The organism is Mesorhizobium sp. M1078 (genome assembly GCF_040318615.1).
In the GTDB taxonomy this organism is placed as follows: domain Bacteria; phylum Pseudomonadota; class Alphaproteobacteria; order Rhizobiales; family Rhizobiaceae; genus Mesorhizobium.
The window spans coordinates 1-89,076 of the sequence record NZ_JAMYMP010000021.1; the positions used below are offsets into that span (position 1 = coordinate 1).

91 protein-coding genes and 2 pseudogenes are annotated in these 89,076 nt (G+C 61.1%); 37 read left to right on the forward strand and 56 right to left on the reverse strand.

The annotated features are described in order from the left end of the window. Together NKH38_RS23125 and NKH38_RS23130 are read right to left on the reverse strand one after the other, a co-directional pair. On the reverse strand, positions 1-565 hold a 565-nt coding region (locus tag NKH38_RS23125; protein ID WP_352904509.1), incomplete at its 3' end, for an IS256 family transposase. 1,120 nt (positions 566-1,685) lie between these two features. After that, entirely contained in the window at positions 1,686-2,426 is a 741-nt protein-coding gene (locus NKH38_RS23130; protein WP_023673881.1) for an SDR family NAD(P)-dependent oxidoreductase, read from the reverse strand. Between the two features lie 359 nt (positions 2,427-2,785). On the opposite strand from NKH38_RS23130, the gene NKH38_RS23135 reads away from it, so the two are divergent. After that, the gene (locus tag NKH38_RS23135) at positions 2,786-2,998 is read left to right on the forward strand and encodes a hypothetical protein (RefSeq protein WP_023695016.1); all 213 of its coding nucleotides are present in this window, start codon (positions 2,786-2,788) and stop codon (positions 2,996-2,998) included. An 89-nt stretch (positions 2,999-3,087) separates the two neighbouring features. On the opposite strand, the gene NKH38_RS23140 is transcribed toward NKH38_RS23135, so the two are convergent. Continuing rightward, the gene (locus NKH38_RS23140) at positions 3,088-3,327 is read right to left on the reverse strand and encodes a hypothetical protein (protein WP_023673879.1); all 240 of its coding nucleotides are present in this window, start codon (positions 3,325-3,327) and stop codon (positions 3,088-3,090) included. A 219-nt stretch (positions 3,328-3,546) separates the two neighbouring features. Here NKH38_RS23140 and NKH38_RS23145 point away from each other — a divergent pair, with 219 nt between their 5' ends. Then, a complete protein-coding gene (locus NKH38_RS23145; protein WP_352765466.1) occupies positions 3,547-4,518 on the forward strand; it encodes a hypothetical protein in 972 nt (323 codons plus the stop codon). 176 nt (positions 4,519-4,694) lie between these two features. On the opposite strand, the gene NKH38_RS23150 is transcribed toward NKH38_RS23145, so the two are convergent. From NKH38_RS23150 to NKH38_RS23160, 3 genes and pseudogenes are all read right to left on the reverse strand, one after another. Next, positions 4,695-5,000, reverse strand: a complete 306-nt coding sequence (locus NKH38_RS23150; protein ID WP_352765468.1) for a hypothetical protein — start codon at positions 4,998-5,000, stop codon at positions 4,695-4,697. Next, a complete protein-coding gene (locus NKH38_RS23155) occupies positions 4,997-5,155 on the reverse strand; it encodes a hypothetical protein (protein WP_155929886.1) in 159 nt (52 codons plus the stop codon). Before NKH38_RS23155 ends, NKH38_RS23150 begins: the two co-directional genes overlap by 4 nt. 275 nt (positions 5,156-5,430) lie before the next feature. Next, positions 5,431-6,295, reverse strand: a pseudogene (locus NKH38_RS23160) (ATP-dependent DNA ligase). A gap of 126 nt (positions 6,296-6,421) precedes the next feature. On the opposite strand from NKH38_RS23160, the gene NKH38_RS23165 reads away from it, so the two are divergent. From NKH38_RS23165 to NKH38_RS23200, 8 genes are all read left to right on the forward strand, one after another. Next, positions 6,422-6,607 carry a DUF3606 domain-containing protein gene (locus NKH38_RS23165; protein ID WP_023815822.1) on the forward strand — a complete coding sequence of 62 codons (186 nt, stop codon included), beginning with the start codon at positions 6,422-6,424 and terminating at the stop codon, positions 6,605-6,607. Between the two features lie 193 nt (positions 6,608-6,800). Further along, complete coding sequence (locus NKH38_RS23170; RefSeq protein WP_023699326.1) at positions 6,801-6,995, forward strand: hypothetical protein; 195 nt, start codon at positions 6,801-6,803, stop codon at positions 6,993-6,995. 37 nt (positions 6,996-7,032) lie between these two features. Beyond that, positions 7,033-7,260 (forward strand): KTSC domain-containing protein, encoded by a 228-nt coding sequence (locus tag NKH38_RS23175; protein ID WP_023673160.1) that lies wholly within the window; start codon positions 7,033-7,035, stop codon positions 7,258-7,260. 483 nt (positions 7,261-7,743) lie between these two features. Next, positions 7,744-8,256, forward strand: coding sequence for a DUF4142 domain-containing protein (locus NKH38_RS23180; protein WP_352765471.1), 513 nt, complete (start codon positions 7,744-7,746; stop codon positions 8,254-8,256). A gap of 196 nt (positions 8,257-8,452) precedes the next feature. Then, the gene (locus NKH38_RS23185) at positions 8,453-8,809 is read left to right on the forward strand and encodes a hypothetical protein (RefSeq protein ID WP_352765473.1); all 357 of its coding nucleotides are present in this window, start codon (positions 8,453-8,455) and stop codon (positions 8,807-8,809) included. 87 nt (positions 8,810-8,896) lie between these two features. Then, a complete protein-coding gene (locus NKH38_RS23190) occupies positions 8,897-9,289 on the forward strand; it encodes a hypothetical protein (RefSeq protein WP_023673163.1) in 393 nt (130 codons plus the stop codon). Between the two features lie 202 nt (positions 9,290-9,491). After that, positions 9,492-9,698, forward strand: a complete 207-nt coding sequence (locus NKH38_RS23195; protein ID WP_352765475.1) for a hypothetical protein — start codon at positions 9,492-9,494, stop codon at positions 9,696-9,698. Positions 9,699-10,016: 318 nt separating this feature from the next. Further along, positions 10,017-10,190 carry a DUF3606 domain-containing protein gene (locus NKH38_RS23200; protein WP_023700486.1) on the forward strand — a complete coding sequence of 58 codons (174 nt, stop codon included), beginning with the start codon at positions 10,017-10,019 and terminating at the stop codon, positions 10,188-10,190. A 253-nt stretch (positions 10,191-10,443) separates the two neighbouring features. Here the strand turns inward: NKH38_RS23200 and NKH38_RS23205 are convergent, their stop codons facing one another. From NKH38_RS23205 to NKH38_RS23270, 14 genes and pseudogenes are all read right to left on the reverse strand, one after another. Beyond that, on the reverse strand, positions 10,444-10,611 hold the full coding sequence (locus NKH38_RS23205; protein WP_155927361.1) for a hypothetical protein: 168 nt from the start codon (positions 10,609-10,611) through the stop codon (positions 10,444-10,446). Between the two features lie 571 nt (positions 10,612-11,182). Next, a pseudogene (locus NKH38_RS23210) lies at positions 11,183-11,475 on the reverse strand (Rieske 2Fe-2S domain-containing protein). A 27-nt stretch (positions 11,476-11,502) separates the two neighbouring features. Beyond that, positions 11,503-12,597 carry a fatty acid desaturase family protein gene (locus NKH38_RS23215; RefSeq protein ID WP_023685252.1) on the reverse strand — a complete coding sequence of 365 codons (1,095 nt, stop codon included), beginning with the start codon at positions 12,595-12,597 and terminating at the stop codon, positions 11,503-11,505. A 118-nt stretch (positions 12,598-12,715) separates the two neighbouring features. Further along, entirely contained in the window at positions 12,716-13,891 is a 1,176-nt protein-coding gene (locus tag NKH38_RS23220) for an aldose 1-epimerase family protein (protein ID WP_023673170.1), read from the reverse strand. Further along, entirely contained in the window at positions 13,885-14,682 is a 798-nt protein-coding gene (locus NKH38_RS23225) for an ATP-binding cassette domain-containing protein (RefSeq protein ID WP_023689425.1), read from the reverse strand. The genes NKH38_RS23220 and NKH38_RS23225 overlap by 7 nt, the downstream gene beginning before the upstream one ends. Further along, entirely contained in the window at positions 14,679-15,683 is a 1,005-nt protein-coding gene (locus NKH38_RS23230) for an ABC transporter permease (protein WP_050586906.1), read from the reverse strand. The genes NKH38_RS23225 and NKH38_RS23230 overlap by 4 nt, the downstream gene beginning before the upstream one ends. Before the next feature lie 61 nt (positions 15,684-15,744). Then, positions 15,745-16,686, reverse strand: coding sequence for a sugar ABC transporter substrate-binding protein (locus NKH38_RS23235; RefSeq protein ID WP_023673173.1), 942 nt, complete (start codon positions 16,684-16,686; stop codon positions 15,745-15,747). 55 nt (positions 16,687-16,741) lie between these two features. Next, on the reverse strand, positions 16,742-17,656 hold the full coding sequence (locus NKH38_RS23240; RefSeq protein ID WP_352765478.1) for a sugar phosphate isomerase/epimerase family protein: 915 nt from the start codon (positions 17,654-17,656) through the stop codon (positions 16,742-16,744). Positions 17,657-17,682: 26 nt separating this feature from the next. Then, positions 17,683-18,780: a Gfo/Idh/MocA family protein gene (locus tag NKH38_RS23245; RefSeq protein WP_352904510.1), complete on the reverse strand. Its 1,098-nt coding sequence runs from the start codon at positions 18,778-18,780 to the stop codon at positions 17,683-17,685. A gap of 35 nt (positions 18,781-18,815) precedes the next feature. Then, complete coding sequence (locus tag NKH38_RS23250; protein ID WP_352671926.1) at positions 18,816-19,877, reverse strand: ABC transporter ATP-binding protein; 1,062 nt, start codon at positions 19,875-19,877, stop codon at positions 18,816-18,818. A gap of 1 nt (position 19,878) precedes the next feature. After that, positions 19,879-20,970 (reverse strand): ABC transporter ATP-binding protein, encoded by a 1,092-nt coding sequence (locus tag NKH38_RS23255; protein ID WP_352762291.1) that lies wholly within the window; start codon positions 20,968-20,970, stop codon positions 19,879-19,881. Beyond that, positions 20,967-21,923: a carbohydrate ABC transporter permease gene (locus NKH38_RS23260; protein ID WP_023700493.1), complete on the reverse strand. Its 957-nt coding sequence runs from the start codon at positions 21,921-21,923 to the stop codon at positions 20,967-20,969. The genes NKH38_RS23255 and NKH38_RS23260 overlap by 4 nt, the downstream gene beginning before the upstream one ends. Continuing rightward, entirely contained in the window at positions 21,920-22,780 is an 861-nt protein-coding gene (locus tag NKH38_RS23265; protein ID WP_023700494.1) for a carbohydrate ABC transporter permease, read from the reverse strand. The genes NKH38_RS23260 and NKH38_RS23265 overlap by 4 nt, the downstream gene beginning before the upstream one ends. Positions 22,781-22,861: 81 nt before the next feature. Next, positions 22,862-24,475 (reverse strand): extracellular solute-binding protein, encoded by a 1,614-nt coding sequence (locus tag NKH38_RS23270; RefSeq protein ID WP_023700495.1) that lies wholly within the window; start codon positions 24,473-24,475, stop codon positions 22,862-22,864. A 355-nt stretch (positions 24,476-24,830) separates the two neighbouring features. On the opposite strand from NKH38_RS23270, the gene NKH38_RS23275 reads away from it, so the two are divergent. From NKH38_RS23275 to NKH38_RS23285, 3 genes are all read left to right on the forward strand, one after another. Continuing rightward, on the forward strand, positions 24,831-25,859 hold the full coding sequence (locus tag NKH38_RS23275) for a LacI family DNA-binding transcriptional regulator (protein ID WP_023669472.1): 1,029 nt from the start codon (positions 24,831-24,833) through the stop codon (positions 25,857-25,859). A 416-nt stretch (positions 25,860-26,275) separates the two neighbouring features. After that, positions 26,276-27,166 (forward strand): adenylate/guanylate cyclase domain-containing protein, encoded by an 891-nt coding sequence (locus NKH38_RS23280; RefSeq protein ID WP_023669471.1) that lies wholly within the window; start codon positions 26,276-26,278, stop codon positions 27,164-27,166. 1,031 nt (positions 27,167-28,197) lie between these two features. Then, positions 28,198-28,458, forward strand: coding sequence for a hypothetical protein (locus tag NKH38_RS23285; RefSeq protein WP_245260004.1), 261 nt, complete (start codon positions 28,198-28,200; stop codon positions 28,456-28,458). 276 nt (positions 28,459-28,734) lie between these two features. Here NKH38_RS23285 and NKH38_RS23290 read toward each other — a convergent pair whose 3' ends face one another. Continuing rightward, a complete protein-coding gene (locus NKH38_RS23290; RefSeq protein ID WP_352762287.1) occupies positions 28,735-29,706 on the reverse strand; it encodes a DMT family transporter in 972 nt (323 codons plus the stop codon). Here NKH38_RS23290 and NKH38_RS23295 point away from each other — a divergent pair. The 5 genes from NKH38_RS23295 to NKH38_RS23315 all read left to right on the forward strand — a co-directional run bounded on the left by NKH38_RS23295 (position 29,693) and on the right by NKH38_RS23315 (position 34,333). Then, positions 29,693-30,457 (forward strand): CGNR zinc finger domain-containing protein, encoded by a 765-nt coding sequence (locus NKH38_RS23295; protein ID WP_155929636.1) that lies wholly within the window; start codon positions 29,693-29,695, stop codon positions 30,455-30,457. The two genes, NKH38_RS23290 and NKH38_RS23295, sit on opposite strands and share 14 nt — an antisense overlap. Before the next feature lie 273 nt (positions 30,458-30,730). Then, complete coding sequence (locus NKH38_RS23300; RefSeq protein WP_023669466.1) at positions 30,731-30,934, forward strand: CsbD family protein; 204 nt, start codon at positions 30,731-30,733, stop codon at positions 30,932-30,934. A 174-nt stretch (positions 30,935-31,108) separates the two neighbouring features. Next, complete coding sequence (locus NKH38_RS23305; protein WP_352671936.1) at positions 31,109-32,596, forward strand: ATPase domain-containing protein; 1,488 nt, start codon at positions 31,109-31,111, stop codon at positions 32,594-32,596. Continuing rightward, positions 32,596-33,633 carry a sensor histidine kinase gene (locus NKH38_RS23310; RefSeq protein ID WP_031199112.1) on the forward strand — a complete coding sequence of 346 codons (1,038 nt, stop codon included), beginning with the start codon at positions 32,596-32,598 and terminating at the stop codon, positions 33,631-33,633. The genes NKH38_RS23305 and NKH38_RS23310 overlap by 1 nt, the downstream gene beginning before the upstream one ends. Positions 33,634-34,210: 577 nt before the next feature. Further along, a complete protein-coding gene (locus NKH38_RS23315) occupies positions 34,211-34,333 on the forward strand; it encodes a DUF3606 domain-containing protein (protein WP_348529184.1) in 123 nt (40 codons plus the stop codon). Positions 34,334-34,414: 81 nt separating this feature from the next. Here NKH38_RS23315 and ligD read toward each other — a convergent pair whose 3' ends face one another. The 13 genes from ligD to nanR form a co-directional block, all read right to left on the reverse strand. After that, positions 34,415-36,184 carry a DNA ligase D gene (ligD, locus tag NKH38_RS23320; RefSeq protein WP_352762283.1) on the reverse strand — a complete coding sequence of 590 codons (1,770 nt, stop codon included), beginning with the start codon at positions 36,182-36,184 and terminating at the stop codon, positions 34,415-34,417. Positions 36,185-36,280: 96 nt separating this feature from the next. Continuing rightward, on the reverse strand, positions 36,281-36,640 hold the full coding sequence (locus NKH38_RS23325; protein WP_023669460.1) for a DUF4112 domain-containing protein: 360 nt from the start codon (positions 36,638-36,640) through the stop codon (positions 36,281-36,283). 55 nt (positions 36,641-36,695) lie between these two features. Then, on the reverse strand, positions 36,696-37,190 hold the full coding sequence (locus tag NKH38_RS23330; RefSeq protein WP_352762281.1) for a YidB family protein: 495 nt from the start codon (positions 37,188-37,190) through the stop codon (positions 36,696-36,698). A 36-nt stretch (positions 37,191-37,226) separates the two neighbouring features. Continuing rightward, positions 37,227-37,610, reverse strand: a complete 384-nt coding sequence (locus NKH38_RS23335) for a DUF6894 family protein (protein ID WP_352762279.1) — start codon at positions 37,608-37,610, stop codon at positions 37,227-37,229. 13 nt (positions 37,611-37,623) lie between these two features. Further along, entirely contained in the window at positions 37,624-39,603 is a 1,980-nt protein-coding gene (locus tag NKH38_RS23340) for a D-apionate lactonase family protein (protein ID WP_352762277.1), read from the reverse strand. Beyond that, positions 39,600-40,694 (reverse strand): ABC transporter ATP-binding protein, encoded by a 1,095-nt coding sequence (locus NKH38_RS23345; protein ID WP_023669457.1) that lies wholly within the window; start codon positions 40,692-40,694, stop codon positions 39,600-39,602. The genes NKH38_RS23340 and NKH38_RS23345 overlap by 4 nt, the downstream gene beginning before the upstream one ends. A 12-nt stretch (positions 40,695-40,706) precedes the next feature. Continuing rightward, entirely contained in the window at positions 40,707-41,555 is an 849-nt protein-coding gene (locus NKH38_RS23350; RefSeq protein WP_023827582.1) for a carbohydrate ABC transporter permease, read from the reverse strand. Beyond that, positions 41,555-42,496 carry a carbohydrate ABC transporter permease gene (locus NKH38_RS23355; protein ID WP_023700503.1) on the reverse strand — a complete coding sequence of 314 codons (942 nt, stop codon included), beginning with the start codon at positions 42,494-42,496 and terminating at the stop codon, positions 41,555-41,557. The genes NKH38_RS23350 and NKH38_RS23355 overlap by 1 nt, the downstream gene beginning before the upstream one ends. An 84-nt stretch (positions 42,497-42,580) precedes the next feature. Further along, positions 42,581-44,236 (reverse strand): extracellular solute-binding protein, encoded by a 1,656-nt coding sequence (locus tag NKH38_RS23360; RefSeq protein WP_023689443.1) that lies wholly within the window; start codon positions 44,234-44,236, stop codon positions 42,581-42,583. Between the two features lie 120 nt (positions 44,237-44,356). After that, positions 44,357-45,409, reverse strand: coding sequence for an NAD(P)-dependent oxidoreductase (locus NKH38_RS23365; protein ID WP_023689444.1), 1,053 nt, complete (start codon positions 45,407-45,409; stop codon positions 44,357-44,359). 14 nt (positions 45,410-45,423) lie between these two features. Continuing rightward, positions 45,424-46,200 carry an HpcH/HpaI aldolase family protein gene (locus NKH38_RS23370; RefSeq protein ID WP_023726880.1) on the reverse strand — a complete coding sequence of 259 codons (777 nt, stop codon included), beginning with the start codon at positions 46,198-46,200 and terminating at the stop codon, positions 45,424-45,426. Between the two features lie 47 nt (positions 46,201-46,247). After that, positions 46,248-46,553, reverse strand: a complete 306-nt coding sequence (locus NKH38_RS23375) for a putative quinol monooxygenase (protein WP_023669450.1) — start codon at positions 46,551-46,553, stop codon at positions 46,248-46,250. Continuing rightward, positions 46,553-47,260, reverse strand: a complete 708-nt coding sequence (gene nanR, locus NKH38_RS23380; protein ID WP_023682279.1) for a transcriptional regulator NanR — start codon at positions 47,258-47,260, stop codon at positions 46,553-46,555. The genes NKH38_RS23375 and nanR overlap by 1 nt, the downstream gene beginning before the upstream one ends. 1,110 nt (positions 47,261-48,370) lie before the next feature. Between nanR and NKH38_RS23385 the strand changes: the two genes are divergently transcribed. From NKH38_RS23385 to NKH38_RS23415, 7 genes are read left to right on the forward strand one after another with little or no spacing between them, the layout of a single operon-like run. Next, on the forward strand, positions 48,371-50,008 hold the full coding sequence (locus NKH38_RS23385; protein WP_023700504.1) for a methyl-accepting chemotaxis protein: 1,638 nt from the start codon (positions 48,371-48,373) through the stop codon (positions 50,006-50,008). 23 nt (positions 50,009-50,031) lie between these two features. After that, a complete protein-coding gene (locus NKH38_RS23390) occupies positions 50,032-50,499 on the forward strand; it encodes a chemotaxis protein CheW (RefSeq protein ID WP_023700505.1) in 468 nt (155 codons plus the stop codon). Further along, positions 50,496-51,737 carry a CheR family methyltransferase gene (locus NKH38_RS23395; RefSeq protein WP_352762272.1) on the forward strand — a complete coding sequence of 414 codons (1,242 nt, stop codon included), beginning with the start codon at positions 50,496-50,498 and terminating at the stop codon, positions 51,735-51,737. The genes NKH38_RS23390 and NKH38_RS23395 overlap by 4 nt, the downstream gene beginning before the upstream one ends. Then, positions 51,737-52,441, forward strand: coding sequence for a chemotaxis protein CheW (locus tag NKH38_RS23400; protein ID WP_352762271.1), 705 nt, complete (start codon positions 51,737-51,739; stop codon positions 52,439-52,441). The genes NKH38_RS23395 and NKH38_RS23400 overlap by 1 nt, the downstream gene beginning before the upstream one ends. Next, the gene (locus NKH38_RS23405; RefSeq protein WP_352762270.1) at positions 52,438-54,711 is read left to right on the forward strand and encodes a hybrid sensor histidine kinase/response regulator; all 2,274 of its coding nucleotides are present in this window, start codon (positions 52,438-52,440) and stop codon (positions 54,709-54,711) included. The genes NKH38_RS23400 and NKH38_RS23405 overlap by 4 nt, the downstream gene beginning before the upstream one ends. A 22-nt stretch (positions 54,712-54,733) precedes the next feature. Then, complete coding sequence (locus NKH38_RS23410; protein ID WP_023752935.1) at positions 54,734-55,771, forward strand: chemotaxis response regulator protein-glutamate methylesterase; 1,038 nt, start codon at positions 54,734-54,736, stop codon at positions 55,769-55,771. A gap of 47 nt (positions 55,772-55,818) precedes the next feature. Further along, positions 55,819-56,772: a response regulator gene (locus tag NKH38_RS23415; RefSeq protein ID WP_023669440.1), complete on the forward strand. Its 954-nt coding sequence runs from the start codon at positions 55,819-55,821 to the stop codon at positions 56,770-56,772. A 13-nt stretch (positions 56,773-56,785) separates the two neighbouring features. Here NKH38_RS23415 and NKH38_RS23420 read toward each other — a convergent pair whose 3' ends face one another. The 5 genes from NKH38_RS23420 to NKH38_RS23440 form a co-directional block, all read right to left on the reverse strand. Further along, complete coding sequence (locus NKH38_RS23420; protein ID WP_023689452.1) at positions 56,786-57,475, reverse strand: RraA family protein; 690 nt, start codon at positions 57,473-57,475, stop codon at positions 56,786-56,788. Next, positions 57,468-58,640, reverse strand: coding sequence for an alpha-hydroxy acid oxidase (locus NKH38_RS23425; RefSeq protein ID WP_352762265.1), 1,173 nt, complete (start codon positions 58,638-58,640; stop codon positions 57,468-57,470). The genes NKH38_RS23420 and NKH38_RS23425 overlap by 8 nt, the downstream gene beginning before the upstream one ends. A gap of 68 nt (positions 58,641-58,708) precedes the next feature. Then, positions 58,709-59,614 (reverse strand): SMP-30/gluconolactonase/LRE family protein, encoded by a 906-nt coding sequence (locus NKH38_RS23430; protein WP_352762264.1) that lies wholly within the window; start codon positions 59,612-59,614, stop codon positions 58,709-58,711. Between the two features lie 645 nt (positions 59,615-60,259). Next, a complete protein-coding gene (locus NKH38_RS23435) occupies positions 60,260-60,664 on the reverse strand; it encodes an MAPEG family protein (RefSeq protein ID WP_023682292.1) in 405 nt (134 codons plus the stop codon). Between the two features lie 195 nt (positions 60,665-60,859). Next, positions 60,860-61,792 (reverse strand): LysR family transcriptional regulator, encoded by a 933-nt coding sequence (locus tag NKH38_RS23440; protein WP_352762263.1) that lies wholly within the window; start codon positions 61,790-61,792, stop codon positions 60,860-60,862. A gap of 92 nt (positions 61,793-61,884) precedes the next feature. Here NKH38_RS23440 and NKH38_RS23445 point away from each other — a divergent pair, with 92 nt between their 5' ends. Continuing rightward, complete coding sequence (locus tag NKH38_RS23445; protein WP_352762261.1) at positions 61,885-62,898, forward strand: NADP-dependent oxidoreductase; 1,014 nt, start codon at positions 61,885-61,887, stop codon at positions 62,896-62,898. Between the two features lie 61 nt (positions 62,899-62,959). Here NKH38_RS23445 and NKH38_RS23450 read toward each other — a convergent pair whose 3' ends face one another. From NKH38_RS23450 to NKH38_RS23470, 5 genes are all read right to left on the reverse strand, one after another. Continuing rightward, the gene (locus NKH38_RS23450; RefSeq protein ID WP_352762260.1) at positions 62,960-63,595 is read right to left on the reverse strand and encodes an SGNH/GDSL hydrolase family protein; all 636 of its coding nucleotides are present in this window, start codon (positions 63,593-63,595) and stop codon (positions 62,960-62,962) included. Between the two features lie 162 nt (positions 63,596-63,757). Then, on the reverse strand, positions 63,758-64,528 hold the full coding sequence (locus tag NKH38_RS23455; RefSeq protein ID WP_352762258.1) for an alpha/beta hydrolase: 771 nt from the start codon (positions 64,526-64,528) through the stop codon (positions 63,758-63,760). A gap of 272 nt (positions 64,529-64,800) precedes the next feature. Further along, positions 64,801-65,730, reverse strand: a complete 930-nt coding sequence (gene rbsK, locus NKH38_RS23460; RefSeq protein ID WP_352762257.1) for a ribokinase — start codon at positions 65,728-65,730, stop codon at positions 64,801-64,803. Between the two features lie 4 nt (positions 65,731-65,734). Then, positions 65,735-66,187: an RbsD/FucU family protein gene (locus NKH38_RS23465; protein ID WP_023669431.1), complete on the reverse strand. Its 453-nt coding sequence runs from the start codon at positions 66,185-66,187 to the stop codon at positions 65,735-65,737. A 42-nt stretch (positions 66,188-66,229) separates the two neighbouring features. After that, positions 66,230-67,285: an ABC transporter ATP-binding protein gene (locus tag NKH38_RS23470; protein WP_023689461.1), complete on the reverse strand. Its 1,056-nt coding sequence runs from the start codon at positions 67,283-67,285 to the stop codon at positions 66,230-66,232. Between the two features lie 273 nt (positions 67,286-67,558). On the opposite strand from NKH38_RS23470, the gene NKH38_RS23475 reads away from it, so the two are divergent. From NKH38_RS23475 to NKH38_RS23485, 3 genes are all read left to right on the forward strand, one after another. Next, the gene (locus NKH38_RS23475; RefSeq protein ID WP_023705031.1) at positions 67,559-69,223 is read left to right on the forward strand and encodes an ABC transporter substrate-binding protein; all 1,665 of its coding nucleotides are present in this window, start codon (positions 67,559-67,561) and stop codon (positions 69,221-69,223) included. 98 nt (positions 69,224-69,321) lie between these two features. Then, positions 69,322-70,437, forward strand: a complete 1,116-nt coding sequence (locus NKH38_RS23480) for a carbohydrate ABC transporter permease (RefSeq protein WP_023711518.1) — start codon at positions 69,322-69,324, stop codon at positions 70,435-70,437. A gap of 9 nt (positions 70,438-70,446) precedes the next feature. Then, a complete protein-coding gene (locus NKH38_RS23485) occupies positions 70,447-71,364 on the forward strand; it encodes a carbohydrate ABC transporter permease (RefSeq protein ID WP_023669427.1) in 918 nt (305 codons plus the stop codon). 234 nt (positions 71,365-71,598) lie between these two features. Here the strand turns inward: NKH38_RS23485 and NKH38_RS23490 are convergent, their stop codons facing one another. Continuing rightward, positions 71,599-72,342 (reverse strand): creatininase family protein, encoded by a 744-nt coding sequence (locus NKH38_RS23490; RefSeq protein ID WP_023730887.1) that lies wholly within the window; start codon positions 72,340-72,342, stop codon positions 71,599-71,601. A 3-nt stretch (positions 72,343-72,345) separates the two neighbouring features. Then, on the reverse strand, positions 72,346-72,912 hold the full coding sequence (locus NKH38_RS23495) for an SIS domain-containing protein (RefSeq protein ID WP_023682302.1): 567 nt from the start codon (positions 72,910-72,912) through the stop codon (positions 72,346-72,348). Between the two features lie 184 nt (positions 72,913-73,096). Here NKH38_RS23495 and NKH38_RS23500 point away from each other — a divergent pair, with 184 nt between their 5' ends. After that, positions 73,097-74,119, forward strand: coding sequence for an aldo/keto reductase (locus NKH38_RS23500; protein WP_023682303.1), 1,023 nt, complete (start codon positions 73,097-73,099; stop codon positions 74,117-74,119). 89 nt (positions 74,120-74,208) lie between these two features. Here the strand turns inward: NKH38_RS23500 and NKH38_RS23505 are convergent, their stop codons facing one another. The 4 genes from NKH38_RS23505 to clpP form a co-directional block, all read right to left on the reverse strand. Continuing rightward, positions 74,209-74,481 (reverse strand): HU family DNA-binding protein, encoded by a 273-nt coding sequence (locus NKH38_RS23505; RefSeq protein WP_023669423.1) that lies wholly within the window; start codon positions 74,479-74,481, stop codon positions 74,209-74,211. 196 nt (positions 74,482-74,677) lie between these two features. Then, a complete protein-coding gene (lon, locus tag NKH38_RS23510; RefSeq protein ID WP_023682304.1) occupies positions 74,678-77,089 on the reverse strand; it encodes an endopeptidase La in 2,412 nt (803 codons plus the stop codon). Between the two features lie 273 nt (positions 77,090-77,362). Beyond that, positions 77,363-78,637, reverse strand: coding sequence for an ATP-dependent Clp protease ATP-binding subunit ClpX (clpX, locus tag NKH38_RS23515; RefSeq protein WP_023682305.1), 1,275 nt, complete (start codon positions 78,635-78,637; stop codon positions 77,363-77,365). A 295-nt stretch (positions 78,638-78,932) separates the two neighbouring features. Further along, positions 78,933-79,562 (reverse strand): ATP-dependent Clp endopeptidase proteolytic subunit ClpP, encoded by a 630-nt coding sequence (gene clpP, locus NKH38_RS23520; RefSeq protein ID WP_023682306.1) that lies wholly within the window; start codon positions 79,560-79,562, stop codon positions 78,933-78,935. A 309-nt stretch (positions 79,563-79,871) separates the two neighbouring features. On the opposite strand from clpP, the gene NKH38_RS23525 reads away from it, so the two are divergent. The 4 genes from NKH38_RS23525 to NKH38_RS23540 all read left to right on the forward strand — a co-directional run bounded on the left by NKH38_RS23525 (position 79,872) and on the right by NKH38_RS23540 (position 82,550). Beyond that, positions 79,872-80,462, forward strand: a complete 591-nt coding sequence (locus NKH38_RS23525) for a hypothetical protein (RefSeq protein ID WP_023831022.1) — start codon at positions 79,872-79,874, stop codon at positions 80,460-80,462. A gap of 107 nt (positions 80,463-80,569) precedes the next feature. After that, positions 80,570-81,817, forward strand: coding sequence for a cytochrome P450 (locus NKH38_RS23530; protein WP_352762256.1), 1,248 nt, complete (start codon positions 80,570-80,572; stop codon positions 81,815-81,817). Between the two features lie 30 nt (positions 81,818-81,847). Further along, positions 81,848-82,138 (forward strand): transporter substrate-binding domain-containing protein, encoded by a 291-nt coding sequence (locus NKH38_RS23535; protein WP_280791137.1) that lies wholly within the window; start codon positions 81,848-81,850, stop codon positions 82,136-82,138. After that, a complete protein-coding gene (locus tag NKH38_RS23540) occupies positions 82,023-82,550 on the forward strand; it encodes a type 2 periplasmic-binding domain-containing protein (RefSeq protein WP_280790547.1) in 528 nt (175 codons plus the stop codon). Before NKH38_RS23535 ends, NKH38_RS23540 begins: the two co-directional genes overlap by 116 nt. A 20-nt stretch (positions 82,551-82,570) precedes the next feature. Here the strand turns inward: NKH38_RS23540 and NKH38_RS23545 are convergent, their stop codons facing one another. The 6 genes from NKH38_RS23545 to NKH38_RS23570 form a co-directional block, all read right to left on the reverse strand. Next, complete coding sequence (locus tag NKH38_RS23545) at positions 82,571-82,903, reverse strand: cupin domain-containing protein (RefSeq protein ID WP_373420123.1); 333 nt, start codon at positions 82,901-82,903, stop codon at positions 82,571-82,573. A 228-nt stretch (positions 82,904-83,131) separates the two neighbouring features. Next, positions 83,132-84,412 (reverse strand): O-acetylhomoserine aminocarboxypropyltransferase, encoded by a 1,281-nt coding sequence (locus tag NKH38_RS23550; RefSeq protein ID WP_023693295.1) that lies wholly within the window; start codon positions 84,410-84,412, stop codon positions 83,132-83,134. Between the two features lie 167 nt (positions 84,413-84,579). Further along, a complete protein-coding gene (locus tag NKH38_RS23555; RefSeq protein WP_023669414.1) occupies positions 84,580-85,101 on the reverse strand; it encodes a CoA-binding protein in 522 nt (173 codons plus the stop codon). Then, a complete protein-coding gene (locus tag NKH38_RS23560) occupies positions 85,098-85,874 on the reverse strand; it encodes an AAA family ATPase (protein ID WP_023693294.1) in 777 nt (258 codons plus the stop codon). The genes NKH38_RS23555 and NKH38_RS23560 overlap by 4 nt, the downstream gene beginning before the upstream one ends. An 8-nt stretch (positions 85,875-85,882) precedes the next feature. Further along, positions 85,883-86,305, reverse strand: a complete 423-nt coding sequence (locus NKH38_RS23565; RefSeq protein WP_023689472.1) for a VOC family protein — start codon at positions 86,303-86,305, stop codon at positions 85,883-85,885. 11 nt (positions 86,306-86,316) lie between these two features. After that, the gene (locus NKH38_RS23570) at positions 86,317-87,138 is read right to left on the reverse strand and encodes an enoyl-CoA hydratase (protein ID WP_023689473.1); all 822 of its coding nucleotides are present in this window, start codon (positions 87,136-87,138) and stop codon (positions 86,317-86,319) included. A gap of 146 nt (positions 87,139-87,284) precedes the next feature. On the opposite strand from NKH38_RS23570, the gene NKH38_RS23575 reads away from it, so the two are divergent. The 3 genes from NKH38_RS23575 (at position 87,285) to rpsI (ending at position 88,914) form a co-directional block, all read left to right on the forward strand. Next, the gene (locus tag NKH38_RS23575) at positions 87,285-87,749 is read left to right on the forward strand and encodes a PaaI family thioesterase (protein WP_023693292.1); all 465 of its coding nucleotides are present in this window, start codon (positions 87,285-87,287) and stop codon (positions 87,747-87,749) included. Between the two features lie 216 nt (positions 87,750-87,965). Further along, positions 87,966-88,430, forward strand: a complete 465-nt coding sequence (gene rplM / locus NKH38_RS23580; RefSeq protein WP_023669409.1) for a 50S ribosomal protein L13 — start codon at positions 87,966-87,968, stop codon at positions 88,428-88,430. Between the two features lies 1 nt (position 88,431). After that, the gene (rpsI, locus tag NKH38_RS23585; protein ID WP_023669408.1) at positions 88,432-88,914 is read left to right on the forward strand and encodes a 30S ribosomal protein S9; all 483 of its coding nucleotides are present in this window, start codon (positions 88,432-88,434) and stop codon (positions 88,912-88,914) included. Positions 88,915-89,076 lie beyond the last annotated feature (162 nt).

Genomic DNA, 89,076 nt, shown 5'->3' on the forward strand with positions numbered 1-89,076 from the left:
CCCAGTCGATACCGACCGCGATCAGCACCGCCTGGCTCATGACAACACCGGCTTCACGCACCTTCTCGTAGCGCGCATCGAGGATGAGGTAAGGAAACGGCTCCTGAGGTCGTTCGGCAAACGCCTTCAGGCTCTCGTCCAAGCGCTTGTTGATGGCCGAGATCGACGAAGCCGAGAACGCATGACCGCACAGCTCTTCCGTGATCGCCTTGACCTTGCGGGTCGACACGCCCTGGACATACATCTCCGCAAGCGTTGCAACCAAGGCCCGCTCCGAACGCTGGTAGCGCTCGAACAGCTCCGTGGAGAAGTGACCCGCCCGGTCCTGTGGAACCCGCAGCTCAAGCTTGCCCACCCGGGTGACCAGGGTGCGGCCGTAGTAACCCGAGCGATACCCAAGGCGCTCAGGCGTGCGTTCGCCCTTCGAAGCACCCAGCGCCTCCTCCATCTCGGCCTCGAGAACCTCCTGCATTACCGCACGGATCACTTCGTGCAGCCCCTCCGGGTTCGAAAGCAGAATGTCTTTGACGGCAGCGCTGGTCGATTTACCTTCTGTCTTGGTCATGGTGGCGTTCCTTCCAGGGAATCGGTGACGTTGAACATCACCAGCCTGCCATGACCGCCCTCTCTCAGCGAATTGCAGAACTCTCAGCACACTACCTTCCCTACTCGCAATGCGACGCGCGCTTCACGCCCTGCCTGTGATCGGTATGACTGAGATGGGGCCGCAAGCGGACCGTCAGCTTCGCGGTGAAAATCCTCAGAAAGCGGCCAGCATGTAGTCGTCGCACGGCTGAAAGAGAGGCGTGACGGGCGAGGAATAGGTCTGGTTTCACCTGATCACCTACGCAGGCAGTTCGACGATCATTGAGCGGCGAGAACGCGGCCCGAGGCAGGAGCTTTGAGCGTCCGATTTTTCACGATCGACCTTCAGGCTCGTCGAGCGCATCGTCTCGACGTTACTGCCGAAACCGAGCCTCCATGCCGGCGCCCTGGGGAGGCAAGACAGCCAGCAACTGGACGGCTCGGGGATTTAGCACCGTTCACCCAGAGCTTTTTGTCGAGATGCAGGCGTATCCGCTGGCCTTCTGCGAAGGACAGCGCAAACGATTCAGGCCGAATGAGCGTGTAATTTCCTGGTCGGTCTCTATGATGCGGACGACCCTACCCATTCGCCACTGGCTCCGACTACTTCCACGCAAGGCGTGGCCCTGCGAATTGGCACCACCTTGCCCATCACATCCTCCCTACGAAACGCAATGGGAAGTCGATTTAAGACCGTCGTAGTCGGGAGTTCAATAACTAATGCTTGCTCGGAATCGGACGAGCCATCCTGGATGGGCAGTACGAAGGCTGGTTGAATGGCTAACTTGTCATGCCACCTCGGTCAGGCGAACCTTCGGGGGACCTCCCGTGATATAGACTATGCTTCAGGTTGTTGGCATTCAGGATGGCTGCCAGCTCTTCAGCATACTCCATGTCGGGAAGGTCGACAGAAGGGTGGCCCACTATAATAGCCGGCTGCCCGGTGAACACGTCGAACACCGTCCACGTCCCATCCGGTTCCCGCCTTACCTCGTACCGCAGAGTTGCCATGAGGGGATCACATAGGTCGCCGTTTAGGGGTGGGAGTATTTGGTCCACGGTGACGCCGGGCCACCTGAAAGCACCGAGACAGTCGGCGCTTAGTAACGCGCCCGCCCACCCGACATGTCGAATACCGCGCCGGTATTGAAGTTGCTGGCGTCCGAGCACAGCCAGGCCACCATGTGGGCAACTTCTTCGACCCGGCCGAGCCGGTTCATTGGACTATCGGCGATCATTGTCTCGACAGCTGCGACCCCGAGGTTTCGGATCATGTCAGTATCGATTGGCCCAGGAGCGACGCAGTTCACGCGTATGTTTGTATTGGCAACCTCACGCCCAAGCGCCTTTGTGAAGACTACGATACCTGCGCTGGAGGCTGAATAGGCGGCAAGGTTGGCAAGTCCTTCCTTGCCCGCCAAAGAGCCCATATTGACAATGCGGCCAACACCCCATTTTCGCATGTGGGGCAAAACCAACTGCGTCACTTGCATCGTGCCGATCAGATTGGTTTCGATGATGCTTCGCCAGTCTGCAGGTTCGTGTTGGTCAAACGGGTGAAGGGTTCCTAGATAACCGGCGTTGTTAACCAGAACGTCTATACGCAGGCCACGATCGACGATCATGTTGATCGCATGGGTTACCTGATCGCGGCTGGTAATATCGACCTTCGTAGACACCACACCCTTCAGTTCGATCTGATCTCGATCCCACACGTGCACTGAAGCACCCGACGCTACAAGGCGCTCTACGATTGCCTTGCCGATACTCTTTGCTCCGCCGGTTACGACGGCTGTCTTGCCAATGAGGTCATATGATACCGGCACAAAGCCCCCATTCATGTGTGTTCACACGGGATAAGTTTAGCAGGATCGCATATTTTCGCCAGCGGCCAGATGGTCTGGGGGGCGCCGGAGCCAGCTATGACCTGATCGGTAGCGAGCTCCAGATCGTACACAGCTTCGCCTTGCGGCGCCGCCTGGCGCTTTTCGTCACCTTTTCCTGTTCAGATGCCTCTTGGCAGGTCAAGGGGGCTAGACGATGTTGTTCTTTGTCCCGCTCTCCTGCGGCGACACGCCATTGCCCAGTTTGAAAGAACCAAAGAGACAATCAGGACAGGCCGGCGATATTTCGATGAAGGGCTTTCGCCATTAGTTAGCGCAGGCTAATATGCGTTCTTCGCGGTCAGAGAGCCGCCTGCATGTTGGGCAGAGATGCTTTAGCACCTGATACAATCGTGCCAGCCGCGATGCCTATCCCAATTTGCCTTGGCGTCTTCCCCGACGGGCTCTGGCTAGAAGCATTCCAAACCGATCAGGATATCCGTGCCTATTGGAGAGGCTATGCCCTTGCGGGCACGGTGTGCGCCGTTTTGCTGATCATCGAGCTTGTGACAATTCACCTGCTGCTCTGACGTAGCAGCGCTGTCTTGATGGCGCTATCGCTGTAGCGGTCGGACCGCTCTAGTGCGCCTTCTCCGCCTCCATCGTTGAGCAGTCAATTTCAGCTCGAGCGGGCTGGACGAGGGGAGCGCGGGCGCATGACCGTGGTGCCTACATTCGTCGTGACCACGCAGCCCACCTTATATCGGCCGACCACCACGCTTCCGCTTGCATAAGCCTCGGCGCGAATTCGATCTTGCAGCATTTCGGGACCGAGTTCTGAAGCTGCGATAACGCCCATCTGCTCCATGACCGGAGCCATGGTCGCTGCGAGATTGGAGATCAGATCAATGCCGCTCATACTGTCTGATCCACCTCCGGCGAGAGCACTTACCGCCTGGCCCCGGCCGGCGTTTCGTTCGATTGGAAGCACCGGCGCAATGTCGCCGCGGACTAGCGTCCGTCATCTGCCCTGCCGTATGCATTCGGGGTAATGCCACCAACTGCGGTCCATGGTATGGTCCCGAGCGCACGCAGTGGCGCCTGATAAACAATCAGGAGTGAACGGGAGTGGCGGCCATTGAGGCGCTATAAGAAGTTTATTTTGCATTGCGGAATTCACAAGACTGGAAGCTCTTATCTTCAGGCGAGCCTGGCCTCCAATCGGGATCTGTTGGCGGGGAACTCGATCCATTACCCCGACCCCCACGACCCGGCCAATGAAGCGTTCGGGCCGCAGCACAGCATAGCCGCAATCGGTTACGACGACAGCAAATCGTTTGAGCAGAACGTTGGCGCGTTCTTCGCACTCGATTCCGATTGCGAGACGTTGCTGATGTCAGGCGAGGAATTTTCGCGAGCCAGCACTCATCCATCTATTTTTCAGGGTCTGTTGGATATTGGCGCCGAGGTGAAGGTGGTGTTCTATTTGCGGCGCTTCGATCACTTGCTTGAGAGCGTGTATGCGCAATGCGTCAAAGACTACCTGACGGGCCCCATCGAAGTCGCGGAATATCAACTTGATTTCTACGAAATCCTGCGACCGTTTGTTGAGGCGCTCGGACCTGATCGTGTTGTCGTTCGACCATACAACCCTAAATTTTGGCCCGGCGAATCGATCGGTCAGGATTTCTTCTCTGCAATTGGCTTGCCTCACCTCTGGGGCGCCATGAGGAAGCCGGCCGGCCGGATCAACGAAAGTCTGTCACGGCCGGAAACATACATGATTTCAGTTACTGAAGGCATCGCTGAAAAGCAGCGCTTGATGGACCACTTCCGAGCCCGGCCTTTCCCGGAATGCGACAGGGCCAAGTTCTTCCGGTCACCCGATTTTCGCTTTGACTTCAACCTGAGATACATCGGCTTGAACTCTGGCGTCGCCGCCCTCAATGGCGGGGTGGACATCACCGAGTTTCTCGATCTGGCCAACGTCGATGATGATCCACATTGGCAAGCGTTCGACCCGAACGACCCTCAGATAGTCGACTATCTTGAAACCTTCAGGGCCAAGCATTCGGACTTAGACGGTGGGGATGATTGGGAAGTGCAGTGAAGATGGCATCGAGGGGATGCGCTTTTAGGGCGCGGATAATCGGGCGGAAACACTTACCCAACCGTAGGGTAAGGGCCGCTAGCTAAAAGCCCGCCAACCTTTTTCGGTGGGCGGGCCTCTACTGTCGGAACTGGAGAGTGTCATGTCGACAGCTCCGGCACTTGCGAACGGTTTGGTTAGTGGCGCCAGATCAGCAGGCAGAGCTGGCGCAGGTCACGATCATAAACGCCCCGGCTCTCGATCACGTCGATGCAGCGCTTCTTGAACCGAGTGATTTGGGCGCTCGACATAGCGTCGACAATGCGAGGCAGATCCGTATTGGTCGGATGGTCGGGGGACTCGGTTCCGACAGTGGCACCGCTCGTGCCAGTGGGGGCAGTGGTTCCGTCGTCGCCAACTGCGGCGTTCGCCGGCATGCAAAGATTTGCGAGAACGGCTCCAATCGCCATGCTTCCCACCAGGATCTCAAAAATCTTTGTCATAATTCGCATCCAGGATGGCCCCTTTTCCAAACCAAGGCCGGCGGGATTTTGCTCGCAACCAGCGGGACGGTGACAGTCGTTGAGTGATTGATTGGGTATTGATCGAAAAACGGGAACGCGATCAGATAGGCGTAGTCGGCGGTAAGATGTGCCATGCGGAAACCTCCGCTGGCGGCATCAATTATCATCCACGACATCCTCCAATATCCGGGTGAAGGTGCTGAAAGACATAGCTCATTAGAAAGCACGGATAGATGAATGAATGTCTAAAAACTCCTTTCCTATTCTTTGCAATGACAGTGTTAGGCGTCCTTAGCCGTGTTAACCGTTGATCAGCGTGAGGCGAGTTCCTGCGGTATCGCGTTCAGCTCGGCCTTTGCGGCGTTGGGATGCGCGCCTCTCGCAAAAGCGATGGCCAGTTGTGGAGCTGCTATTTGTTCTCCTCGCGGAAGTCCTGCAGCGATGCATGCCGCAGGTCATCCTCGCCACGCAAGTGCTTCACGCGGCCGATCAGCCCGGCTTGACCCATTGCGTCGCAGGCCGCTTCATGACGCCCTTGGGCGCCGTGCCTGGGTGCTCCTGGACGCGTTTCCATAGCCTCTCGCGCATTTCCCGGTTCAAGGTGACGAATGCGCTGCCGACATAGCGCCCGGTGCCGCGCTCAGCCATCAGAGCGAAAGCCGGCTTGCCCGCTTCACGCTCGACGCCGAGCAGATCGAACTCGTCAATCGCATAGCACTTGGCCTTCAGCCAGTTGGTCGACGGACCGCTTCGGTATTTGCTGTCCTTCCGCTTCGACACCATGCCTCAAGTCCGGCCTTGTCGAGCAAGTGAAAGATGGCCTTGGCTTCCCCCGGCAAGGGCTCGCTGAACTGAATACGCCCGCCGGGCTCGATCATGCCGGCCAGGATCTCGCGCCGCTCCTCTAGCGCCATATCGCGCAGATCGTGGCCGTTAAGATGAAGCAGATCAAAGGCAACAAAATACAAGTCGTGCTGCCGGCGGGTAATGGCTTTGCGCAGCGCTGCGAAGTCCGAAAGGCCCTTGTCGTTCAGAACGACTATCTCGCCGTCGACAATGGCGCTTTCGGCACCAAGGCGCTTGGCCTCTCTCACCAGGTCGCGATATTTCGCCGTCCAGTCGTGGCCGTTGCGCGTATAAATGCGTGTGCCGTCTTCATCGATGATCATCTGCGATCGGTAGCCGTCGAACTTGACCTCGTGGGTCCAGCCTTCACCCTCGGGAGGGTTCTCCACAAGGGTCGGCATCAACGGCTCGATGAACTTCAAACGCATGCACTGATCCGCCCTCCGGCGATTCAATAAGATTAAGCTAAAATAGTTCCGAAACTGGAAATCAGCCTCTTGGGTGCAACAAACTCGTCAACTCGGCGTTGCGGGATGAGCGAAGGAGGAATCGATATGGCCGACGACAAGAGCAAGCGGGACTTCCGCGATCGGGACCGGGTCTCGGCCGATGAGGATTATGAAGTCGAGTATTTCGCAACAAAGACCGGCATCACACCCCAGCAGGTGAAAGAGCTGATCGCGAAGCACGGCAACCAACGCGAAACGCTGGAGCGAGAAGCGAAGGCTCTGCGGAAATAATGACCAGGCTATCGGATCTCGGCAGACCAATAATTGGGCACCGACATGAAGGCCCGCCCGCGAGCGAGCTCGATCATTTCATGCCTTGCCCTGTTTGCGGCCAACAGATCGACATGCGCGATTTTCGCCAGGTCGCTTATCATTCCGATCCGGATCACGATCAGCCTATCGAACTAGACGCCTAGGAACAAAAGTGCCGAAATACCACGTTGAGGAAATGGACGGCGATACCGTGACGGCTACCCACATCGTCAACGCGACAACGCCGATCAGGGCGGCGCGGGAAGCGACAGAGCGCGACATCACTCTGCGCACCACCGAGCCCATCTGGATCAGGGTTGCCGACGAAAAGCGCGGCCACATATTCGAATACAGTTTCAGCCTGTAGCTGGCGATCCAACCCGGCTGAGTTTGGATGGCATACCATGCCGTCGACTTCGATACGCAAGTTCGACTATGACCCGAACACCAGGGTTCTCTCGGTTTGGTTTGTAGCGAGCGGGAAGCATTACGAGTTTTTGGACGTACCTGCTGAGGCCGTTGCCGCGTTCAAAGCTGCCTTTGCCAAGGGCGTCTATTTTAACAGCCACATCCGCAATCGTTATGCATTCCGGCTCGCGGCAGGGAGGGCAGCAGCCGCGTCGGGCGATTGACAGAATTTCAGATTCGAGGCGGCCCGCGCCATCGCAGGGGAGCAACTGTGCGAATTGACCAGGTTCCGAGGGCAAACGAAAACGCCCGCCGGCCGGGCCAGCGGGCGCGTATTATATTAAGCTAGGTGCTGGGCCTATTTGCCCATCATCATCGCAGCTTTGCAGAAGTTCTCATGGGCCTGTCGGACAGGTCTGCCACGACGGCGTGACCCACGGCGACGGGTCGGCAAACAGCGCACTCCTGCGCATCCACTGGGCTTACGAAGTCGGTCGGCTGCTCTGCGATCATAGTGCCCTTATCGGAGAACCGCGCTGAGCTCCGCGCAGTCACCGGTCCTGCAATACGGCCGGATCTATGATCAAAGCGCTGAGCAGGAGCCATTCGGGGTCTACGCCTGCCGCCCGGTATTTATTGTCACAAAAAGGGGAACAACGGCAGCTCGGCCGTGTTGGGCCAGTTAAGCAATATTGCAGGAGCACAACATGCATTTCGTCAAAGTGCTTTTGGCTGCGATCGCCATCGGTCTCATCAGCCCGGGGGCAATGGCTCAGACCGCGACGACGTCCCCGCAGGAATTTGTCAAAGCAGCTGCGAGTTCAGACATGTTCGAGATCCAGTGGAGTGAGTTGGCGCTGCGGAAATCGAAGAAATCACGAGTGAAGGAATTCGCTCGCATGATGATCAAGGACCACACGAATTCTTCCAAGCGGCTCATTGCGGCGGCAAAGAAGGACGACGTCGCAGTGGCACCGGAGATGACAAGCAAGCATGCTGCCCAATTGGAAGCATTGAGCAACGACAGCAGCGGGGCGTTCGATAACGCCTACATCGACGCCCAGGTTGCAGCGCACCAGGAAGCCCTGACGCTGATGACCTCCTATGCGGAAAACGGTCAGGCAAAACATCTGGCGGCCCATGCGAAAAAGACCGCGCCGGTCATCCGGCAGCATTTCAAACATGCCCAGCAACTGAGCAAGAGCGGTTCTCAGGGCTGAGTGGATCTGGCCACGACGTTGGTTCTTCGCGGCGCTGTGGAGTCTGTGCCAACCCTCTGGCACTGCCTCCGCCCCCAGGGACGCTGCAACCTTCAAGCGGTCGTCGATGCAGGAACTCTAAAGGGTGCGTCGCTCAGGTAGTCCGGCGTGCAAGCACCAGCGTCGTCGAATTTGCCAAACGAACAGGAGACCTGACATGCCAAAGCAAAACGAGACCTCGCATTCGAGACGAAGTGACTTCGCCAATGATGAACCCATTCGCCCGGAGGATGCCGCCGTGTTGGACAGCCCCGTGGGCCACGAAGACAGGCACGGCGCGGAGCCAGGTTTCGTGGGAGCCGACGATGTCGACCAGCCGATCGGCGCAAGGCCCCGCAGCGAAATTACCGGTCGTCATGATGAAGGGGCAGGCGCCAATGAGACGATCGACGGCTTAAGCGAAACCGAGGAACTGACCCGCAGCTACGCCGAGGACATACCAACCGGTGACAATGATGAGGAGGAGGAAGACATCCCTGTCTTCGAAAGAGGCCGAAGCAACACCGAACTCTGAGCGCGCCAGGTTGAACCCCGCACGGTGAGGAACATGACAATGAGCACATTCGGACTTCGGGTTGCGTCTTTGGGGCTCCGGGCTTTTTTGGGACTGGCGGCCTCGCTGACTTTGGGCGTTGAGGCATCTGCGCAGACAAGTCAGCCCGCGCAGCAATCCGGCGACTCGTCGCAAACAGCCAAGCAGGGTCGACTGCCGGCGCAAGGATCGTCGCCGACCGCCAAGGATGATGTCGGCGTTGACGTCTCGCTCGGCCGGCCGGAGGTGAAGCAACAGGTTGCAAGACATCTGGGAGTGGCTGAGACCGAGTTGCCACTGGCGGTGCACGTGCCGATCGCGCTCGCTTCGCAAGTCTGCGGGCAAGAGGTATTTACCGCCCGCGCCAATGTAAACCGAAGCTGCACCGCGACGAAATTCATTCCGGAAATCGCCGAGGCGGCACGCAACCATCCACAAACCTCCGCGGTACCGGAGCAGTAGCACCGAAATGTCCGAACCCGGCGCGACGGTCGTGCCATGCTTACCCGAGGGTAGCGCTCCAACCCGGGGTAAATCAGCCAGCCCCACCGCCGTCTGTTTTTGGCGGCGTGCATGATGGCGTTCGCCGCCATCTCTTAACCAATGTGAATGCTGTTGCTCCGCAGCCACGCTACGAGATCCTGTCCGAAGCGGAGGCAGGCAGATGCCACTGGAATCCCTGATCGATCAATATGTGAGCAGCCGCAAGCGGCGGGGTCTTTTGTCGATACGGCATGCTCTCGAGGCGTTTAAAGAGGCCGTTCCGGCGCTGTCGATCGGCGAAAGCCATCTTGTCAATATGATCGCCGAGCGAGCGCTCGCCTTTGGCCTCGCCATCCACTTCGATCATTCCGGCGAGAATGCCGGGTAAGACATCCACGAGAGCGTCTGCTGATGCTACAGGACGAGGAACTCGGTGTTCGCGTAGCTTCATTGCCTGGTGGGCGGATCTTTCCGAGGCTGCTCCCATCCGTGTTCTGGGCGGGTGGTTAAAGTCGCCGAAGCGATGCCACGGCGTGCACCGAGCCCACCCCGGCGTTGGACAAGCTCCCCCAGCTTTCGCCAGTTGGAGCTTTCGTCTACTCGCAGCAGCCCTAGCGAGGCTCGATCAGCCTCCGCGTTGGGCGGTCTCGGGTTTTGCTCCAGCGGGCGGTTCGGGCCGGCGAATTGAGGTTGAAAGGAGAAGATGATGACGGACAACAAAACCGAGCGTGATTTTCGCGACAGGAACCGGGTCTCGTCCAACGAACGCAACGAACTCTTCCATTTTGCCCAGCAGAACGGCATCACGCCTGAGCAGGTGATGGAGCTCATCAAAGCCGCCGGGAATGACCGCGCCTCGTTGCGGCTGCGAAGGAATTGAAATCAGTTTCCCGGGGCGGCTCGCTTACGGCATGAAGCCTCGCTGCCGAGGAGAACCTTGAGCCGTGGTGAGAATTTGAGTGTAGCATCATCCTGACGCACACGCGGAGCAGGTCGAGCGTGAAAGTGAAAATTGTACCCCTGCCCAACATGCGGCAAGCGCTGGAGGTTCGAGGCTGCGCAGATCGGCTATGGTCACCCCGAACCATAATCCACTCCAACCCGAGTCCTGGACGCACGGCGTGGCACCGAGCCTACTTCCTGCCGTCGTTCAATAATAATCCCGCGCCGCAGTCAGCCAGCGAGATCACCGTCGTCTGCCGGACGCGTGTCGGCTTCCAAACTGACAACGCACAGCCTTTGTAGCGACGCTTTCCAGCCACGATCACCTGCGCAGCTTTGCCGCGCTCGCTGCGCACCAATAAATTCCATCTCCTTCCCTCACACTGATCTTGTTCAGGCGGTCGTTTTGCCGCTGCGGTAGGCGCTGTCCTTCCGCTTCGATCGCGGTAGCGCCCAGTATCAACGCTGCCAGATCAAACCGCACAATCAGCACCTCAAAGCTGATCAGCAGAAGCAGCAGTGAATCAGGACCTCGTCGATCAGGGTCAAAGGGCCAAGCACATATGTCTGGGCACGGTGACCGTGGCATAGCCGGCGCTGCAATGACGGCGTCGGTGCCCGTCTTGTGGAGCCGGAAAGCCCAACTTAGAAAACAGTCGGCGGTGCCGATCTCGAAGAAATTCTAGCCCGGCACGGTGAACAGGCTGGGGGCCGCATCGCGATCTAGGGTTCAGCACAACTCCGGCGGCATCGAGACGATCGACCTCAGCCCGGTCGGCGGCCCTCGGCCACGTCCATGACCAGCACGCGCAGCATGGTCAGCTGGCGCTTACCTCCATGGCGCGCCCGTCGGCGACGGTCTGTCTCTTTCGGCTCAGGAAAACGTCACTCTGAGTTTGCTAAACGCGGTGCTGGAGCGGTTACCACGCGTCAGATCTGGATCATCACCTTGCCGGCCTCGATTCTCATCGGATAGATCGCGAGCTTGACGCAGACCGGCGCGCCCTTGACCTGGCCGGTCGCAGAGCGGCCAATGTGCTTCAAGGCATTCGAAGACGTCGTCGATCACCAGCCCTTCGGCTAGATGCGCCTTCTCATGGGTCCAATATCCGTCGGTGGCGAAGAGCTCGTCATCGGGCGAGCGGCAAACCGCGAGGATCGAAGCAGATGACATCCTCTTCCTCGATGTCATCGACCGCGCACGCTTCAATCCAGTCGGCCATCTCCGGCTCCCGCACCATCCGCTATGGCTATTCAGCCGCCGCCGACATATCCACCTGGTGAAATTCGCCGCGATAGGGTCTGGCTGTCGGCGGCAATTCGCGCTTGAGATAAAAATCCTCGTACCGCAGCTGCTTCAGCAGCACCGGCCAGACCTCGCGATAGGCATGCCACATCGACGGGTTCGCTACCGGCAGGTCGTGCTTGATCAGCTCGTGCAGCCTCGGCAGCGCATGATAGGGCACCATCGGGAACATGTGGTGTTCGACGTGATAATTCATGTTCCAGTAGATGAAGCGGCTGACCGGGTTCATGTAGACGGTGCGGGTGTTCAGCCGATGGTCGACCACGTTGTCGGCCAGGCCGATATGCTGCAGCAACCCTGTCAGCACCATGTGCCAGCTGCCATAGAGGCGCGGCAGGCCGATCAGCACCAGCGGCAGCAGCGACCACGTGAACAACGCCAGCCCGACTGTCGCCGCATAGATGGCGACATGCCAGCGCGCAGCGATCACCGCCTTGTGCTGCTCCATCTCGGGGATATAGCTCTTCTCTTCATCGGACAGCTTGCCGAACGCCTGGCGCACCAGCGCCGGCAGCGAATAGCGGAAATCGAGAATACCGGTGAAGGCGAGCGCCGCCCGCAGCAGATCTGGGGGGCGCATGACGGCGATTTCGGCATCGCGGCCGACGATGATGGTATCGGTGTGATGGCGGGCATGGCTCCAGCGCCATTGCACGGGGTTGCGCATCAGCATGAAGCTTGAGATCTGGTAGACGACATCGTTCATCCAGCGCGTCCGGAACGCGGTACCGTGGCCGCATTCGTGCCAGCGCGAGTCGCTGGACGAGCCGTAAAGCACGCCATAGACGAACAGGAACGGCACCACCCACCACGTGGCCCAGAACCATACGATGCCGGCGGCCGACACCAGGATCGCGGCGACCCAGATGATCGTGTCGCGGATCGCCGGCCCGTCGGAGCGTTGCATCAACTCCTTGATCGCCTTGCGCGGGACATCGGTGTGATACCATTCGGCCGAAGCCAATCCGGTCTCAATGGCGCGCTTGGTGCTTTCACCGACCAGGCTGTAGTCGCGCTTCCTGCTTGCCGTCATCGTCATCTCCGCTTTCCCGCCTGCGCTCCGCAAGGGCCGCCTGGGGCCGGCCGGGCCGCGCCTGCTTCCGTATTCCGGCGCACTTCCCGCCCGCCGCGGCAACCGATCGTGCGTTTCAAGCCGGTCACGCCTGCAGTCTCGCAAAAGCGCCCGACGGCGCAGGGTAATCCTGTTGCGGCTGCCGGGCGATCGACCCTATCCTCGCTTCCGCTTGGGCGATCTGGCCGGCACCGTCGAGCACCCGGAACACGGCGTCATAGGAGCGGCTTTCGCCATGGTCCAGCCAGATCATCTCGCCCCGTTCGCGCGCGGCGAGATTGCCCAGAACATGATGCGTCGAAGGTTCGATTCCCAACGCATATAGGCCGGCCTGGAAGTTCTGCCACTGATAGGTGCAGGGCAGCTGATCCTTGCGGGTAACGACCTCGAAGCCGAGGCCCAGGTGGTCATTGACGACGGCCACCGGCACCTCGCCCGCCGCATCGGAGCCAAGCTCGTGCTCCCAGACCTGCTCGCTGAACCCCAGCTGCGGCGCCGGCACGGTTCGGTAGCCGACTTTCTGCGCCTCGTAGCGTTCGCCGGCGTGCGCCGCCCAGACGACATCCCGGATCGGCGCCAGGTAGCGCGAACCCTCGTCGAGCAAGGGATGGCTGACATTGACGTGATAGAAATACATATGCGGCGTGCGGCTGAAACCGTGATTGACGACGCGGTCCGACAGGCGGATCTCGCTGCCGCCGACATCGGCCTCGATGCGGCGCAGCAAATGGAGATCCTCGCCGAACACGGTTGCCTGCTGGACGATGCCTTCCGCCCACAGCACGCAGCGGTCGCCGTCCCAGGCCTCGCCGTAGCCGGTCAGCCGCGCCGGCACGGTGCCGATGCGGCCATGCAGCGAGTGCAATACCCGCTTGCGCCCGGGATAATTGTAGCTTTCGGCCGGCACGTCTTGCCGGCCCAGTATATGATCGAGGCCGCAGGTGACGAGCAGCCCCGAGAACGACCGGCCAAAGGCGAAACCGTCCTCCCCTTCATGCTCGTGCAGTCCGGGGTGGCGAAAGCCGCTCGGCGAATGCCAGCCGATCGCCTGGCCCCGGAAGTCGCAATCGGCGATATCAAGCGCCCGGTCGACCAGCGCCGTGAAGCGCAGGCCGGAGCCGGTGCGGAACTCGAGCATCCGGATGCCGCGCTCCACGCCGTCGCCGAGCGTCATAAGCCGCACACCGGCAAACTGCGACAGCATGCCGGACCGCTCGGCCACCTGCCTTCGCGACAGCGTCTTGCCGTAAAGCTCTACCATGCGACGTCCTTCACTTTGCCCGCCTCCTTGAGCAAGGCCGACATGTCGGCGCCGGTGATGATGCTTTCCACCGTCAACAGGTCGGTGTCGGCGACCGTCTGTTCCGCGACGATTTCGCCGCGGCGCATGACGATGATGCGGTCGGCGACCTGGAACACGTGGTGGATGTTGTGGGTGATGAGCAGCACCGAGTGGCCGGCGTCGCGCACCTCCTTGACGAAGCGCAGCACGCCGTGGGTTTCCTCGACGCCAAGATTGTTGGTCGGCTCGTCGAGTATGATCACCTTGGCGGCGAACTGCATGGCGCGCGAGATCGCGATCGATTGCCGCTCACCGCCCGAGAGCGTGCTCACCAGTGCATCGGCATCGAGCTTTTTCGAAATGCCGACCCGCTTCAGCAGCGCCGAGGCGGCGTTGCGAAGCTTGGCGAGATCGAGCGGCGCGAACACGCCGAGCCAGCCGAAATTGACCGGCTCCCGGCCCAGGAAAAGATTGCGCGCGATGCTGAGATCCGGCGCGAGCGATGTGTCCTGATGGATGGTCTCGATGCCGAGGTCCATCGCGTCGCGCGTCGAGCGGATCGATGCCTTCTCGCCGCGCACGAAGATGTCGCCGTGGTCGGCCGGGAAGACGCCGGAGATCGCTTTGATCAGCGTCGACTTGCCGGCGCCATTGTCGCCGAGCAGGGCAACCACCTCGCCTTCGTTGAGGGTGAACGAGGCGTTCTTCAGCGCACGCACGTTGCCGAAGGACTTTTGCAGGTCTTGCAGACGCAGCACTTCCATCGTCAGCTCCTTGCGGCGTTCTTCTGCAGCAAAGCGTGCAGGATGAGCATGGCGAGGATGATGACGCCGACGAAGATGTTGTATGCCAAGCCCGGCACGCCGATCAGCACGATGCCGTTGCGGATGGCGCGCAGCATCAGCGCGCCGACGATGGTGCCGAGGATGGTGCCGCGCCCGCCGGTGAGCGCCGTGCCGCCGACCACCACCATGGCGATCACTTCGAGTTCGTAGCCGGTGCCGGCCACCGGCGAGGCGGCCGAGATCCGGAACGCGCTGATCATGCCGGCCAGCCCGGCCACCACCGAGGTCAGGATGAACAGCCAGATCTTGACCGCGTCGGCCGGCACGCCGCGCGCCACCGCTGCGTTGCGGTTGCTGCCGATGGCGCTGATCCAGTTGCCGAGCTTGGCGTAGCGCAGGATGTAAATCGCCAGCAGCGACAGGCCGATGAACCACCAGAGCGAGGTGTAGAACCGGAACGAGCCTACATTGAAGCTGCCGGCAAGCAGCGTGACGAAGAAGCCGGGCTGGTCCCACGACTTCAGGGGGAATCCCTGCGTGATGTAGAGCGCCGCGCCGCGCACGACGAGCAGCATCGACAGCGTGACCAGGAACGAGGAAATGCCGATCTTGGTGACGATCAGCCCGTTGATGGCGCCGATCGCGATGCACAGCACAAGCCCGGCCAGGAGGGCGACGCCGATGTCGATACCGCCATTCTGCACCAGCAGCATCACCACGACGGGCGCAAGGCCGAACACGGCGCCGACCGACAGATCGAACTCGCCCGCCGTCAGCAGCAGCGTCATGCCGAGAGCGATGATGCCGAGCTCGGGCAGGAACGCCATCATGTTGGATATGTTGAGCGGCGACAGGAAGTTGCCGTCGGCGATGGCGAACACCACGAGCAGCACGATGAGGATGATGAGCGAGGAGAATTGCGGCGAACGCAGCAGCGCAGACCTGCCCTTCGCTCGCTGCGTGTCGTCGTCTGCTGTGATTGCCATATCTGTCAGGACCATGCGTTTCGTCCGGCGCCCGCCATTTCGGGGCGGGCGCCGATTGTCGTCACTTGTTGTAGAGTTTCAGGATCGGCTCGACGCTCGAGGCGTCGTAGAGGCTGAATGTGTGAATGTCGTAGCCGACCGGCTCGCCAGAGGCCGCAAGCCCGAGCAGCGCCACCGGCATGAAGCCCTGCGCCGACGGGTACTGCCAGGCCGCAGCATTGACGAAGCCGGACTTGACCGCCTCGGCCGTCTCCTTTGAGTTGCCCCAGCCGACGACCGGGACCTTGCCGGCCGACACACCGGCCCCGTCGAAGACGCGTTTGATGCTTGCTGCCACGGAATCGCCCAGTGCAATGATTGCCGGCGGATTGTTGGCGACCATGTAGTCGGTCATCTTGGCGATGATGCCGGCCGGGTCGGTGCCGCAATCGACCACGTCGTACTTGATGCCGAGCGGATCGAAGACGCTGGCGATGCCCTCGGTCTCGAGCTGCTGGTAGCTGGCGCCCGGCACTTCGACCGGCAGGAACACCTTGTCGCCCTGCTTCACCATCTTGTGGTCGACGAGATACTTGGCCCAGATGACGCCCGCTTCCCTGAGGTCGGCCCCGACATAGGCCTGCCGCCCGGTCGCCGGATCATCGGTGTTGAAGAACACGATCGGTATGCCGGCGGCCTTGGCGGCCTTCACCTCCTCCGTCCACAGGCCGGGCTGAGCCGAGGTGGTAGCGATGCCGTCCGGCTTGGCGGCGAGCGCCGAGTTGAAAGCCTCCTTCTGCGCCGCCATGTCGCCGCCGCTGAACGAGATCTTGCAGGTCACCTTGAGCTGGTCGCAGGCCTTGGTCGCGCCGGCATTCCAGTCGATCCAGAACGCGTCCGAAGGGCCACCATGCGACAGCAGATAGAAGGTCTTCTGGCCGTCCTGCGCGAATGCCGGCAGGCTCAAGGAGACCCCGGCTACCAGCGTTGCCGCGGCAGCCACTTTCAATGCGAATTTCAACATTCATTCCTCCCTTGGTTGGAGTTGCGCCGCCATGCGCCGGCGGCGCAACCGGCGCTCACAGCCCGTTGGCGCGGAACTTCCCGTCGAGGAATTTTTTCGCGCGCGGCACGTCGTCTTCCGAGAGATGCTCGATGATGACCGGGATGTTTGGGTGCTTTTCCGCCAGCCGCTGGAGATAGAGATCGTAATTCAGCGAGCCCAGCCCGGGCGCCGGCAGCTCGATCTCGCCGACGCCGCGGAACGTGTGGCTCTCCATCGCATCCTCGTCGCCGATGTCGGCATGCTTTTCCGACTTGTCGCTGCCCGAACGCTTGACGTCCTTGGCATGCGCGATCTTGATCTTGTCGGTCAGCGTATCGAACACCTGGTTCAGGATCTGGTCCATCCGGTCGATGTTGTGGGTTTCGAAATAGTTGGTCGGATCCATCAGCAGGCCGAGGCCCGGATGGTCGACCTGGGCGAACATCTTCACCGTCTCCTCGACCGAACCGACGACATTGTTGACATAGGTTTCGAGCAGGAACACCGCCCCATGGTCGTAAGCCGTCTGGGCAAGCTCGGCGATCACCTTGCGGCATTCCTCGAATCCTTCCTCGGTCTTGTTCTTGGGGTGATGCACCCAGTCGGATTCGGTGTTGTAGGTGCCGGTCTCCGAGATCACGTAGGGCGAGCCGAAGGCGCGCGCATTGCGGATGATTTCCTTGAGATAGCCGACGCGCTTGTCGCGCTCGACTTTATCGGGGTGGATAATGTTGGTGTAGCCCGACACGCAGCAGATCGGCAGGTTGTTGTCGCGGAAGACGTCGCGCACCTGCTTGGCCTTTTCCTCAGTGATCTGCCCGGCCGACAGATCGACATCCCTAAAATGCAGGTCGAGCTGCACCGTGTTGAAACCGAGCCCGCGGATCTTCTTCGCCGTCTCTTCGAGCCCGTACGGGAAATAGCCGGTGAAAATACCTGCCTGCATCATGATGTGAATTCCTCCCTGTAAGCGATTCAGTTGGCTGATTTTATCGAGATTTCGGAAAGTTTGACGGTGCGGCCCTCGTCGATCGAGCGATAGCCGGCTTCGACCAGCGCCATCGTCTTGACGTTGTCGGCCACCGATAATGCCGGCGGCGCGCCTGTCTTCACCGCATGCTGCAATTGCTCCATCACGCCGATGAAGGCATGCGGGAACCACATCGTGTCCCAGCTCGGGCTGACCCATTCGCCGCCGGTCGTCTTGGTCGACGCATAGGTCAGCGTCGAGGCCACGCCTTTCGGCCAGCCGATCGTGCCTTTGGCGACACCCTTGGTGCCGTCGACGCGCCAGTTGATGTGCTGGTCGTCCAGATAGCCCTCCTGGCGCGGTCCGGACCAGACATCCTCCAGCGACACGGCGAGCACGCCGGAGGGAAAGCGCAGCGTCGAGACGGTGATGCCGTCTGAATGGTCGAATGTCGTGCGCGGATCCTTGCGCGTCAGCGTGGTGATTTCCGAGGGATCGCCGAACAGGAAGCGCAGCACGTCTAGATGATGCACGCTCATATTGGCGAGCGTCAGCCGGTCGTAGTCCTGAAGGAAAGTCTGCCAGTGCGGGATCGCATGCATGTCGATCTGCGCAAAGACGATGTCGCCCAGCGCGCCGCTGTCGATGATCTGCTTCAGGACGCGCATCGACTGGTCGTAGCGCATGTTCTGGTTGACCGAGAGGATCTTGCCTGACTTGGCTGCCTCGTCGCGCAGCTTCACGGCTTCATCGACCGACAGCGCCAGTGGCTTCTGCGCCAGGATCGCCTTGATGTGAGGCTGCTTCAGCGCATGGCGGATCAGCGCCGGCTGCTGGTCGGGCGGAAAGGCAAGGTCGACGATCTCGACCTCGGAATCCTCGATCAGCTGTTCCGGCGTGTCGTGCACGGTCGGGATGTCCCAACGCTTGGCGACCTTCTGCGCATTGGAACGGGTCCGTGAGGCGATCGCCATCACGTTGAACCCCGCTTCGCGATAGGCTGCCAGATGGCACTCGGCCATGATCATGCCGGCGCCGATGCAGCCGATACGGTATTCTTTCGTGCGGACCTTCACGTCCGGCTCGAAGCCTTCGCTCGCCATGTCTTCCTCCCGCAATTCTGTTTTCGCAGCCGCGATCATCTCGCCAACGCGCCTCCGTCCTGCCCGAAATAATGCACCCGGGCCGGCTCGCAGGATATCGCTACCACCGCATCCGGCCTGATGTCGGGCTGGCCGCGCAGCAGCGCCTTCAGCCGCGCCTCTCCGGCGGCGAGCGTTACCACCGTGTAGCCGCCAAGGGGCTCGACCTCGAATACGCGCGCCGGGCGGCCAGCGCCCCCTTCGACCCAGGGCCCGACCTTGATGTCCTCCGGCCTGAGCCCGATTTCGATCGCGTCGGCCGGAGCAGCGCGATCGTCGATGCTGACCGTGCCTTCGGCGGCCTCGAGGCCATCTTCGCCGCGAACGGATTTGAGGATGTTCATCATCGGCGAACCAAGCAGTCGCGCCACATAGGTGTTCGCCGGGCGGTCGTAGATCTCGGACGGGGCGCCGATCTGTCGGATCCTGCCATTCTCCAGAATCGCGATGCGGTCGGCGATCGACATCGCCTCTTCCTGGTCATGGGTGACGTAGATCAGCGTCTTGCCGAGTTCGCGCTGGATGCGCTTGAGCTCGACGCGCGTTTCCTCGCGCAGCCGCGCATCGAGCGCAGAGATCGGGTCGTCCATCAGATAGGCGTTCGGGTCGCGCACCAGGGCGCGGGCTATCGCCACGCGTTGCCGCTCGCCACCGGAAAGCTGCGCCGGCGGCTTGTGCAGAATATGGCCGATGTGGAGCTTGGCGGCCACATCGGCGACACGCGTTTCGATCTGGGCCTCGGCGACCTTGCGCTCGACCAGCGGGAAACGCACATTTTCGCGCGCGCTCATATGCGGGAACAGCGCCAGGTTCTGGAACACCATGGCGACATTGCGCTCGGCCGGCGAGACGGTGTTGACCGGTTTGCCGCCGATCAGGATCTCTCCGGCGTCAGGCGTCTCCAGCCCGAGAACCAGGCGCAGGATTGTCGATTTGCCCGCCAGCGGCGGCCCGAACAAGCAGAAGAATTCGTTGTCATTGACGGTGAACGAGGCGTCGTCGACGGCGAGCGTCGTGCCGTAACGCTTGCTGACATTGCGAAAGACGATATCGGCCATGTCAACCTGCCTTCATCGCAATGCCGCTGCGGGCATCGAAGACACGCACGGACGATGCCACGGGGGCGACGACGGCAAGCTCGCCGATCGACAGTCCGACAGCATTGTCGAACACCGCCTTCACGGCGGTCTCGCCATCGCCGAGATGGGCGATGGTCCTCGCGCCGATCCGCTCGACGAAGCTCACCGGCATGGCGAGGCCCTGCCCGCTCTGCACCAGCGACACCTGTTCGGGCCGGAAGCCGTAAAGCACCTCAGAGCGCGATCCGCGCAAGGTGGCGGCCAGCGCATCCGGCAGCGTCGGCGTGACCCCCAGTGGCCCGAGATCGACCACTAGGCCCCGGTCGCTCTCCGCCGGCCTTCCCTTCAGCAGGTTCATGCCCGGAGCGCCGATGAAGCGGGCGACGAAGACATTGGCTGGATTGTTGTAGACTTCCAGGGGCGTTCCCACCTGCTGCAGCACGCCGTGATCCATGACGGCAATGCGGTCGGCCATGGTCATGGCCTCGAGCTGGTCATGGGTGACGTAGACCATCGTCTGCCTGAACTGGCGCTGCAGCTGCTTGAGCTCGGTCCGCATTACCGCCCGGAAGGCGGCGTCTACATTGGACAGCGGCTCGTCGAGCAGGAAGATCGCCGGCTCCATGATCGCCGAGCGTCCGATTGCCACCCGCTGCAGGATGTTGACCGAGAGCCGGTCGGCCTTGCGGTCGAGCAGCGGCGTCAACTGCAGCAGCTCGGCGACGGCGCCGACGCGGCGGTCGATCTCGGCTGTCGCCGCACCGCGCATCCGCGGCCCGTAGGCAAGGTTCTGGCGCACCGTCATGTGGGTGAAGATGGCGTAGTTCTGGAAAACGAAGCCGACGCCGCGGCGGCCCATGGGCACGCCGGCCATGTCGCGCTCGCCAAACAGGATCTTGCCGCTGGTCGGCTCTTCCATGCCGGCGATCATGTTCATCGTCGTCGACTTGCCGCAGCCCGAAGGCCCGAGCAGCGCCATGAACTCGCCATCGGCGATGTCGAGGTCCATGGTCTTCAGCGCCGTGAACTCGCCAAAGGTCTTGACCAGGTTGCGCAGCTGGATCGCGCTCATGCCGGCACCAGCCTTGCGCGCGCCATGCGCTTCATGGCGAATACGGCAACGATCGAAAGCACGACCAGGATGGCCAGCGCGATCGCCGCCACATAGCCCCAGATCAGGTCCTGCGTCGTGACCTTGTAGATGTAGACGGAGATCGTCTCCGTGGCGACGCCGGGGCCGCCGCCGGTCATGATGTAGAGCGTGTCGAAGATCTTGAAGTTCTCGATGACGCGGATCGCCAGCGCGATGATGACGATCGTCTTCATCTTCGGCAGCACGATGGTGACGAAGCGCTGCCACGGGTTGGCGCCGAGCAGGGTCGCCGCCTTGATCTGGTCCTGCGGCACGCCGACCAGGCCGGCAAGCAGGATCAGGAACATCAGCGGCGTCCACTGCCAGATATCGGCGATGATCACCGCGATCAGCGCCAGTGTGGGGTCAGACAGCCAGGCGATGGTGACGCGGGAACCGCTGAGTGCCGACAGGATGTCGTTCAGCGGCCCGCCCGACTGGAACAGCATGAAGAACATGTAGCCGGCCACCGCCGGAACCACCATCATCGGCATCAGCAGGATCGAATAGAAGACCCGCTTGCCCGGAAAATCGTCCGCGAACAGCGTCGCCAATGCCAGGCCAAGCAGGAATTCGACGGGCACGCACACGACCATGACGATGGCCGTGCGCCTCAGCGCGCTCCAGAAGCGCGCATCGGCGGCAAGGTCGGTGTAGTTGGCGAAGCTGTTCCACATCTCCCATGCGTTCCACCAGCCGAGGCCGGAGAGCGGCGACCAGTCGGTGACGCTGATGTAGAGCTGCATCAGCAGCGGGAAGACGGAGATGAAGAGCACCAAAACCTGGGCCGGCAGCGTCAGCCGGAATCCCAGCCGCGCTCCCTCGTCCCGCAGCGCGGGCTTGCCAAGCGCGGCCTTTGCGTCCTTTGAGACAGTCACGGTCACCGCGCTCATTGCTTGAGCGCGCCGAACGTCAGTCCGCGCACCAGATGGCGCTGGATGGCGATGCCCATGATGACCGGCGGCACCGCGGCGATAAGACCGAGCGCGGCCTTGGCGCCATAGAGCTGCCCGGTCATCGAGGAGGACAGCGAGGCCATGTAGACCGGGATCGTCACCCATTCACGCGTCGTCAGCAGCAGCGCGATCAGATAGTCCGACCAGTTGAGGATGAAGACGAAGAGGGCGGCGCTGGCCAGCGGTGCGCGCATCATCGGCAGCGTGATGCGCGTGAAGACGCGCAGCCGCGAACAACCTTCGACAAGCGCCGCTTCCTCGATCTCGCGCGGCATGTCGTCGAAGAAGGTCTTCATGAGCCAGAAAGCGAACGGCAGGGTGACGATGCCGTAGATCAGGGCCAGGCCAAACCAGCTGTCGGTGAAGTTCAGGAAGGCCCACATGATCATGACCGGGATCATCACCGCCATTGGCGGAAACAGCCTGAGCTGGATCAGCGCCAGCGGCAGGTTCTGGCCGGAGCCGAAACGCGACAGCCCGTAGGCCGCAGCCGTGCCCGCCGACATTGCGATCGCCGTGCCGAACACCGAAGACAGCAGCGACGACAGGATCGGCTTCAGCGCGGTGCGGTCGAGCGCCACGATCAGATTGTTGTTGGACTCGCCGAAGACGAACTGGAAATTGCCGAGCGTCGGGTTCTTCGGCCACCATGTCAGGTCGGCGCCGGTCGCCGACCATTCGGCGATCGGCTTGAAGGCCATCGACACCATCCACAGGATCGGTACCAGCGTCACCGCCATCGCCGCGAAGATCGCGGCGTAGCGGAATATCTCGAAGGGGACGGAACGGTTCATCTGGCTGCTTTGCTGGTGGCGTTGACTGCGGCGGGGAGGAACAGATGCTCCTCCCCTCCAGCGCTGATCCAGGGAGACGGATCAGCTGATCGGGTCGAGAACCGTCGGCCAGGCCTCCTTGTTCGTCCTGATGGCTTCGAGCAATTTGTCCTCGCCGATGCGGCGGGCGATCTTCTTCCACTCCGCTTCCGTGTCGGCCATCGCCTGTTCCGCTGTCTTGGCCTTGGTCAGCGACGCCATTAGATTTTCGTCCAATGCGTTGTGGAAGGCGGTGGCGCCGGGATAGTTGATCGTCGGCACCGTGCGGGCGACGGTCTCGCGCACCACGTCGATGTGGTAGGCGTGGTAGGTCTGGCGCACCAGCGGATCGGAGAAATCCGAGAGCCGGAACGGATCGAGATAGCCGCCCGGATTGGCGCTCATCCAGGCATAGATGCGGGCGGAGCCCAGCCACTGCAGCAAAAGGTAGGCGACCTCCTGGTTTTTCGACTGCGACGAGACCATGCCGGTCAGCGAGAACCACAGCACGGAACGGCTGATCAGCTTGCCGTCGACTTCGCGGCCGGGCGGCAGCATCGAGCCGATCTTGCCGGTGACGGCAGAATCCTTGTTGCCGGCATTGTCGAGGAATTTCGGCAGGTTCGAGAAGGCGCAGGTCATCGCCGCGCCGCCCTTGGCGAAATTTCCATACTGCTCCGGCCAGCCCCAGGAGATCGCGTCCGGCGAGTGATGAACCAGCGAGCCGACATATTCGTTGGTGGCGGCAATGCCGTGCTCGGAATTGATCAGCGGCTTGCCGTCGTCGCCGAACAGGAACTGGTTGGGCGATGCCATCGAGACATAGCGCTGATACCAGTTGGTGTAGCCCCAGCCCTGGTTGCGCAGGTCGGTGGAGCCGAACAGGCCCTTGTCGGGCCGCTGGAAGAAGCCCGCGATGTCACTGTGCTGCTTCCAGGTCTTCGGCGGCGCCAGATCGTAGCCGAATTTGTCCTTGAACGCCTTCTGCTCGGCAGCGTCGCCGAACAGGTCGGTGCGGTAGACCCAGGTCTGGAAGTCGCCGTCCAGCGACACGCCATAGTTGGACCCGCGATATTTGTTGAGCAGCGACACGCCCTTGGCGCCGTCGACATAGCCGGTCTTGGGATCGTCCCATTCGGGCTTGTACTGGGCGACGAAGTCGTCGAGCTTGGCGATGCCGCCGGTCTCGGCAAGGTCGCCGAGGCGGTTCCATTCCGTCGAGTAGATGTCATAGGCCCCACCCTTGGTGGAGATGTCCTGCATCGTCTTGGTGAATTCCTGGCCGTTCGGCAGGCCGACGATCTCGATCTGGATGCCGGTTTCCTTTTCCCACAGCTCCTTGATCGACGGCGCACCCGCAGGGAAAGGCTGTGTGAGTTGGCCAATCGAGCCATCCGACAGGCCAAGCACGATCTTGGCCGGTGCCTTGCCAGCTCCCTTCAAGGCCTTGGCCGCCTCAACGGCACGGGCTTCCGGCGTGTCGGCGCCATATTGATAGCGCTCGGCGCCCTCGAAACCGGTGGGACCGCCTACCATGCCTGGCGCCAGCGCGTCGGCCGCAACGGCACGGCCGGGACGGATGAATTGCGGTGCGATACCGGCCGCAGCCACGAACGCCGCCGCCTTCCCTCCGGACGCCAACAAGCCGCGTCGCGATATGCGGATCAAATCAGACATTGGAATTCCTCCCTCAGGGCCGATGTTTCCTCCACGAGCCCGTTGAGGGATATTGACGGCAGCACCGGAAGGCTGTCAACATCATAAATACTCAAAATACATCGTAACACCGCAACCGCGGAGAAAATACGTCATGCAAAGGTCGACACACGGGCTCAATGCCTCGATTTGATGGGAAATCTGCCTTTCTGGCACGCGACTATCACGCCGGGCGACGCGATTTAGCCCAACCTCCTTGCGCATCGGCTAAGGCTCGATACATCATTTCCCATCAGAATCGCTGATGGCTGGCAGCTGTGGCCGTCGGACGGGCTAGCGGCATTGTGCGATCTGATGCATTGAGGAGATGAAGACGGTGCGTTCCACCTTGACTGACATAGCCCGGGAAGCCGGCGTTTCCGCCGCCACCGTCGACCGCGTGCTGAACAACAGGCCCGGTGTGCGGGCGCGCACGCGTGAGATCGTGCTCGAAATGGCGCAGCGCCTCGGCTACATCGCGGAAGGCCCGAACGGAGCGCCGCCCAGGCCCTCACCTGGAGAGGTCATCCGTCTCGACTTCGCCCTGCCGGCCGGCACCAATTCCTTCATCAAGATGCTGCATCGACACATCGAGGCGCAGGCCCTAGCGCGCCCCGATCTTGACGTCCACATCGCCACCATAGAGGGCTTCAACCCCGACCGGCTCGCCCGCCTGCTGCAAGAATTGCGTGGACAGACACAAGGCGTCGGCGTGATCGCGCTCGATCATCCAACGGTGCGCGAGGCGATCCGCTCGCTGTCAGCCAATGACGTCAAGGTGGTGACCATCGCCTCCGACATCCTGCATGTTCCGAGAGTGGCCTATATCGGCATCGACAACCGCGCCGCGGGGCGGCTGGCCGGCTATCTGCTCAACCGCTTCATGGGATCCGAACGCCCAAGCAAGGTGGCGCTGTTCGCCGGTTCGCTGTCCTACCGCGGCCATGAGGAACGCGAGATGGGATTCCGGCACATCTTGACCGAGGAGTCGCCCAACCTCAAGATCGTCGAGATGCGCGAAATGCTGGATGACCGAGAGAAGGCTTATTCGGAAGCATCAGCGCTTCTGGACCGGCACCCCGATCTTGCCGCGATCTACAATGTCGGCGCCGGCAACACCGGCATCGCTCGGGCGCTCAAGGAGCGTGGACGCGCCAAAGACATTCTCTTTCTCGGCCACGAGGTGACAGACGGCACCAAGGAACTTTTGTTGGATGGGACGCTCGATGCGGTCATAGATCAAAATCCGCGCGTCGAGGCGCGGGAAGCGCTCAACATTTTAAGCCACTCTGTCAGGCACCTGAACTATGAACCGCATCAACCACGACTTCAGGTGATCTTCAAAGAGAATATACCTGAAATCTGATCAATGGATCCGTGATCGTATCGCAAAGCACAGCGTTGGCGTCGCCACCGGTCCCAAATACGAACGAGAGCCCGAATGATCTCGTCAAAGCCGCCGATCTGGCACTATTCCGTGCGAAGTCGGAGGGCCGAGATCGGGTCGTGGTTGATGGTGCATGAGAAGGCCGTCGCCCGTTGCAACTCGGTCAGCCTTTCCGAACCTAAAAAGACCAAGTCCACTCATAGCACCGAAGTCGCGAACGATTGGGGCGAAGAGGGTTCTGGATGTCGGCACGAAGCCGACGAATGGCATACGCCCGTCCGTCCGCGACGATCACCTGAGGCATCGCCCCGGCCCCAGGCGCACGAGCAGATATGTCGCAGGCAACCTCGTGTGTTATACACGCACGCTGACTTTTTGGGTCGGACACGAGATCGATGGACCAGGAAACGCTTCTTGCCGCAGTCCTCTTAGCTGATGTCGTGGGCAGCACGCCACTCTATGAGCGGATCGGAGACGATGCCGCTCTACAGCAGGTCTCGGATTGCCTGGACACGATGCGCGAGATCGTCGCCAAACACGGTGGTGATTTCATTTACTCGAAGGGCGATGACATACTCAGCCTCTTCGAGAGCCCGGAAATGGCGCTGACGGCCGTCTGCCAAATCAGCCACCAACTGACTAAAGGTCCGTTAAGCGCCCGTATCGGATTGCATTTCGGGGCGGTCATTCGCGCGCGGGGCGCGATATTCGGTGACGTTGTCAATGTCACCGCAAGGTTGTCCACCACGGCGAACCCCGGAGAGGTGCTGATCAGCCAGAGCTTCTGCGAAGCCCTTTCCCCGAGAAGCCGCAAGGGCCTGCGGCTCCTCGACAAAATGGCCTTGAAGGGGAAGCAAGAGTTCTTCGATGTCTATACCCTGTGGAGCGACGATGGGGGCCCCGGTACGCAGATCACCAGCCATGGCGCCACTACAGATAGACGCTCGGTCCTGCCGCGGCAGATTCATCTGGTCATCCGCTACAGAGATCAGCTGCGATCCTGTCGAAACGGCGAATCCGTGACAGTCGGCAGATCGGCGGAATGCGATATCATCGTCGAGCGGCCCTGGGTATCGAGGCGCCACGCCGCCTTCACCATATTGAATGGCAGAGCTCGGCTTCTCGAACGAAGCTCTTCGGGCACATTTGTGTCCATGGGACTGGGCCATGAAGTATTCGTACGCCGTGAAGATATTATCCTCTTCGGCTGCGGCGTCATCTCGCCTGGAGTGAAGTCGGCACTCGACGAAGCCCAGCTTCTTCACTACGAAATTGTCTCGGATTGACCCGGCCCGGCTACTAGCTCGACCGGTTTCGAGGTGGTTCGCTGCGCCCTCAATGTCGCGCCGTACTCTTTGACAGCCATTGGAATCGACCGTTCACAAATGTGCCAAGGCCAATCCAGGAACGTCTGCTCTCGAAGTTGGACTGCGAAGAGCTGACCTCCGTTTCCCTCGCTGAGTTCGACGGAGCCGCGGGCCGGTGCATCTCCCTCGCAGCATGCGGAGTTCTATCTGCTCCTAAGCCACATTCGGCAGGTGGATGGCTTCGGCAGCAAGCTGGCCCGCTCGATCGATGACGCGCTAGGTCTTGCCGCGAAAAGGCCGGTGCGTGGGAATTGTGCTGGACTGTCGGCCAGACAATGAGCTGGCGACGGGAGCGGCCGGCTGAAGCGGGATGCCCGGACCAATTCCCTGCCCTGTGTCGCCTTGATATCCCCAGGTGCTGAAGGTCAGCACCGGCTGTTGCAGCCCGGGGTCGACGAACGCTTCATCAGACCATTTGCGCCGCAATAGCTCCTCGAACACCTGCGAAGGCTCGCGATTGGGCTACCGTCACGAAAATTGGCCCAGAAGCGCAGACCACTGACATATCGCGGCGTCGAGATGGAGCTCGATACCACCGTCTTTGCAGCACCGGGGAAAATTCCTCTTGGGCCGATCGAGTTCAAGTTGGTGCGCCACATGCTCGACAATCCTGAAAGGTGATCAGCCGTGATGAATTCATCGCAGCTGGCTGGTCGCAGAAAGCCAGTGTGAGCGCCCAGGTGGTCGACGTTCACATGAGCCAGTCGCGAAAGTTGTTGAAGCAGTCGTCGCAGAGTTGCCATTCGCACCCTGCGGCTTGCCGGCTATTCTCTCGAAGACACTGCGGGCTGACGATCTCGGCGATTGGGTTCAGAAAGGTCGCTGCGTGAGGCCGCAAGGGGACCGACCCAATGGGAAAGGTCTTGGCAGCTAGGGGACTTAACGCCACCGACATTGCAGCCGGGCGCTGCTCTAATCGAGAGAAAGTCTGGGCGTATAGAACAAGCGACATGAGCGTGTCGGATTGTTTGCATTCAAACGACCTTTGCGACGTTATCCGTGCCTTCGCCTTGCTGGTGCCGGAGGAAATCATGACGTCGCCCGACAATTCGGTCGAACTCGTTCGCGACAAGAAGTGGACGGTCCGCATCACCGCCTACGGCAGCACCCTGACGTTTCCGTTCGAAGCAGAAAGCTATGCACGTTCTTATGCCGATGGTCAGGCATTCCGTCTCGGCGTTCAGGTGGCGGAACTGAAGCGATGCGGCTGACACTTTGTCGACGCGTTGGCGGATAGCCTGCATCGCGATCGGAACGAATAGGTCGCTGATTGCAGCCTCGCGATTTTTCCATCAAATCCCGCCTGCAATCTTGACAGCAACTCGGCAAAATCCCTCGCCGACTAGTGTTGTCATATGAGCTGGAGCTTTCCTCGCCGCCGGTGGAAGGCGGGATACGCTGCCGGGACAGCCCTCTTTTCGCATAGACGCGAACCTTGTGCTTTTCCGTCTCAAGGCTGATTGGCGGCTGGATGCGCGCGCCGTCTTTCATATTCTGCCATCAGCCCGCGCGGAGCGTGGAATCAACGGCGGGGAAGCGGATGATGTTTCCTGTTTGCGCTCGCGTAGCGCAATAAACGCTGCGAAGAGCATGATAGCCATGCCGATGATGTCGATCAGGCTAACCTCCTCGCCGTAGGTGATGATGCCAAGCACGACGGCAATGACGGGTGAGACGAAGGCAAATGCTCCGGCGCGCGAGGCGCCGATTTCGTGCAGGAGCCGGATAAATAGAGTGTAGCCTATGAACGAACCAAACAGCACGAGGAACAGCCACCCGACCCAGGCCGGCCAGCCCCAATTGCCTTTTAGAGCCGCGGTCGCGCCTGGCTCCACAACGAGTGAGATGAGAATTAGGAATGCGCCCCCGAAAAGGGTGGTGAAGCCGGCGATGAAGTCCGATGAATATACCTCAAGAAGCGGCCGCGCGAGCACCGAACCCCATGCATAGATTAAAGCTGCCGACGCCACCGCTGTCATCGCCAGCAGCCGGAGCCCCCTGCCCTGCTGGTCTGCGTGTGTCCAACTAGCATAGGCTTCGGGCCCGAACAGGACGCACAGACCGGCCGCACCGAGCAAAATCGCAAAGAGCCTGCGGCCGTCATAGCGTTCGTCCCCCAGAAGCAACGCAAACCCAAGCAGCGTGACGGGGGTCAGCGAAAGCTCAAGAACAGCCGCGGTGCCCGTATCGACGTAGAGCATGCCCCAAAAGAGTGGGCCATAGCAAAGCGGAATCATGAACAACGTAACAACGAAAAGACGCGGCCAACTCCTTTTCGCCACCCGTGGTAGAGCAGCGCCCCTTAGGCGCGTCGCGCTGAGGATCAGCAAGCCGGCTACTGTAAAACGCGTGCCTGCGAACATCATAGGCGGCACGGTGGCGATCCCTGCCTTGATACCGATCCACGTGGTGCCCCAGATCACACATAAAACCAGAAATGTCGCTGTGTTGCGGTTCATCGGAAGCAGCCTTCGCTGGGCGTTGTTGGTTCGTCGTAACGGCCAAAAGACGTTTATTTCGTTACAACGGCCTCTTGCCAATACGGTTCCGCCAACCGATGTTTCCGGGATGGATGGTGCGAAGACTATCGTCGACATGCGCATGGTTGGCGGTCACCCCTGCTTGGACTTCGTCAACACGGTCGACGCGCGACGCGATGTGTGGGGGCCAGACCTCTTGCAGACCTATGCCGACCTGGTCGTCTGGGCTGGACGTGCCGATTTGATCGACGTCGATGAGGCGCGAGCACTGCTCGCGGAGGCTCCCGCCCGCCCGCTCCTTGCGGAGGCGGCATTGGAAAAGGCCAAGATTTTGCGCGAGGCCGTTTACGCGGCTCTCCAGGCCGAGGCGGCAGGCGCCCGGGTGCCGGACGATGCCTTGCAAATCGTGCGCGATGCAGTCGCCCTAGCCCTGCCGAAGCGCTCGCTTTTCCCGTCCGGCGACCGCCTCGCTTGGCAGTGGACCGACGCAGCCAGTCTGAACACGATCGGCCACCGCGTGGCCTTTGAGACAGCCGAGTTTTTGGTGTCCAGGAATGACCGCCGCCGCGTGCGCGAGTGCACCGGGCCGAACTGCGGTTGGCTTTTCATCGACACCTCGCGTGGCGGGCGCAGACGGTGGTGCTCGGATGAGAGCTGCGGCACACGCAGCCGGGTAAGGCGCTTCAGGGCAAAAGCCGCAGGGAACATGGCTCCCGACAGCAAGAATTAGTATCTGACGCCAGGCTTGGATGACCAACGCAGCATAGTTGGCTTCACGCTATCCCTGTCGCTGTTTGTCCAACGAAGCTGGTCTCGCGAGCGACTGTGGCCAAGAGTGTGGAGAACACAGCCGGCGCGGCAAGCCATCATCGCGTTCCAGAGCGGGTTGCTTCGGGGCCGCCTACCTCGCCACGCTTCGATCGGTCGATCTGCTCAAACTTGACGGGAACTCCGGTAGCGTTACGGCGTTTTTCTCAGTCCGAAACAAACAAGGATAGGTGCCATGGACTGGAACCGTGTCGAAGGCAATTGGAAGCAGGTAAAGGGCAAGGTCAAGGAACAGTGGGGCAAACTCACAGACGATGATCTGGACCGTATTGCCGGTAACCGCGATCAGTTGGAAGGCAAGATTCAGGAGCGCTACGGCATTGAGAAGGACCGCGCTCGGCGCGACATCGATGACTGGTATGGCCGGCAAGGCTGGTAGGTCGCCGGTTCCAAACTGAACTTGAAAAAGGGCTCCGAGAGGTACGGCGCCCTTTTTTGCCGCGTCTCTTGTCGCCTTTTCGTGAGTCTCACGACAAGGGCGCTCACCGAGAGACGTGGAACCGCGAAAGGTGCCCGTCGTTATCTGGTTCTCGAAATTACATTGGGGGATTAGTTGGACAGAGACGACGCCTCGGCGATCACAACTGGAGTTAGCGGCCTCGACTACATTCTTCGTGGCGGCTACGCCAGGAACCGCTCCCATCTCATCGAAGGGAAACCAGGTTCTGGAAAAACCACTCTTGGCCTCCAGTTTTTGATCGAGGGCGCCAAGAATGGCGAGACATGCCTTTACATCACTTTGTCAGAAAGCCAGCGCGAACTGCTCTCGGTTGCTGGCCGTCACGGCTGGGATCTGAAGGGGGTGCAAATTCTTGAACTTGTGCCGCCGGAGCTCAGTTTCGATCCTGCGCAGCTACAGACATTGATCCATTCCTCGGAATTGGAACTCGGCGAAACCGTGCAGTCTGCCATGGCCGAGATCGGACGCGTCAGACCCGATCGCGTGGTGTTCGATTCGCTCTCTGAAATTCGACTTTTATCGCAAGGGTCACTGCGGTATCGGCGCCAGGTGTTGGCATTGAAGAGCTTCTTCATGCTCAACAATGTGACGGTGCTTATGCTCGACGACCTGACCGCTGAGCAGGATGACCTCAATTTGCATTCGATCAGTCACGGCGTCATTCGGATGGAGCAGCTGTCGCCCGTCTATGGTGGAGAGCGTCGGCGGCTACGCGTGATCAAAATGCGCGGCGTGCAGATCCGGGGCGGCTTTCACGATTTCGTCATTCGCCCAGGCGGCGTTATCGCCTATCCGCGGCTCGTTGCAGCCGAGCATGAGGTGGCCGAGCATGATACGCCGGCCATGAGCAACAACCGGATCGACACCCTGCTTGGCGGCGGGCTGGCCCGTGGTACCAGCACGATGCTGATGGGGCCGTCTGGCGTTGGCAAGTCTACCATTGCCTGCACCTATTGCTATGCCGCACTCGAGCGTGGCGAGCGTGTGCTGGTGCTGTTGTTTGACGAGACAAAGCGCATCTTCTTGGCGCGCGCCGCCGGGCTCGGCATGGACCTGGAGCCGTTTGCCGAGGACGGCACGCTGATGCTTGAATCTGTCAATCCGGCTGAGCTTTCACCAGGCGAATTGTCTTCGCGCATCCAAGCGGCCGTCGAAGAATCCAATGTGCGGATCGTCGTGATCGACAGCCTAACTGGCTATCTCAATGCCATGTCCGAAGAACAACATCTGGTGCTTCAGATGCACGAGATCCTCACCTATCTCAATCAGAAGGCAGTGGCGACGATCCTGCTGTTGGCCAATCACGGGCTGTTTGGGCAAACGGCAGCGCCGGTCGACATGACCTATCTCTGCGATTCCATCATGCTTCTGCGCTTCTTCGAGAACGCAGGTCAGTTGAGACGCGCGATTTCCGTTGTCAAGAAACGTGTCGGCCCCCACGAAGAGACGATTCGTGAGTTTAAAATCGGCGGTAACGGCGTGGCCGTAGGTGAGCCACTGGAACAATTCCGCGGCATCCTGATGGGATCTCCGGAATTTGAAGGCAAGCCGACAGACCTTCTGAGGGATAAGGCGCTGTGATGTCGTCCAGCCCCGCCGTTCTCGTGCTGGCGCCGCTTGGCCGTGACGCGAGGATCGCGGCCTCCATCCTGGCTACAAACCAGATTGCCTCGCGTGTGTGCGGCAGCTTGGAAGAGGCAGTGCCGCTTCTCGACGAGGCTCAGTGCCTTGTCGTGGCCGAGGAGGCCCTGCTCAGTTCCGATCGAACGCAGTTTGCGGCCTGGCTTGAAGCCCAACCCGCGTGGTCGGATTTTCCGATCGTGCTTCTGACGATGCGGGGGAACGAAGTCGACACGCGGATGGCATTTCTGGACCGCTATCTGATCGTGCTTGAACGGCCATTTCTGGCTTCGAGCCTCGCCAACTCGGTGCGCTCCGCCTTGCGTGCCCGCGCCCGCCAGCGTGAGGTCCAGTCCTACATCGAACAGAAGCGGGAGGTCGCCGATCGGCAGAAATTGCTCATCCGCGAGCTGCATCACCGCGTCAAGAACACGCTGGCCAACGTTCGCGCCATGATGGGCGCGACGGCCAAGTCGAGCGGCAACGTCGATGATTTCGTACGCGATTTTTCAGCCAGGCTCGTTTCCCTGGCCCAGACCCATTCGATGCTTACCGACGATTATTGGCAGACTGCCTCCCTGCACAAGCTGCTCGAAAGCGAGCTTGACCACTATGAGACGCGCGACAGGCCGCGTATCGTTCTGGAAGGCCCGAACGTAGCGCTAGTCGCCGACATTGCGGTCCCTGTCGGGATGGCTTTCCACGAACTGGCCTCCAATTCGTCGAAGTTTGGCGCGCTTTCGCAAACGGGAGGCCGCCTTGATGTCCGCTGGTCGTTAGGCGGGTCCGGCGATACACAGATCGTCAATCTTGACTGGCGGGAACGAGATGGGCCGAAAGTCGAGCAGCCCAGTCGCCGGGGGTTTGGCACGACACTTCTGGAAAAAGTCGTGACCGTGCAATGCAACGCCAAGATCGAATTGAACTACCATCGTGACGGCTTGCAGTTCACCATGGCCTTGCCGTTGCGAAACACGCGCCTTGTGCCGGCTTACTGAGCGGCAACGGAAAGGCTGGCTGGGCGCCGCGATAGGGATTAACTGAGCGTCACTCGGCAGGCTGGTCTAGCGCTTTAGCCAAAACATCAGTTCCGAAAAAGACCGCCTCTATATCTCCCATATGCCTCTGCAACATTGCGAGAGCTCCGGCGTGGTCTATGCGGCCGACCTTGGTGATGAAGTCGAACTCGTGCCGCGGCGCTGTGACCCGGGTCATGCGTCCTAGACGAAACCTTGGGCTCCCGGAGCGCAGTTTTGTCGCCTTCGTGGTCACCCCCCGCCATTTTGCTCACGATCCTCGTTGATAGCCCGGATGCGCATCTGAATCATCTGCGACCCGTCTGGGTTCCGACTGGCGTCGTAAAAAACCAAGAGGCCCGCAGACAGGCTCGATCGACGGTCAGCTATCCCGAACAGCAAACGAAATCACCCTTGCCTTTGGCCAACCAACTTTCGCCAGATCACCTTCGCAATGGCTGCGGCCCCAGTACGGTCGGACAGCCCGCGCCTCTGGCGGCCGAAGTGAGGCGCCGGGAACATACAACGTCGGTCGTTGTTTCTCTGATCAGGAGGAAAGATGATGGCAGACGATAAGAGCAAGCGTGATTTTCGAGATCGCAACCGTGTATCAGTCGATGAAGATTATGAGGTTGGCTATTTCGCCAAACAGCATCGTATCACGCCAGAACGCGCGAGCTAATCAGAGAACACGGCAACGACCGGAAGAGGCTCGGACGCGAGGCAAGGAAACTCGCTGATACCGGCTGATGGTCGCGACGCATCACGCGGCTTTTCGACGAGCGGGTCTGAAAGGCTGCGCGAGCGTGAAAACGTCTGGCCGGATGCCCGCCTCGACTTGCTTCCATGTGACCGGGTGGGCAATTGGGAAGCCGGGCCGCGCTCGCGGGGAAAAAGCGCCTATTGCGGTATTGCCCTGTCCGTTGCGGAGATAGTCGAGAAAGATCCGGCCTCCTCGGGCTGCGGGGTCAGCTGACAACAGGTATCGGTCAGGATCGGTATCAACCAGACGGTGGGCGAGCGACTTGGCCAGTTTCCGGGCGCTGTCATGGGTCATCTTCGCAACGAGCGGGGCCATCAAGTGGATGCCTTTGCCGCCAGTGACCTTTGGCCAGCTCTCCAAGCCTGCCGCTTCCAAGATGCCCCGTAGCGCCAGCGTGGCCTCGATCACATCGTCCCATGGAACGCCTTCTCCGGGATCGAGGTCGAGGACGAGCCGGTCCGCATGTTCGATGTCATCAATCGTCGCGTTCCACGGATGAAGCTCAACGGCATCCATCTCGACCAAGCCAAGCAGACCATCCATGTCATCTATCCATACCCGAATGCCTTCGCCGCCTTCGCGCTTTTGAACCCGGAGCTGATGTACGGACGCCGGTATCCGAGGTAGCGGTCCCTTGTGATAGAAGGTTGCGCCGGAGGCGTGGCGGACCAGCTTCAGCGGTCGCCGAACCAGATCAACTAGAGCTTGATCAGCGACCCGCCGCCAATAGTCTGCCAGCTCTTCCTTGGAAGGTGCAACCGCATCGGGTAGCAGCTGGAGAATGTTCTCGCGCGGGACGCCGTGTTGTCCTTCCGACCTCCGCTTGGACGGCGACGGAGGCTTGGGCGGGATTGCCTGAAGGTCCTCGCGGAGTCCCTTGAAGACCGCCTCACGCAAGATGCCCCGGTCCGACACGCCACTGAATTGCACCTCGGCAAGAACGTCTGGTTCGACCCATGTCGCCTTGGGCTTCTTGATCGGCTCCGACAGCGGTGACTTGGCGGTTACAAGCGGATCAAGCCGCTCCCTAACGCGCCGGGCTGCGTCCAGCGTATAGCCGGTCTGGGCCTTCCCGGCATAAAGCAGCCGGTCGCCCTCTCGCCTGCCGATGTACAACGATGCGATGCGGCGCGGCTGCGCGCCAAGTTTCTCGACGAAAGCCACGATTGGAAAAGTGTCGCTCTTGACACATTTGACCTTGACCCAACTGGTCTGGACGCCCGAGCGGTAGTGAGCATCCGCTCGCTTCGATACGATTCCCTCTATGCCCATCCGGCAGGCATGGTCGAACATATCCTTGCCGTTCACCTCCAGATGCTCGGCATAAGTCAGGGTTGGCTCGGTTTCGGTCAGCAGCTTCTTCAGCGCAGCCTTGCGCTTCACTAACGGTTGTTCCCGTAGATCACGGCCATCGAGGTACAGGAGGTCGAAAGCGTAGAGAGTCATCCGCAGCGAACTTGGGTTGCCCAGCTCACGTTCCATGGCTTGATAGTCCGGCAGGCCGGTGTCGCCCAGGACGACAGCTTCACCATCGATGATAGCGGATTTGACCGGCAGGCTTGCCGCGGCCTGAACAATCCTCTTGTAACGGTGGGACCAATCGTAGCCGCGACGCGTGAATGCTCGCGCCTTTCCGCCTTCAACGACCAGCTGCGTCCTGTAGCCGTCATATTTGATCTCGTGAAGCCAATCTCCGCCTTCGGGAGCTTTCTCGACCAGTGTGGGCAATTGGAACTCGATGAACGAAAGCCGGTCAATGGCACTGGTCATATGTTCGCGACTCCAGGAATCGCGACTCAAGCCCCAGCGCCCCTGTCGGTTCCGAGCCTTTTAGAAGAATTGCATCGCGACGATTGCTTATCCGCCTCACTTGTTGATGTGACGGCGCAGCAGTCTGATGTTGCGATTGTTCGCCTTAAAATAGACGTCGAAGATCGAGCCGAGAATTGGGACACTTCCTACGAGCGTATCCAGCAGCACGTTGCCTAGCATGCGGGCGACCAACCCATTTCCGGCACCGACGTTTCGAGCTCGCAAGACGATGTAGGCCGAGATAATGCCCGTCGCCGCATCTCCGAGTACGGGAACCAGACCTACGAGCGCATCCAGTCCAAAACGAATTGATGTGCCTGGAATGCGCCAGCGGGAATCGAGTAGCGCGGCCAATAGATCCAACTCGGCAAGTACGTTTGCTGTATGACCACCGTGACCGCCCTGCCCGATCATGCCAACTCGCGCGCCAGTACGATTTAGTATCTCTCCCTGATGGATAGCCGTCACCTTAGATATCGCTTTGACCGCCTGAATTCGCTTGCGTCCTGTGCGATGGCACGTCGTCGAGCAAGGTCGTCTCACCGGAGCTTTTCGGCGCCTCAACGGGCAATTCACCAGTAGGCGTCATCTTGCTGACGGCCTCAGGCAAATCTCGCGTGATCCGGCTTATGAGTTCCTCGCGCGAAAGGCCGGTCTGCATCGAGAGGGAAGTCAGGGTTTCTTCGTCTATGGCTGCTTCCACCTCGCTTGGCTGGATCGGCTCGTTCGGCCCGGTGCCTACCCACGAATCGACCTTCGATCCGGCGCCTGCCCCTCTGAACCGGTCGAGAATATCGCCAAGCGCGGTCCCCGAAACGCCTTTTGAAAGCTGATCCAGAATCCCGCCTTGCGGATCATTTGGGTTGCGATCATCCGCTCCACGGATCATGTCGCCGATCTTGTCGCGATTTTGGTATGCCAAGACGCCGAGCATCGCGATCGCCAATTTTCCCAGGTTAGCCATTGGTACCTCCACTGTTCAATGGACAAGGGCTCAACATCACAAAAGTTCCGACCGGCGACGATCTAATTGAATAAGGGCTGGCGTATCGACACAGACGTGAGCGGTGCTGCCTAACCGGCTTGTTTCCGTTTGCGGTGCGGCTTCGGCCTCGCAGACGCTGATCGTGCAAAGCTCGTTGCCTGCCTGATCGCGCATGCGCACTAACCATCCGGTCATATCGTCATCGCCCAGATCAGCCAACAGGCCGATTACGCAACGGATCGCTTCGGCGCGAGCGGCCTCAAAACTTGGCGTCTCGGCAGGCGGAACCTGGCGAGCCTGGTCGCCGTCGCGATAGTAGAACGTATAAGCGAGATGGATCCCGCGCGCTGCCTTAGAGTATGGAACTACCACCCTCATCTTTGACGGGGGTTTGGCCAACAGCGAACATCGGCTAGGCCTGAGACGATCGATCGAGGTCGACTCGCGCGACGGCGTAGGCGCCAAGCGAGATGCTTTGATCATCCAGCGGTCTTGCGGAACTTTCCATGAAGTCGGGATCGGTTGCCGCCCGCTCGAACTGCTCGGCGCCGAGAAGAGCTATGCGGGCGCTGCTCGGCGAATCCGAAAGCCTCACAGATTGCGTCTTGGCGGTAAGGTTAGCGACCCACAGGGTCACGCGGCGATCTTTTTCAGCCGCGATCGTCACGACGCCGTCACAGCCGGAAGTTCCTACGGACAGCAAGGTGGCTCCGCCGAGCTTTGAGAGACCAGCCAAGACATGGAAAGCGGGATAGACCGTTGGGCCATCCTGCTGGTCATACCATGGCTGCACGAAATCAGCCTTCCTATGGATTTGGCCAAAGGGGCCGGCGAAGTCACCGAACGCGACGGCATCGATTCCTTCGCGAGCGCAGGCCGCGAAATATCCGACAGTCCAAGCCGCATTAAACAGCCCGCGCTGACGAGGATCAATGCGCGATAGACAGACGCGAGCGTTCGCTTCATTCGGCGCAGTGGATTTTCCGTATGGGTTCTCACGGCAGCCGAGCTGGATGGGACCGATACGCAGTGGCAAGCGTTCCCCCATGAAAGCATGCGCGGAGCGGATTAGATGGGGGATTGCCTGAAGTGTCTCCATCACCGAGACATCATCTGCGGCGTGCACGCTTGGACAGGTGGTGAAGGTCACGTAGTCGAGCGCTTCGGCTGGCGGACGCTTGCGGTTGAGTTCGGTGAAGTAAGCGGCCATGCCGCCGCCCAGCGCGATGCCCGGGAAAGCCCGGCGAGCGGCGGAGTAGCTTTCGTGGAAGCTGGGCATAGTCGGCCACGGTGCTCCCGGCTGTACGGATGTCATGTCCTGCGCCGGAAATACGGAGACAGCTTCTAGTTTGAGGCCGAGTGAGTGGACAGCATCCGCGACCGGCGCCAATTCGCCGAATGGATCGCGCGTGCCCTTGGTGACAATCTCGAGGACCACGCCAGCGCCGGTCAGCCGTGCGAGGGCGGCGTAGCTTTCTAGTTCGTCCTGGCCGTGTGCGATCCGGAGATCGACCTGGCAGACCATCCACTGCGGAGCCATTCGTCGTAGGAGCTCGGGGGTTTCGAGCGCGTGCTTTGCCTCGTCGGCGGCGACGCCGACGCCAGTGCGGGGCACTCGGCCGACCGGTCCGCCGATCGTCAGGTTGATGAGTGGATTGCGATTTTCAGACGTCCCGGCAGGGAGCGTTCCTGACACGTGAAGCCGGACGGCCTGCGTGAATTTCTGGCCCTTGGGCAGTCTGTAAGGCCACAGGCGACGCAGAGGGCGGACATATGTTTTATACGAGGCGTCAGACCAATTGCGTTGGTCCTCCATCTCAAAGGCATCACCCTCCATGGTGCATGTCGCCCAGATCCCAGGCGCGATCTCGTGCGACAACGCCCGGATGTCGGTGAACGGACATTTTGGATCGATGTGGTCCGGAAAGAACGATAGCTCGTCGTGACCATCCTCATGCAGCACCTTTATCGGCTTGCCGGCTAAGCCCTCGATCGGATGAAGGACCACGAAGCCGGTCCGATTCGTCAAAAGGTCAGTCTCGGGCTCTGCCTCCGCCACAAACGACAGCGCACCATCGCCACTGCCTGAGACGCGCGCCCGGTAAATCAGGCGGCCGGATGTTGCGGCACATGTTGCACGGTATTCAATGGCGAACGCATCCGGCCTCTCGTCGATCCGCAGATCATCGAGAACGGTGGTACATGTTCCCCAGTTTTCGTCCCGTACAAGAAACGAGATTCCGCGCAAGACCTCGATCGTCCCAACGTGGATGTAACGCAACGCCCCATTGTCGAACGCGACCGACAAGGATCCCGCGCGCAGCGTGCGCAGCGGTGCCTCGAGCTGTTCGGTGCCACACAAGCGGACTGCCAGGGAAGCTGCCGAGGTCAAATTGCGCGCTCCGTCGTGGCGTCGAAGATCGAGGCCCGGTTCATGTTGATGTCGATCGCAAGCTTCTCGCCCGGACGGCTGACATCGTGCGCCTGCAGCTCAGCCATCACCGGCGCGCCGGCCAGTCGGAATGTCGCGTAACTGCGCGAGCCGGTCGGCTGCAGCAGGTCGATCGTTGCCTCATAGCGAAACGTGCCCTGCTCCGGCGTTGCAGTGTGCGCACGAGTGAGGTGTTCTGGCCTCAACCCGAGCAGCACCTGCTGTCCGTCCGCGACGCCCTTCAGCCCCCTGCCGCGCGCTAAAGGCAGCAGTGCATCCGCTAGCCGGATGGCAGCGGCGCCTGCGTCCAAGGCAAGGGTACCTGGCAGGAAGCTCATCCGCGGCGAACCCAGGAACCCAGCGACGAACGTTGAGGCCGGGTGCTCGAACAACTCGAGTGGCGCGCCCTGCTGCTCTATCAACCCGTCGCGCATCAGCACGATGCGGTCAGCCAACGTCATCGCTTCGATCTGGTCATGGGTGACGTAGATCATCGTTGTCGCAATGTCCTGGTGAAGGCGTTTGATTTCGCCGCGCATTTCGTCGCGAAGCTGTGCGTCGAGGTTGGACAGCGGCTCGTCGAACAAAAAGATGCGCGGGTTGCGGACTATGGCGCGGCCGATGGCGACGCGCTGGCGCTGGCCGCCGGATAATTGGCGCGGAAAACGCCCCAGCAAGGGAGTGATGCCAAGCATGCGTGCCGCCTCGGCCACGCGCACCTCGACCTCTGGCTTCGGCATCTTGCGAGCCTTGAGGCCGAAGCCAATGTTCTTGGCCACGCTCATATGCGGATAGAGCGCATAATCTTGAAACACCATTGCCACGTCGCGATCGCGCGGCCGGAAATCATTGACCACCTCGCCGCCGATCTCGATCGTGCCTTCCGATATCTCCTCCAGGCCGGCGATGGTCCGGAGCAGCGTGGACTTGCCGCAGCCGGACGGTCCAACCAGAACGGTGAACTGGCCGTCGCGAATGTCCAGGTCGATGCCGCGCACGGCATGGAACGCGCCGTAGCGCTTGTGCAAGCCGGTAATTTTGACTTCGGCCATGCGGGAGCTTTCCTAACCGCGAACGGCGCCGAGCGTCAGCCCGCGCACCAGATGACGTTGAGCAAGGACCCCAAGGGCGATCGATGGCACAAGGGAGACGATGGCAAGGGCCGCGGCTTCGCCATATTGCGCGCCCTGGAAGCCGATGAAGGCGCGGAAGACCGTTGGCAGTGTAAAGGCAGTTCGGCTGGTCAAGATCAGAGCGAAGAAGAACTCCGTCCAGCATGCAATGAAGGCGAAGACAGCCGCCGCGACGATGCCCGGTGCTGCGAGCGGCACGGCAACGCGCCAGAACGCCTCCCATCTCGTGCAGCCATCGACGAGGGCCGCCTCCTCCATCGACTTCGGCATGCCGCGGAAATAGGCGAACATCATCCACACCGAGACCGGCAGCGTGAAGACCGTATAGGCGATGATCAGGCCGACATGAGTGTCGTAGAGCCCGACCTGGCGATAGATCAGGAACACCGGCAGCACGATGCCGATCGGCGGCAAAAAGCGCTGCGACAGCACCCAGAAAGACAGATGCTTGCCGCCGGTGTCGTAGCGCGCCAGGCTATAGGCCATCAGCGTGCCGAGCAGCGCCGAAAGCACCGTGGCCGAAAGCGAAATAATCAGGCTGTTGATGAGCCCGTCGAGACCACGATAGGCGAACAGCGCAGCTTTGTAGTGGACAAGCGTCGGAGCGGCGGGGAACCAGACAGGCGGTACGGTGAGGTAGTCGTCGCTGGGCTTGATGGAGGTGTTGAACATCCAGTAGAGCGGCCACAGCACGAACACCAGGAAGAACCCCAGCAGCAGAATTCGGCCGATCGGCAACGACCGGCGTTTCCTGCGGCGGGCGGGCGCGACGGCGGCCATCAGACCGGTTCCACCTTCAAGAGCCGACGCACCAGCAACGTCACGATGAGCGCCGTAAAGATCAGGAACAGCCAACTTCCTGCTGTTGCCTGCGACAGATGAAACTGCGTGAAGCCTATGGTATAAAGATAATAGGAGGCCGTGTAGGTTTGTGTTCCTGGGCCACCCCCTGTCATGATGAAAATGGTATCGAACATACGGATTGCGTCGAGCAGACGGAAGGTCAGCGCCAGCAGCATCATCGACCCGAGATGCGGGAGCGTGATCGCCCAAAAAACCTGCCAGGCGTTGACGCCGTCGAGTTCTGCCGCCTCATAGAGATTGGGTGGGATTGCGGTCAGCCCGGCGAGCAGGATGACGAACATGAACGGCGTCCACTGCCAGACATCGGCGATGATCAGCGAGACGTAGAGCCACGGGCGCTCCGTCATCCAGCCGATCGTAACCTCCTGCCCCAATAGTTGCGTCAGGACATAGTTGGTCGGTCCAAAAGGCCGCTGTAGGAGCAGCGTCCAGGCTTGGCCAACGATGACCGGGCTGATGAACAGCGGCACGATCAGGATCGACATGATCACACCGCGGCCCGGAAAGCTGCGCACCATTGTCAGCGCCACCAGGAGGCCGAGAACGAATTCTATAGCGACGCTGATGCCCGACAGCGATGCTGTCAGCAACAGGGACCAACGTGCTACGGGATCGAACACGACCCGCTCGAAGTTCTTCAATCCGACAAAGGCGTGGCCCGGCACCTGGAAGTCGTAGTTGATGAAGGATACCACCAGCGAGAACAGAAGCGGATAGATCGACAGTGCCAATATCAGCAGCACAGCGGGGCCGACCAGCAGCCACTTGAAATGACGGTCTGCCCATTGGGCAAAGGCAGACAGCCGGGGCGGTGCGCCGGCGGCCTTCAAATGACGGATCGTGGCGGTGGGCTGCATAGGCGTATCCTATCGCCGCTTAGCGGGGAGGTGTTGCGAGCCAAGCGCCCGCAACACCAATTGCTCCAGAGAGTCCGCCTCCCTTCAGAGGGTGACCGCCATGCCAAGTTTTTCCACCGTGTTGTCGGCGGTGGCGCCAGGCAGTTTCAAGAACTCGGTGTAGAAGCCCTTCTGCGAATCCACACCCAGTCGGTCGGTCGTCTCGTTCCACTCGGCGGCCGCCGTTTCAAGCGACGCCTTCGGATCCGCACCAGCCCACACCGCCGTGCACATGCGATCGATGCTCAAGAAGTAGTCCTGCGCGCCTGGCATGATCGGGTCGAGCAGACCGACGTTTGCCGAGTTGTTGAGGTTGGCAAGGTACTCCTTGGCACTCGGGAAGAGCGCGCCGTAGAGCTCGGACTTGAAGTGCGAGATGCGGTACGGGTCGCGTAGCGCGTAGGGCAGCATGCAACGTGCCAGCGAGACGGGTGGCGAGCATACCCACTGCATGAACAGATACGCCGCCTCAGGGTTGGGCGAGTCGGCCGACAGTGCCTTGTTGTAGCCGGTGGCATGTTCCGGATTTCCCGGAACCACGGCATAGCCGACCTTGCCGGCGATTTGGGACTGCGGAATGAAGTTGATTGCCGTGGCCGACTGCGAATAGTTCGCCGCCATACGGCCGCTAGGAGGCCAGGAATAGATCATCGCGACTTTGCCGGTCAGGAAAGCCGCCCACAAGGAGACGGCGTCGAGCTCGTTGTTGCCGGGGATCGAGGCCTTGTTTGCGGCGAGCATGTTTGTCAGCGTCTTGACGCCGGCATCCGAAACCAAACCTGCCTTCATGTCGTCGCCGAAGAGTTTTCCGCCGTTGGCCCGGTACTGCTGCAGAAAGTCGAACTGATTGCCGGGGCTGCCCGCCTTGCGGAAATGTCCCGCGCCATAGACCTTTGGCGCCATCTGGTCGGTGATGAACTGGGCGATCTGGGCATATTCTTCCCATGTCTTGGGCGGTCCAAGCTTGGTGTTGAACTTCGCCTGGTAAGCCTCCATCATTTTCGGATCCTCGAAAATGTCCTTGCGGTAGTAGAGAGCGAACATGTCGCCGTCGTCGAAGAACCCCCAGATCTTGCCCTTGTAGGTCGGCAGCGCCTTGTACAGGGGATGATAGTCCTCGAGGTCTGCCGGGTTCATGTATTTGGCGATGTAGTCGTCTAGCGGGGCGATAACGCCGCCATCGGCAAGCGACGGCGTCCAGGCCGGCGAGATGTCGAGGACGTCATAGGCACCCGAGCCGGCGATGTGCTCGGCGACCGCCTTGGAGTACTGGTCCGGGTTCGACAGCTCGACGACATTCGACTTCATCCCGGTAAGCTGCTCCCACATCGGCCCGCTGAAATTGCGCGGGTCGAGTGCCTGCAGGCCAGCCTCGTAGGTCATGTTGAGGGTGACGCCCGAATGCGCCTTGGCCGCCTCCGCCGCGCGAAAGGCGGAACCGTCCGCAGGCCCTTCCTTCGATGCTTTCAGGGCTGCGGCCTGCGCCTGGCCGAGCGGCGACGTGCCGTCCGCCAATTCCAATGTTTGCTGCGCCAGCGCCCAATCGGTCATCATCCCCAGCAGCGGGCCGGACACGGCCAACATGCCGGTCATCTGACCGAAGCGGGTGATGAAAGTTCGGCGGGTGGTTTCGCCGCGCATGAAGGCGTCGACCTCTGCTTCGAGACCTGCCTGAAAGTCACGTTTTTCACGATCGTTCATAGTGCTTGGTCCTCCCATTTTCCTTTTGCTTCACTCGTCCGCCGGCGCAGCGGTCAAGCATTTCCTCCCGTAAGGTCGCCGCAAACAGGCCGCGGCGGCGCGCCGAAAATCAGTGTCCTCCTAGGTTCCAAAGCGGGCGGCGAGCCCAGACAGCCTGGTCTTCCACAGCTCGCTCGAAAGCACCTCGCGATTGACCACGCCGCGCGGCTCGCGACCGCGCTGCACCTCCATTACCGCTTTGACGTCCGCGGCACCGTTGCCGGCAAAGCACTGGTCGGTCCAGCAAAGCGCGTGCGGCGCCAGGATGACATTGTCGAGTTTGAGGATCGCATCGTCTGCGTCGGGAGGCTCTTGTTCCAGCACGTCGAGACCGGCGCCGGCGATGCGGCGCTCCTGCAGTGCTTGCGTCAGAGCTTTCTGGTCGACGATCGGGCCGCGCGCGGTGTTGATCAGGTAAGCTGTCGGCTTCATCAGGGCGATCCGCTCGGCATTGACGATGTGGTGGGTCTGGGACGACAGGGGGCAACTCACCGACAGCACGTCGGCGCGGCGAAACAGATCCTCCAGCCCTACCAGCTCGACGCCCAGGTCGGCAGCGACCCCCTTGTCGGCAAACGGGTCATGGGCAATGAATTGCATGTCAAAGGGCTTCGCCAAGCGGAAGACCTCGGCACCGATGTTGCCGATGCCCAGCGACCCAAGCGTACGCCCGACGAGGCCGACCCCCATATGTTCGGAGCGCTTCTCAAAACCAACAGACCCTTTGCGGGTGAGCGCGTCCTTTGTCAGCAGCTTGCCGGTCAGCGCCAGCATGAAGGTGACGACGGATACGGCGACGGGCCGTCGCACGCCATCGGGCGTGATGACCAAGGCAATACCGGCTGCGGTGCATGCCTCAACGTCGACAGTGTCGTAGCCGACCCCGAAGCGGGCTACGACGGCCAGGCGGCCGCTCCTCGGGACACTCGTGGCATCGAAACGATGGGCGAGGAGGATCAGCGCATCGAAATCCTCAAGTTGGTCGGCGCGAAGCGGACTGTTTGACTCCAGGAACACCATCTCGACAGCTGTCGCATTGCGCAGCGGCTCCAGATCGAAATCTGGGTAGGTCGGCGAGCCGTCCGGCCTGCGGAAATCACCGGAAAGCGCCACCCTGAATTTCACGCTGTCCATCGTCTCCTCCGTTCCTATTGGCACCCGGCCCGGATCTTGGAAACCGCGTCGGCGATCGCGTCGTGCAGGACCCAAACGTCGCCTGAATAACAAATGAAATCGAAGCCCTGTGCGTAGAACTCGTGTCCCTGGGCGACGTTGGGCACCAAGCGTCCAAGCGATTTGTTGTGCTTCTTGGCGGCGGCAACGATTTTGGCCATTGCAGCAGTGAAAGTGGGGTGGGCGAAGTCGCCAGGAATGCCGAGCGAGACGGACAGATCGAAATGTCCGACCCACAGACAATCGACCCCGTCCAGTCCCGCGATGCCGTCAATGTTCTTGACGCCGTCGGCGGTCTCGATCAGGCAGATGAACGTCGAGCGCTTGTTGGCGGCCTCGAATTTGTCAGCGACCGAGCCCGGACGGTAACGGTCATGAGCGATCTGCAGCGCCACGCCGCGGGCGCCGGCAGGGTGGTATTTCATGGAGTTGATGATGTGCTGCGCCTGTTCGACGCTGCTCACCATCGGCGCGATCAGGCCTTCGGCGCCCATGTCCATGGCGCGGGCGAGGAAATGGTAGTCCTGCGACGGCACACGCACCATGACCGGCAGATCGGCCGCCTCGAAATAACGGATCGCACTCTTCAGCGTTTCCAAGCTAAATCCCGAATGCTCCATGTCGAAAAAGACGAAATCGCAGCCAGCGGACTTCAGGATGTGACCGATTCCCGGCGTGGCGAACTCGGCGACGAGCGTACCGAGCTTGACCCGCCTGTGAGAAGCTAACGCCCTGAGACTTGGCTCCGACATGCACTTCCTCCCGTTCGCCCCAATGGGCCAATCCGCCTATGTTCGCTTCAATGCGTGGCTTCAAGAACGAGGTCGCAGGTCGTCACTAACTTGGTCACGACGAGCGGCGCGCTCTGCGTATTGAATTCGTCGAAATGAGCGGTGCGGCAGTGGTCCTCGAATGCGGCCTCGCTATCGTAAATCTCATAGAGCAGGACCCGATCCAGTTCGCCGCGCGCCTCCGTCACGTCAAAGCGGCGACAGCCGGCCTCGGTGCGCATCGAGGCGGTCGCATTGGCGTCGACAAGTTCTCGGAATCTGTCCCGGGCACCAGGCCTCAGGCGGAAATCGACCCAGACGACAAATCCGGTCATCACTTGGGCCTCGCAAGTTGCAGATACCGCTTGGCCACATATTCGAGATGGCTGCGCATGGCCGTCTCTGACGCGTCTGGATCGCGCGCGGCGACGGCCTCGAAGATTTCGCGATGAGCCTGGTAAGCCTTGCGGTCTTCACCCTTGGCCAATGTGGTGCGACGCTGTTCGAGCAACCATTCAGCCAAGGCCGCGTGAATAGCTGTAAAGATCCGATTGCGGGTGATTACCGCCAGCACATAATGGAAGTCTACGTCCGTGCGCTCGAAGCGCGCCAGATCGCCGATCGACTGCCGGTTGAGTTCGAGCGCCTCCTTGAGGCTGTCAATGTCTTCCGGGGTAGCATGCACAGCGGCGTTGCGGGCAAGACCGACCTCGAAAAACAAGCGCGCGCTCTGGAAGTCGTGAACGCCTCCCGGCGCCGAAATCATGTGCCGAGCCGGCCCTGAAAGGGCGTCAATCACGAATTGAGGAGTGGGTCGAGTGACGCGGGCACGCTCCCCCGATTTTACCTCGACAAGGCCCATTTTGCTAAGATGCAGCAGCGCCTCACGGATGGAAGGCCGCCCTACCCCGAACTGCCGCATGAGTTCCCGTTCAGATGGGAGACGGTCGGCTTCGGCCAACTCTCCCTCTCGGATCATCCGTTCGAGGTGCGCTGCCACCTCGTCCGAAAGCTTCCGCTGCTTGATCAGAACTCCGATCATGTGGCATACCTGTTATACCAGTCAGGTACGTTATGATCCCATAGCACCCTTGTCAACGATGTCTAAGCATCCGGTAGCCGAGCCGTTTAATCACTCCGCCGATGTCGAGGCGTCCTTTGCACACGCCTTCAACGTCTTCACCAAGGATATCGGTGACTTGAGGAGCGCGAGCACACTCTGCTCGGTGTTCCGATCGGGGACCGTCTTCGAACCCTGGGTCGGGTGGTCAGTTTCAACTGCGGTGTGGACCGCAGTGAGTGCCACCGGGCCGTGTGCTGGCCGAGACCTACCCAACCGCCTGCTTATGAGCCGCAACATGAGCCCTCGATGGCAAAGTAGACCTCGACCTGAGCAAGACCAGCGAATGGAAGTGGGGTTCACAGCCGAGGCGGAAAACGCGAACTCTCGCTGGTGGACCCATTTGGCAATACGCCTGCTCCATCTCGTAATCTTTTTGCGCCGCCGCAATGCCGCAAAGGAAGGTGGTGTCGGGTCAGTTCTCTCTAGGCTCCAGAGCGCTCGTCACGTTGTGCCCATCCTCGTGCGGTGGGCGGCCGCCGCTTGAGGATGCGCATTTGAAACTGGTTTTCTCAAGATCTTTTAGTCCTGAGGGCCTCAGGCGGGGGCGCTTGCCATTTAGTTATCGTCACCTGCAAATGCCGAACCCGCACTCGACGCCAATCTACGCGTTGGCCAGTTTGCGACATCTGGTTTCGGCGATTCCGCTTTCAGTAGCGACGATCATGCTGGACGGCTGATATGAGGCGCGTTCCCGCCTGGCAGCTTAGGGGCAGCAAGCAGGACGTCGGCTTTCTTACCTCGACCTGGCCTAAGCAGTCATTCAATTCGTGGCCTCAAGCAGCTCATCCACGCTCCTCCTGACGCGGCGTGCCATCCAGCCGATCTCGGGCTGATGTGCGTGGACGGCAGTCGTCCTTTGACCACCGCTTCTGGCGGCGCCGATTGGCGAGCGCCTCGCTATCATTAGCGATGGAACGGAAAAGAAACCATTCAGCATCAGACTACCGCTTTTCGACACACCTTTTCGAATATGTCGGAACGAGCGCTTGTCGCGCAGCCCACGACGCCCCCCATTGGTGAACCGGTTCCATGAAGAGTCTGACAATACGCCACCGCATCCTCGTCAGTTTCGCAGCCGTTCTGGTGGTCATGTCCGTGATAGCCCTCATCGCGTACGCCTGGTTTCTTCAGGCGGGGGAGGAGGCGACTGAGGTCGAGAAGGGCATCCTTCCGGACCTTTATCACAGTACCGAGATCATGACGGGCCAGATGGCGGCCCATAGTCTGCTTCAGGAATATGCCCTTCAGGACAACCCGTCAGACAGAAGCACGGTTGAAAACGCGATCACGACCAATCGCAACCAGGTGCAGCGGTCGATGGACGACTATGAGGCAACGATCGTCTCCGATATCGACAAGCAGAATTATGCAGCCGTCAAACAACTCGCCAACGAATTCCGTCTGGCTGAAACTGCTGTGCTGGAAACAAGCCGGGCTGCCTTGTCGAAAGGTGAAACTCCCAATGAAAGCCCAGCTATCAAGAACGAAGTAGAGCCGATCTTTGTAAAATTGCAGTCCGCTCTGCAGGCCATGGTTGAGGATCACAGAGGCGAGGCAAACAGCGCGACGCAGCGGATCAGCTCGATCGTCAGAACGGCCGAAGTCGGTTTGAGCGTTGGCTTGTTGATAGCCCTCGGGCTAGCCCTTCTTTTGGGTTACCAGCTGTTTCGCGCCATTACAGGTCCGCTCACCCGTTTGGTCGACGCGGTTCAATTGATGCGGCAAGGCGACTTCAGCGAACGGCTCGATCTGAGGCGCCGAGACGAATTCAGCGTGCTTGCCGACGGCTTCAACGCAATGGCGGACGATCTCACAACCCTCATTGGTCAGGTTCAAAGGTCCAGCATACAGGTCGGCACGTCGATAACTGAGATCGCCGCCACCTCCAAGCAACAGCAGGCAACTGCGACTGAAATCGCAGCGACCACAACAGAAATCCGAGCGACAGCCAAGGAAATCTCCGCCACATCAAACGAACTGGTCCGCACGATGAACGAGGTCTCCACAGTTGCCGAACAAACCGCTGCCGTGGCTGGCGGGGGGCAAGCGGGGCTGACCCGTATGGAAGAAACCATGCAGCAGGTCATGGAAGCGGCTGGCGCGATCAATTCCAAACTGGCGATCCTGAGCGAGAAAGCCGGCAGCATCAATCAGGTGGTGACGACCATCACCAAAGTGGCCGATCAGACGAACCTGTTGTCGCTCAACGCTTCCATCGAGGCGGAGAAGGCAGGCCAATATGGCCGGGGTTTTGCAGTGGTGGCGACGGAAATCCGAAGGCTCGCGGACCAGACAGCTGTCTCCACCTACGATATCGAGCAAATGGTCAAGGACATCCAGTCGGCAGTCGCGGCCGGGGTGATGGGCATGGACAAGTTTTCCGAGCAGGTCCGTCGGGGTATGCAGGACATCCAGCAGGTCGGCGGGCAACTCTTCGAGATCATTCAGCAGGTTCAGGGGCTGGTGCCACGTTTCGAAGTCGCCAATGAAGGCATGCAAGCACAGGCGACCGGCGCGGGGCAGATCAGCGACACGCTAACCCAGCTAAGCGAGGCAGCCCAGCAAACAGTCGAGTCCCTTCAGCAATCGACGCTCGCGATCGACGAGCTCAATCAAGTCTCAGGCGGCATGCGAAGTAGCATATCGAGGTTCAAGCTACGAGCATAGCGAGCCGGCAGTAGGACGTGACAATGCTATTCCTCGCCTTCAGCATGGGTCCGGATCGCTACTTGATCGATGTCCACAAAATTGAAGAGGTGCTGCCCTATATCGACGTGAAAGTTCTTCCGGGTGCGCCAACTGGTGTGGTGGGTTTGGTCAGCTATAACGGAATACCCATCCCCCTGATCGATGTCACCCTTCTTGCGCTTGGCCGACCATCGGAGCGCCTGTTGAGCACCCGGATCGTTGTGACGCGCTATCCGGCGGATGATGGCGAGCGACGCCTGCTGGGGCTGATCGCGGAACGGGTGACGGATACGATCGAGCGAGACCCGGCCGATTTCGCGCCGTTCGGACTGGAACCAGGAACCCCGCCCTATCTTGGGCCGGTGGCTTCCGATGGTTTGGAGATCATTCAGTGGGTCAAAGTGGAAGCGCTGCTTTCGGAAGAGATTCGTACCGCTTTGCTCCGCCAGGCGGCAATAGGTGATCAATGACCGGAGCAATAGAAAAGCTCCTGACGGAAACCATTGGACTGGACAGTGCCAGCGTTGGTCCGACAGTGGTTCGTCAGGCGGTCAGAGAACGGATGGAAGCATGCCGGATAACCAACCCTCAGGCCTATAGGCAACACTTGGCCGGTTCCTCGCAGGAGCTGCAGGAGCTGATCAATGCGGTGGTGATCCCAGAGACCTGGTTCTTTCGCGACCGAGAAGCGTTCACGATGCTGGCGCGGCATGCGCGCGCGCACAAGCCTGCTCAGCCGATAAGAATCCTGAGCCTGCCATGTTCAACCGGCGAAGAGGCTTACTCGGTCGCCATGGCCATGTTCGATGCCGGCTTTGAGGCGCATGAGTTCAAGATCGATGGCGTGGACGTCAGCAGCCGCAATATCGCGACGGCTGAACGCGCCATCTATGGCCGCAATTCGTTTCGCGGCAGCCATCTCGAATTCAAGGATCGCTATTTCGAAGCGACCGAGGGCGGGTTGCGGCCTGTTGCTGGGGTGCTGAAACAGGTTCGGTTCATGGTAGGAAACCTGTTCGGTTCTCACGCGCCTTTCGGGCAAGAGGTCTATGACATCCTGCTTTGCCGCAATTTGCTGATCTATTTCAATCGAGAGCTGCAGGATCGCGCATTGATCTGCCTGAAGGACCTGCTGGCCAAAGACGGACTTCTTCTGGTCGGTCCGGCGGAAGCAGCTCTTCCAAGGGTGCATGGCTTTATTTCCGCTGAATGGCCATTGGCCTTCGCCTTTCTGAAATCGGAGCCCGTCAAGACCACGGCGCCGAAAGTTTCGGCCGCCGTCCCGGTGCGGACGCTAAGCCCTAAGGTCAACAAGAGCGAGCCTCTTCGTCCGTTCCGACCGACAATTGGCAATGAAGGCCGCGGGCAGGCTCCGGCCAAGCCGCTTGCACACGCCTCGGAAAGCCTCATCGCGGTTGAACGGATCGCCAATGCAGGACGCGTAAAGGAGGCACAGGAGGTCGCCCTGGCGCATCTCAGGGAGTTCGGTCCTTCCGCAGAAATCTTCTACCTGCTGGGCCTCGTCCAGGATGCGGATGGTTCTGCACCCGAAGCCGCGCAAAGTTATCGCAAGGCGCTCTATCTCGCGCCAAATCATCGAGAAGCTCTTGTCCATCTGGCCTTGCTGCTTAGCAAGCAAGGCGACCATAACGGCGCCGAGACGCTGGCAGGCCGGCTGGGTCGGGTTCAGAAAAGGAGCGGCAGTTGATGGCGGCTTCGACAAGGATCGCTCAGCCGGTGGAGGAGATCGAAGTCAACGACTGCTGGCGGCAAATAGGCGTACGGGGTGACAAGTCATGTCCGCTACTAGAGCAGCATCTCCACTGCCGGAATTGCCCGACCTACAAGAAGATCGCACGACGCCTCCTCGACCGTGCAGCTCCCTCGGCATCTCGCGACGAATGGCCTGACAACGCTGGTCGTGCAGGGATCGATTCGGCAGACAACGACGCGCTGCAGACGGCCGTTCTCTTCCGTTTGGGGGAGGAATGGCTGGCACTTCCAGTCGGTATTTTTCATGAAGTGGCTGAATCTCGTCGCGTTCATTCACTTCCACATCGCAGGAACAGTGCACTGCTCGGCATTGCGAATGTCCGTGGTGAATTGCTCATTTGCCTGTCCCTGGCCGAATTGCTCGGGATAGACGAGCGCAAGGAAGGGGAACAAGGCACACGAACCAAGGTATTTCGCCGCCTTGTCGTGGTAGGCGAGCGCGACAAGCGGGTTGCTTTTATGGTTGATGAGATCCACGGCTTACATCGGTACCAGGAACGCGACACTCTCGCTGTTCCGGCCATGATTGGCAAGGCACTGTCGGCCGCTACGGTTGCCGTGCTGCCATGGCAAGGACGAGCCGTTGGCTGTCTCGATCCACGACAACTGCTCACGATGCTGGATCGGAGCATCGCATGACAGATGAAGACTTCAGCCAGGTTTCGATGCTCAGCCTCTTCCAGGCCGAACTGGAGACGCAGTCACGGGCTCTAACCTCTGGACTTCTGGCACTCGAACGCGATCCTATCGCCGCCGACGCCCTGGAAGCATGCATGCGTGCCGCGCATTCTCTGAAAGGAGCTGCCCGCATCATCGACCTGATGCCCGCAGTCAAAGTTGCAAATGCGATGGAAGACTGCCTGGTCGCAGCGCAACGCGGGCATCTGAGGGTGCGACGGGAGCATATAGATGCGCTTCTGCAAGGTTCTGACCTTTTGAAATTGATCGCATCGGGATCATCGAGCGAGGGCGCCAACTCAGAAGTCGAAACCTTTCTCGCGAAGTTCGAGGGGTTGTCCCTCCCCCAGGCAAAGCCCGGGCCCCAAGATTCTGCAGCTGATTTCGCAACTCCAGATCATGCCCAGGAGCAACTGGCGACGACCTCTTCAGCGAACCTCCTCGTTGGGGCGGTACCGCAAGCCCACGGCAGCATCGGCTCTGATAGAATGGTTCGGGTGACGGCAGACAGCCTGAACCGATTGCTCGGGCTGGCTGGCGAGTCGCTGATGGAAGCTCGGCGGCTCAGGCCATTCGCTGACGGGCTGCTACGGCTGAAGCGACTTCAATCGGACCTCGCAAGTGCGTTCGACAATCTTCATGCAGTGCTGCCGCCGGTTTCAAACGATGCGGCGGTGGTGGAGGCGCTGGCTGAAGCGCAGCGAAAGCTTCGGTTGAGCCAAGCGTTCCTGGCGGAGCGTTTCGATGAGTTGGATTCAGTGGATCGGAAAGCGACCGATCTTGCCAACAGATTGTACGACGAAACGTTGGCGAGCCGGATGCGGCCTTTTGAGGACGGCGTGCGACACTATGCGAGAATGATCCGCGACCTCGGTCGTACCCTTGGCAAGCGGGTGCGACTGGAGATCGTAGGCGGCTCGACCGGCATCGACCGCGATATCCTCGAGCAGCTCGATGCCCCTTTGGGGCACCTTCTGCGCAACGCTGTAGACCATGGGCTTGAACCGCCTGAGGAGCGCCTCGCGATGGGCAAACCCGAAGAGGGGCTCATCAGGCTCGAAGCGAGGCACAATGCCGGGCTGCTGCAGATAGCCGTGGTGGACGACGGCAGGGGGATAGAGCTCTCGAAGCTGCGCGGGACCGTCGTCGCCCGGCAACTTGCAACCAGGGAAAGTGCTGAAACACTCAGCGAAAGCGAATTGCTCGCGTTTCTGTTTCTGCCAGGCTTTTCCATGAAAGCGGGCCTTACCGACGTCTCAGGTCGCGGTGTGGGGCTCGATGCAGTGCAAGCCATGACGAAGGAAGTCCGGGGAGTCGCAAGCGTCTCCTCAGAATTTGGCCACGGAACCCGATTTCAACTGCAATTGCCGCTGACACTGTCGGTCCTGCGCACGCTGCTCGTCGATGTCGATGGAGAGCCCTATGCTTTTCCACTCGCTGCCATTTCCAAGACTTTGAAACTGCAGCGGACGGAGATCAACGTCCTGCAGGGCCGGCCGCATTTTCGATTGAACGATCGACAGATCGGGCTGGTCACCGCTCGCGAGGTGCTCGATCGAGGTGAGCCCGGATCGGAACCGAACGAACTATCGGTCGTCGTCGTGGATGCGGGTCGGGGCGATGCGTACGGCCTGATCGTTGACCGTTTTCTCGGGGAACGCGAGTTAGTGATCAGACCTCTCGATCCACGGTTTGCCAAGATCAAGGACATCAGCGCAGCGGCCCTGATGGAAGACGGTTCGCCTGTTCTGATCTTCGACGTCGACGATCTGATCCGATCGGTGGAAAAGCTTGCATCGTCCAGCGGATTTCGAGCTCTTCGGCGCGCCGCGGGCGGTCCCGAAGCGAGCAGGCGCAAGCGCGTGCTCGTGATTGACGATTCACTGACGGTTCGCGAACTCCAGCGCAAGATGCTCGGCAATTACGGTTATGAGGTCGAAGTGGCGGTAGACGGCATGGACGGGTGGAATGCCGTCCGGTCTGGTCCTTTCGATCTCGTCGTCACCGACATCGACATGCCTCGCATGGATGGCATCGAGCTGGTGAGTTTGATCAGAAAGGACGCTGATCTCAAGAACACACCCATTATGATCGTTTCATACAAGGATCGGGAAGAAGATCGCGCGCGCGGGCTCGACGCAGGTGCGGACTATTATCTGACTAAGAGTAGTTTTCAGGACGAGGCGCTGATCCATGCCGTCGTGGACATGATTGGCGAGGCGGCTGAATGAGATCGAGATTGGAAGCCAGCGAATGAGAATCGGCGTAGTCAACGACATGCCGATGGCGGTTGAACTTCTGCGTCGACTGGTCCTGTCGACCGGCGAACATCAGGTCGCGTGGATCGCGACCAATGGGCGTGAGGCGGTCGAGGTCTGCAGACGTGATCTGCCGGATCTGATACTCATGGATCTAGCGATGCCAGAGATGGACGGCGTGGAAGCGACGCGCAGAATCATGGCGGAAACCCCGTGCTCAATCTTGCTGGTGACCGCCAGTATCGAAGCCAACCTCGCCGGCGTCTACGAAGCAATGGGTCATGGCGCGCTTGACGCAGTCGATATTCCGTCGGTGGGCATCGAAGGCAACGCGTCCTCGCAATCCGCCCGGCTTTTGACGAACAAGATACGAACGATAGGCAAGTTGATCGGTGATGCGCCTACCCAGGCAAAAAGGCGGATGTCACGTGCGGCTGAGCCGTCAACTCGACGCCTGATAGCAATCGGCGCCTCTGCGGGCGGGCCGGCTGCCGTTGCCGCAGTCCTGAGCGCGTTTCCCGTTGATTTTGGCGGCGCGATTGTGCTCGTCCAGCATCTCGATGCTCAGTTCGTTCCAGGCCTTGTTGATTGGCTAGGGCAGCATACGCGTCTCCCGATCCGTCCGGCGGGGGAAAGGGATAGTCCTCAAGCGGGCACCGTTCTCGTCGCCAGTTCTGCGGATCATCTGGTTTTCAAGTCAGCTCAGCAACTTGGCTATACGCCCAGCCCCAAGGACAATGTTTATCGGCCGTCCGTAGATGTGTTCTTCGAAAGTGCGGCGCAATGGTGGCCTGGCTCGGTGATTGGTGTTCTGCTCACAGGCATGGGCAGGGATGGTGCGCGCGGGCTGAGACAGCTCCGTGACAAGGGGCATCTCACAATCGCGCAGGATAGAGCAACCAGTGCCGTCTATGGCATGCCGAAGGCCGCCGCCGACATCGGCGCGGCTGTTGATATTCTTCCTTTGGGTGCGATCGGCTCACGTATAATCGAAGCCTGCGAGCGCCCCCACGTGAAAGGCCCCTTCCGATGACGCAAGAACCAGAGTTGGTCCCGCCACTCGCAGATAACTATTCATCCATGGTTCTGCTCATCGATGATCAGATCATGGTTTGCGAGGCGGTCAGGCGCGCTCTAGCCAACGAGCCCGATATATCCTTACACTTCTGCACCGACCCGTTGAGAGCGATGACGGTCGCGGATGAGGTAAAGCCAACCGTTATCCTGCAGGATCTCGTCATGCCCGGGGTGGATGGGCTACATCTGGTGCGAGAATACAGGAAGCATGCGTCGACACGCGCGGTTCCAGTCATTGTGCTGTCGAGCAAGGAAGATCCAGCCACCAAGGGCGAAGCCTTCGCTGCGGGCGCGAACGACTATCTCGTCAAACTGCCGGATCGTATCGAGTTGATTGCACGCATTCGATATCACACGCGGGCCTATCTGGATCACGTCCAGCGAGACTCGGCACACCGAGCGCTGAGGGAAAGCCAGCGACAGCTGATCAGTGCAAATCTAGAGCTTGAACGTCTGACGCGGATCGATGGCCTGACGGGTCTCGGTAACAGGCGCTATTTTGACGAATATCTGGCGGCTGAATGGAAACGCGCTTTTCGCGCACAGTCCCCACTGTCGCTGTTGATGATCGATGCCGACAACTTCAAACGATACAACGATACCTATGGCCATATGGCCGGCGACGATGTGCTCAAGCAAATCGCCCGCGTAATCCAGAGCGGTTCCGGCCGTTCCACCGATCTCGCTGCGCGGTACGGAGGCGAAGAGTTCGTCATCGTGCTGGTCGACACTATACTGGAACAATCCAGTGCCATCGCCGAGCGGCTCGTCCAGAGCGTGCGAGAGTTGAACATACCCCACGGCCCGGATCGCGTGACCATCAGCGTCGGCGTCGCAACAGCGGTGCCCACCGAGAACGAGACGCCAAACGATTTCGTCAATGCCGCCGATTTGGCTCTGTTTCGTGCCAAATCGGAAGGACGAAATCGTGTTGCGCTTCATATGTCCCGCAGCTAGAGAAGCTCACATCTCAGTCAACGAAGCGCGCCCTGTTCGATTTGAGGACGACCTTGGCGAAGTCGGGCATCTCGAGACCTTGCCGCACCAGGCCATCAAGAGTTTTCTCAGCCGCCCTGATGGCGGAGAGCCGGGCCAGCACCGTCTCAGCCTCCAGGCGAGGCACCACGGCGAGACCGTCGCGGTCGCCGACCAGTATGTCTCCCGGCGAGATAGTCACTCCTCCCACCACCACCGGGAATCCGACCGTGCCTGGACCATTGCGCGCAGGCGAGTTCGCAATGATCCCGGCACAGTAAACCGGCAACCCGACCGCCTCGATCCCGACAACGTCGCGCACGAGGCCGTCAGTGATGAAGCCGGCGACCCCCTTGTTGCGCGCCATGCCGAGCACGAGATCGCCAGTTACCGCCGTACCGGCAAAGCTGTCGGTGGCCGCGACGATGACATCGCCACTTGCTGCGGCATCCAGTGCTCCAAACAGGGCGAGGTTGTCGGCGGGACCGCAGTGACAGGTCACGGCGACGCCGACCATCGTCGCAGTAGCTGGCGACAGTGGCTTGATCGCATAATGCAAGGCGCCGCGTCCCCCCATCGCGTCTACGACCTGGCTAACCGGCACGCCCGCAAAAGCACTGATGATTTCTGCTGCGGGCCGTTCGAAACGGCGCTTGATGGTGAGCAGTGGTGGGTCTTCAATCATGTAGCGGCCCCATTCCCTGAACGAACGAAATACAGTCCGGCCCGAGGTCGCGCAGGCTCCGCGCGCCCATCAGTCCCATGACGCGGTCGATTTCCTTGCGGTAGAGTTCGAGCACGTGGCGTACCCCCTCCTCGCCGGCGACCGCGAGCCCCCACAACTGCGGCCGCCCGATCAGACAGCACGAGGCGCCGAGCGCCAGGGCCTTGACGACGTCAGAGCCTCGCCTGATGCCGCCGTCGATAAGCACTGGTACGCGGCCGGCGACAGCTGCGACAACTGCCGTCAACGCGTCCAGGGATGCGGCGGCGCCGTCAAGCTGACGTCCCCCATGATTGGATACGATGATGCCGTCGATTCCTCGGGCTACAGCCTCGGCGGCTTCGCTGGGATGCAGGACGCCTTTCAGCAACAACGGTCCGGACCAGACAGTGCGCAGCCAGTCGACATCGGCCCAGGAGAGTCCGGGATCGAGCATTGCGGCCATCCGGCCCGCCAATGCACTGACCGTCGCCGTATCTCCGGGGCGCGCGTAGTTGCCGAAGGTCAGTTTCGGGAGTCGGGTGCGCATACGAAGAAGCCACGCCGCCTTGGTGGCGGTCGCGAGGGTTCCGGCCACACCGAAGCGCGGCGGGATGGCAAAACCGTTGCGGATGTCGCGTTCACGGTTGCCAAGCATCTGGTTGTCGATGGTGAGCACCAGCGCGTCGTAGCTTGAGGCACGCGCCCGATGCACCATTTCTCGGGTGAAGCCGCGATCGGTGTAGACGAACACCTGCATCCACCGTGGGCTACTTCCGGTGGCTGCTATGTCCTCCAGCGTGCAGACGGATCCGTGGCTGGCGCAGTAGAATGTCCCTGCGGCCGCTGCGGCTCGGGCGGCTGCGCGCTCGCCGTCGGGCCAGAACAGCCCAGCCAGGCCGGTTGGCGCGATGCCCAGCGGGATGGCAAGTTTCGCGCCGAAGAGGTCAAGGGAAAGGTCTCGCGTCGTTGCACCGTTGAGCGGTCGCGGCAGAATGGCAACCTCACTGAAAGCTTGCTCGTTCCGGCGCAGCGTTCGCTCATCCTCGGCACCGCCATCGGCGAAGTCGAACACCGGGCGTGGCAAAGTCCGCCGCGCGGCGACGCGGACCGCGGCCACGCTGTACAGGCGCTTCAACGCCGCCATCGAAGCAGACGATGCCGCACCGCCGGCGCCGGGGTCATCGCCAGTGTTTGAGGCGGACGAGGAGCTACTCACGGTTGCTTTCCGCCGATGCGACCATGATGCGTCGGTCCACCGCCTCCCGGAACACGCACGCAGGAGAGTGTTCCCTCAAAGGAGGGATCGCTGCCGGTCGCCAGCACGCCGGCATTTGTCACCCAAAGCATCTCGCCCGAGAAGACGCAGTTGGTCGTTGCCTTGCCGCAGACGAAGAAACCTTCCGCTGTGCCGTTGGGCTTCAGAACGTGAATGCCGTTGGCGGCAATATCCGTGACATAAAGGCGGCCATCGGCTCCGACCTTCAGCCCGTCCGGGATCGGATTGGGCCCAGGCAAGCGGCCCAGGTCTTCGACGGGACCATCCGGACGCTGCCGCTTGACGCGCCCCGTATAGGACTCCCCCCAAATGATCGAGCCGTCGGCTTCGATCGCCACACCATTGGGGAAGGTCGGCTTGTCGAAGCCGAGAGCAAGGTACGCACTGCCGTCGGGGTTGACGGCAAAGATGTAGCTTGGGTCCGGATTCCCCGGGTTGTATGTGCCGGGATCGCTGAAGATGAGCCGGCCGTCAGCAGCAAATACAAGATCGTTTGGCCCATTGAGCCGAATGCCGGCGACTTCGCTCAGCAGGATTTCCGGCTTTCCGCCTTCGGCAACCCGCTGGATCGATGGCGTCGTCATGTCCGCGGCCCGCCAAGGTCCGGTCGTGCCGCCGTTCTGGCAGACATAGAGCAGGTCATCCGATCCGAGAACGCAGGCGTTGGGCGCTCCGGCAACATACGCGAACTGGCGAGCACTTCCGTCGCGATCTATGGCCGTCAGCTGGCTGCGATAGCTTTCGACGATGACAATTCGGCCATCGGGCAGCACCGTCGGGCCCTCGGGCCAGCCAAGGCCGGTCGCGACAACCTCGACGGCCAGCTTTTCAACCTCGTTCATCGTGCGACCCCCAGAACGGCAGCCTATCAAGATTTGTCGGGTATAATCCAGCCTGGCGGTCCCCGGACCCGGCGACTCAAAGATAGCTAGGCTGACGTGCGCGTTGCTGGGCCCCCTAGGCCGGCCCCCCACCCCGGCGCCGGTGAACCCCGACGGGCGGAGGCCTATGGCTACAGCGCGAGCCGATCGGTGTCTACATAGCTCCGTAGCACTGGCTTGCTCCTCCAGGTTGCGTGGCAGGATTAGGTGCTGCTGAGGCCAGCGTGCAAGGACCAAGTGCAGGTGGAGAAGGTTGAATCTCAGTTCCTCTCCCTCTAACACTCACAAAGTCCAACAATTCTCTGCTCCGCTGCCAGGCGCTCTTAAGCCGAGCGTTTGCAGGGCGTGCGTGTGGCCAAAAGCTGGGGAGCGCCGCAGCGCCCTGGCGTGCAAATTGCTCTCTGAACGCCGATCCTTCTCCGAAGCTGGGGAGTAGCCCCAAAATCCAACAGCAATATCATGCCTCAACGGCGGTTTTGCCACTACCAGTTTTGCGGTTCGCTCGCCTGTCAAAAGGAACAGTCTTTCGGGTCACGATCCGGAGTGGGTTTGCCAAGGCTCCCGGAATCGAGGTGGCCCACTTTTGCGTCGGGGCTCCGCCACTCTTCAGATCAACAGCAACCAGCACCAATAAGCACCAATCACCATTTGCACAGCGAACGCGGTGAACCTGAGACTGACCGCGAGTTGGCTGGTTGAGACGAGGTGGATCACCGACTGCACTATACGTGCGCCTAACATCGTGGAGGCCAAGGGATCCGTGACATCTGTCTTTGAAATGATGATCGCGACTCCGAGCAGACCTCCGAAGATTGGAAGCCCTTCAATGCAGTTGGCGTGGGCACGGGCTAACCTCCGCATAAACGGGGAGAGGGCTCCGTTATCTGGCGTAAAGCCGTTTGCCGGGACTTGCCCAGAGATCACCAGGTAGCTCCGGATAACTTCCATCACGATCAGCAGGGCCAGGGCCCACGAGATGAAGCCAGTCAATGCGTAAGCACTCGCCGACATGTGCCCTCCCCGTTGCTAGCACTCTAGGTCGTTGTAGCCGATCAACTAGTCTAATGCTATTCGACGAGGAGGGGCGGCCTCTAGTGGGGCCGAAACGGAATAGCAGCTTTTGGACGTTGTGCCCGGAATAGCTGCCGTTCAGCCAATCAGCAGTGATTGACCGCTTTCGCCCTTTAGCGACCCTTCCGCGCCAGATCAGTCGATGCTTGAAGCTGCCATTCGCAGAGTGAAAGCGGCGTCGAGCATGGTCAGAAAGGCGCGCACGGCGGGGTTGGCGCGTCGGCTTGCCGGCCAGAGCACGGTGACATTGTTTCGCTCGACCGCGAACGTGGACAGCACTGGGACCAGTTCGCCGCGCTTCACATAGGGAGCCGCCATGAAGGAGGCGCCTATGCCTATCCCACCGCCGGCTGCCAGCATGATGAGCACGGCATCGCTGGCATCGGCGACCACACCGGAATTGGGCACGATCTCGATTTCACGGTCGCCAATCCGGAAGGGCCAGCGAAAGGCCTGGCCTGTGCTCTGATATCGAAGGTTGACGGTGTCGTGCCCTTCCAGGTGATCGGGATGGGTCGGTGTGCCGCGTTCCTCGAGATAGGCTGGCGAGGCGAAGCAGCAAAGCCGATGGGGTGCGAGCTTGCGTGATAGTAGCCGGGTGTCAGCCAGATCACCGATGCGTATGGCGACATCGATCCCTTCCTCGATCATGTCCACCATCTGGTCACCCAGCCTGAGATCTACGATCAGGTTCGGATGGAGCCGACGGAAAGCCGGCAAAGCCGGAGCGATCAGATGCAGTCCGATCGGCAGCGACGCGGCCACGCGCAACGTGCCCGATGGTTCGGAGCGCGCGGTCTTTGCCGCCTGCTCTATTTCCTCCGCCTCGCGTAGCAGACGCAGCGCGCGCTCATGCAGGTCGCGCCCTTCGGGCGTGAAGGTGAGCGAGCGCGTTGTACGGGTAAACAGCGACACTCCTAAATGCCGCTCGAGCCGCTGGACGCTCTTGCTGACCGCCGACGGGGAAATCGACAGCGCGCGCGCCGCTGCCGTGTAGCTGCCCAGCGATCCCGCACGCGCGAAGGCGATGATGCCAGTGAGCCGATCCAAAGTGATATGTTCCGCCATGGCATTACTTAACCGCCATCGGCACCGATTATCAACCGGCGGTCATGCCGCTAGATTCGCTCCAATGACATGGATGAGCGGAGATTTCACCAATGAGCGATAAGATGAAGGCAGTCCGTCTGCACGCATTCGGTGGTCCCGAGATGCTGGTGTACGAAGACGCGCCTAGGCCGGGTGTGAAGCCCGGCGAGGTGCTTGTCCGAGTCCAGGCGGCCGGGCTTAATCCGCCCGACTGGTATCTGCGGGATGGCTATCGCGCACTGCCGCCAGAATGGCGACCCAACGCGTCCTTCCCACTGATTCTCGGCACGGACGTGTCGGGCGTCATTGAAGCGGTTGGCGCTGACGTCGCTGAGTTCAGCATCGGGGACGAGGTCTACGCAATGGTTCGCTTCCCCGATAACTTGATGACGGGTAGCAATGCCTACGCGCATTATGTCAGTGTGCCGGCATCGCATGTTGCGTTGAAACCAGCCGGCATCGACCATATTCATGCGGCTGGTGCGCCGATGTCGCTTCTGACGGCATGGCAGTTCTTGATCGAACTTGGCCACGACGAGCCGAATCCGTTCCAGCCCTTACCGCATGAGCCGGTGCCCCTCGACGGCAAGACGGTGCTCATCAACGGCGCCGGAGGCGGTGTCGGGCATCTGGCCGTCCAGTTGGCGAAATGGCGGGGCGCGCGCGTCATCGCGGTGACATCGGCCAAGAACGAGGCGCTGATGCGCGATCTCGGCGTGGATCAATTCATCGACTACAAGACAACCGCGGCGGAAGATGTCGTCCGAGACGTCGACCTTGTCCTCGACGCGGTGGGCGGCGCGGAAATGGAGCGCTTCTTCCATGTTCTGAAGCCGGGCGGCGCGCTGTTCCTGGTCAACCCACTGGGCTTCGCTGGTCACGAAGAGACAGAGAGGCTGGGGATCACGGTCTCATCCACACAGGTTCGATCCAATGGCGCGCAGTTGGCAAAAGCCGCCCGCCTGCTCGACGACGGCCTTGTGCGTGTCGTCATCGACAGCACATTCCCGCTGGCCGAGGCATCGCGCGCACATGAGCGCGCCGCCGACGGCAGTATTCAAGGCAAGATCGTGCTGGCCGTCTGAATTGTTGCTTTCAGTCCGACCGACCATCGGGAGTGCAGACGATCGGGCGGGATTACGCCGTTTAGCCGACGAAGACCACCGACCGACGTCCGGCTAAATCGTGCTCGACTACAAGTGCCGCGATGGCTGCCGCGATCTTCGCGCCGCCTTGCACTGACGGTTCGATAGGATTGGCGAAGTCCGCGTCCTCATTCGATACCAAGCGCAGGTCGACGAGCGGCAAACCGCGCGAGAACGCCGCCCGGGTGATGACGTCGTTGAGGACCGTCAGGGCAGTTGCGGCAAGTCTACGACGCTGTGGGTCGGGAAAGCGCGCCTCGTAGATCGTGCAGACAGCGGTGGGTAGGTTTTGGCCCAGCGCCCCCTCGAGCATCGTACAGTAGTCGTGCTCGAATTCCTCCCGGATATCGCTGATCCTGTCCAGAACCTCGGCCACCGAACGGGCCCCCTGCTCCAGAATGCCTGCATGACGAAGAGCATCATTGCCACCGACGCTGACGACAAGATGGCTAGCATCCTGGGGGAGCCGTTCAAGCTGCCGCTCGACGCCGCTTGTGACGGCGCCGTCGACGGCGTTTAGCGTTGCACGCCACCCCTCCGGCAAGCGCTCCCGCAGCTGCCGCACTACGTCGGGCCCGTGCGCGACATAGGCAGCGTTGTCAAAGATCGAATCCCCGAGAAGGACGACGGGTGGCATCGGATGCTCCGTTGAGGCCTCTGCAATGCTGCATCAGCAGAGGAGGTAAGGTGGTGGGTTGTGACCGCGGCAGGCGAGCACGGTCAGGAGATCACGGCGAGTCAGGCCACCTGCAGAACGGAACGGCATCTCAGCCGTCCAGGAACGCCAGAAGCGCGGCATTCACCGCGCTGGCCTCTTCGCGCTGTACCCAATGCGTCGCCTTCTCGAACGTCTGCAGGCCCCGATCGTTGCAAAAGGCCAGACTGCGCTCGGCCAGGCCATATTCCAGAGCTTGGTCCTGCATCCCCCCAGTACAAGGGTCGGTGTCGTGATCCGCTGCTTCAGGCTTGGGCGGAAGCGCAGCGCCCGATACCAGTTGAGCATGCCGGTCAGCGCCCCCGGCCGTCCCCAGGCCTGCCGATACTCTGCGATTTCCTCCGCCGTGAAGGCATCTGTTCGGCTGGATTTGATGAGCGCCCGTGCCAGCAGAGCCGAGTGCCCTGCTCCCAGAACAGCCTCCGGCAGCAAGGGGAACTGGAAGAAGGCCGCATAGCTGCTCCGCAGGAACTTGGTCGGAGATCGCAAGGAATGGGCAAGCAGCACCTCGGGGTGGGGCGCGTTCAGGATGACGAGCCTTTCCAGGCGGTGCGACAGCTTTGCGCCTGCCGCCCAGGCGACGATACCGCCCCAGTCATGACCGACGAGGTGAAACCTTCCGATGCCGAGCGCGTCGGCGATGGCAACGACATCGCCGACGAGCTTGGGGAGCGTGTATTCACGGATGGCTTTCGGCTTGTCACTGGTGTTGTAGCCCCTCTGGTCGGGAACGATGACCCGGAATCCGGCGGAAGCGAGCGCATCGATCTGCCGTCTCCAGCCGATCCAGAAGTCGCCGGGAGCAGTCTGTCCCGGTCCAGCCGCTAGGCTGGCAGCAGCGGAGGCGTCGATCAAAGTGAATACCTCGCGGAGTTGACGAGGAGTTCTGATAGGCAAGTTTCAATTTCGCGCTTTTTCCCGCAAATTCGAGAGCGTAAGGAATTGAATCAGTCGTTGATTAATCAGGCGTTTTCGCCGGCCTGTCACGCCGGAGGTCGCGGGTTCGAGCCCCGTCACTCGCGCCATTTCTCCTCAGGAGAAATGTGACATAATCGTCTAGAATCATGGTCTTGCATGAGGCAATTCAGATCCGGTCGGATCTGAACTCGATCTCTCCCGCAACGACCTCACCCCTCGGCCAGCAGCGCCTCGACCTCATGCAGCGTCGGCATGGATGGCGCCGTACCCGGCCGCGTCACCGAAATGCCGGCGACGGCGCAGGCGAAGCGGACGGCTTGCAGCGGCTCCACGCCTTTGGCGAGTGCTGCGGCCAGGCCACCATTGAAGGCATCACCCGCACCAGTGGTTTCAACCACCGGGCCAGCACTGACCACGGGAACATGGTCGGAACGGTTCGCCGTGTGCAGCAGCGCGCCTTTTTCGCCGAGCGTGACGATGACCGAGCCGACGCCCTTTTGTAGCAGGCTGTCGGCGGCGCGGCGGGCGTCGTCGATGGAGGCGACCTTGATGCCGGTCAGTTCCTCGGCCTCGGTCTCATTGGGGGTGACATAGTCGCAAAGCGTATAGATGCGGTCCGGCAGTTTTGCTGCCGGCGCCGGATTGAGGATGGTGGTCACCCCTGCCCCGCGCGCGATCTCGAGTGCGCGCAGTGCCGCGTCGATCGGCTGTTCGAGCTGGGTGACGAAGACGCCGGCTCCACGGATCAGGCCGGCATTGGCCTCGATGTCTTCAGACGAGATCAGCATCGCCGCACCCGGGCTGACGATGATGGCGTTGTTGCCGGTCGTCTCCTCGATGAAGATGTAGGCCGCGCCGGTATAGCTTTGCGGCGTGTCGATGACGGCGGATTTCACGCCCGCCTCTGCCCAGGTCGCCTTGGCCATGTCGGCGAAAGCATCGACGCCAAGCCGGGTCAGGAAAGTGATGTCGGCGCCGAGCTTGCCTGCCGCCACTGCCTGGTTCGAGCCCTTGCCGCCAGGTCCCAGCTTGAAGGAATTACCAAGAATGGTCTCGCCCATGCGCGGCTGTCGATCGGCCCGGTAAGCGGTGTCGGCGACGAAAACGCCCAGAATGACGACAGGCTTGCCCGACGCCATGGCCCTACTCGGCGTCCGGCGGCACGACGCCCTTGCGAAAGGCGAAGCAGCCATAGAAGCGGCGCTCGCCGGTCTGGATGACGCAATAGGCTTTCTTGGCGCGCTCGTAGAAGGCGTAGCGCTCGACCGAGATCATCGGCCAGGCCTTGCCCTCGGCCTTGTCGATCTCCTTTTGCACCTCTTTTTGCACCGGCGGGATCTCGTCCGGCTTGCCGACGATCTCCATGCGCGCGGCCGCATCGTCGACGAAAGTGTCCAGCGGATAGAGCGACAGCACCGCCTTGACTACATCGGCCGCCGAGGCGTCGATGTGCAGCAGCTTGCCGAGCACGGTCTGCTTTGCCACCGAATCGGCGGGGAAATTGGTGTCGGCGATGATCAGATCGTCGCCGTGTCCCATTGCCCTGAGCGCCTGGAGCACATCGGCATTGAGCAATGGGTTGATCCCTTTGAGCATGGCAGTCCTCGTCAAACAGGTTTGGTCAAAGTCGATTGGAAATCAGAGCCGGTTGCCGGTCTCGGCGTCGAAGAGATGGACCTGGTCGAGGCGCGGCTTGAGATTGAGCGTGTCGCCGGGCTTGAAGTCGTGGCGCTCGCGAAACAGCGCCACCATCTCGCCGCTGTCGCCGAAGCGCACGAAGACCAGCGTTTCGGAACCCGTGGGTTCGACCACCGAGATCTTTGCCGGCACGCCGTCGGGATGGATTTCGAGATGCTCGGGCCGCACGCCATAGACCACGGCCTGGCCCTCCTTGGCGGCGCTGCCGGCCGCGACCGGGAACAGCGTGCCTGCTATCTCGACCTTGTCGCCCTTGCGCACCACGCCTTTGAGCAGGTTCATCGACGGCGAGCCGATGAAGCCGGCGACAAACAGATTGGCCGGCCGGTCGAACAATTCCAATGGCGCGCCGACCTGCTCGATACGGCCATCGCGCATGACGACGATCTTGTCGGCCATGGTCATGGCCTCGATCTGGTCGTGGGTGACGTAGATGGTGGTGGTCTTCAGCCGCTGGTGCAGTTCCTTGATCTCGGTGCGCATTTGCACGCGCAGCTTGGCGTCGAGATTGGAGAGCGGCTCGTCGAACAGGAAGACTTGCGGATTGCGCACGATGGCGCGGCCCATGGCGACGCGCTGGCGCTGGCCACCGGAGAGCTGGCGCGGATAACGTTTCAGGTACGGATTGAGGTCGAGAATGTCGGCGGCGCGCTTGACCCGCTCGGCGACCACGGCTGGATCGGTCTTGCGCAGCTTCAGCGCGAACGCCATGTTCTGCTCCACCGTCTTGTGCGGATAGAGCGCGTAGTTCTGGAACACCATGGCGATGTCGCGCTTGGCCGGTGGCAGATTGTTGACGATGCGCTCGCCAATGGCGATCGTGCCGCCGGAGACGGTCTCCAGCCCGGCCACCATCCTGAGCAGCGTGGACTTGCCGCAGCCCGACGGGCCGACCAACACCACGAACTGGCCATCGGCGATATCGACGCTGACCTCGTGCAGGACCTTGACGGTTCCGAACGCCTTGGCCACATTGCTGATCGCGACTTGAGCCATCGTCCCCCCTTTTCTCGCGGTGAAGCTAGCCATTGCCAACGGCAAGGGCAAGTCGGTATGTTATCGATAAAAAGCCATTCGTGTTGACAAGGTAATCGATTACGCAAATATTGGCTGTTGCCAATCCGGCAGTCGGATTTTTATCCGAAAATCGGAGCTCCAGGCGACGCAGGGTGGGGTCCCACGTCCCCGTATGATAAAGGAGAACCGCCGACGTTTCGGCGTCGGAGGGATTGGCATTTTAATTCACGACTGTTGTTCTGGGAGGAATAGATGAGAGTCGGTCTGTACGAAAAACTCGTCCGCGCGGGTGCCACCCGGCGTGACATACTCAAGGGCGCGGCCTCGATGGCCGCGATCGCCGCCGCATCGGGCGCTGGGCTCGGCGCTTTCACCCGCCCGGCTGAAGCCGCCAGCGAGCTACGCTCCAAAATTCTGCAGATCCCCGGCGTCGGCAAGGGTCAGCCGACGGATGCCGATTTCCAGAAGGTCGGCGAACTCTGCCTGGAAGCCACCAAGGCCAACGTCAAGGAAGGCGAATTCGCCGGCGTCGAGCTCACCTTCATGGGCCTCAACAACCAGAACCTGCACAATGTGCTGTTCCGCGGCTTCCTGAAGCCGTGGGAGGCCTATACCGGCGCCAAGATCAGCTGGATCGACCTGGCGCAGGCCGACTACAATGCCCGCCTGCAGCAGTCGATCGCCACCGGCACCGTCGACTTCGACATCATCGAGATGGGCGCGCCCTTCGAAGGCGATGTCTGCGGCAAGGGCCTGACCTCCGAGATGCCCGACTGGGTCAAAGAGCAGATCGACATGAAGGATGTCGTGGCCTATCTGCAGCCGCCGGTCGGCACCTGGGACGGCAAGCAGTACCGGATCACCGTCGATGGCGATGCGCACAACTTCAATTACCGCACCGACGTTTTTGCCGATGCCGACCTCGCCAAGGCGTGGAAGGACGGCGGCGCGACCACCGAATGGGGTGTGCCGAAGACCTGGCAGGAAGTCCAGGCCGTCACAAAATTCCTCAAGGGCAAGAAGTTCAAGGACCAGGACGTCTTCGGCTATCTCGATGCGCCCAAGGCCTGGGGCGGTTTCGGCTTCTACTTCCTCGGCAGCCGCGCCACCGCCTATGCCAAGCATCCCGACGACAAGGCCTGGCTGTTCGATGCCGACACGATGAAGCCGCGCATCAACAATCCGGCCTGGGTGCGCGCCATCCAGGACGTCATCGACGCGCTGCCGTCGGAGCCCGCCGACCAGATCAACGCCGACCCGAACACGACAGCCTTCCAGCAGTTCCTGGCCGGCACCGGTTCGATGGTCACCTGGTGGGGCGACGTCGGCTCCAACGTCAAGACCAACGATAGCTCGGTCATCGGCGACGTCACCGGCTTCTCGATCCTGCCGGGGTCCGACGACGTCTACAATGCCAAGACCGGCGCCTGGGACAAACTCGCCAGCGGCCCGAACTATGCGCCGAACTGCGCCTATCTCGGCTGGGGCGTCTACGTCATGGCCCGCGTCGATACGGACGAAAAGAAGAAAAAAGCGGCATGGTCGGCCGCCGCTCATCTCGGCGGCAAGGACCTGTCAATCTGGACGGCGATGTATCCGTCCGGCTTCCAGCCCTACCGCAACTCGCATTTCGACATTCCCGAATGGGTGGCGGCAGGCTACGACGAGGCGTTCATCACCTCGTATCTGAAGTCGGAAGCCGACAGCTACAACCATCCGAACGCGGCGATCGAGCCGCGCATCCCCGGCATCTTCCAGTACTATTCGGCTGCCGAGGACATTCTGGCCAACACATTCGCCGGCAAGATGAAGGCGCAGGAAGGCGCCGACGCCATTGCCGCGGCCTGGGAGAAGCTGACCGACCAGATCGGCCGCGAAAACCAGATCAAGCTCTACAAGGCCTCGCTCGGCGTGTAGGCTGATCCTATCGTGACAACACGTCCGGCGGTGCAAGCCGCCGGACCTGACCGGCTCGGGCCGGTCGCAGGCTTGATTTTTTAAACGGACGGGGACGCGTGGCTGACCAGACCACCAATGCATGGCCGGCCAACGCCGGCCCAGCCGATCTGATCTCGCCGGCCCGCAAGCGGGCGGGTTTTGCCCTGATGGCGGCCGCCACGCTTGGCCTGCTGGCGGTGATCGCGTTTGAGATCCTCTACAAGAACGAGATCACCACGCTCGGCTTCGAGACCTGGCGTCCCATCGTCTATGCCTATGTTCTGTGGGGGGTGGCGCTCGGCATCGGCCAGGTGCTGACGCGCGGCGAGGACGGCCAGCGCGCGCTGTTCCTGCTGCCGGCGCTGCTGTTCACCATCGCCATGGTGATCTTCCCGACGCTGTTCGGCTTCTATATCGCGCTGACCGACTGGAACCTGTCGTCCTTTTCCGGCCGCAAGTTCAACGGGCTCGACAATTTCTGGCAGATGCTGGCCGATCCCTACTACCGCAACGCGCTGTTCAACATGGTGCTTTATGTGCTCGCCGTGCTGGTTGAGTATGTGATTGCCTTCGGCCTGGCGCTGCTGCTCAACGCGCAGATCCGGGCGCGCAAATTCTTCCGAGTCGTCTTCCTGATGCCGCTGATGCTGTCGCCGGTCGCGGTGTCGTGGATGATCGGCAAATCGCTGATGGAGTACCGTTTCGGGCCGGCGGCGACGCTGGCGCGCCATGTCGGCTGGGAAAACCCCGCCTTCTTCTCCAACCCGATCACCGCCCGCATCTCGATCATGGTGCTCGACGCCTGGACCTTCATCCCGTTCATGATGATCATGCTGCTTGCCGGCCTGCAGGCGATGTCGCGCGACGTGCTGGAAGCGGCGCGCGTCGATGGCGCCACGCCCTGGCAGACTTTCTGGCAGGTCACCTTCCCGCTGATGCTGCCGGTGTCGGTCACGGCGGTGATCCTGCGCATCATCTTCAAGCTGAAGCTTGCCGACATCATCATTACCGTCACCTCCGGCGGCCCCGGCGGCGCCACGGATTCGGTGTCGAGCTTCATCTACCGCGAATACCGCGACCGTTCGAATGTCGGCTACGGCACCATGCTGGCGATGGCCTATCTTGTCATCATCGTCGTGTTCGTGACCTGGCTGTTGAAATTCGCCAATCGCTTCGTGCGCAACGTGAACTGACGAGGCACAATGAGCGTCCAGACCACCGACTATGCTGCCTCGGAAATCCGCTCACCGCTGGGTTTTCTGGCCAATCGCATCTTCATCTATGGCGCGCTGGCGTTCTGGGCCTTCATCTGCCTGTTCCCGATCTACTGGACCATCACCACCTCGTTCAAGACCGCGGTCGATGTCACGCAAGGACACCTCATTCCGTTCGTCGACTTCCAACCGGACTGGAAGGGCTGGCGCTCGCTCGGCCTGTCGCCGGATTCGATCTTCCAGACCTCGACGGTGCGGGAGGAGTTTTTCAAGCGCTTCATGAATTCGGTCATCACCTCGGTCGGTGCGTCGAGCCTCGCCATCGTCATTGGCAGCCTCGCCGCCTATGGGCTGACCCGCTACCGCTATCAGTTCGCCTGGTTCAAGAACGAGGACATCTCCTTCTTCTTCCTGTCGCAGCTGATCCTACCGCCGGTGGTGCTCGCCCTGCCCTTCCTGGTGCTCTACCGCGAAGTCGGTCTGCTCGACACACGCATCGGCCTGATCCTGCTCTACACGCTGATGGTGCTGCCGATCGTCATCTGGATCATGCGCGACCAGTTCAACTCGATCCCGGTCGAGCTCGAGGAGGCAGCGCTGGTCGACGGCCTCTCGATCTGGGGCGCTTTTTTCCGTATCGTCATGCCGATTGCGCTGCCGGGCATGGTCGCCGCCTTCATCCTGGCGATGGTGCTGTGCTGGAACGAGTACTTCTTTGCGGCACTCCTGACGTCGACCGACGCCAAGACCATTCCGGTGATGGTGGCGAGCCAGACCGGCTCGCAAGGCATCAACTGGTGGTCGATGGCGGCGCTTGCCACCGCCGCGATCGCACCGCTGGCGGTCATCGGGATTGCGCTGGAGCGGTATCTGATCATGGGCATGACGGCGGGCGCGGTGAAGTAGGGCGAGAGGCGGCGTGCCCCTCTACTGTTGACCTCGGCGGGACAGCACCCCCCTCTGGCCTGCCGGCCATCTCCCCCGCAAGGAGGGAGATCGGCAGCTTTGGCTGCATCGCTTTTCTTGCGACGTAGGTGATGACGAAAGCGGAAATGACATCTGATCTCCCCCCTTGCGGGGGAGATGTCCGGCAGGACAGAGGGGGGGGTGTGAAGGATCGCTACAGAGCGACTTTGTCTGCTAGCGCCCCAATATCGCCCTCAGGTGATCCATGATCATCGCCACACCCTTTCGCCCCAGCTCCGCCGAGGCCTCCGGCGCACTCGCCGTATACCACGCGGTATTCTCGCCAAAACGCCCGGCATCGACCGCTTCCGGACACAGCGCCAGCATCAGCGACGTCTCGCCGATGCCGGCGTGATCGAACGGATATTTCCCGTTCATGGCAGCCGACATGAGCGGGTGCACCTGCACCCAGTTGAAGAAATTCTCGCCGGCGGCGTGCCCGGCATAATAATCGGCCATTTCGTCTGAGCCCCACCAGCCCTCGCCGCGCTGCTTCTCGAGGAAGCGGAAGATCGCCTGGCGGCCGGCGGCCTTGAAGGCGAGATCGGTCGGCATGCCGGCGGCAAAGTTCTCGGTCTGGTGGTGGATGATGGCGTTGATGTTGCGAAAGCCGATGCGCAGCAGGCTGTAGAACAATTCTTCGGCGAACGGCGCCAGCTGGTTGCCGCCGACCTGCACCGAGCCGTTGCCTTCAGGTGCTGCCACCACATAGCTCGCCGCACCGTAGTAGAAAGCCGGCAGGATGACGATGTCGGCCTCCTTCTCGTAGAGCTCCAGCGTCTTGACGACGGCCAGCGTGTCCATGCCGACAGCCATGTGCTCGCCGTGATATTCGAGCACGCCGAGCGGGAGAGCGACCGGCCAGTTCTCGGCGATCGCCTTGCGGATCTGGTGCGGCAACATCAGTTCGTAGCGCATGATCTATTCCATGTTGGTGTGGCGGGTGCGCATGGCCTCGGACGACTGGCCGGTCAGCGCCTTGAGCTTCAGCACCATCACCTCGAACAGCAGGAACAGCGCCCCTTCGAAGACCGAGCCCATCGGCAGCAGCGATGTCTTTTGTGGCCCCTGGTCACGCGCCATGGTCTGCGCCGGGATCAGCAAGGTGAAGTCGGCAAGCGCGACCGCACTACTGCCTGCCTCGGCGGTGAGCAAAAGCACGGTGGCGCCGGCCTGGCGGGCGACTTGCATCAAGGTAAGCACCGTCGTCGTCTCGCCCGGGCCGGAACTGACCAGGAAGACATCGGCTGGGCCAAGCGGTGGCGTGTTCATGTCGCCGACCACCGACACCTCAAGGCCAAGGTGATAGAGGCGCATGGCGAAACCCTTGAGCTGCAAGGCCTCGCGGCCGCAGCCATAGACGACGATCTTTTGCGCGCGGGCCAGGGTTTCGCAGGCGGTGTAGATGCCGGCTTCGTCGACGCGCGCCAGTACGGCGCCCAGCTCTTGCAGGGCGGTCGAAAACATATCCGAGCCGGCATTCGTCATGAGAGTCCCATCTGTCCGGCTGAGTTTGTGGCCGGTGATTTCGGGTTGCGCGCTTTCGGAAAAAGGCTTGTTTTTGTTCATGCTATCACCGCGAAAATGCCTGTCCAACGGCCATGGCGGCTTTTGCTGAGCCAGCGGCGTGATAGTGTCATGTCAGACAATCAATCCAGGAAATCAGCACGACATGAAGACACGGCATTTCGACCGCATCGGCAATGGCGGCCTCGACTTTACCGAGCTTGGCTTCGGCAGCGCGCCGCTCGGCAACCTTTACCGCGCCGTCCCCGACGAGGATGCCAACGCGACGCTGGAGGCGGCGTGGGCGACCGGCTGCCGTTACTACGACACCGCGCCGCTCTATGGCCTGGGCCTTGCCGAAACACGGCTCAATGCCTTCCTGCGCGGCAGGAAGCGCGACGACTATGTGCTGTCGAGCAAGGTCGGTCGCCTGTTGCGCGCCTGCCCGCCGGAGGAACGAACCGGCATCGGCAAGTTCTTCGACACACCGACGCGCAAGGAGGTCTACGACTACAGCTATGACGGCGTCATGCGCTCGTTCGAGGCGTCGCTGGAACGGCTTGGCGTCGACCGCATCGACATCCTTTTCGTCCATGACCTCGACATCTTCACCCATGGCAGCAAGGAGGCGTCAGACCAGCGCATCGAGGAATTCATGGCCTCGGGCTACAACGGACTGGTTGCACTGCGCGACCAGGGCGTGATCAAGGCCTTCGGCGGCGGCATCAACGAATGGGAGGTTTGCCAGACGCTGGCGGAGCGTGGCGACTTCGACCTGTTCCTGCTGGCCGGGCGCTACACGCTGCTGGAACAGGAAGCGCTTGCCACCTTCCTGCCGCTCTGTGAGCAACGCGGCATCGGCATCGTTCTCGGCGGTCCTTACAATTCCGGCATCCTGGCGACCGGGCCGAAGCCAGGCGCCTATTACAATTACTCCGAGGCGCCAAGGGACATCATGGATCGCGTCGGGCGCATCGAGGCCGTCTGCCAGCGCCATGGCGTCAGGCTGATCGAGGCGGCGCTGCAGTTTCCGCTGCTGCACCCTTCCGTGGTGTCGGTCATCCCCGGCGGCCAGCGGCCGAGTGAAGTCGAAAGCAACCGCGCCCTGCTCGATGCCAAGCTGCCTGCGGCGCTGTGGGCGGACCTCAAGCAGGAAGGCCTGATGCGCGCGGATGCGCCGGTGGGCTGAAGGCTCGCCTCAGCGGGCTGACGGCCTGCCGCCATCGAGGCAAAAGAAAAGCCGGGCGAACCCGGCTTTCAACATTCTCTGAAAAATTTTTAGTTGACCGCGTCCTTGAGGCCTTTGCCGGCCGAGAACTTCGGCACGGTACGCGCCGGAATCTTCACTTCCGCGCCAGTCTGCGGGTTGCGGCCAGTAGATGCCGCACGCTTGGAGACGGTGAAATTTCCGAAGCCGACGAGCCGTACATCGCCGCCCTTCTTCAGTTCGCCAGTGATGACGGAGAACACCGCCTCAACCGCCGACTGTGCGTCACCCTTCGAAATGCTCGCGGATTCAGCGACAGCGGAAACCAGTTCGTTCTTGTTCATAAAAATTCCCTTCCATGAGAAAACCGGAACTTTCGACTCATCCGGCAGGAGAGGGACTTTAGAAAGAAGCGCTCGCAAACCCAAGTCAAAAAGCCGGAAAAAAGTTGAAAAAAGCCCGGAAATGGTGGGTTTTTCACATGAAAAAGCCGGGCTCAAGGCCCGGCTCTCTCTTTGTGCACTGCAACTTTAGTAGTTTCTAATGTGCAAGCGACTTTCCAGCATCGTCAACGGTATCGGTGGAAGCCGGCGGATTGACCGGCTCGACCCACTCGATTGGCTCCGGCATGCGCACCAGCGCGTGCCTCAGAACCTCGCCGACACGTGAGACCGGAATGATCTCCATACCGTTCTTCACATTGTCCGGTATCTCCGCCAGATCCTTGGCGTTGTCTTCCGGGATCAGCACCTTCTTGATGCCGCCGCGCAATGCGGCGAGCAGCTTCTCCTTGAGGCCGCCGATCGGCAAGATGCGGCCGCGAAGCGTTATCTCGCCAGTCATCGCCACATCGGCCCGGACCGGAATCCCCGTCATGACCGACACGATGGCTGTCGCCATGGCAGCACCTGCAGACGGACCGTCCTTCGGCGTGGCGCCTTCGGGCAAGTGGACGTGGATGTCACGCTTGTCGAACAGCGGCGGCTCGATGCCGAAATCGATGGCCCGCGAGCGGACATAAGAGGCCGCCGCCGAGATCGATTCCTTCATCACGTCGCGCAGATTGCCGGTCACCGTCATGCGGCCCTTGCCGGGCATCATGACGCCTTCGACCGTCAGCAGCTCGCCGCCGACTTCCGTCCAGGCAAGACCGGTGACGACACCGACCTGATCGTCAGCCTCGACCTGGCCGAAGCGGAAGCGCGGAACACCGAGGTAATCGGCGAGGTTCGCCGCCGTGATGCTCACCGTCTTCTTCTTCGTCTTCAGGATCTCGGTCACCGCCTTGCGCCCGAGCTTCATCAGCTCGCGCTCCAGGCTTCTGACGCCCGCTTCACGGGTGTAGGTCTGGATGATGCCGCGGATCGCGTCCTCGCCGACGGAGAATTCCTTCGGCTGCAGGGCATGATCGCGGATCACCTTGGGCATCAGGTGACGCTTGGCGATCTCGATCTTCTCGTCCTCGGTGTAGCCGGCGATACGGATGATCTCCATGCGGTCCATCAGGGGCGCAGGGATGTTCAGTGTGTTCGCCGTCGTCACGAACATCACGCTCGACAGGTCGTATTCGACCTCGAGGTAATGGTCCATGAACGTCGAGTTCTGCTCGGGATCGAGCACCTCGAGCAAAGCCGATGACGGATCGCCGCGGAAGTCCTGGCCCATCTTGTCGATCTCGTCGAGCAGGAAGAGCGGGTTGGACTTCTTGGCCTTCTTCATCGACTGGATGACCTTGCCGGGCATCGAGCCGATATAGGTGCGGCGGTGGCCACGGATCTCGGCCTCGTCACGCACGCCGCCAAGCGCCATGCGGATGAACTCGCGGCCGGTCGCCTTGGCGATCGACTTGCCGAGTGAGGTCTTGCCGACGCCGGGAGGGCCGACGAGGCACAGGATCGGCCCCTTCAGCTTCTTCTGGCGGCTTTGCACGGCGAGATACTCGACGATGCGGTCCTTGACCTTATCGAGGCCGAAATGATCGGTGTCGAGCACGTTCTGCGCAAACGCCAGGTCCTGCTTGACCTTGGAGTTCTTGCCCCACGGGATCGACAGGATCCAGTCGAGATAATTGCGCACGACGGTCGATTCCGCCGACATCGGCGACATCGTCCGCAGCTTCTTCAACTCGGCTTCCGCCTTTTCGCGGGCCTCCTTGGAGAGCTTGGTCTTCTTGATGCGCGCCTCGATCTCGGCGGCCTCGTCGCGGCCGTCCTCGCCTTCGCCGAGCTCCTTCTGGATCGCCTTCATCTGCTCGTTGAGGTAATATTCGCGCTGCGTCTTCTCCATCTGGCGCTTGACGCGCGAGCGGATGCGCTTCTCCACCTGCAGGACGGAGATTTCGGCTTCCATGAAGCCCATCGCCTTTTCCAGCCGTTCCTTGACGGATAGCGTGGCAAGCATCTCCTGCTTCTCGGGGATCTTGATGGCGAGGTGCGAGGCAACCGTATCGGCGAGCTTGGAATAGTCGTCGATCTGGCTGGCGGCGCCCACCACTTCAGGCGAGATCTTCTTGTTCAGCTTGACGTAGTTTTCGAAGTCGGTGACGACCGAACGGGCGAGCGCCTCGACCTCGACCTCTTCCTCCTCCGGCTCGACCAGCGCCGTGGCGGTAGCTTCGTGGAAGTCCGGACGGTCGGTGAACGAGACGATCTTGGCACGCGAAGCGCCTTCGACCAGCACCTTGACGGTGCCGTCGGGCAGCTTCAGCAATTGCAGCACATTGGCGAGCGTGCCGATGTCGAAGATCGCATCGGGCTCGGGATCGTCATCGGCGGCATTCATCTGGGTGGCAAGCAGGATCTGCTTTTCCTGACCCATAACCTCTTCCAGCGCCTTGATCGACTTTTCACGCCCGACAAAGAGCGGAACGATCATGTGCGGGAACACCACGATGTCGCGCAGTGGGAGGACTGCGAAGACGCCGTCGCTGGGAGCCTTGGATATTTTGGCCATTGTCCAACCTTTCATGTCGCGGCCGCTAATTGAGCCAACCGCGAATCTCATATTAACGACCGGGGATCGTTCCGCCTACCACCGTTTGTGACGGGAGTTTTGCAGCACAGAATTCGGCACCTCGGCCTTCCGATGTTAGTTGGATGCACGAGGGGCAAAGATCAAGGGTCGACACGTTCGTTCATCCACTCCGTCACAAGGATCGGTACCTCACCACAGCAAAACGGCGCCCCGCGGGCGCCGTTCCATAAAAAGGTTAGGCCAGATGCCAGATCAGGCGCTGACGTTGCCCTTCTTTTCCTTCTGCTCGGAATAGATGTAGAGCGGCCGGGCGCTGCCGGTCACCACTTCTTCCGAAATCACCACTTCGCGCACGCCTTCCAGAGCGGGCAGTTCGAACATGGTGTCGAGCAGGATTGCTTCCATGATCGAGCGCAGGCCACGGGCGCCGGTCTTGCGCTCGATGGCGCGCTTGGCGATCGCCGACAGCGCATTCTCATGGAAGGTCAGGTCGACACTCTCCATCTCGAACAGCCGCTGATACTGCTTGACCAGCGCGTTCTTCGGCTCGGTCAGGATCTGGATCAGCGCCGGCTCGTCGAGGTCTTCAAGCGTCGCCAGGACCGGCAGACGGCCGACAAACTCGGGGATGAGGCCGAACTTCAAGAGATCCTCGGGCTCGACCAGGCGGAACACGTCGCCGGTGCGACGATCCTCGGGCGAAGCCACGATGGCGCCGAAGCCGATGGAAGTCTTCCTGCCGCGATCCGAGATGATCTTGTCCAGCCCGGCGAAGGCGCCGCCGCAGATGAATAGGATGTTGGCGGTGTCGACCTGCAGGAACTCCTGCTGCGGATGCTTGCGGCCGCCCTGCGGCGGCACGGAGGCAACGGTGCCTTCCATGATCTTCAGAAGCGCCTGCTGCACACCCTCGCCCGACACGTCGCGGGTGATCGATGGGTTGTCGGACTTGCGCGAAATCTTGTCGATTTCATCGATGTAGACGATGCCGCGCTGGGCGCGCTCGACATTGTAGTCGGCCGACTGCAGCAGCTTCAGGATGATGTTTTCGACGTCCTCGCCGACGTAACCGGCTTCGGTCAGCGTCGTCGCGTCGGCCATGGTGAAGGGCACGTCGATGATGCGGGCCAGCGTCTGGGCAAGCAGCGTCTTGCCGCAGCCGGTCGGGCCGATCAGCAGGATGTTGGACTTCGCCAATTCGACGTCGTTGTTCTTGCCGGCATGCGCCAGGCGCTTGTAGTGGTTGTGGACAGCCACCGACAGCACGCGCTTGGCGTAGGGCTGGCCGATGACATAGTCGTCGAGAACCTTCAGGATCTCCTGCGGGGTCGGCACGCCCTCGCGCGACTTCACCATCGAGGTCTTGTTCTCCTCGCGGATGATGTCCATGCATAGCTCGACGCACTCGTCGCAGATGAACACCGTTGGGCCGGCGATCAGCTTGCGCACCTCGTGCTGGCTTTTGCCGCAAAACGAGCAATAAAGCGTGTTCTTCGAATCACCGCTGTTGTTGCCGACTTTGCTCATTTTCCTGTCCTTTCATGGCCGCCCGCCGATGGTCTGGCTGAAAGGGCGCATATTCTATCTATCGCGGGAATTCGCCGCCGCCAGTGTCCCGGCTCCCGCAACGCATTCCGTACGAAACACAAATCAGAAAACGTCGCAATGATTCGCGCCAACCCTGCACAAAGCTAAGCCGTCGAAAATCAACATAGCCTTAACGTAGGCAATCCCATCCACCGAGGGAACAGCCAATTGTGGCCGAAATGCCGCAAATCCCAGCAAAAGCGCGTTATCCAGCCACGCAACTGCCATGCAGCGCTTATGCCGCAGCGCCTTCGACCGGCTCGCGCGACGAAATGACCTTGTCGATGAGGCCGAAATCCTTGGCTTCGTCGGCTGTCATGAAATGGTCGCGGTCAAGCGTCTTTTCAATGTCTTCGTAGCTCTTACCGGTGTGTTTGACGTAGACCTCGTTGAGGCGGCGCTTCAGCTTGATGATGTCCTGCGCGTGCCGCTCGATGTCGGAGGCCTGGCCCTGGAAACCGCCGGAAGGCTGGTGAACCATGATACGGGCGTTCGGCGTGGCAAAACGCATGTCCTTGTGGCCGGCGGTCAGAAGCAGCGAGCCCATCGACGCCGCCTGGCCGATGCACAGCGTCGACACCGCCGGCTTGATGAACTGCATGGTGTCGTAGATCGCCATGCCCGAGGTCACCACGCCGCCCGGCGAGTTGATGTAGAGATTGATCTCTTTCTTCGGGTTCTCGGCCTCGAGGAACAAAAGCTGTGCACAAACCAGCGTCGCCATACCGTCTTCGACCGGGCCGGTGATGAAAATGATGCGCTCTTTCAGCAGGCGCGAGAAAATGTCGTAGGCCCGCTCGCCGCGATTGGTCTGCTCGACCACCATCGGAACGAGGTTCATGTAGGTTTCGACGGGGTTCTTCATGGACTACCCTTTTTGGAGATGGGGATTCCGGCGCCGGAACATCGGGCAGAATCGGTTCTTGATGGTTAGAATGTAAATAGGATGCCGGCTCACCCTAGCGCAAGGCCGCCTGCTCCTAGCCATCTGGTTAAGTCGAATCAAGGTTTCCGCGCAAGGGAAAGTCCGAACGCGGCCAGCGGCGTTTTTGCGGTGTAGCAATTCCTTAACCGCGTCGCTTAACGAAATGCGGCGAAACCGCTTTCCCCCGGAGAACCTTCCCCTACAATTCAACATTGAACCTCACGTTTCGGGTTCAAACAGGGGAGTGCCATGATCAGGAAAACTGCTTGCCTCGCCATCTCCGGCCTTGCCGGTCTCGGCATGGTGTCCGATGCGGTTGCCGGCGGCCGGGCCGCCGAATGCTATGAGCCGGTGCACAGGCCGGCGCTCTATGACACCGTCTATGAAGACGTCATGGTCAGTCCCGGCGGGCAGTTGGTCGACTATGATCCGCCGATCTATGGCACCATGGAGCGCGTCGAGCAGATCGCGCCGCCCCGAGTCACCTATGACATCGTACCGGCGAGAACCCGCACCGTTTACCGCACGGTCCAGGTCGACGATGGCGGCTATGCCTGGGAATGGCGCGTCATCCACGGCCGCAAGGTGCTGTGCAAGGTGTGGCGCAAGGCCCGCTACGCGCGTGTGGCCGAAACGGTGGTGGTTGAACCGGAGCGCACCCGCCGGCTTGTGCTGCCGGCCGAATATGAGAGCGTCGCCCATGAAGTGCTGGTGCGGCCCGAGCGGCGGCACGTCACCCAGATAGCGCCGTCATACCAGAGGATGGCGCGCCGGGTGGTGGTGCAGGAAGGCTCGACCAGCTGGCGCCGCGTGCATATTGCCAGGCATTGCGAGGATTAGACTTCGGTACTTCGCCGAGGTCCGCCTCGGTTGGCTCAATCCATAGGGCCGTCGGGTGCCAACATCCGGTCTGGCACCAAGCCGGCAAGCCGCGGTAATGGTCTGGCATGACCACATCCATGCCGCCCTACCTCGCCTTTGATCCAGCCACGCGCCGCCTGCGGCTCGATCCGCACGAACCGGCGTTTTTCCAGAACCCCTACGACGCCTATGCCGTCCTGCATGGCGCATCGAATGCCTTCTTCTGGGAGGAATTCGGCTTTTGGTGCTTTGGCGGCTTCGACGACGTCAACCGGCTGTTGCGCGACCGCCGCTTCGGTCGCCAGAACCCGGCCGGCATTCCCGACAGCCGCGGCATCGGCGAGGATCGCTCGCATTTGGCCGCTTTCGACGGCATCGAGAGCAATTCGATGCTGGAGCTGGAGCCGCCGGTGCACACCAGGCTCAGAACCCTGGTCAACCGCGCCTTCGTCTCGCGCCAGGTCGAGCGGCTGCGGCCGCGCGTGGAGGCGCTGGCCAATGAGCTGATCGACCGTTTCGAACCGCGCCAGGTCGATCTATTGCCCAGCTTCGCCGCACCTTTGCCGATCACCATCATTGCCGAAATGCTCGGTGTGCCGGTCGAAATGGGGCCGCAACTGCTCGACTGGTCGCACCGGATGGTGGCCATGTACATGCATGGCCGGACGCGCGAGACCGAGGAAGCGGCCAATCGCGCCGCGCACGATTTTTCCGACTTTTTGCGCGGCTATGTCACCGAGCGGCGGAAGAGGCCTGGCGACGACCTGCTATCGCTGCTGATCGCGGCACAAGAGGATGGCCAGAAGCTGTCGGAAGACGAGTTGGTCTCGTCTGCCATCCTGTTGCTCAATGCAGGCCACGAGGCGACCGTCCATCAAACCGGCAACGCCGTGCGCACGTTGCTGGCGCAAGGCGGCGACCCCGGCCGTTTCTTCACCTCGCCGGAAGCAACCGCTGCAACGGTCGAGGAGTGCCTGCGCTTCGACGCGCCGCTGCACATGTTCACCCGCTACGCCTATCAGGAGGTCGAGGTGACATCGGGGGTTGTCGTACAACCGGGCGAGACGGTCGGCCTGCTGCTCGGCATGGCCAATCATGATCCGCTTGCCTTTGCCGAACCTGGCGCCTTCCGGCCCGGCCGACTAGACCAGAAGAATGTCTCGTTCGGCGCCGGTATCCATTTCTGCATCGGTGCGCCGCTGGCGCGGCTGGAGTTGCAGGTGTCGCTGAAAACCCTGTTCGAGCGGCAGCCGCAACTCCATCTTGCGGAGCAGCCGCGCTTCCGCGACACCTATCATTTCCATGGGCTGGAAAAGCTCACTGTGAGCTTGTGAGGACGGCGGAGCCGACGCATGCCCGAGAAAATGAGATTCGCCTTTCTACAGGAACCACCCTTCTGCTTTATCGACGGATCGGGACGTCTGGGCGGCAGCGATGCCCAACTGGCCAAGAGGGTCTGCCTGACGCTCGGGCTGGAACTTTTGCCCATCGAGACCGAGTTTGCCGAGCTGCTGCCTGGGCTTGCCGAAGGGGTGGGACATGACCACCGGCCTGTTCATTTCCGAAGACCGCCGGAAGCTGGTCGACTTCACAAGGCCGATCTGGATGCTGGCGGATGGATTGCTGGTCGCGAAAGACAATCCCCGCGCCTTTGATGGCTATCGGTCCGTCGCCAATGATCGGACGGCGCTGATCGGCGTCATATCGGGCCAGATCCAGCACCGGACGGCCCTGCAAAACGCTATTCAGCCCGAACGGCTAAGGATATTTGCCACCCAGGCCGAAGCAGCTAACGCCGTCGCGGCCGGCGTGGTGCATGCCTATGCGAGTGTAGCGCTCGCGCATCGCGGCTATCTGAGCCGGCGACCCGACGCGCCTCTCGACGTCGTCGACGTCCCGGCAGTCGAAAAACAGCCAGCGCCCGGCGCTTTCGCTCTCGCCAAAGGCAGTGCCACCCTGCTCCAGCGCGTCGACTTATGCCTCAGTGATTTGCTTGGCAGTCCCTGGCACAGGGAGATGATGAGCGGATACGGCTTTTCCGACACTGACATCGATCGGCTTTTGTGAAGTCCAAGCGCGCCGCGAGATCAGAGCTTGACCACATACTCCTTGCGGGTCGTTTCAAGCACTTCCCAGCTGCCCCTGAAGCCTGGCCTGAGCACGAAGCTGTCGCCGGCCCGGACCGTGCGCGCCTCGCCGCCATCCTCGGCAACCACCGAGACGCCGGACAGGATGTGGCAGAACTCCCATTCGTCATATTCGATGCGCCATTTGCCCGGCGTCGCTTCCCAGATGCCGGCATAGAGGCGGCCATCGCGCTCCTCGACATTCCAGGTGCGGAACTTCGGATCGCCCGCAATCAGACGATCCGGCGCCGGGGCGCCATGTTCGGCGTCGACGCTGTCGGTCGATATTGCCAAGTAATGCGCGGACAGGGCTTGCCTCCAACAGATTAGTGAGTAGTGAGTAGTGCAGTGAGTAGTGCAGTGAGTAGTGACTAGTGAGTAGTGAGTAGTGAGCGGAAAGCGCTCCCTCGAGCGGGTGGCTGATCACTAATCACTGCTAACTAGTGAATACCGACTACTACTCACTACTCACTACTCACTACTCACTACTCACTACTCACTACTCACTACTCACTCAAAAAATCAAACCTTGGTCAAAGCCTGTTCCAGATCGGCGACGATGTCGTTGACATCCTCGATGCCGACGGAAAGCCGGACCGTGTCCGGTCCGGCACCCGCCTTGACCTTCTGCTCGTCGGAAAGCTGGCGATGCGTGGTCGAGGCCGGATGGATGACCAGCGACTTGGTATCGCCGACATTGGCGAGGTGCGAGAACAGTTCGAGCGCCTCGACGAACTTGATGCCTGCGTCGTAGCCGCCCTTCAGGCCGAAGGTGAAGACAGCACCGGCGCCTTGCGGCGAGTATTTCTTCTGCAGCGCGTTGTTCTTGTCGCTGGGCAGGCCGGGATAGTTGACCCAGGCGACCTTGGGGTGGTTGGACAGCCAGCCGGCTACGGTGATCGCATTGTCGCAATGGCGCTGCATCCTGAGTGGCAAGGTCTCCAGCCCGGTCAGGATCAGGAAGGCATTGAACGGCGAAATCGCCGGGCCGATGTCACGCAGGCCAAGCACGCGCGCGGCGATGGCGAAAGCGAAATTGCCGAAGGTTTCGTGCAGGACAAGGCCGCCATATTCGGGGCGCGGCTCCGACAGCATCGGATATTTGCCGGATTTCGACCAGTCGAACGTGCCGCCATCGACGATGGCGCCGCCGATCGAATTGCCGTGGCCGCCGATGAACTTGGTCAGCGAATGGACGACGATGTCGGCGCCATGCTCGATCGGCCGCACCAGATAGGGCGAGGCCAGCGTGTTGTCGACGATGAGCGGCAAGCCGTGCTTGCGGGCGATGTCGCCGATTTTCTCTATGTCGACGAAGGTGCCGCCGGGATTGGCCAGGCTCTCGATGAAGATCGCCTTGGTCTTGTCGTCTATCTGGCTTTCGAAGGTGGAGACGTCGTTGGTGTCGGCCCAACGCACCTCCCAGCCGAAATTCTTGAAGGCATGGCCGAACTGATTGATCGAACCACCGTAAAGCCTTGTGGCGGCGACGAAATTATCGCCAGGCCGCATGAGATTGTGGAACACGATCACCTGTGCGGCATGGCCGGAAGCAACGGCAAGTGCAGCCGTGCCGCCTTCGAGCGCCGCGATCCGCTCTTCCAGCACCGCCTGGGTCGGGTTCATGATGCGGGTGTAGATGTTGCCGAAGGCCTTCAGCCCGAACAGCGAGGCGGCATGGTCGGCATCGTCGAACACAAAGGAGGTCGTCTGGTAGATCGGCGTGGCGCGTGCGCCCGTCGCCGGGTCGGGCTTGGCGCCGGCATGGACGGCGAGCGTGTTGAAACCGGGCGTGCGGGTCATCGAAAACCTCCCTGAGCGGTAAACGTGTGAATGATGAAATGGTCAATGGTGAGCGATGAATGGTGGTCGCAAAGTCGGCCAGTCCCACCTTGATTGCAAGCCGCTCATATGCGGCTTTACCCGGCTTCCAGGAAAATCCTTCTATTCACCATTCACCATTCACTGCCTTACTTCTGGCGCACACCGAAACTCTGGAATCCCGACCGCATCAGCGGCTTCTTCGACGAAAGCACACCGGAGTTGACGCCGGTCCAGCCGATCTCGCCCGACAGCTTGCCATATTCGATCTTCGGGCAGCGGTTCATCACCACCTTGATACCGGCCGCCTCGGCACGCGCGGCCGCCTCGTCATCGCGCACGCCAAGCTGCATCCAGACGACTTTCGGCAAGGGGTCGAGCTTCAGCACCTCATCGACAATGCCGGGCACCGCTGCGGAGGCGCGAAAGATGTCGACCATGTCGACCGGTTCAGGCAGATCGGCAAGGCTGGCATAGGTCATGCGGCCGAGGATTTCCTTGCCGGCCTGCCCCGGATTGATCGGAAACACCGAAAAGCCCTTGGCCAGCAGGTATTTCAGCACGAAAAAGCTCGGCCTGACATCGTTGGCCGACGCGCCGACCATGGCGATGGTCTTCACAGAATTGAGGATGCCGCCGATGTAGGCATTGTCGTAGCTATCGTGATTCACTCGTCGGTCTCCCTCAGTGCTTCCTCCATAAAGGACTGCGGGTCCGTGCAGAAGTCGCGCATCATGCGAAAATGATCGGTATCGGTGAAATCTGTGGGGTCGAGGCCGAAGCGGCTGATGCGGAACAGCCGCGCGCCCGGACAGGCCATCAGCAGCGGCGAGTGCGTCGCCATGATCACTTGAGCCGTGCCGGACCGGTCCATGCGCCGCAGCATCTTCAGCAGCTCGATCTGCCGCGATGGCGACAGCGCGCTTTCGGGCTCGTCGAGGATGTAGATACCTTGCCGGCGGCAGCGCTCCTCGAAGAAGCGGATGAACCCTTCACCATGCGACCAGGACAGGAAATCCGGCGGCGCCCCGCCAGATTCCAGCGCCGCCTGATCGAGATAGCGGGCAACCGAGTAAAAAGATTCGGCGCGGAAGAACCAACCCGCTGTGACCTTCGGCAGCCAGTGGCCGCGCAACGTGTCGGCAAGCGCTGCACCACTCTCGTCGATGGCGCCGGAGTGGTCGACGGGCATGTAGCCCTTGCCGCCGCCGGCTTCGTCGTAACCGGCCAGCGCGCCGATCGCTTCCAGCAGCGTCGATTTGCCGGTGCCGTTTTCGCCGACAATGATGGTGATCGGCGTGGTGAATTCGAGCTCGAATTCGCGGCCGCGGAACAGAGGCAGGTTCCAGGGATACTTGTCCCAATCTTCCACGCGCTCGGGGTCAATCAGGATGCGTTTGAGATAAGGCGCCTTAAGCCGGGTCAGTTGCTTGCGATAGCCCATGCGGACGCTCAGTCCGGCAGCGAGATGGTGCCGTCATCCGCGATCGGGAAGGCCGGATTGTGTGCGACTTCCCAGACATGGCCGTCGGCATCGGCGAAATATCCATACCAGCCGCCCCAGAAGGCGCGGCCTGCCGGCTTGACGATCCTGCCGCCGGCCTTCTCGGCGGCCGCCAGCACGTCGTCGACTTCGGCATCGGAGCGGGTGTTGTAGGCGAGGTAGACCGCCGACGGTGCTGCGGCGAAGGCAATGCCTGAATCCTCCTCGGCGCTTGGCCTCGGGAACAGGCCGAGAATGGCGCCGCCCATCTGGAAGAAGGCGACGCCATCGGTGATGCCGGCGTGGCGCTTCAAGCCCATGCCTTCGTAAAAGCGCACGGCGCGCTCGAGATCGTCGGTGGCGATGGTGATGATGGAGATGCGCGGTTCCATGGATCGAAAACCTATTCGTCCGTCCATTCCGGTTTGCGCTTGCCGATGAAGGCGCCGATGCCTTCCTCGGCGTCGCGGGCCAGCATGTTCTCGACCATGACGCGGCCGGTATAGGCATACGCGTCCGCCAACCCCATCTCGGCCTGCGCGTAAAAGGCTTCCTTGCCGGTCTTGACCACCAGAGATGATTTGGAGGCAATGGTTTGCGCGTATTTGGTGACGATCTGATTCAGGTATTCGCGCGGCACGACGCGGTTGACCAGGCCGAATTCCTTGGCGGTTGCGGCATCGATGGTCTCGCCGGTGAGCAGCATTTCCATGGCGTGCTTGTGAGACACGTTGCGTGACAGCGCCACCATCGGCGTCGAACAAAACAGGCCGATATTGACGCCCGGCGTGCAGAAGGTCGCTTCATGCGAGGCAATGGCGAGGTCGCAACTGCAAACCAGTTGCAGCCCCGCAGCGGTGGCTAGGCCATCGACTTCGGCGATGATCGGGAGCGGATGGCGCACGATCTGCTGCATCAACGCCGCGCAAGCCGAAAATGTCTGCTCGAAAAACCCCTTGCCCTTGTCGGCGTCGGCGCGGCGCGCGGTCATTTCCTTGAGATCGTGACCGGCGCAGAAGACTTTCCCGGCGGCCGCCAAGACGATGACGCGGACCGATTTGTTGGCCTTGGCACGGTCGAGCTCGGCGCTCAATGCCGCCATGACGGAAAGCGACAAGGCATTGGCGGGCGGATTGGCGAGCGTCAGGCGCAGCACGCCCTTGTCCAGCCCGGCGATGACCGGCCCGTCTATGGCAACAGGTTTGATCGAAAGGATTTCGGCCATGACAAGGGTCTCCGCGATTCCGCCGGGCGCCGCCAGACTATCTAATATCGGATCGAGTTTCATCAACACCCATCGCTTGCGCCAGAGGTGTTGCCAGAAGCGCATCATTGCGTTCATACAGGCCCGGCATAGAACGAGAGACCGACATGCCCGCCCAGGACAATCTCAAGCCGGTGCTGACGGCGGCTGAAGTCAATGCGCTGATGGCCAGCGTCTACCCCCAGCTCAACGACGAGTTCACGTCGTATGAGGCGCTCGATGTGTTTCCCGGCGGCTGCACGGTGCGGCTCAACGCCAGCGAACGGCATTTGCGTCCCGGCGGCACGGTGTCCGGGCCCTCGCTGTTCACGCTGGCCGACATTGGCGGCTATGTCTGCGTGCTCAGCCATGCCGGGCCGGATGCGCTTTCGGTTACCGTCAACCTCAACATCAATTTTGTCCGCAAGGCCGAAGCCGGGCCGATCGACGGCCATTGCCGCATCCTGAAGCTGGGCAAGAGCCTGATGGTGTTCGATATCGACATCGTCGCCGGACCGAAGGGACACACGGTAGCGCATGCGACCGGCACCTATTCGATCCCGCCGAAGCGCGCCGCCGATGTGGTAAAATAATACCTTTTGATCAAACCTTTGTTTTTATTACACTTTACGAGCAGACGTGCTTTTCCCGCGCCTTGACGTGCACCACCCCCTCGCCTATAAGCCGTCACGAAGCAGCGGCCCGCAAAGGCCGCCGTTTTGTTATTGGCGGCGGGCAAGTGCCTTGTCGCCAATCCAAGCAACAAGAAACGCCTTCTTCGGAAGGTCAAAATCGAAAGCAGAAAATCCATGGCAACCTTTTCGCAGAAGCCTGCGGATGTGGTGAAGAAGTGGGTGCTGATCGACGCCGAGGGTCTCGTCGTCGGCCGTCTCGCCACTGTCATCGCCAATCATCTTCGCGGCAAGCACAAGCCCACCTTCACCCCGCATGTCGACGACGGCGATAACGTCATTGTCATCAATGCCGACAAGGTGGTGTTCACCGGCAAGAAGTTCACCGACAAGGTCTATTACTGGCACACCGGTCACCCCGGCGGCATCAAGGAGCGCACCGCGCGCCAGCTGCTCGAGGGCCGTTTCCCCGAGCGTGTCGTCGAGAAGGCCGTCGAACGCATGATCCCGCGCGGGCCGCTCGGCCGTCGCCAGATGAAGAACCTCCGCGTCTATGCAGGCACGGAACATCCGCATGTCGCCCAGCAGCCCGTCACCCTCGACGTCGGCGCGCTGAACGCCAAGAACAAGAAGGTTGCATAAGATGGCTGAGCTTTCCTCGCTCGCAGAATTGGGCGCCGCCACCGGCAACACCAACACCCAGCCGGCAGCACCCGTCCATGTCCAGAAGCTCGACAAGTCGGGCCGCGCCTATGCCACCGGCAAGCGCAAGAACGCCATCGCCCGCGTCTGGGTGAAGCCGGGTTCGGGCAAGATCGTCGTCAACGACAAGGAATTCGCGACCTATTTCGCGCGTCCGGTCCTGCAGATGATCCTCAACCAGCCGATCATCGCTTCCAACCGCGCCGGCCAGTACGACATCGTCGCCACCGTCATCGGCGGCGGCCTGTCCGGCCAGGCCGGTGCCGTTCGTCACGGCATCTCCAAGGCGCTGACCTACTATGAGCCGGCACTGCGCGCCGTGCTCAAGAAGGGCGGCTTCCTGACCCGCGACAGCCGCGTCGTCGAGCGCAAGAAGTACGGCAAGGCGAAGGCCCGCCGTTCCTTCCAGTTCTCGAAGCGCTAAGCGCTGCGACGTTCCAGACATCGAAAGGCCGCCTCCGGGCGGCCTTTTCTTTTGGGTCTCGGCAGTCACCCCACCCCGGGGGGGGGGGGGCGGCGGCCCCCCCCCCCGCGGGCGGGGGGGGGGGGGGGGTGGGTGGTTTGGGGGGCGCCGAGGCCGCGGGGG

What these genes read in the sequence shown, in the direction of transcription:
- NKH38_RS23500 (WP_023682303.1), top strand. Translation starts at nt 73,097, where the DNA reads ATGAAGACACGGCATTTCGACCGCATCGGCAATGGCGGCCTCGACTTT.
- NKH38_RS23395 (WP_352762272.1), top strand. Translation starts at nt 50,496, where the DNA reads ATGACCGGAGCAATAGAAAAGCTCCTGACGGAAACCATTGGACTGGAC.
- NKH38_RS23250 (WP_352671926.1), bottom strand. Translation starts at nt 19,877, where the DNA reads ATGGCCGATATCGTCTTTCGCAATGTCAGCAAGCGTTACGGCACGACG.
- NKH38_RS23255 (WP_352762291.1), bottom strand. Translation starts at nt 20,970, where the DNA reads ATGAGCGCGATCCAGCTGCGCAACCTGGTCAAGACCTTTGGCGAGTTC.
- NKH38_RS23550 (WP_023693295.1), bottom strand. Translation starts at nt 84,412, where the DNA reads ATGACCCGCACGCCCGGTTTCAACACGCTCGCCGTCCATGCCGGCGCC.
- NKH38_RS23230 (WP_050586906.1), bottom strand. Translation starts at nt 15,683, where the DNA reads ATGGCAATCACAGCAGACGACGACACGCAGCGAGCGAAGGGCAGGTCT.
- NKH38_RS23300 (WP_023669466.1), top strand. Translation starts at nt 30,731, where the DNA reads ATGGACTGGAACCGTGTCGAAGGCAATTGGAAGCAGGTAAAGGGCAAG.
- NKH38_RS23535 (WP_280791137.1), top strand. Translation starts at nt 81,848, where the DNA reads ATGAGATTCGCCTTTCTACAGGAACCACCCTTCTGCTTTATCGACGGA.
- NKH38_RS23410 (WP_023752935.1), top strand. Translation starts at nt 54,734, where the DNA reads ATGAGAATCGGCGTAGTCAACGACATGCCGATGGCGGTTGAACTTCTG.
- NKH38_RS23540 (WP_280790547.1), top strand. Translation starts at nt 82,023, where the DNA reads ATGACCACCGGCCTGTTCATTTCCGAAGACCGCCGGAAGCTGGTCGAC.
- NKH38_RS23560 (WP_023693294.1), bottom strand. Translation starts at nt 85,874, where the DNA reads ATGGGCTATCGCAAGCAACTGACCCGGCTTAAGGCGCCTTATCTCAAA.
- NKH38_RS23245 (WP_352904510.1), bottom strand. Translation starts at nt 18,780, where the DNA reads ATGGCGAGCGAAGGCTTCGAGCCGGACGTGAAGGTCCGCACGAAAGAA.
- NKH38_RS23310 (WP_031199112.1), top strand. Translation starts at nt 32,596, where the DNA reads ATGTCGTCCAGCCCCGCCGTTCTCGTGCTGGCGCCGCTTGGCCGTGAC.
- clpX (WP_023682305.1), bottom strand. Translation starts at nt 78,637, where the DNA reads ATGAGCAAAGTCGGCAACAACAGCGGTGATTCGAAGAACACGCTTTAT.
- NKH38_RS23175 (WP_023673160.1), top strand. Translation starts at nt 7,033, where the DNA reads ATGCCGTCGACTTCGATACGCAAGTTCGACTATGACCCGAACACCAGG.
- NKH38_RS23450 (WP_352762260.1), bottom strand. Translation starts at nt 63,595, where the DNA reads ATGCCACCCGTCGTCCTTCTCGGGGATTCGATCTTTGACAACGCTGCC.
- lon (WP_023682304.1), bottom strand. Translation starts at nt 77,089, where the DNA reads ATGGCCAAAATATCCAAGGCTCCCAGCGACGGCGTCTTCGCAGTCCTC.
- NKH38_RS23400 (WP_352762271.1), top strand. Translation starts at nt 51,737, where the DNA reads ATGGCGGCTTCGACAAGGATCGCTCAGCCGGTGGAGGAGATCGAAGTC.
- NKH38_RS23530 (WP_352762256.1), top strand. Translation starts at nt 80,570, where the DNA reads ATGACCACATCCATGCCGCCCTACCTCGCCTTTGATCCAGCCACGCGC.
- NKH38_RS23140 (WP_023673879.1), bottom strand. Translation starts at nt 3,327, where the DNA reads ATGAGCGGCATTGATCTGATCTCCAATCTCGCAGCGACCATGGCTCCG.
- clpP (WP_023682306.1), bottom strand. Translation starts at nt 79,562, where the DNA reads ATGAAGAACCCCGTCGAAACCTACATGAACCTCGTTCCGATGGTGGTC.
- NKH38_RS23390 (WP_023700505.1), top strand. Translation starts at nt 50,032, where the DNA reads ATGCTATTCCTCGCCTTCAGCATGGGTCCGGATCGCTACTTGATCGAT.
- NKH38_RS23420 (WP_023689452.1), bottom strand. Translation starts at nt 57,475, where the DNA reads ATGATTGAAGACCCACCACTGCTCACCATCAAGCGCCGTTTCGAACGG.
- NKH38_RS23350 (WP_023827582.1), bottom strand. Translation starts at nt 41,555, where the DNA reads ATGGCCGCCGTCGCGCCCGCCCGCCGCAGGAAACGCCGGTCGTTGCCG.
- NKH38_RS23440 (WP_352762263.1), bottom strand. Translation starts at nt 61,792, where the DNA reads ATGGCGGAACATATCACTTTGGATCGGCTCACTGGCATCATCGCCTTC.
- rbsK (WP_352762257.1), bottom strand. Translation starts at nt 65,730, where the DNA reads ATGGCGTCGGGCAAGCCTGTCGTCATTCTGGGCGTTTTCGTCGCCGAC.
- NKH38_RS23195 (WP_352765475.1), top strand. Translation starts at nt 9,492, where the DNA reads ATGCCACTGGAATCCCTGATCGATCAATATGTGAGCAGCCGCAAGCGG.
- NKH38_RS23470 (WP_023689461.1), bottom strand. Translation starts at nt 67,285, where the DNA reads ATGGCTCAAGTCGCGATCAGCAATGTGGCCAAGGCGTTCGGAACCGTC.
- NKH38_RS23355 (WP_023700503.1), bottom strand. Translation starts at nt 42,496, where the DNA reads ATGCAGCCCACCGCCACGATCCGTCATTTGAAGGCCGCCGGCGCACCG.
- NKH38_RS23200 (WP_023700486.1), top strand. Translation starts at nt 10,017, where the DNA reads ATGACGGACAACAAAACCGAGCGTGATTTTCGCGACAGGAACCGGGTC.
- NKH38_RS23135 (WP_023695016.1), top strand. Translation starts at nt 2,786, where the DNA reads ATGTTGGGCAGAGATGCTTTAGCACCTGATACAATCGTGCCAGCCGCG.
- ligD (WP_352762283.1), bottom strand. Translation starts at nt 36,184, where the DNA reads ATGACCAGTGCCATTGACCGGCTTTCGTTCATCGAGTTCCAATTGCCC.
- NKH38_RS23150 (WP_352765468.1), bottom strand. Translation starts at nt 5,000, where the DNA reads ATGACAAAGATTTTTGAGATCCTGGTGGGAAGCATGGCGATTGGAGCC.
- NKH38_RS23260 (WP_023700493.1), bottom strand. Translation starts at nt 21,923, where the DNA reads ATGAGCGCGGTGACCGTGACTGTCTCAAAGGACGCAAAGGCCGCGCTT.
- NKH38_RS23445 (WP_352762261.1), top strand. Translation starts at nt 61,885, where the DNA reads ATGAGCGATAAGATGAAGGCAGTCCGTCTGCACGCATTCGGTGGTCCC.
- NKH38_RS23490 (WP_023730887.1), bottom strand. Translation starts at nt 72,342, where the DNA reads ATGCGCTACGAACTGATGTTGCCGCACCAGATCCGCAAGGCGATCGCC.
- NKH38_RS23570 (WP_023689473.1), bottom strand. Translation starts at nt 87,138, where the DNA reads ATGGCCGAAATCCTTTCGATCAAACCTGTTGCCATAGACGGGCCGGTC.
- NKH38_RS23215 (WP_023685252.1), bottom strand. Translation starts at nt 12,597, where the DNA reads ATGACGATGACGGCAAGCAGGAAGCGCGACTACAGCCTGGTCGGTGAA.
- NKH38_RS23485 (WP_023669427.1), top strand. Translation starts at nt 70,447, where the DNA reads ATGAGCGTCCAGACCACCGACTATGCTGCCTCGGAAATCCGCTCACCG.
- NKH38_RS23375 (WP_023669450.1), bottom strand. Translation starts at nt 46,553, where the DNA reads ATGACCGGATTTGTCGTCTGGGTCGATTTCCGCCTGAGGCCTGGTGCC.
- NKH38_RS23495 (WP_023682302.1), bottom strand. Translation starts at nt 72,912, where the DNA reads ATGACGAATGCCGGCTCGGATATGTTTTCGACCGCCCTGCAAGAGCTG.
- NKH38_RS23280 (WP_023669471.1), top strand. Translation starts at nt 26,276, where the DNA reads ATGGACCAGGAAACGCTTCTTGCCGCAGTCCTCTTAGCTGATGTCGTG.
- NKH38_RS23475 (WP_023705031.1), top strand. Translation starts at nt 67,559, where the DNA reads ATGAGAGTCGGTCTGTACGAAAAACTCGTCCGCGCGGGTGCCACCCGG.
- NKH38_RS23185 (WP_352765473.1), top strand. Translation starts at nt 8,453, where the DNA reads ATGCCAAAGCAAAACGAGACCTCGCATTCGAGACGAAGTGACTTCGCC.
- NKH38_RS23370 (WP_023726880.1), bottom strand. Translation starts at nt 46,200, where the DNA reads ATGTCGGAGCCAAGTCTCAGGGCGTTAGCTTCTCACAGGCGGGTCAAG.
- NKH38_RS23165 (WP_023815822.1), top strand. Translation starts at nt 6,422, where the DNA reads ATGGCCGACGACAAGAGCAAGCGGGACTTCCGCGATCGGGACCGGGTC.
- NKH38_RS23240 (WP_352765478.1), bottom strand. Translation starts at nt 17,656, where the DNA reads ATGATGCAGGCAGGTATTTTCACCGGCTATTTCCCGTACGGGCTCGAA.
- NKH38_RS23345 (WP_023669457.1), bottom strand. Translation starts at nt 40,694, where the DNA reads ATGGCCGAAGTCAAAATTACCGGCTTGCACAAGCGCTACGGCGCGTTC.
- NKH38_RS23290 (WP_352762287.1), bottom strand. Translation starts at nt 29,706, where the DNA reads ATGAACCGCAACACAGCGACATTTCTGGTTTTATGTGTGATCTGGGGC.
- NKH38_RS23415 (WP_023669440.1), top strand. Translation starts at nt 55,819, where the DNA reads ATGGTTCTGCTCATCGATGATCAGATCATGGTTTGCGAGGCGGTCAGG.
- NKH38_RS23180 (WP_352765471.1), top strand. Translation starts at nt 7,744, where the DNA reads ATGCATTTCGTCAAAGTGCTTTTGGCTGCGATCGCCATCGGTCTCATC.
- NKH38_RS23435 (WP_023682292.1), bottom strand. Translation starts at nt 60,664, where the DNA reads ATGTCGGCGAGTGCTTACGCATTGACTGGCTTCATCTCGTGGGCCCTG.
- NKH38_RS23325 (WP_023669460.1), bottom strand. Translation starts at nt 36,640, where the DNA reads ATGATCGGGCAGGGCGGTCACGGTGGTCATACAGCAAACGTACTTGCC.
- NKH38_RS23430 (WP_352762264.1), bottom strand. Translation starts at nt 59,614, where the DNA reads ATGAACGAGGTTGAAAAGCTGGCCGTCGAGGTTGTCGCGACCGGCCTT.
- NKH38_RS23505 (WP_023669423.1), bottom strand. Translation starts at nt 74,481, where the DNA reads ATGAACAAGAACGAACTGGTTTCCGCTGTCGCTGAATCCGCGAGCATT.
- NKH38_RS23270 (WP_023700495.1), bottom strand. Translation starts at nt 24,475, where the DNA reads ATGTCTGATTTGATCCGCATATCGCGACGCGGCTTGTTGGCGTCCGGA.
- NKH38_RS23385 (WP_023700504.1), top strand. Translation starts at nt 48,371, where the DNA reads ATGAAGAGTCTGACAATACGCCACCGCATCCTCGTCAGTTTCGCAGCC.
- rpsI (WP_023669408.1), top strand. Translation starts at nt 88,432, where the DNA reads ATGGCTGAGCTTTCCTCGCTCGCAGAATTGGGCGCCGCCACCGGCAAC.
- NKH38_RS23155 (WP_155929886.1), bottom strand. Translation starts at nt 5,155, where the DNA reads ATGGCACATCTTACCGCCGACTACGCCTATCTGATCGCGTTCCCGTTT.
- NKH38_RS23235 (WP_023673173.1), bottom strand. Translation starts at nt 16,686, where the DNA reads ATGTTGAAATTCGCATTGAAAGTGGCTGCCGCGGCAACGCTGGTAGCC.
- nanR (WP_023682279.1), bottom strand. Translation starts at nt 47,260, where the DNA reads ATGATCGGAGTTCTGATCAAGCAGCGGAAGCTTTCGGACGAGGTGGCA.
- NKH38_RS23330 (WP_352762281.1), bottom strand. Translation starts at nt 37,190, where the DNA reads ATGGCTAACCTGGGAAAATTGGCGATCGCGATGCTCGGCGTCTTGGCA.
- NKH38_RS23525 (WP_023831022.1), top strand. Translation starts at nt 79,872, where the DNA reads ATGATCAGGAAAACTGCTTGCCTCGCCATCTCCGGCCTTGCCGGTCTC.
- rplM (WP_023669409.1), top strand. Translation starts at nt 87,966, where the DNA reads ATGGCAACCTTTTCGCAGAAGCCTGCGGATGTGGTGAAGAAGTGGGTG.
- NKH38_RS23315 (WP_348529184.1), top strand. Translation starts at nt 34,211, where the DNA reads ATGATGGCAGACGATAAGAGCAAGCGTGATTTTCGAGATCGCAACCGT.
- NKH38_RS23220 (WP_023673170.1), bottom strand. Translation starts at nt 13,891, where the DNA reads ATGGTAGAGCTTTACGGCAAGACGCTGTCGCGAAGGCAGGTGGCCGAG.
- NKH38_RS23265 (WP_023700494.1), bottom strand. Translation starts at nt 22,780, where the DNA reads ATGAACCGTTCCGTCCCCTTCGAGATATTCCGCTACGCCGCGATCTTC.
- NKH38_RS23285 (WP_245260004.1), top strand. Translation starts at nt 28,198, where the DNA reads ATGAGCGTGTCGGATTGTTTGCATTCAAACGACCTTTGCGACGTTATC.
- NKH38_RS23405 (WP_352762270.1), top strand. Translation starts at nt 52,438, where the DNA reads ATGACAGATGAAGACTTCAGCCAGGTTTCGATGCTCAGCCTCTTCCAG.
- NKH38_RS23575 (WP_023693292.1), top strand. Translation starts at nt 87,285, where the DNA reads ATGCCCGCCCAGGACAATCTCAAGCCGGTGCTGACGGCGGCTGAAGTC.
- NKH38_RS23565 (WP_023689472.1), bottom strand. Translation starts at nt 86,305, where the DNA reads ATGGAACCGCGCATCTCCATCATCACCATCGCCACCGACGATCTCGAG.
- NKH38_RS23425 (WP_352762265.1), bottom strand. Translation starts at nt 58,640, where the DNA reads ATGGCGGCGTTGAAGCGCCTGTACAGCGTGGCCGCGGTCCGCGTCGCC.
- NKH38_RS23365 (WP_023689444.1), bottom strand. Translation starts at nt 45,409, where the DNA reads ATGGACAGCGTGAAATTCAGGGTGGCGCTTTCCGGTGATTTCCGCAGG.
- NKH38_RS23465 (WP_023669431.1), bottom strand. Translation starts at nt 66,187, where the DNA reads ATGCTCAAAGGGATCAACCCATTGCTCAATGCCGATGTGCTCCAGGCG.
- NKH38_RS23360 (WP_023689443.1), bottom strand. Translation starts at nt 44,236, where the DNA reads ATGAACGATCGTGAAAAACGTGACTTTCAGGCAGGTCTCGAAGCAGAG.
- NKH38_RS23130 (WP_023673881.1), bottom strand. Translation starts at nt 2,426, where the DNA reads ATGAATGGGGGCTTTGTGCCGGTATCATATGACCTCATTGGCAAGACA.